This is a genomic window from Archangium minus, from assembly GCF_044360475.1.
GTDB classification, from domain to species: domain Bacteria; phylum Myxococcota; class Myxococcia; order Myxococcales; family Myxococcaceae; genus Archangium; species Archangium minus.
The window spans coordinates 5,970,251-6,085,593 of record NZ_CP043494.1 but is presented as its reverse complement, the minus strand read 5'-3'; the positions used below and the strand labels follow the sequence as shown (position 1 = coordinate 6,085,593).

At 67.7% G+C, this 115,343-nt stretch carries 74 protein-coding genes, 2 tRNA genes and 2 pseudogenes (2 of these 78 running past the window's edge); 42 read left to right on the top strand and 36 right to left on the bottom strand.

Annotated features, from left to right (window positions below; genetic code table 11):
• A protein-coding gene (locus F0U60_RS24700; RefSeq protein ID WP_395823925.1) for a DUF5829 family protein crosses the window boundary here: on the top strand, positions 1–311 show its 3' end. Its footprint begins 1,591 nt before the window's first position; only the last 311 of its 1,902 coding nucleotides appear in the window; the start codon falls outside the window, past its left edge; the stop codon is at positions 309–311.
• A 48-nt stretch (positions 312–359) separates the two neighbouring features.
• On the opposite strand, the gene F0U60_RS24695 is transcribed toward F0U60_RS24700, so the two are convergent.
• The 3 genes from F0U60_RS24695 to F0U60_RS24685 form a co-directional block, all read right to left on the bottom strand.
• Positions 360–1,754 carry a DUF1552 domain-containing protein gene (locus F0U60_RS24695; RefSeq protein WP_395823923.1) on the bottom strand — a complete coding sequence of 465 codons (1,395 nt, stop codon included), beginning with the start codon at positions 1,752–1,754 and terminating at the stop codon, positions 360–362.
• A gap of 2 nt (positions 1,755–1,756) precedes the next feature.
• Positions 1,757–3,793, bottom strand: a complete 2,037-nt coding sequence (locus F0U60_RS24690; protein ID WP_395823921.1) for a DUF1588 domain-containing protein — start codon at positions 3,791–3,793, stop codon at positions 1,757–1,759.
• Between the two features lie 127 nt (positions 3,794–3,920).
• Positions 3,921–6,089 carry a neutral/alkaline ceramidase gene (locus tag F0U60_RS24685; protein WP_395823919.1) on the bottom strand — a complete coding sequence of 723 codons (2,169 nt, stop codon included), beginning with the start codon at positions 6,087–6,089 and terminating at the stop codon, positions 3,921–3,923.
• Between the two features lie 231 nt (positions 6,090–6,320).
• Here F0U60_RS24685 and F0U60_RS24680 point away from each other — a divergent pair, with 231 nt between their 5' ends.
• From F0U60_RS24680 to F0U60_RS24670, 3 genes are all read left to right on the top strand, one after another.
• Positions 6,321–8,462 (top strand): mucoidy inhibitor MuiA family protein, encoded by a 2,142-nt coding sequence (locus F0U60_RS24680; protein WP_395823917.1) that lies wholly within the window; start codon positions 6,321–6,323, stop codon positions 8,460–8,462.
• Positions 8,463–8,472: 10 nt separating this feature from the next.
• Positions 8,473–10,038 carry a mucoidy inhibitor MuiA family protein gene (locus F0U60_RS24675; RefSeq protein ID WP_395823915.1) on the top strand — a complete coding sequence of 522 codons (1,566 nt, stop codon included), beginning with the start codon at positions 8,473–8,475 and terminating at the stop codon, positions 10,036–10,038.
• 206 nt (positions 10,039–10,244) lie between these two features.
• Positions 10,245–11,339, top strand: coding sequence for an SMP-30/gluconolactonase/LRE family protein (locus tag F0U60_RS24670; RefSeq protein WP_395823913.1), 1,095 nt, complete (start codon positions 10,245–10,247; stop codon positions 11,337–11,339).
• Between the two features lie 42 nt (positions 11,340–11,381).
• Here F0U60_RS24670 and F0U60_RS24665 read toward each other — a convergent pair whose 3' ends face one another.
• Together F0U60_RS24665 and F0U60_RS24660 are read right to left on the bottom strand one after the other, a co-directional pair.
• The gene (locus F0U60_RS24665; RefSeq protein WP_395823911.1) at positions 11,382–12,227 is read right to left on the bottom strand and encodes a hypothetical protein; all 846 of its coding nucleotides are present in this window, start codon (positions 12,225–12,227) and stop codon (positions 11,382–11,384) included.
• Positions 12,224–13,330 carry an endonuclease/exonuclease/phosphatase family protein gene (locus F0U60_RS24660; RefSeq protein ID WP_395823909.1) on the bottom strand — a complete coding sequence of 369 codons (1,107 nt, stop codon included), beginning with the start codon at positions 13,328–13,330 and terminating at the stop codon, positions 12,224–12,226. The genes F0U60_RS24665 and F0U60_RS24660 overlap by 4 nt, the downstream gene beginning before the upstream one ends.
• Before the next feature lie 241 nt (positions 13,331–13,571).
• Between F0U60_RS24660 and F0U60_RS24655 the strand changes: the two genes are divergently transcribed.
• Positions 13,572–14,243 (top strand): hemolysin III family protein, encoded by a 672-nt coding sequence (locus F0U60_RS24655; protein ID WP_395823907.1) that lies wholly within the window; start codon positions 13,572–13,574, stop codon positions 14,241–14,243.
• Between the two features lie 94 nt (positions 14,244–14,337).
• Here the strand turns inward: F0U60_RS24655 and F0U60_RS24650 are convergent, their stop codons facing one another.
• Entirely contained in the window at positions 14,338–15,978 is a 1,641-nt protein-coding gene (locus tag F0U60_RS24650; protein WP_395823905.1) for a flavin-containing monooxygenase, read from the bottom strand.
• A 251-nt stretch (positions 15,979–16,229) separates the two neighbouring features.
• Between F0U60_RS24650 and F0U60_RS24645 the strand changes: the two genes are divergently transcribed.
• From F0U60_RS24645 to rpsD, 5 genes are all read left to right on the top strand, one after another.
• Positions 16,230–16,424 carry a hypothetical protein gene (locus F0U60_RS24645; protein WP_395823903.1) on the top strand — a complete coding sequence of 65 codons (195 nt, stop codon included), beginning with the start codon at positions 16,230–16,232 and terminating at the stop codon, positions 16,422–16,424.
• A 167-nt stretch (positions 16,425–16,591) separates the two neighbouring features.
• A complete protein-coding gene (locus F0U60_RS24640) occupies positions 16,592–17,833 on the top strand; it encodes a hypothetical protein (protein ID WP_395823901.1) in 1,242 nt (413 codons plus the stop codon).
• A complete protein-coding gene (locus F0U60_RS24635) occupies positions 17,830–18,375 on the top strand; it encodes a glycine-rich domain-containing protein (RefSeq protein ID WP_395823899.1) in 546 nt (181 codons plus the stop codon). The genes F0U60_RS24640 and F0U60_RS24635 overlap by 4 nt, the downstream gene beginning before the upstream one ends.
• 20 nt (positions 18,376–18,395) lie before the next feature.
• The gene (locus F0U60_RS24630; protein WP_395823897.1) at positions 18,396–19,571 is read left to right on the top strand and encodes an MFS transporter; all 1,176 of its coding nucleotides are present in this window, start codon (positions 18,396–18,398) and stop codon (positions 19,569–19,571) included.
• Between the two features lie 169 nt (positions 19,572–19,740).
• A complete protein-coding gene (rpsD, locus tag F0U60_RS24625) occupies positions 19,741–20,373 on the top strand; it encodes a 30S ribosomal protein S4 (RefSeq protein ID WP_395823895.1) in 633 nt (210 codons plus the stop codon).
• 249 nt (positions 20,374–20,622) lie between these two features.
• Here rpsD and F0U60_RS24620 read toward each other — a convergent pair whose 3' ends face one another.
• Both F0U60_RS24620 and F0U60_RS24615 read right to left on the bottom strand, forming a co-directional pair.
• Entirely contained in the window at positions 20,623–21,075 is a 453-nt protein-coding gene (locus tag F0U60_RS24620) for an ester cyclase (protein WP_395823894.1), read from the bottom strand.
• A 156-nt stretch (positions 21,076–21,231) separates the two neighbouring features.
• Positions 21,232–22,869: a cellulase family glycosylhydrolase gene (locus tag F0U60_RS24615; RefSeq protein WP_395823892.1), complete on the bottom strand. Its 1,638-nt coding sequence runs from the start codon at positions 22,867–22,869 to the stop codon at positions 21,232–21,234.
• A gap of 635 nt (positions 22,870–23,504) precedes the next feature.
• On the opposite strand from F0U60_RS24615, the gene F0U60_RS24610 reads away from it, so the two are divergent.
• Positions 23,505–23,918 carry an RCC1 domain-containing protein gene (locus F0U60_RS24610; protein WP_395823890.1) on the top strand — a complete coding sequence of 138 codons (414 nt, stop codon included), beginning with the start codon at positions 23,505–23,507 and terminating at the stop codon, positions 23,916–23,918.
• Between the two features lie 100 nt (positions 23,919–24,018).
• On the opposite strand, the gene F0U60_RS24605 is transcribed toward F0U60_RS24610, so the two are convergent.
• Positions 24,019–24,092: transfer RNA gene (locus F0U60_RS24605), tRNA-Arg, on the bottom strand.
• A gap of 306 nt (positions 24,093–24,398) precedes the next feature.
• Between F0U60_RS24605 and F0U60_RS24600 the strand changes: the two genes are divergently transcribed.
• From F0U60_RS24600 to F0U60_RS24590, 3 genes are all read left to right on the top strand, one after another.
• The gene (locus tag F0U60_RS24600) at positions 24,399–25,703 is read left to right on the top strand and encodes a hypothetical protein (RefSeq protein ID WP_395823888.1); all 1,305 of its coding nucleotides are present in this window, start codon (positions 24,399–24,401) and stop codon (positions 25,701–25,703) included.
• Entirely contained in the window at positions 25,700–26,134 is a 435-nt protein-coding gene (locus F0U60_RS24595) for a tetratricopeptide repeat protein (protein ID WP_395823886.1), read from the top strand. Before F0U60_RS24600 ends, F0U60_RS24595 begins: the two co-directional genes overlap by 4 nt.
• Positions 26,135–26,262: 128 nt before the next feature.
• On the top strand, positions 26,263–26,379 hold the full coding sequence (locus F0U60_RS24590; RefSeq protein ID WP_395825418.1) for a DUF2283 domain-containing protein: 117 nt from the start codon (positions 26,263–26,265) through the stop codon (positions 26,377–26,379).
• Between the two features lie 218 nt (positions 26,380–26,597).
• Here the strand turns inward: F0U60_RS24590 and F0U60_RS24585 are convergent, their stop codons facing one another.
• Positions 26,598–27,401: a hypothetical protein gene (locus F0U60_RS24585; protein ID WP_395823884.1), complete on the bottom strand. Its 804-nt coding sequence runs from the start codon at positions 27,399–27,401 to the stop codon at positions 26,598–26,600.
• A 283-nt stretch (positions 27,402–27,684) separates the two neighbouring features.
• Between F0U60_RS24585 and F0U60_RS24580 the strand changes: the two are divergent.
• Positions 27,685–27,981, top strand: a pseudogene (locus F0U60_RS24580) (DUF2381 family protein); the annotation flags it as partial.
• Positions 27,972–28,079: transfer RNA gene (locus F0U60_RS24575), tRNA-OTHER, on the top strand. The pseudogene F0U60_RS24580 and the gene F0U60_RS24575, both read left to right, overlap by 10 nt.
• 105 nt (positions 28,080–28,184) lie before the next feature.
• Here the strand turns inward: F0U60_RS24575 and F0U60_RS24570 are convergent.
• From F0U60_RS24570 to F0U60_RS24550, 5 genes are all read right to left on the bottom strand, one after another.
• Entirely contained in the window at positions 28,185–31,454 is a 3,270-nt protein-coding gene (locus F0U60_RS24570) for a lantibiotic dehydratase (protein ID WP_395823882.1), read from the bottom strand.
• Positions 31,455–31,467: 13 nt separating this feature from the next.
• Entirely contained in the window at positions 31,468–32,715 is a 1,248-nt protein-coding gene (locus F0U60_RS24565; protein ID WP_395823880.1) for a lanthionine synthetase C family protein, read from the bottom strand.
• Positions 32,716–33,479: 764 nt separating this feature from the next.
• A complete protein-coding gene (locus F0U60_RS24560) occupies positions 33,480–46,865 on the bottom strand; it encodes an amino acid adenylation domain-containing protein (protein WP_395823878.1) in 13,386 nt (4,461 codons plus the stop codon).
• Positions 46,862–58,300: an amino acid adenylation domain-containing protein gene (locus F0U60_RS24555; protein WP_395823877.1), complete on the bottom strand. Its 11,439-nt coding sequence runs from the start codon at positions 58,298–58,300 to the stop codon at positions 46,862–46,864. The genes F0U60_RS24560 and F0U60_RS24555 overlap by 4 nt, the downstream gene beginning before the upstream one ends.
• Entirely contained in the window at positions 58,293–63,641 is a 5,349-nt protein-coding gene (locus tag F0U60_RS24550; protein ID WP_395823875.1) for an amino acid adenylation domain-containing protein, read from the bottom strand. Before F0U60_RS24550 ends, F0U60_RS24555 begins: the two co-directional genes overlap by 8 nt.
• Positions 63,642–64,185: 544 nt before the next feature.
• Here F0U60_RS24550 and F0U60_RS24545 point away from each other — a divergent pair.
• The 4 genes from F0U60_RS24545 (at position 64,186) to F0U60_RS24530 (ending at position 67,067) form a co-directional block, all read left to right on the top strand.
• Positions 64,186–64,416 (top strand): hypothetical protein, encoded by a 231-nt coding sequence (locus F0U60_RS24545; RefSeq protein WP_395823873.1) that lies wholly within the window; start codon positions 64,186–64,188, stop codon positions 64,414–64,416.
• Entirely contained in the window at positions 64,413–65,423 is a 1,011-nt protein-coding gene (locus F0U60_RS24540; RefSeq protein ID WP_395823871.1) for a M28 family peptidase, read from the top strand. The genes F0U60_RS24545 and F0U60_RS24540 overlap by 4 nt, the downstream gene beginning before the upstream one ends.
• Positions 65,420–65,947, top strand: a complete 528-nt coding sequence (locus F0U60_RS24535; protein ID WP_395823869.1) for a hypothetical protein — start codon at positions 65,420–65,422, stop codon at positions 65,945–65,947. The genes F0U60_RS24540 and F0U60_RS24535 overlap by 4 nt, the downstream gene beginning before the upstream one ends.
• A gap of 256 nt (positions 65,948–66,203) precedes the next feature.
• The gene (locus F0U60_RS24530) at positions 66,204–67,067 is read left to right on the top strand and encodes a type VI immunity family protein (protein WP_395823867.1); all 864 of its coding nucleotides are present in this window, start codon (positions 66,204–66,206) and stop codon (positions 67,065–67,067) included.
• Here F0U60_RS24530 and F0U60_RS24525 read toward each other — a convergent pair.
• Together F0U60_RS24525 and F0U60_RS24520 are read right to left on the bottom strand one after the other, a co-directional pair.
• On the bottom strand, positions 67,011–67,421 hold the full coding sequence (locus F0U60_RS24525) for a cytochrome P450 (RefSeq protein ID WP_395823865.1): 411 nt from the start codon (positions 67,419–67,421) through the stop codon (positions 67,011–67,013). The two genes, F0U60_RS24530 and F0U60_RS24525, sit on opposite strands and share 57 nt — an antisense overlap.
• Before the next feature lie 252 nt (positions 67,422–67,673).
• Positions 67,674–68,801: an RCC1 domain-containing protein gene (locus F0U60_RS24520; RefSeq protein WP_395823863.1), complete on the bottom strand. Its 1,128-nt coding sequence runs from the start codon at positions 68,799–68,801 to the stop codon at positions 67,674–67,676.
• Positions 68,802–69,199: 398 nt separating this feature from the next.
• Between F0U60_RS24520 and F0U60_RS24515 the strand changes: the two genes are divergently transcribed.
• A complete protein-coding gene (locus F0U60_RS24515) occupies positions 69,200–69,910 on the top strand; it encodes a hypothetical protein (protein ID WP_395823861.1) in 711 nt (236 codons plus the stop codon).
• A 26-nt stretch (positions 69,911–69,936) separates the two neighbouring features.
• On the opposite strand, the gene F0U60_RS24510 is transcribed toward F0U60_RS24515, so the two are convergent.
• Together F0U60_RS24510 and F0U60_RS24505 are read right to left on the bottom strand one after the other, a co-directional pair.
• On the bottom strand, positions 69,937–71,058 hold the full coding sequence (locus F0U60_RS24510; protein ID WP_395823859.1) for a biotin carboxylase: 1,122 nt from the start codon (positions 71,056–71,058) through the stop codon (positions 69,937–69,939).
• 52 nt (positions 71,059–71,110) lie between these two features.
• Positions 71,111–72,502, bottom strand: a complete 1,392-nt coding sequence (locus F0U60_RS24505) for a M57 family metalloprotease (protein ID WP_395823857.1) — start codon at positions 72,500–72,502, stop codon at positions 71,111–71,113.
• A gap of 219 nt (positions 72,503–72,721) precedes the next feature.
• On the opposite strand from F0U60_RS24505, the gene F0U60_RS24500 reads away from it, so the two are divergent.
• Together F0U60_RS24500 and F0U60_RS24495 are read left to right on the top strand one after the other, a co-directional pair.
• Positions 72,722–73,192 carry a macro domain-containing protein gene (locus F0U60_RS24500; protein ID WP_395823855.1) on the top strand — a complete coding sequence of 157 codons (471 nt, stop codon included), beginning with the start codon at positions 72,722–72,724 and terminating at the stop codon, positions 73,190–73,192.
• A gap of 90 nt (positions 73,193–73,282) precedes the next feature.
• Positions 73,283–73,426 (top strand): hypothetical protein, encoded by a 144-nt coding sequence (locus F0U60_RS24495; RefSeq protein ID WP_395823853.1) that lies wholly within the window; start codon positions 73,283–73,285, stop codon positions 73,424–73,426.
• A 118-nt stretch (positions 73,427–73,544) separates the two neighbouring features.
• On the opposite strand, the gene F0U60_RS24490 is transcribed toward F0U60_RS24495, so the two are convergent.
• The gene (locus F0U60_RS24490; RefSeq protein WP_395823851.1) at positions 73,545–74,006 is read right to left on the bottom strand and encodes an FAD-binding protein; all 462 of its coding nucleotides are present in this window, start codon (positions 74,004–74,006) and stop codon (positions 73,545–73,547) included.
• 68 nt (positions 74,007–74,074) lie between these two features.
• On the opposite strand from F0U60_RS24490, the gene F0U60_RS24485 reads away from it, so the two are divergent.
• From F0U60_RS24485 to F0U60_RS24470, 4 genes are all read left to right on the top strand, one after another.
• Entirely contained in the window at positions 74,075–74,857 is a 783-nt protein-coding gene (locus F0U60_RS24485; RefSeq protein ID WP_395823849.1) for a hypothetical protein, read from the top strand.
• Positions 74,857–75,282, top strand: a complete 426-nt coding sequence (locus tag F0U60_RS24480) for a hypothetical protein (protein WP_395823847.1) — start codon at positions 74,857–74,859, stop codon at positions 75,280–75,282. The genes F0U60_RS24485 and F0U60_RS24480 overlap by 1 nt, the downstream gene beginning before the upstream one ends.
• 63 nt (positions 75,283–75,345) lie before the next feature.
• Entirely contained in the window at positions 75,346–76,950 is a 1,605-nt protein-coding gene (locus tag F0U60_RS24475) for a protein kinase (RefSeq protein WP_395823845.1), read from the top strand.
• A gap of 175 nt (positions 76,951–77,125) precedes the next feature.
• A complete protein-coding gene (locus tag F0U60_RS24470) occupies positions 77,126–77,551 on the top strand; it encodes a hypothetical protein (protein WP_395823843.1) in 426 nt (141 codons plus the stop codon).
• Positions 77,552–77,597: 46 nt separating this feature from the next.
• Here the strand turns inward: F0U60_RS24470 and F0U60_RS24465 are convergent, their stop codons facing one another.
• Positions 77,598–78,635, bottom strand: a complete 1,038-nt coding sequence (locus F0U60_RS24465) for a hypothetical protein (protein ID WP_395823841.1) — start codon at positions 78,633–78,635, stop codon at positions 77,598–77,600.
• The gene (locus F0U60_RS24460; RefSeq protein WP_395823839.1) at positions 78,632–79,330 is read right to left on the bottom strand and encodes a hypothetical protein; all 699 of its coding nucleotides are present in this window, start codon (positions 79,328–79,330) and stop codon (positions 78,632–78,634) included. The genes F0U60_RS24465 and F0U60_RS24460 overlap by 4 nt, the downstream gene beginning before the upstream one ends.
• Positions 79,331–79,544: 214 nt before the next feature.
• Between F0U60_RS24460 and F0U60_RS24455 the strand changes: the two genes are divergently transcribed.
• A complete protein-coding gene (locus F0U60_RS24455; protein ID WP_395823837.1) occupies positions 79,545–80,252 on the top strand; it encodes a hypothetical protein in 708 nt (235 codons plus the stop codon).
• Positions 80,253–80,254: 2 nt separating this feature from the next.
• Entirely contained in the window at positions 80,255–80,626 is a 372-nt protein-coding gene (locus F0U60_RS24450; RefSeq protein WP_395823835.1) for a hypothetical protein, read from the top strand.
• A gap of 35 nt (positions 80,627–80,661) precedes the next feature.
• Here the strand turns inward: F0U60_RS24450 and F0U60_RS24445 are convergent, their stop codons facing one another.
• The 6 genes from F0U60_RS24445 to F0U60_RS24420 all read right to left on the bottom strand — a co-directional run bounded on the left by F0U60_RS24445 (position 80,662) and on the right by F0U60_RS24420 (position 90,590).
• A complete protein-coding gene (locus F0U60_RS24445) occupies positions 80,662–81,390 on the bottom strand; it encodes a class I SAM-dependent methyltransferase (protein WP_395823833.1) in 729 nt (242 codons plus the stop codon).
• 50 nt (positions 81,391–81,440) lie between these two features.
• The gene (locus tag F0U60_RS24440) at positions 81,441–82,340 is read right to left on the bottom strand and encodes a hypothetical protein (protein ID WP_395823831.1); all 900 of its coding nucleotides are present in this window, start codon (positions 82,338–82,340) and stop codon (positions 81,441–81,443) included.
• A gap of 288 nt (positions 82,341–82,628) precedes the next feature.
• A complete protein-coding gene (locus F0U60_RS24435) occupies positions 82,629–84,155 on the bottom strand; it encodes a Dyp-type peroxidase (protein WP_395823829.1) in 1,527 nt (508 codons plus the stop codon).
• Positions 84,137–85,423 carry a hypothetical protein gene (locus F0U60_RS24430; protein ID WP_395823827.1) on the bottom strand — a complete coding sequence of 429 codons (1,287 nt, stop codon included), beginning with the start codon at positions 85,421–85,423 and terminating at the stop codon, positions 84,137–84,139. Before F0U60_RS24430 ends, F0U60_RS24435 begins: the two co-directional genes overlap by 19 nt.
• A gap of 115 nt (positions 85,424–85,538) precedes the next feature.
• Positions 85,539–89,582, bottom strand: coding sequence for a protein kinase (locus F0U60_RS24425; protein WP_395823825.1), 4,044 nt, complete (start codon positions 89,580–89,582; stop codon positions 85,539–85,541).
• Between the two features lie 120 nt (positions 89,583–89,702).
• Positions 89,703–90,590: a hypothetical protein gene (locus F0U60_RS24420; RefSeq protein WP_395823823.1), complete on the bottom strand. Its 888-nt coding sequence runs from the start codon at positions 90,588–90,590 to the stop codon at positions 89,703–89,705.
• Between the two features lie 171 nt (positions 90,591–90,761).
• Here F0U60_RS24420 and F0U60_RS24415 point away from each other — a divergent pair, with 171 nt between their 5' ends.
• The 5 genes from F0U60_RS24415 to F0U60_RS24395 all read left to right on the top strand — a co-directional run bounded on the left by F0U60_RS24415 (position 90,762) and on the right by F0U60_RS24395 (position 96,311).
• Positions 90,762–91,727 carry a WD40 repeat domain-containing protein gene (locus tag F0U60_RS24415; protein WP_395823821.1) on the top strand — a complete coding sequence of 322 codons (966 nt, stop codon included), beginning with the start codon at positions 90,762–90,764 and terminating at the stop codon, positions 91,725–91,727.
• A 118-nt stretch (positions 91,728–91,845) separates the two neighbouring features.
• Positions 91,846–92,307, top strand: coding sequence for a hypothetical protein (locus F0U60_RS24410; RefSeq protein ID WP_395823819.1), 462 nt, complete (start codon positions 91,846–91,848; stop codon positions 92,305–92,307).
• Positions 92,308–92,643: 336 nt separating this feature from the next.
• Complete coding sequence (locus F0U60_RS24405) at positions 92,644–94,890, top strand: DUF1565 domain-containing protein (RefSeq protein WP_395823817.1); 2,247 nt, start codon at positions 92,644–92,646, stop codon at positions 94,888–94,890.
• Positions 94,891–95,019: 129 nt separating this feature from the next.
• Positions 95,020–96,054 carry a lipase family alpha/beta hydrolase gene (locus tag F0U60_RS24400; RefSeq protein WP_395823815.1) on the top strand — a complete coding sequence of 345 codons (1,035 nt, stop codon included), beginning with the start codon at positions 95,020–95,022 and terminating at the stop codon, positions 96,052–96,054.
• Entirely contained in the window at positions 96,051–96,311 is a 261-nt protein-coding gene (locus F0U60_RS24395) for a hypothetical protein (RefSeq protein ID WP_395826057.1), read from the top strand. The genes F0U60_RS24400 and F0U60_RS24395 overlap by 4 nt, the downstream gene beginning before the upstream one ends.
• Positions 96,312–96,491: 180 nt before the next feature.
• Here F0U60_RS24395 and F0U60_RS24390 read toward each other — a convergent pair.
• Positions 96,492–96,827: pseudogene (locus F0U60_RS24390) on the bottom strand (DUF6640 family protein); the annotation flags it as partial.
• Positions 96,828–96,880: 53 nt separating this feature from the next.
• Between F0U60_RS24390 and F0U60_RS24385 the strand changes: the two are divergent.
• Entirely contained in the window at positions 96,881–97,933 is a 1,053-nt protein-coding gene (locus F0U60_RS24385) for a DUF5694 domain-containing protein (RefSeq protein WP_395823813.1), read from the top strand.
• A gap of 49 nt (positions 97,934–97,982) precedes the next feature.
• On the opposite strand, the gene F0U60_RS24380 is transcribed toward F0U60_RS24385, so the two are convergent.
• Positions 97,983–98,756, bottom strand: a complete 774-nt coding sequence (locus F0U60_RS24380; protein WP_395823811.1) for an oxidoreductase — start codon at positions 98,754–98,756, stop codon at positions 97,983–97,985.
• 119 nt (positions 98,757–98,875) lie between these two features.
• Between F0U60_RS24380 and F0U60_RS24375 the strand changes: the two genes are divergently transcribed.
• From F0U60_RS24375 to F0U60_RS24365, 3 genes are all read left to right on the top strand, one after another.
• On the top strand, positions 98,876–99,469 hold the full coding sequence (locus F0U60_RS24375; RefSeq protein WP_395823809.1) for a TetR/AcrR family transcriptional regulator: 594 nt from the start codon (positions 98,876–98,878) through the stop codon (positions 99,467–99,469).
• 215 nt (positions 99,470–99,684) lie between these two features.
• Positions 99,685–100,065 carry a BlaI/MecI/CopY family transcriptional regulator gene (locus F0U60_RS24370; RefSeq protein WP_395823807.1) on the top strand — a complete coding sequence of 127 codons (381 nt, stop codon included), beginning with the start codon at positions 99,685–99,687 and terminating at the stop codon, positions 100,063–100,065.
• Entirely contained in the window at positions 100,055–101,284 is a 1,230-nt protein-coding gene (locus F0U60_RS24365) for a M56 family metallopeptidase (RefSeq protein ID WP_395823805.1), read from the top strand. Before F0U60_RS24370 ends, F0U60_RS24365 begins: the two co-directional genes overlap by 11 nt.
• Before the next feature lie 100 nt (positions 101,285–101,384).
• Here the strand turns inward: F0U60_RS24365 and F0U60_RS24360 are convergent, their stop codons facing one another.
• Complete coding sequence (locus F0U60_RS24360) at positions 101,385–102,551, bottom strand: class I SAM-dependent methyltransferase (RefSeq protein WP_395823803.1); 1,167 nt, start codon at positions 102,549–102,551, stop codon at positions 101,385–101,387.
• Positions 102,552–103,165: 614 nt separating this feature from the next.
• Between F0U60_RS24360 and F0U60_RS24355 the strand changes: the two genes are divergently transcribed.
• From F0U60_RS24355 to F0U60_RS24340, 4 genes are all read left to right on the top strand, one after another.
• Entirely contained in the window at positions 103,166–104,104 is a 939-nt protein-coding gene (locus F0U60_RS24355; RefSeq protein WP_395823801.1) for a zinc-binding alcohol dehydrogenase family protein, read from the top strand.
• 36 nt (positions 104,105–104,140) lie between these two features.
• Positions 104,141–104,761, top strand: coding sequence for a TetR/AcrR family transcriptional regulator (locus F0U60_RS24350; protein WP_395823799.1), 621 nt, complete (start codon positions 104,141–104,143; stop codon positions 104,759–104,761).
• A gap of 235 nt (positions 104,762–104,996) precedes the next feature.
• On the top strand, positions 104,997–105,233 hold the full coding sequence (locus tag F0U60_RS24345) for a hypothetical protein (protein ID WP_395823797.1): 237 nt from the start codon (positions 104,997–104,999) through the stop codon (positions 105,231–105,233).
• Between the two features lie 172 nt (positions 105,234–105,405).
• Positions 105,406–105,678 (top strand): DUF6289 family protein, encoded by a 273-nt coding sequence (locus tag F0U60_RS24340; protein ID WP_395823795.1) that lies wholly within the window; start codon positions 105,406–105,408, stop codon positions 105,676–105,678.
• 6 nt (positions 105,679–105,684) lie between these two features.
• On the opposite strand, the gene F0U60_RS24335 is transcribed toward F0U60_RS24340, so the two are convergent.
• The 5 genes from F0U60_RS24335 to F0U60_RS24315 form a co-directional block, all read right to left on the bottom strand.
• Positions 105,685–107,196, bottom strand: a complete 1,512-nt coding sequence (locus F0U60_RS24335; protein WP_395823793.1) for a hypothetical protein — start codon at positions 107,194–107,196, stop codon at positions 105,685–105,687.
• A gap of 32 nt (positions 107,197–107,228) precedes the next feature.
• The gene (locus F0U60_RS24330) at positions 107,229–108,419 is read right to left on the bottom strand and encodes a hypothetical protein (RefSeq protein ID WP_395823791.1); all 1,191 of its coding nucleotides are present in this window, start codon (positions 108,417–108,419) and stop codon (positions 107,229–107,231) included.
• 114 nt (positions 108,420–108,533) lie between these two features.
• A complete protein-coding gene (locus F0U60_RS24325; protein WP_395823789.1) occupies positions 108,534–108,710 on the bottom strand; it encodes a hypothetical protein in 177 nt (58 codons plus the stop codon).
• A 96-nt stretch (positions 108,711–108,806) separates the two neighbouring features.
• Entirely contained in the window at positions 108,807–113,684 is a 4,878-nt protein-coding gene (locus F0U60_RS24320) for a beta-ketoacyl synthase N-terminal-like domain-containing protein (protein ID WP_395823787.1), read from the bottom strand.
• Positions 113,681–115,343, bottom strand: the end of a protein-coding gene (locus F0U60_RS24315) for a type I polyketide synthase (protein WP_395823785.1). It continues 7,052 nt past the right edge of the window; only the last 1,663 of its 8,715 coding nucleotides appear in the window; the start codon falls outside the window, past its right edge; it ends in the stop codon at positions 113,681–113,683. Before F0U60_RS24315 ends, F0U60_RS24320 begins: the two co-directional genes overlap by 4 nt.

The window sequence follows — 115,343 nt, the reverse complement described above, 5'->3', positions numbered from 1 at the left end:
CCGAGCGGCTCCTGCGCGACATCACCGGGCTGACGCTGGAGCTGTCTCCGGAACGAGCGGCCATACTGACCCGGGAGCTCGTCGCCATGGGTTACCGGCAGACCTCCGCGCCAGGAGACGTGCTCACACTGGAAGGGGGCGGAGTCCGCTGGAGTCTGAGGGAGTCCAGCCGCCCACGTGGTCTCCTCGAGATGACCTTCTCCCTCACCCGGGTGAAGCAAGGGCCACGCGTGGTGCCGCTCAAGGGTGGTGCTCGGCTGGACTTCTCCGCCGACTCGCCGGATGCGCGGTGGGTGCTGGTTGGCCCATGAGTTCGATCATGCCTCGCGTAGAGGGGAGAACCCACCGCGCCTCTCGGCCTACCCCATCAGTTCCGACAGGGGGCCTTCGGCGATTCGCGTCGGCCCTTCCGACCCGAAGGTGTTGAAGTCGGGGTCCCCGAAGGCGTGGCCCAGGGTGTTGAAGAGGTTGGACACCTGGCGATTCCGGGCCGTGCCCTCGGCCGGATACACCACGGTCCGTCCATCCGTCTTCAGCCCCAGCGCGTTGCCACCGAGGACGAGCTTGGGCCACTCCCGCGCCTCCGAGTGGTGCTGTTCGCCATTGTCGGACATGAAGACGATCGCCGTGTGATCCAGCATGGAGCCGGACGCGTTGAGCTCCGGCGTCGCCGCCAGCGCACGTGCGAGCTTCGCCACCAGGGCCACGTGCTTCCGGGTGACCGCCGCGATGCCTGTCCAGTTGGCCGCGTTGTCGATGCCGTGCTGGAGATCATGCCGCCCGACGCTCGCGATGCTCGAGTCGTAGGCCACGTCGAAACCCGAAGTCCCCGCCGCCAGCACCACCAGGTTCGTCAGTCCGCCCAGCAGCGCGGTGGTGGCGATCTCGAATTGCGCCTCGAGCCACTTGAGTGAGTCGGGAGGGGTGGTGCCCCCCTGGAGCAACGGGTTCACGGACGGGTCCGGGGGCAACAGCGGCTTCACCCGCGCCGCCATTCCCTGCAGCTGCGTCTCTCTCTCTCTCAGCGTCTCGAGCGAGGCCAGGTACCGCTCCAGCTTCATGCGCTCGTGGGAGTTACCCTTGAAGGTCCCGAGCGCCGCCTTCGCGTCCTCACGGGCGAAGTCGAAGAGCATCCGGCGCTCCTGTCCCACCGCCGTGCTGGCCGAGAGCGAGCCGAAGATCGTGTTGTACGCGAGCATCGGGTTCACCAGGATGCCGGCGGGCTTGCGCGGACCGTAGGCACACGTCTCGTAGACGATGGGGGTGCGCGCGGAGCTGGTGCCAAGCCGGATGGCGTCGAAGGGCGCGGTGCGCTTGAGCCTCGGCGCCAGCACCGCATCGAGGGTGGCGGCCGAGCCATGCACCGCGCAGCTCAGGGCCCCCGTTCCCGACGAGTGCCCTCCTCCGGCGATCGTCGACGACAGGCCGAGCAACACCGCCGCCCGGTTCACGAGGGACGGCGCTCCGCTGCCTCCGGCGAGCGGCCCCAGGCACAGCGCGCTGGAGAGGTCATCGCCCATGCGGAGCAACGGCGTCTCGGGATACACGTCGCGGAAGTTGTGCCGCGTGCCGATCTTCGGGCCGAGGGCCGTGCGGGTCCCGCTGGACAGGAACGCCTGGGGATAGATGCCGTTGCACTCCAGCACCAGCACCAGCCGCATGGGCTTCGCCGTCTGGGCGAGCACCTCGCGGTAGAACGGCGCGAACAAGCCAGCGGCCACGGCGGATTTGAGCAACGCGCGTCGGGTCAGCATGGTCACTCTCCCTGCGCCGGCTCGCGGCGCGTCGTCCAGGTGTCGCTGGTCATCAGGGCCTTCAGCAGGGCCTTGAACGAGCCCTGGTTGGCGTCGTAGGCCTGCTCCATCCGCACCAGCGTGCAGGCGTCGCTCCGGTTCTCGTCGCGGCCCATGAAGTAGCGGAAGACCTGCCGGACGAAGCAGCGCTTCACGTAGCCCGAGGCGGCGAGCTTCTCGCTGAGCTCCACCGCATCCCGTACAGGTCCGTTCAAGGCCGGGTCCGGCAAATGGCTCAACGTCACCTGCCCATTGGGAGCCATCCATCCACCGTCGGGGGCGTGATCCCTCGTCCGCAGGTAGCCGGCATGGTTGTAGATCTCGAACGGATAGCCGAGCGGGTTCATCAGTGAGTGACAGCCCTGGCATTCGCTCTTGCCGGTGGCGTCCTCGAGTCGCGCCCGCGCGTTCTTGTCCGGCGCGTGAGGCCCCACCTGCGCCATCACGCGCACCGAGCTGAGGGGTGGCACATAGCCGCAGAGCAGGTTCTCCCGCACCCACTTGCCCCGGTGGACCGCGGACGGATCGTCCTCGAAGTTTCCGCCATGCGAGGCCAACCACGCCGGGTGGGTGAGCACTCCGGCGCGCTCCTTTTCCGGGAGCATCCGCCAGCGTGCGTCGTTGTTCGCGGCGATCTCCGCGTTGGTGCCGTAGGGCTGGCCCGTGTACCGCGTAGCGTTGCCGTCGAAGCCCGTATCCTGGGTGGCGGCGAGGAAGAACTGCCGGGAGGTCAACAGCGTCTCGAGCACCGCGACGTCCGCCACCACCGCGCGCGCGACGAAGTCGTCCATCTGCTGGATCAGCGTTGACTCGTCGCCGTAGTAACCGGAGAGCAGATTCTCCCAGGCCGCGGCCTGCGGGCGGTAGCCACTCGGCTCCCCATCATCGAAGGCGCTGGTCGCCTCCGGACGCTCCTTGAAGATCGCCTCCACCTCCGTGTAGCCCAGCCACTGGCGGAAGAAGTTCGCCACGCCATCGGAGAGCCAGAACTCGCCCCGGCGGGGACGCTCCGCCTCGCCGAAGTCCTGGACCAGGTCGAAGCGGGTGGGATCCACGCCGCCCAGGTGCTGATCGATCAGCGAGCCCACGACCTCTGGCGAGCGAATCCCTCCGTCGCGCGCCGCGTCCGCGATGTCTCCATAGTGGCCCTTGGAGGAGGCGGAGGTGTAGGGCCACCTCCAGGTGGGAACCGCACCCGGGGCCCGCTCTCCCAGCGCATAGGTGAGCTGCTGCGCGAGCTCCCATTCACCGAGCTCGACCCGGCCGTCGCCGCTCGGCGTGCCCAGCTCCTCGCGGAACAACGCGCCGCTCATCAAGGTCGCCGCCGTGACGACGCGCGAGAGGCTGTGGGTACGTGCGCCCTCGCCTCCATCGGGGGACTCCTGTGCGAGCACCGACTGGGTGAAGGCCGCCAACCGGTCCAACTCATCCGCGCGCGCCGGCCGGTACATCACGCCCCGCTCGAGCAGTGTGGCGAGGTAGTTGCGAATGCACGCGGTGCTCGGCTTCGCTTGCTCCCACATGCAACGCAACGACTGATCCTCGCGGAGCAGATCGAGTCTGTTCGAGCCAGTGTAGGGCCCGGCCCACGTCGCGCCGTACTCGTCCACGATGGGGAGGATGATCTCGACCATGGACTCGTCGACCGTGTCGTCGGCGGCGTAGCTCCCGTAGGGAGAGCGTGGATTCGGATCGAGCGGATTGTCGTAGAAGCTGAAGCCGGTCCATCCGCGCGTCACGGAGCCGCCGACATTGCGGGTCCATTGCCAGCGGTTGATGCGGCGAAGGCGTGTGGGAGCGTCGGAGACAGCCCCGCGGCAGGCGAAGAGCTCCTCCTGGGGAATCAGATTCGGCGAGATCTCGGTGCCCTGGCTTCCGCCGTCGGCGGAAGGCACTCCGCCGTCCGAGGCGTCCGGATCCTTCTGGGGCTCCTTGCACGCACCGAGCACCATCAGGATTCCGGCGACGCAGGCTCGCACTCCGTTACGACGAGCACTCATTCCACTGCCCTCCTGGTGAGGCAGTTTAACACCAGGAGAGCGCTGGAGTGTCGGAAATTCCCCTTTTGTTGGTGTTCCGGGTTTCAGCCTGTGTTTGACTACGGGGCCAGGCTGTCAATGCAGGCGCTTACAGCACCGTGAATGACTCTGAAACCCCCTCATAGGGGCTTATTTTCCCGGTCCATCCAGACTTCCAGTGGCCCTTGTGGCGGATGCGGTATGTACCCGTTGCGGCGTTCTTCGTGTCCCAGGTAATCGTTATCTTGGAATAGGAGATGCCGCTCCGTTCCCACCGGTACGTCGTTTCCGGATCCCAGTCCCACGCGATCGCCACCCATGCGCCGTTCACCTGCTTTTCGACCGCCAGGAACGAGCCCTGCGTCTGGAGATCGTTGTTCGGATGCCCGCCCCAGTACTGCACGGTCACCAGGCTTCCCCTCGCATAGCTCGCGGCCGGCTGGGTGATCACGCTCCCGAACTCCTTGTCGAGCGGCTTGTCGTCCAGCACCACCTTCGCGGTCAAATCGATCGTCAAGCCCGTCACGTCCTCGGGCGTGGGGCCAGCCGCGACGTCGGCGCCACTGACGATGGCCTTGCTGAGCTTGGCATATTCCTGCTGAAAGGCGGCCAGCTCGTGCGGGCCGAACTGCGTGCAGGCCCCCTCATACCACTGCAGGGCGTACTCCTCCCGGGTGGCCAGGTATGACGCGTATGAGTTGGAGAGCCCGGCGATAACCGCCGTGTCGACGCCGACGCTCGCAAGCTCCGTTTTCACCGTGTCCTTCAGGCGGCGGCCCGCCATGGTGGTCACCTCGGTGGGGACGGCGACAATGGCCAGGTTCCCTATCTTCAAGACCTGGAGGGGCATGATCTGCGGGGTCATGGTCGGACCGTTGATGTTGAGGTGCGCCACGCCCGTCGGTATCAGCACCGGTTTTTCCGCGTGGCAGGCCTTGTAGGCCGCGTTGTTGGTCGCCGGCCATGCGAAGGCGAAGATGCCGCCCAGGAATCCGGAGAGCGCCGCCTTGCCGGCGTCCTCGCTCCACCGCACGCTGTCAACCGTGGTCCCGTTCGGGAAGAGCGGCACGGGGCTCGGATTGTCATACGGGCTGCCGGCCGAGAAAGAGGCTCCCATGCCGGCCGCACACGTCGTGGTTCCCGCGGAAGCGACGTAGAGCGTCCTCATATCCACCCACTCGTGGCGGAAATCCACCGAGCCGGTCAGCTCCCTCGTCGCACCGTTGTAAAGCTCTTTCGCCTTGCTGTATTGCTTGAGGACGGCGTTCTCCAGGCTCTTATTCTTTTCGAACGTCAAATCGGGGGGCGCCAGGCCAAACCCAATGTTGGGTGTCACGTCGCCGGCATTGCTCTGGGCGAATGCGGCCACGAATGTCTTGGACGCCAGGTAATCAGTCCCCTTGTCCTTCTCGAAGAGGTACGAGGCCCAGCCCTTGTTGTCGCTGCTGATCAGCTTGTTTTCGGGGCCGATGCTGTCCGGGTGCACCGCGTACCAGTTCACCATGCCGATCTCCTCGCCATCGAGGCCGACGAGCTTCAGGAGCGTCATGGTCTTGTCCGTGATGCTCTCGTACCGGGCCCGCTCCGCCGCGGGGTTGTTGTTGTAGGCTTCCACCGCGCGGTTCCCGCCGCAGCCCTCGAGTGTTCCTTCGTTGACGAGGATCTTTCCGGGCTTCACGTTGTGATGGGCGCGCAGGATGGACTGGTAGATGCCATCCACGATCGCGTTGAAGTTCTGTTTCACGAACCCGTTGATGGTCGCGTCATACAGGAAGTACCCCGAATAACCCCCGGGGCCACTGTGGGTATGCGTCGCCGACAAGAGGACGTTTTTCGTGTCGTAATAGCGTGCGAGCTCGGCATTGGCCGCGATCTTCTCGCTCACTTTGACCTTGACCATCTGGAAGAGCTGGCCCAGGTCGGCGCTGACAAAGACGACCCGCTTGGTCCCGTCGCCTATGACGAACGCCCGTGACCGCAGCCTCATGTGGATGCCAGCGGTTTTTTGGTCCGATACGGCATAGCCCATCATCGGGAGCTCTCCGGCCGGACCGGTGATGTCATAGATGCCGCTTCCGATGAGAAAGACGCTGCCACCAGCTTGGGCGGTGATGCCACTGACCAGGTTGCCCTGATTGTACCGGTTGGAGCTCGTCCCTTCCGATGGCGCTTCGTCGTTCCGGGCGCTGTCCGAGCACCCGGGGCCACAGGCGATGCAACCCCAGAGCAGCAAGAAAAGAATCCGATGAATTCTGGCTGTCATTGTGTGCATGGACATCCGCCCAGTTGCTCCTGGTGAGAGTGGGTAAAAGGCATGAGGAAGCCGAATCATAAGGATTAGGCGGATTTCACGCTCTGTGTGTGCGCGATTTTGCTGCTGTGTCGGATACTCGGCAGTCAGTATCCGAGGCGGACGTCCAATCATGGTTTCATCACGCCCGCCTCATTCTTCAATCACTCTCAAAAAGGGGGGTTCTCCGCACGCGGTAGAGAGCGTTACACCTTCCGCATGCCCGTCTTCGGATTGTCGGCACTGACCGCGCTCTGGCTCGCGGCGGTGGAGGCCCCCGTGACTTCGGTCACGGTTTACAGTGATGGGGCGCGTGTGGTGCGCACCGCCCGGGTGAACGTCTCTGGCTCCCAGCTCGTGGAGTTCCCCCTGCTCCAGGGCGAGGTGGACGCCTCGAGCCTCCGGGTAGAGGCCCAGGGCGCCGAGGTGACACGCGTGGAGTCGCGCGCCTCTATCCCCGAGGCCCTTCCCACTGCCGAGGCCCGCCAGCTCGTCACCGAGCTGGAGCGCTTCGAGGAGCAGCTCGCGCAGGTCCGCTCCGAGCGCTCCGCGTACCTCACGCAGCTTGAATCGCTTAAGCAGACGCGGCCCGAGCCCTCTGCGGAGCCCCTCTCCGCGCCGAAGGGGACAGCCCTCACCGCGTCCCGGCTGGACGCCTCGGGTTGGAAGGCAGCCACCGACTTCGTGGAAGAGGCCACCGCCCGCGCCCAGGCGAAGGTGCGCGAGCTGACCCTGCGCGAGGAGACGCTCGCACGCGACAAGACGCGGCGGCTCGAGGAAGCGCGGCGGGCGCTCGGCGCGTCTCCGCACGAACGATTGCAGGTGGTCGCCACGATCTCGGGCCAGGGCGCCGCCACGCTCACGCTCACCTACTTCATCCAGGACGCGCGCTGGTACCCCGCCTACGAGCTGCGGCTCGAGCCCAAGTCCAACCGCGTGGAGGTGGCCTTCGCTGGCCGCGTCAGCCAAGAGACGGGCGAGGACTGGGAGGACGCAGCGCTCACCCTCAGCACCGCCCTGCCCGCCTCGTTCATGCCCGCGCCGGAGCTCGCCACCTGGAAGATTGGCCAGCGCGAGCGCTTCATCCCCACGCCCGAGCCCGTCCCCGACTCCTGGCGCGCCCCCCCGGCGCCTACCCCTCCGCCTCCTCTGGCGCCCGGAGAGGAGACCCGGCTCCGCGAGCGGCTCTCCGCCCTGCTGGGCCAGCCCATCGCTCCACACCCCGCCCCCGTGGCCCAGACGCCTCCCCCCGCCCAGCAGTCTCAGGCTCCGGCGACACACGGGGGGAGCACCATCGTGGGCACCGTCGTGAGCGCGGATAACAAGAATCCCATAGCGGACGTGGTGGTGACGGCCACCTCGCCCAACCTCCAGGGCGAGCAGGTCGTGGTGACAGATGCCCAGGGCCAGTACCGCATCCCCCAGCTCCCCCCGGGTACCTACACGCTGCGCTTCGACAAGGAGGCGTTCAAGCCATTCTCCCGCTCGGAGCTCCAGCTGCGCCTGGATCGCACCATCCGCGTGAACGCGGAACTGCTGCCCGAGGGCTTCACCGAGTCGATCGAAGTTGCGGCAAGGCCTCCCACCATCGACGTGGGCTCCTCTAGCGCGGGCGTCAACGTGAATTCGGACTTCATGCGCCGCGTCCCCGAGAAGCCCACAGTGAACGTGCCCGTGGGGCTCGAGCCGCCGGCTGGCTGGCAGCGGCCCACGTTGGATCCACGGCTGCCCGCCTCGCTCGCGGGAGGCCAGGCCCTGAGCTTCCCCGCACAGCGCCGCGAGACGGTGCGCAGTGGACAGGGTGAGCGGCGCGTGCCCCTCTTCACCGAGACGTGGCCCGTGCAGGTGGAGCGCGAGCTGTTCCCCGCCCTCACCTCTAATGCCTTCCTCGTGGCCCAGCTGCGCAGCCCCTCCAAGCAGGTGCTGCCCGGGGGCGAGGCCCAGCTCTTCGTGGGCGCGGACCCCTCGGGCCAGGCCCAGCTCCAGCTCGTCTCTCCGGGCGAGCCCTTCACCCTGCCACTGGGCATTGATCCGGCGGTGCGTCCGGTGCGCAACGTGCGGCTCGTCACCTCCGAGAAGGGCTTCCTCAACAAGGACGACGTCACCGAGTACGCCGTCACGCTCGAGGTGGCCAATCCCTATCCCTTCCCGCTATCGGTGCGGCTGCATGACCAGTGGCCCCTGCCGGGCGACAAGAACGTGGAGGTGAAGCTCGTAAGCACCGAGCCCTATGCCGAGCAGGACGCCGACAAGGGGACGCTGGAGTGGCGGTTGTCCATTCCACCCTCGCGCAAGAGCGAGGTGACCTTCCGCTACACCGTGCGCCACCCCAAGAACTGGCGTCTGCAGCAAAGACAATAAAGGAGCCACCATGCACGCCCTACCCTTGATGATGTTGGCGCTCGCCGCCCCCGCGAAGGTGTCCTCTGTCGTTGTCTACCCGGACCGAGCCGTGGTGACGCGCGTGGAGACCGTGCCGTGCTCCGGCCGCGCGCTCGCCGTCTTCGACTCGCTGCCCCCCGCGGCCGACCCCGCCTCCTTGCGCGCCCGCTCCGACACCGCCACCGTGGAGAGCCTCGTGGCTTCGGAGCAGCCCGTGAAGGGCCCCTTCAGAACTGAGCTCCAGTCGCTGCGGGACAAGAGCGAGGCCCTGGAGCGCGAGCTGGCCGGGCTGCGGGACACCCTCGCGCGGGCCCAGGCGCGCAACGAGCTGGGCGAACAGCTCGACGCGGTGGCGGTGACACGGGTGACGCGCGAGTTCGCCGAGCCCCGGCCGGACACCCGCGCATGGACCCAGGCCTTCGCCGCCGCGCTGGACGTGCGGCTGCGCGCCCAGGCGGACCTGCGCTCGGCCTCCGCCCGCTCGCAGGAAGTCCAGCGGGAGCTAGAGGCACTCCGCGCCCGCGAGAGCTTCCTGTCCCAGTCGGCGGCGCGGATGGAGCGGCGAGTGGAGGTGCGGCTGGCCTGCGGCGCGGCGGGCCAGGCCCGGGTGGAGCTGGACTACACCGTGGGGGGCGCGGGGTGGACGCCCTCCTACGAGGCACGTGCCGACGAGGCCTCGGGCCAGGTGGTGCTGTCCACCTACGCCACCGTGCGGCAGACCACGGGCGAGGACTGGACGGGGGTGCGGCTCGCGCTCTCCACAGCCCGGCCTCCGGCCAATGCCTCGCCGCCCACGCTGGAGCCGCTGAGGCTATTGGCGTGGGAGCAGGGCCGCGAGCGCAAGGTGCTGGTGCGCCGCGACGAGCACCAGCGGCATGCCGAGGCCGCAGCAGCGGAGCCCGTGCAGCAAGAAGGCTCGCTGAGCGCGGCCTCGCAGGGCCTGTCCGTGCAGTTGCAGGTGCCCGAGCCCGCGCAGGTGCGGGGCGATGGAGGAGACGTGCGGCTGCGCGTAGCGCGCACGAAGCTGCGGGCCACCTTTCTCTGGCGCGCCGTGCCCAAGCTGCGCCCGGTGGTGTTCCGCGTGGCCCGGCTCGTCAATGGCGCGCCCTTCGCGCTGCTGCCGGGGAGCGTGGACCTCTTCAGTGCCTCGGGCTACATCGGCCGGCAGAGCGTCGAGCACGTGCCCCAAGGTGGGCCCTTCCAGCTCACCTTCGGCATCGAGGAGTCGCTGCGCGTGGAGCGCGTGGTGGTGGAGGAGATAGCGCACGACAAGGGCTTGTTCGACGGCAAGCGCCGCTTCCGCTACGCCTACCGGCTCGACCTGGCCAACTTCCGTCCCGGCCCCGAGGTGGTGGAGGTGACCGAGCAACTGCCCGTCTCCGAGCTCGACGACGTGAAGGTGGAGGTGGAGGCGAAGACAACCGCGGGCCACGAGCGCAATGAGACGGACGGCTTCCTCACCTGGAAGGTGAAGCTCGCCCCCGCCGAGCAGCGCTCCGTGGACGTGGCCTTCCACGTGGACGTGCCCTCCAGCTACGACATGGGCGCCCTGTAGCAGCGCCCAACTGCTCCACCTCTTGCCTTCAACCGGCCTCCCCTCTTTCTTATGCTGGGTGCATGAAGCTGGGATGGCCCGCAGCGGAACCCTGCGGGTCCTTGTTGACATGCGAGAAGGAGAGCCGGGTGAGTGACATGCCGACACTTGACAGGGATGCGACACGGACACCCGCCGCCCCCCGTCCTTTTTTCAAGAGGAGGGGCGTGCGCATCGCCGCACTCAGCCTCTTCTCGCTTCTGGTGTTTACCGCCGCGTTCGCTCTCTACTGGAGGCTCTGGCCGGCCGGACGAGGCGAAGGCAGGGAGTGCGAGCTCACCAGCGGCGTCCACGCCGTATGTGGGCCCAATAAGCCAGAGGACCTGATGCGCCTCGGGGACAGTGACTGGGTCGTCACGGGAAACATGGGCAACGACGACTGGGCCGAGGGCGGCTTTTATGCCGTTAGGATGAGCAGCGAAGCTTTCCGCGCCATCACGCCCGATTTCTCGCGCCCGGTCGCGCCGACCTACCGCGAGTGCCCTGGTGCACCCGATCCGAAGCTCCTCTCCGCGCACGGGATTGCGCTCCGTGCCAGCGCCAAGGGAGAGCACACGCTCTACGCGGTCAACCATGGCGGTCGCGAGTCGATCGAGGTATTCGACGTCCGGGTTTCCGCCGAGGGGCCAGAGCTGACCTGGACCGGCTGCATCGTGATGCCCGCGGAGCATGAAGCCAACTCCGTCGCCCCCCTCCCGGACGGCGGCCTCGTCGTCACCATTCCGCACCTCCCGTCGTCGTCGCAAGGTGCGGTGTTGCGGTGGGGGCCTACCAGCGGTTGGAGCGAAGTTCCGGGTACCCGCTTCCTAGGGGACAACGGCATCCTCGTGTCACCGGACGGCACGCGCCTGTACGTGAACGAGTACATGAACAGCAGGGTGCACGAGGTTCCCCTCGATGGAGCCGCCGCGAGCCCCCGGTCCGTCACCCTTGGCTTCCATCCAGACAACCTCCGGTTCGCGCCCGACGGCTCCATTCTCGCGACAGGGCACCCGAATTCCATTGCCGTTGTTGGCCTGTGTGGATTCGTCTTCAAGTGCGGCGTTGGGACGGAGGTGGCCCGCATCGAGCCGACCTCCTTCCAGGCGACCACGATCTTCAAGCGAGGCGCAAACGAGGCCTTCAGTGCGGGCACGAGCGCCATCGTCGTGGGTGACGAGCTCTGGATCGGCTCTTTTATCTCGCGCTCGCTCCTGATCGTGCCGCTGAGCGAGCTGAGTCAGCCGCTCAGCTCACCCGCCGCGTCGCCAACGCACGAGTAGTCGCCCTCGTTGTTCAGGAGCGCTACGCGTTCTGACCTCGGATCAGAAGCCTTCCCAGATGAAGTCCAGCGTCGGCAGGAAGTCGTTGCTCCGGACGCGGACGCGCTCGCTGAAGCCATCGGCGCCCATGTCCACGCGCGTGGCGCCCTGGTCCGCGTTGGCCCACAGGACTCCGGCGGTGATGCGGCTGTGCTGGAAGACGGCGATATCCACGCCCACGTGGGCCGTGAGCACCAGCGGGGAGATGGAGGCGATGGACCCCACGTCCTGGCCTGAGACGAGGAGGTGGCCCTGGGAGCCGGTGACGTAGAGGTTGAGCTCTCCGCGCAGGCGCAGGCGGTCGTTGAAGGCGTGGTCATAGGCGCCCCCCACCCGCGAGCGGAAGCCCGTGAGCGGTGCCGCGAGCACGAGGTCCAACGGGGTGAGGAAGGAGTTGAGGGGCGTGGCGCTGTTGGGGCCCAGCGGAAGACGGAAGGCCGCGTCCGCCCGCAGTGTCCACACGTCGTGCTCGAGCACGTTCCCCGAGAGCAACAGCCCCGCCCGCGGAATCAGCATCCAGCCAATGTCATTCTGACTCGTGGCCCAGTTGGGGAAGAGGTAGCCCTTCACCAGACGCATGGCGAACGTAGGCATGGACAGCCCAGCCTCCGCCGTCAGCCGCAAGGGCGAGCGCACCAGCGAGAAGCGGGCATCCACGTTGGGCGCCACGAAGAAGAGAAGCGGATGGGTCTGGAGCTCGACGCCCTCGTGGACCGCGATGCGCAGCGGATTGAACACGCCCACGCTCCAGGAGCCCCGGGGACCCACGTCCGCGGTATCCCGCGCCGGCAGGGGCTGAGCGATGGCGAGGGTGCTGCCCAACAGGACGCACAGCAGAACGGCTCTCATGGCAGCCTCCAGGTACCGACGACGGGGGCATGATCGGATAGGCGGCTGGCATCGCTCTGGACGCCGAGGCGCCCAGGGCCCTGGAGGACATCCGTGTCCGTCCACACCTCCCCCTTACGAATGAAGAGGTAATCCAGCGTGCGGTTCCAGGCGCCAGGCTGTCCCTGGTCATTCCTGCTGTCCGGGCCGAGCACCGTGTGCGTGAAGTAAGGTCGCTGGTTCTCCTCGCCCACGCCGTAACGGGCCAGGGAGATGGAGGGCTCGAAGTCGTCATAGAAGCGCTTCATGACGCTGGGCGTGTAGGGCGGCTGCTCGAACTCGGTGCCCTTGCTGCTCTCGCGCTCGTCCAGGAAGCCCGAGAGCCGCAGCTTTCCCTCACAGGACTCGGGCGTCCCCGCGGCCGCGCGCTCGTCGCAGACGGGCGGCAGCTCATTGAAGTCTCCGCCAATCACCCAGGGCAGCGTCTCCGCCCGGAGGACGTCATAGATCTGTTGGATCTGCTTCTGCTTGGTGCCGTCCTGGTCATACGCCTCGGTGTGCACCACGTACGCGGCGAGGGTCCGGCCGTTGCCCACGTCCACCTCGGCCCGGCCGATGGCGCGCCTGATGTAGAACGTCGCCGTCAGCGGATCCTGGTCCGTGCGGTCCTCCTGCCGGATGCGCTCGGCCTTGATGATGGGGTAGCGCGAGAGGATGGCATTGCCCAGGTCGATGCGGCCCACGCCCTCGGACGGCACATAGCGGGAGTCCCAGGTGGACATGTAGGCCGCGTAGCGGAGATTCGTGTTCTCCAGCAGGAAGCGCACCTGGTCGATGTAGGCGCTGCGCTTGGAGCCGACCTCGATCTCCTCCGTCATGAGGATGTCCGGGTCGTACTCGCGGATGAGCGCCGCCACCCGGGTGAGGCAGTCCGTCACCTCGGATTCGGACATCTGGACACGGTCCCCCCAGAAGTCGAACCAGAAGTCGATGCGGCAGGCACCGTACTTCACGTTCCACGCCATCACCTTGAGTGAAGTGGGGTTGGCTACCGGCGCGGGGTGTTCGGCCCGGGCCTTGAACCGCGGGACCTCTTCCCGGGTGAAGGACAGCGGGTCAACCACCCATTCACAACTGGTCAGTAAAAACGGAAGGAGTAGCAACGGGAGCGTTCGTCTCATGCGGGGCGCGAGGGTACCCCGACTCCCACCGTCATGGGGGCGCCGTCTGCGCGCCTCCACAGCTGGAGCCACCCCGACCGCCAGTGTGCACGGGGCGGCATCCCCAGGCGCCAGAAGTGCACGCATGGACAGGAGAACCCCCCTCGCTGACACAACGATGACCTGCCGTACGTACGAGCAGATCATGGCCTCTCAAGAACATGTCGGGTCCCTCCAGGTGGAAGAGGAAGCGAAGCCCAGACTGCGCGGTGTGTCACACGCGTTCGCGTTCGTGGCGGCACTCGGCGGATGCGTCTTCCTGGCCCTGGCTCCAGCGGAGGGCGTGCGGTACCTGGCTGGACTGGTGTTCGGCGTCAGCCTCGTGCTGATGTTTGGCATCAGCGCGACGTACCACTGTCCCAACTGGAGCCCCGCCATCTACCGGCGCCTCCAGCGGTTCGACCATGCGGCCATCTATGCCCTCATCGCGGGGACCTTCACGCCCGTGGCCATGCTGGACGCGGGAGGCTGGGGCCCGAGGATGCTCTGGGTGATGTGGAGCGCGGCGCTCACGGGCGCTGGGCTCGCGCTGCTGGGCCACTCCGGACCGCGGGGGCTCCGCTCCGTGCTCTATGTCGTGCTGGGCACGGTGTCGGTCCCGGTGGTACCGCGGCTGCCGGACGTGATTGGCCCGGCACGTACCGGGTGGCTCGTCTTCGGTGCCGTCCTCTATGCCCTGGGTGCCGGGGTCTACGCCCGCAGGTGGCCGGACCCCTACCCCACCGTCTTTGGCTACCACGAGATCTTCCACCTCATGGTCATCTCCGCGGCCTCCGTGCACTACGCCGTCATCCTCGACGTGCTGTGGGGACGGTGAAGCAGTTGAAGACGAGGTGACCCCCCATGTCAGAGGGGCCGCGTATAGAACGTGGAGCGCCCGGGAGGGCTCTCCGTCCATGGCCTTCTCCGACTCACCTTGTCAAAGAGAAGCCCTCGTAGCCCTGGGCGGCGACGGCATCGCATTTCTTCCTGTATGCCCCGACACCACCGATGTAGGGCATGAAGACACGTGGCTTGCCGGGGATGTTCGCCCCGATGTACCAGGAGTCCGCCAGAGGAAAGAGCGTGCGCTCAACCAGCTCCCTGGCGTGTGCAACCCAGCTGTCCTCCGCTTCGACGGTTGCCTCGATGCGTTCGAGACGGTGCTCTCGCAGATAGGTGATGCAGTCCGCGATCCAGTCCACGTGCTGCTCGATGGAGACGATCGTGTTGCTGAACACGGAGGGACTGCCAGGGCCTGTGATGGTGAACAGGTTCGGGAAGCCCGCGATGGCCAGCCCGAGGTACGTGCGTGGGCCATCAGCCCACTTCTGCCTCAGTGTCGTGTTACCCCGCCCGCGGATGTCGATGTTGAGCAGGGCGCCTGTCATGGCATCGAAGCCCGTCGCGAACACGATGCTGTCCAGCTCGTACTCCGCGCTCCGGGTCCGAAGTCCCTTGGGCGTGAGCTCCTCGATCGGCGACTTCTTCACGTCAACCAGGGTGACGTTGTCCCGATTGAAGGTCTCATAGTAGCCGGTGTCGACGCAGAGACGCCGGGTGCCCAGAGGATAATCCCTGGGCAGCAGGGTCTCGGCGACGGCCGGATCGCGGACCGTTGCGCGAATCTGGGAGCGGACGAACTCGGCGGCGGTTTCATTGGACTCCCGGCAGATCCGCAGGTCCGAGAACGCGGCGAGAAATCCGGTGCCGCCCTTCGCCCATCGGGCCTTGTACTCGCGCTCCCGCTCCTCGGGGGACACGTCCAGCGCCGACCTCTCGTTGACGTCCATGATGACCCCGGCACGTGTCTCACGGGCCTTGCGCCGGTACTCGGCATAGTTCGCCTTCATCCACGACTCGTAGGCCGGCTCAATGGGCGCATTGCGCGCGGGGACGCTGAAGCTCGGGGTCCGCTGGAAGACGAAGAGGTGGGCTGCCTGCTCGGCGACGATGGGGATGAGCTGGACGCCGGACGAGCTCGTACCGATGACGCCAACGCGTTGACCGGTGAAGTCGACGCCTTCGTGCGGCCATCTGCCCGTGTGGTACCACTTGCCCTGGAAAGCCCCCAGCCCCTTGAAATCCGGCACCTTCGCGGCGGACAGGCAACCCGTCGCCATGATGCAGAACCTGGCGGACACGTTGACCCCGTCGTCCGTCTGGATCGCCCACCGGTTCGTCACTTCGTCGAAGCCAGCGGCGGTCACTCGCGTGTTGAACTGGATGTTCCGGCGGAGCTCGAACCTGTCCGCGACGTGGTTGATGTAACGAAGGATCTCCGGCTGGGTGGCGTACCGCTCGGACCACTTCCACTCCTGCTCGAGCTCGTGCGAGAACGAATAGGAGTAGTCCAGGCTCTCGATATCGCAGCGCGCGCCCGGGTAGCGGTTCCAGAACCACGTGCCGCCGACCCCACTGCCCGCCTCGTACACCCGTACCGATAGCCCGAGCTGGCGCAGGCGGTAGAGCATGTACAAGCCCGCCAACCCAGCCCCGACAATGACGGCGTCGAAGTTGCTGGCGGGCTCCTCCATGCCGCCCTCCGAACAATTCGACTGCAAATCAGACATGCATTCGCCTCCATGTGATCGACGTGGCCTGGTTCGCAACGCCTAGCATGCCCCTCTGACATTCGAACCAGGCTCCCAAAACATGAGCAACCATTAAAAACAGACAAGGCCTTGACCCCTGACAAGTTGGACCTTAAAACAAACACACGGTCGCGCAGCCGGGCCGAGGAGCACCCGAGCACATCCGGGTGCGGCTGTGGGAGTATGTGTTTGTCCGTGCATCATCCAACCCTTCAGTCTCGGAGGTTCAAATGAAGAACCTGATTCGTCAGCTCGCCCAGGATCATCTCTGGAATCAGTGGGTCGCGGCCAACTCTGCCGGCACGCCGGTCGTCGAGGCCGGTTGCATCTCCGGGCCGGCTGTCTCCGTGAAGGCCGGCTGCATCTCCCGGGGGACTTCCCCCGTGAAGGCCGGCTGCATCTCCAAGACCGGCTGTATCAGCTGATAGCGTAGTCCGGGGCGCGAGCGAGGAGGAATGCGCCTTGTTTCCATGCCTTCCCGCCTCGCTCGCGCCCGCTCCGATGGGTTGGCGCAACGCTTTTCATTGGCCCGTTCAACCGTCTCCCCTCCCCCACTCTACCGATGGACGCCCAAAGACAGACGCTGGCTGAGATGATCGAGCAGGTCAGGGACATTCCCATCTACCACCCATCGATCGAGCAGGGGTTCTTCCCCATTCTGGAGAAGCCAGAGATCGCCAGGGGGTTCCCGGACAATTGGATGACCCCGAGGCTCGCTGAAGCGTTGAAGGTGGGAGAGGCGGAGTTCGTGCTCTCAACCGGAACCAATCACGCGCGGATGCAGATCATCCGTCCCCCCTTCTTCCTGTTGAAGTCCTACTACCAGTTGTGGAGCGAGCATCCCGACATCGCCGTCACCTGGCAGCAGAACTGTCAGCGTGTCTCGATCACCACCGTGCTGGCGACCGAGCACGTGGCGCGGCTCAACGCGAAGAAGCGCGGCGGCGAGGCGCAGGCCCATCCGAGCCTCGAGGAGCGTCGGCTCGACTCGCGCACGCTCTATCTCAACCTGAGGCTCGACCCGGCGCTTTGGGAGCGCGGCGACGTGGAGCGCATGCTCGATGAAATGACCGCTGTCCAGCAGGCGCATCCGCTGGGCGCGTATCACCTCGACTGCGACAGCTACCACCTCGCGCATCTGGTGCGGAAGGCCCTGGACTGGGGCTCGTGGCGGCGTTTTCCAAAGCCGGCCAGCATCATCCACGCCTACGAGTACACGCCGAAGAACGTGCGCCGGTTCCTGCAACGGCATTTCGAGTGCCCCATCATCGACCTGTTTGGCAGCACCGAGCTGGGGTATCTGTATTACAGCGATCGTCACGGACGATACTGGCCCTACCTCGACAAGATGCACCTGGAGCTGATCCCAGTTGAAAAGGGCAGCACGGTCTACAGCATCATCGTCTCGAGCTTGCGCAACCCCTACATGCCGCTGATTCGCTATCGCTCCGGCGATTGTGCCGAGACGATCGATGGCTCCCCTGACCCGCTTCGGATTCGCCGGTTCTGCGGGCGCGAGAGGGAGCTGCTGCGGCTTGAGCGTGGAGGCGTGATCTCCCAGGCGGAGCTCGACGATTGGATTGCTGACGCCACACCGTCCATCTTCCTCTATCAACTCCACCTGAAGGCGCCGCGGCAGGCCCGATTGCTCTACACCACCTTCGACAACAGGCCCGTCGATCCGACCGTGGCGCGCGAGCTGCGGCAAAGGAGCCTGGAGGTGGCCGGGCTCGAATGCGAGCTCGAGCATCGCGAGCACATCGCGATCGGCAAGTCCGGGAAGTACGCCTGGCTGGTGCAAGACTCCGAAATGACAGGACAAGGTGGGTCATGAACTCCAATCAACCCAAGGTGACGAGCGCCGAGTTGAGGACTTTGCTCGATGACGCGTTCTTCTCCGGCGTGGTGCGGCACTTCGTGCGGACCACCGGTGAGGAGCCCACGTACGTCGAGCGTCAGGTCATCGAATGCCTGAAGTACCTGTACCTGATCTCTCGCTACCCGGAGCGCCTGGCCGGGCTGTTCCTTCCCGTGGAGCAGGCGATCGATGAGGTCTGGCACTATTTGATCCTACAGACCCGAGAGTATCGGCAGCTGTGCGAGGAGCGCCTGCCGGGACGCTTCTTCATCCATCACCGCAGCCTGCCGTACGAGGACTATCAGCAGAGCCAGCCTGGCCGGGAGCAGATGCTCGAGGAAGCACTGCGCTGGCTGCCGCTGTATCGCGAGGAGTTCGGTCCCTTCGACGAGGGCGCACTCCCCCACTGGACGATGGTCCGCTTCCTCCACCAGCAGCTAGGCCTTTCCCTGGGCACCATCGCGGCGCTCGAAGCGGAAGCCCTGGCCGCACAACCTGATACGGAGCACGTGCGTTGAGCCCTCGAGCTGCGCGGGCCGTGCCCGCCACGTCCATCAACACGCGGGTCCTTTTGCTGTGTCAGGTCGTAGGGCTCGCCAGCGCGGTCTCGATCCAATTCGTCGGCAGCCTGGTGGGTAAGTGGCTCGCGGTGGATATGCGGCTCGCGACCCTCCCGGTTGCCGTGATGGTGCTGTCCTCGGCGCTGGGCACCTGGCCTGCCAGCCAGCTGATGCGTCACTTCGGACGCAAACGCTGCTTCATCGCCTCGGCGCTGCTGGCCGCGAGCTGCCTGGCGCTCGCGGCACGAGCGGTGCACCGGTTCGACTTCTGGCTGTTCTGTGCAGCCGTTTTCGGCGTGGGCCTGCACGGCTCCTTCGTGCAACAGTATCGTTTCGCAATCCTCGAAGGACAGGAGAGCAGCAGGGCCCCACGCCTGTTGACCCTGATCCAACTCGCCAGCGCCGTTGGCATCTTTCCCGGCATCTCACTCTTCGGCCTGCTGGAGGGAAGGACGTCCGATTATGTGCCTCGGGTCCTGCTGGTCCTGGCGGTGCTCCAGGTGCTGGCCGCGCTCTCGCTCCTGCTGTACCGACCGCAAAGCGCGGTCGTCGCCGAGGTTTCCGCCACACCCGACACAAGTGTCCGCGAGTTGTATTGGCCGATGGTGGTGATGGGCGCCGGTGCCTTCCTGGTGATGAGCCTGCTGATGGTGCCGACGCCCTTGCAGATGTGTGGCTTCGAGCAATACATGCTTCAAGAGGCGAGCTGGGTGATACAGGTTCACCTGCTGAGCATGTACCTGCCCTCGCTGTCGATCGGCGCCATTCTGAGAAGAGTGTCGATCGCACGGTTGCAGGGGCTGGGGCTGCTCTTCCTGCTCGTGGGGTTTCTGTGCAGTTGGATTCCGGGCCTTGGAGGACACCTGGTCGGGCTGGCGCTGGTCGGCGTGGGGTGGTGTTTCGTATTCGTGACCGCGACGACCCTGGTGGCGCGCAGCCGCTCGGGCGCCGAGCGTTTTCGTGCACAGGGTGTCAATGACCTGTGCGTGTTTGCCGCCAGCGGCGTGGCCTCGCTGACGTCCGGAGCGCTCCTGTCGGTGCTGGGGTGGAGCGGTCTGCTGAGCCTCGGCGTGTTGCTGGTTCTGTGCTTGATGGCACTCGCCTGGCATGCCCACCGCGGACGACCGAACCCGGGGCGTCGCGCCGCGACCTGACCGCTGCGAGGAAGGCTCCGCCGTGGTGCCCCCCCCTGCTCTCTGGGGGCGCCTCTTCGTCCATCGCCCCACGCCGTCTCTTGACGAGCCCGGACGCTTCGTGTAGTTGATAATGATACTGATTATCAATTTCAACTCGGCGATGAGCGCCGGGTGGGAGGAGCGAGACGTGGCACGGAATACGGGACCTCGGGGCAAGGTGTGCCGCCGGTTGGGGGTTGCGCTGTCGAACATCACCGCGAAGGACCCGGACAAGGATCCCGTGCTGCGCCGGCCCTATCCGCCCGGGCAGCACGGCGCGACGGCGCGCCCCTCGGTGAGCGACTACGGGCAGCGGCTGCGCGAGAAGCAGAAGCTCAAGCTGTACTACGGGCTCTTGGAGGCCCAGTGCCGCCAGGCCTACCTCGAGGCGCGCCGCTCCCCGGGCAACACGGGCACGGTGCTCCTGCAACTGCTCGAGCGCCGGCTGGACGTGGTGGTGCTGCGCGCGGGACTGGCCACGAGCATCCGCCAGGCGCGCCAGTTCGTGCGCCATGGCTACCTGCTGGTGGACGGGCGGCGCACCAACATCGCCAGCTACCGGGTGAAGCTGGGCTCCGAGGTGCGCTTCTCGCCCGTGCACAGGGAGCTACCCATCGTGAAGGAGAGCTTCGAGCGGATGAAGGGCCGGCAGGTGCCGGGCTACCTCCAGGTGCTCGACGGGGGCCAGGGCGTGCGCTGCGTGCGCGAGCCCGAGCGTGACGAGATTCCCGTGACTCTCAACGTGCCCTTCATCGTGGAGTTCTACGCGCAGCGCGCCTGAGCACACCCTGCTCTTCGGCGCCGGAGTAGCTCAAGCGGGCACGGCCGCGAAGCTGTGGGCCGGGCCGCGCACCTGACGACAGCGCCTGGAGTGACGAGGCGCTGCGTCTGGAGGTGACACGCGACTCACAGGCCGTCGGGATAGCACCACCCGTAGCTTCGACGCCGCAGAACTCGGTTCGAGTATCGGCCCAGTAGCCGCAGAAGGTGCAAGGGGCTCGTCATCCACGGAGCGGCCATGGCCGAGCGCTCAAGCGCCCGCGTAGGAGCCCGCATTCACCTCGAACGCCGGGGGAAGCACTCCGAGCTGCCGCAGGACCGGCAACATGTCGGGGCTGTCCCAGAACTCGACGAACCGACCATCCCGGAGCCGGTAGTGGGGGTGACCCCTGAAGTGAATCCGCCGTCCGGTGGCGGGAATTCCCATGAAGGGCCCGGAGTGGATGGCCGCCAGGAAGAGCCGGGGCGCGATCATGTCGTCCGCGTAGACGAAGCCTTCAATGGAGATCCGCATGTCCGAGAAGGCCTCCAACCAAGCCTCGACGGCTACCCTCGCCCCGTCCAGACCGGGCCCGAAACCGGGAACCGGCGGGTGGAGGGTGATATCCGGAGCGAGAAACCGATCGAGCGCTTCAATACGACGCTGGTGGTAGATGGTGTTCAGGTACTCCTCGAAGAACTCCCGGGCCGCCCTGGCATCCATGGTTGTACCCCCTGGGTTTGAGCTCCTGCTTCAATCAACATAGGCAGTGGCACGAAGCGCCAAGGGGTAACGGATTTCGACTGGAGGTAGGCCGCCCACTTGTGCCAGCCGGGCCGGGAGGGACCCCACCTCGACCCCTCCCAGCCACAGGCACCATCAGTTGGCCGTGCAGGTCAGGGTCGGCAAGGTGTTGGAACCGGAATACGCCGCCTGGAAGCCGAAGGACGTGCTGCCCCCTGGCTGGATGACACCGTTGTAGTTCATGTTCCGCGCCGTAACGCTCGCACCGGATTGGGTCTGCGTGGCGTTCCACATGTTGGTGATCTGCTGGTTGCCACCGAAGGTCCAGCTGACCGTCCAGCCCTTGGTCGCAGTGGTCCCGGTGTTCGTCACCGTCACGGTGGCGCCGAAGCCGGTGCCCCACTGGCTATCGAACTTGTAGGTCGCCGTGCAGCCGCCGGTTCCTCCCCCGGAGGGCTGGGTCGTCGCGGAGACAGTGTTGGACGCCTCGCTCACGTTCCCAGCTGCATCACGCGCATACACCTTGTAGCTGTAAGCCGTGTTCGCCGACAGCCCCGTGTCCGTATACGACAGCATGCTGCTGGGGAGCGTCGCCACTCGGGAGGACCCGCGGTAGACGTCGTAACCGGTCACCGCGACGTTGTCCGTCGAGGCGCTCCACGCGAGCGACACGCTGCTCGACGTTGTACCTGTCGCCGCCAGGTTGCCGGGCGCGGTCGGGCGCTGCGTGTCACCACCGCCCCCAAAAACCGAGGCCTCGACGGAGGTGGCCTCAAGACCATTCGCACTCGTGATGAGCCAGTTGCCCCAGTCCGTGCGGCTGGCCGGGTTGAAGTTGGAGACCATGTCGAGGTATTCGACGCCACCTCCGTTGCCGCTCCACGACCAGCCGATGTAGCCGAGCCCCAGCGACGTGGTGTGCTCCGTGATGGTCACCTCATCCGGATCACCGTCGGAGTGGTACCACCCGAACTCGCCGACGAGGATGGGCAGGCCACGGCTGGTAAACGAGTCGAGGTAGGCCTTGACCTTCTCTGGGGTGTTGTAGACGCCGTACATGTGGACGCTGAAGATGGAGTTGCGCAGCGGGTCGGCCTCCCAGATCGTCTGGGCGTTGTCCCGCATGGTGTTGGACCAGTCCTGCCCCCAGTTCGGCGCGTCAATCACCAAGGTGTGCGTCAGCCCAGCACTCCGCAGGCGTTGGATTGCATCAATGGTCGCCGCAATCCACCCCGTGGGATTGGTGTTGCCATACGGCTCATTGCCGATGTTGATGAGGATGTAGGCCTCCTGGCCAACGAGCGCACTGCGAATGCTCAACCAGTAGTCGACAGCCTGAGCGAGGCTGTAGGCGCCACTCGCCTCCCCGTACCCCGTCGTGTCGTGGTTCTCGAGCATGCAGATGAGCCGGTTCTGCTTGCAGAGCGAGATGACATTTGCCACGTCGCTGGCCGTGTTGATCGGCCACCGACCACCGCTCAGCACGACGCGGACGCTGTTGGCCCCCACCACCTTGATGTCAGCGAATGAGCTGGTCCTCTGCGAGTACCACGCGTGTGGGTGGCTGATGCCGCGGATGATGAAGTCGTTGCCGTTCGCGTCGAGGAGCCGGCCGTTGACGATATGGAAGCCGCCGTCAGCAGCATGGGCGGCACTGGTGGGCGCGAGGACGGAGAGCACGGCAGTCAGCACTGCGGTTGTCGCGGTGGTGAGGAGCCTTCGCCACCAGAACCAGGCACTACGGGTATCAGCGTGGTGAATCTGTCGGGACATAAGGGGTTTCCAGAAGTGAGTGTTCGAGACGTGATCCACTGCGTGATGGCAGCTTTTGAGTCAGTCCGTGGCCGTGCCAAAGCAAGACAACTCCCAATGGCAGGCCTGGACCCGCCATGGGTCTTCAATTCTTGACAGCATTTTCCCTCTCCCTGGAGGTATGTTTTCGACAGCCCCTCTTTGTCCCGAGTGATGCTGCTCCGCGGTCACAAGAGGGGTGAGGGAATCACAACGTTGTCATTTGGGACTGATGGGAAGATTTTAGCTTGATGGCAATATGACGGCTCCTCCTGGGGTCACCGGATGAGAGAGCGCCACCGCTGAGTGGGTCCCGCTTGAGGCCTCGCGCGAACACAAGAGGGAGGAACGAATCGTAACGTTGTCATTTTTGGTTGAAGGAAAGTTACAGCGTCGTGGCAGTGAAACACATCCTCCAGTAGTTCTTGGGATTTGAGAGCGTTACCGCTGAGTCGCCCCACCAAATGTGAAGCGAGAATGACAGTAATTGAAATCAGATTGTGAAGGAATTCAAGTCAAACCGACTCTCCCGGAAATATCAGATACAGGACAGTTCTTCGGAGACCGGAGAGCGATTCATCCGGGAGGCTGTGAGGGCTGGGCGGGTGTGACTCTCAATGGAGCTCCTGCGCGACCAGGACCCGCTCGAGGTCCGGCTCAAGCCTCATTCTGGCTTGCTCACGTCCCTGACGTTTCCCCATTCGCTGACCATCCATCCGGATGGCACCGTGCGTCGTATCGCCCCTGTGCAAGTGCCGGGGCTCACCGGCTTCCAGTCCGTCTCCGCGAGCAACTACCACGCCCTGGGTCTGCGCTGGGACGGCACCTTCTGGGAGTGGGGCAACTACCGCTCCACGCCGGGGCAGGTGCCGGGCCTGAGCGACATCGTGGCCATCTCCGCGGGCAACGACTACGCGCTGGCGCTGCGCGGCGATGGAACGGTCTGGGCCTGGGGTAACAACTGCGACGGACAGCTCGGCCACGGCGCCGCGTTCGACGCCTTCGTCCCCGTCGCCTCCCTGCTGGACTGAATCAAGCAGGCGACGGTCCAACCCGTAGGCCCTGCTGCTGTGCCGTCCGACGCTGCAGACAAAAACGCCCTGCTTCCGCGGACTTGGGAAGCAGGGCGAGTGGCCCCGGCTGGAATCGAACCAGCGGCCTGCGGTTTAGGAAACCGCCGCTCTATCCAACTGAGCTACGGGACCAGCGAAGCAACCTCCTGAAACTACTGGCTCTTTCTGGTGAACGCCCGCCTACCACCGCGAGCGTCCCGGCCGATGTACAACGGGGCCCCTTATAGAGCAGGCGACTGGAGACACGCAACGAAAGTGAAGCCCTCCCCGAACTGGCACCGTTCGGGAGAGACGAGCCCCTGACATCTATCTGACAAAGAGCCAGGCCGCCCGGAAGGCCGCCGACGAGGCGGTCTTCAGGGGCGCCAGGCTGGTGGCCCGGTTCCTCGCCCGCCTCAAGGTCGAGGGCCGCACGGCTCGATCTCAGGGGGAACTTCCATGAAGCCAAGCTGGACGGCGGCGCTGCTGATGCTCCTCGCCGGGTGTGCGACCGCTTCTCGTGTCGTGCGCCTGGACACGGGCCAGCCCGACACTCTTGTTGTCACCCCACGCTCCGGTGCCGAGCCGGTGACGTTGAACGGCGACGAGTTCAAGGAAGTCGTGGCGAAGCGTGCCTGGGAGGTTCGGCCCTCATCTCGGCCCCAGGAAGCCGCCCGGAAGCTGTTCGAGGTCGAGGCGCGGAGTGGTTCGTACACGTACGAGATACGCAGCCGCCGCGTCACTCCGCTCGAGCCGGACGAACATCTGGAGGAGACACCACCGGCGGCGGAGGTGGAGTTGACGCGCGCCTACCTGCGCTGGTGCGAGCGCACCGGCAGGCCCGGAGACTGCCTCCACCTGTTGACGGAGAGCCCCGTCGTCAACGGGGACGGCCGTTTCGCTCTGGCCCTCGCCCTCGCCAAAGGCGCCGTGCTCGACGAGATGCTGGAGGCGTTCAAGGACATGGCCGACCCCCACGCCATGGTGGCGGCGGTTCTCTGGACCTGGACCACGTACATGGTCCTCATCTCGATTCCCGACGTGACGATCTCGAAGGGCCTCGCGGCCGTGATGACCGCCACCCTCATCTCCTACGTGGGCGTCGACACCTTCTGGGGCCTCATCGTGGGCTTCAAGCAGTTGATGGACGAGGCGGATCGGGCCGCCACGTTCAACGAGCTGCGCGAGGCCGGGGAGCGGTACGGCAAGGTGATGGGCCGCAACGCGGCACGTGCGTTCGCCATGCTGGCCATGGTGGCTCTCGGCAACACTGCGCCGGGGTTGGCGGCGAAGGTGCCGACGCTGCCCGGTGCGATGCAGGCGGCGGCGCAGGCGGAAACGCAGGTGGGTATCCGCCTCGCGGCAGTGGGGGAGGTCGAGACGGTTGCCGTGAGTGCCGAGACCATCACCATCGCACTTGCTCCGGGCGCCGTGGCGATGTCGGCTCAGGGGTCGGGTGCCATGAGCGCTCCGCTCCCGGCGAGCGGTGATGACATCTCGGTCAAAGATGCGCACGTAGACGTTCCCAAGCACAACCTCGACCGCCTGGCTCCAACGTGGCCAGGGCAACGACAGTTCCTCATCGACGCTGTCCGCCAGCTCGATGGGAAGGTCAGCGCATTGGCCACAACCCCCCAAGGGTCCATCTTCGAGAGCACCCTCAAGATCAAAGATAGGTTCGGGGGGATTGCGAACCTGACCATTCGCTGGTTCAAGTACACGGACGGTCGAATCACCATCAACACCGCTTTTATTCCCCCATGACGGACCATCTCGAATATCTGGCGAAGCGAGTGCTGGAGACAGGAGGAGCAGAGGCAGAGCGGGCCTTCCGCGATGCACTCCGTCACGTTTCCGACCCCGCTGTACTCAGGGTACTTGCAGGAAAGTTCTACGCGGAGCCCGAGGTATCGGTGCCCGCCTATGAACGACTCCTGGAACTGATGCCCAAGGATCTGCTCGCACGGGTTGAATTCGGATTCGTCTATTTCCTCATGGGAGAAGACGGCGAGGCGAATCGGCAGCTCGGCATGGCCCAGGCGTTGGACCCGGAGCACGTGCAGGTTCTCACCTTGGAGGCGGCACTGGCACGTGAGTCGGCCGAGAAGGTGCGGCTCTACCGCCGCATCCTCCAGAAGGAGCCCCTGAACGAGATTGCACGCGGCAAGATCCGTGAGCTGGGGGAAACGCCGTAGTTCCTGGCCTGGAGGCCGTAATGGGGCAGACGGATTCCAAGAAGAAGCTCGGGCACTTCGAGCTGCAAGTCTCCGAGGTCGATCAGGACGTGGCCTACTTGCGCCTCCCGAGTCACCCCCGGTGAGACCTGCAAGATGTCGAAGTCAATCAGGCTGGTCGAACTCATGAACTCGTACGCGGCCCAGAGGTGGTACTCGACTTCGACCAGGATGGAATCCTGGTCGGAATCGAGCTCCTGGCGTGATGCCCTGCCGACTGCAGACAATGAAGCACATGGAGGAGCAACCCAGGCCAAGAAAGCTGCGCGCTCGTTGCTTCTTCTCCTCCTGCCTCGCCTCTTCCGGCCCCGACTCGAAACCCGATTGAGGGAGAACCTTCAGGCCCACCATCTGCGCCGCGCTCGGCATCACGCTCAGCGGTTGAGCGTCCCGTCACCCCGGCCCCGCTCCGCCCAGGAACAGCTCAGCCCAAACGCGGGCGAGGTGCGGTGGCGCCTGCTGCCCACCACGGGGACGGGGCGATGAACTGTTCGCTCAGCTCCCCGACGCCGATATCAATCATCGGGAAGATGTTGAGCCAGTCAGTCTGCGGGGCGTAGCGGCGCAATGCCGGGGGCTTCGCGTCAAGCTCCTCCCGCAGCTGCGAAAAGCCGGGCTGCGACATGCTCAGGCGCTTGGCTACCGCCCGCAGCGAGTCCGCCGTAAGTCCGAGTTTCTCGCGCAGTTCCACCTCCTCGCCCTGAGCCTCGCGCAGGATGACGAGCCCCTGCTCGCGAATGCGCTCGACGCCCTTGGGGCCGTGGACGTCCACAGTCCCACCTTCGGCGGCCATCGCGAACAGCACCCAGTGGGCCCGCGCGAGGGCCACGCGCCCCAGGCAGTCCCTGAGGGAGTCGACCATCTTCTCGGTGAAAAACCCTTCGCCCATGCCCCAGGATAGCTCCCAGCAGAGGAGTCGGAACTCGACCTCGCTCACCGCCGGCCGGTTGTACGCGCTGCCGTATGCGCACGCGAGCGAGATGATGCGCTCGGCATACGTCTGCGTGATGCGGTTGCCCATACCCCCCGGAGCGTTCGGGTTCACTAGGGAGGGGTTGTTCCAGAAGTGCCAGAGCAAGCGCGAGCCCATGAGCACCACGGAGTCGCTGCGAAACCGGCGCACGCGCTTGACGATGTCCTCGAAGCTGAGCGTCCTTTTGGGAGGATTCAGAACCTCAGAAGCATCGTAGCGCCAGGGTGGCTGATTCGTGAGCGGAAGGATTCGCATATTGGGGTTGGCGTCTCCGGTACGTAATTTGTATACGTAATCAGCCGGTCGCTGGCGAACGTGGATGAACGCCAGCGTCCAGTAATCTCGGGGATTTAGAGGGACCCACCCGAGAACCTAGCGGCCCTTCAAGGGTTAGGAAACCGCCGCTCTATCCAACTGAGCTACGGGACCAGAGAAGTAACCTACTGAAACTTCTAGGCCGCTCGGAAGGCCGCCGACGAGGCGGTCTTCCTGGACGCGTGTCTCTGCTCCTTCACTCGAGTCCTTTGACACCTTCGACGCTTACCGAGCCGTTGGTCCTGATGGACGAGGACGGGTGGCCGTGGCGGTGGAACTGCGCAACCTGGGAACGGTAACCTGGACCCCCACTGGGGCGGCCCTGGTGGGCGCCAAGCGCGAGGAGCTGACGGGGCTGAAAGTGTCGCCCCTGGAGTCCATCCCGCCGGGGACGTCGCGGCGCATCGTGGTGGAGTTGGACGCAGCGGAGAGCGAGGCCCGGGGCTCCTACACGCTCAAGCTGTGGGCGGGAGAAGCTGGGACCGGGGGCGTGACCCTCGACGGCGTGATGTTCCCGTAGGTGGTGGACTGGACGGCTCCTTCTGCCGTCACGTACGCCCAGCACCTGCCCCTGCCATCCATAACCGCAGGCCGCTGGTTCGATTCCAGCCGGGGCCACTCGCCCTGCTTCCCAAGTCCTCGGAAGCAGGGCTTTTTTGTCTGCAGCGTCGGACGTCACAAGCAGCAGCGCCTACGGGTCGAACCGCCGACGAGGCAGTCGGCTCAGCTCGTCGAACCCGACTTCCGCTGACGGGCAACCAGGGACGCGTAGTGACGAGCGAGGAGGTCGTAGAGGACCAGCTCCTGCGCCCGCGCCGCCGCCCGCATCATGCGGTTGGCATGCATGTGCAGGAAGCTCCCGGCCAGCTCGGGGATGGGGACGCCCAGCTTTCCCCTGCCTGCCAGCGCGCTCAGCTCCGTGACGATGGGCGCCAGCCTCTCGGAGCGACGCTGGAGCACCTGAAGCCCTCGGGTGAGCTCCGGCGAGCCCCCCCTTTCGGAGCCCAGCAGCTCCTCCAAGCTCCGACGCTCCTTCCGGAAGCGCTCGGTGAGTTGGTGCTCGGTGGCACGCTCAACATGGAACTCGCGGCCGAACATCTCGCGCAGCGAGGTCAACACCCGGAGCCGGGTGTCCAACCCGAGCCGCAGGTCCGAGAGCAGCCGAGCCATCCCACACAGTGTCAGGCGCCAGCGCGCGTCCGCGCCTTCATCTCCCCGCAGCAACTCCAGGAGCTCCAACACGGCCTCGCTGTCCACCTGGAACAGCCGTTCGGCGAGGAGGATGGCCTCCGGTCCCCCGTAACGCTCCACCTCCCGCTCGTAGGTGTCGAACTGGAGCTTCCACAGGAGCTGCTCCCGCTGGAGCGGCTCCAGCAAGCCGGGGAGCTCGCCCGCCAGTTCGTGCAGGCGCTTGGGGGAGCCATGGAGGCGCAACCGGAGGTGCCAGTCCGGATCGCTGTAACGAATGAAGAACCATCCGTCCGCCGCTCCCGAGCCGAGCGCGGACTTCACCAGCGGGGCCACCGTATCCGAGAGGATGCGGTCCGCCGTTGCGGCGCCGGTGTAGAGCTTGACGTACAGCCACTCCGAACCGGGGAGGAAGCTGCGAGGCTGGCTGGAGAGCCGCGGAGCCCCCACGGAGCGGGACAGGGCCGACACGCGGGTCGCCTCCACCGTGGGCTGGGAGCGCACGAAGGGCACCACCAGATCGTGGACGAAGCGGCCCTCGGGACCCTCCACGCAGAGTTCGTTCGGCCCGGGGAACACCTCCACCAGCGTCGCCAGGGAACGGCCCTTGAGCAGTTGGAGCAGGGTCTCGACGCCGAGCACGTTGTCCAGGTCGGTCGGGAGCAGGTTGTCCCCATCCTCCAGCGCGACGAAGCGAGGCATGCGCCGCTCGGCCCTGAGCGCCTGGAACGCGGCGAAGCGCTGGTCCCTGTCCAGCTCGCCGAGCCTCTCCAACGTGTCGCGCCAGAGTTTCCACGTCGCCGGGGACAACACCAGCCGCCGATGGGTGACTCTGGGCAGGAAGCTCGCGTTGACCAGGGGCCCCCAGCTCCAGGTCACGCCTCCGCAGTGGTCCTGATGCTGCAGCGCGCAGAGGAAGTGGTAGAGGGCAAGGCTCTGCGGCCCGAAGTTGTGCGCGTTGGTCATCCGGGGGATGACCTCGCGTCCCAGCCGCGCCGAGTGCAGGACGATCCGCGAGCCCTGGATGGAGATCCTCAAGTCGGACGCATCGAGCTGCCGCTCGGGTGGAGCGCCGGACCTGCCCAGGTAGGTGAGCTCGTACTGGCGCAGGACCGGGCGGGCGAGGATATTGCCGACCCGCCCCTGGGGCAGGTGGACGATCTCCGCGAACACCGCGCCGGGTCGGAGCGCCTCCTCGGCACGCAACACCTCCTCCACCTTGCGGTGGAGCAGAGGATCTCCGTGGCAGAAACGACCCAGGAGATTGGCGCCCGAGGGACCGGAAGCAGCGTGGAGGCGGAGCTGGAAGTTTCCCCGAGTGAGCGCGGTCTCCGACTCCGCCACCAGGGTCGCAATTGCCGCGAAGGAGTCCGGCAAGGGCTGACGATCCTTAACCTCCAGACGCTCGAGGTCTTTGTCATCCAATTCGAGGGCCAGGTTGCCCGTGCGCAGGGTCTCCTCCAACCGGCGCAGGAGGAAGGCCTCGCGCTCCCCGAAGCGCATGTGCCTGTCGGGTGCTCCGCCCAGGGCCAGCCCGGCCAGGAGCGGCGTCGCCTCCGCGCTGGGGGCGTTGGACTGCCGGAACCCGACGCCAGCCTCCTCATCCAACGCCTCGAGCAGGGGAACTTCGCGTCCCTCATAGCGCTGGAGGAACGCTTCGCGGAAGCGCTCCAGGGCGTCCTGCGGTGGACTGGGGGTGATGCGGTGGAGGAGCCGCACGCCACGCTCCAGCTCGCGGGTGACCTCCCGCCCCAGCACGAACTCGGGCGCTGGCTTGACCATGTCCACCTGGAACAGCCGGGGCAGCTCGACTGGAGCAGGCAACCGCGAGAGCTTCTGGGCCACCTCGAGGTAGTGATCGATCGGCGCGCCGGGGCCGCACCGATCCAGATGCTCCAGGGCGGACTGGACCTCCATCAGCACGCCAGCGCAGGGGGCGCCGCGAGGGAGTTGTTGGAGCTGGGAGAGCAGCTCGGGGACGGCCTCCGCTCCTGTCACCGAGGGAGAGAGCTCGGACACCAGGAGCTGGCTGTTGATCAGCTCATCGATGTACTCCGTTGCCTCCGGGAGGCTGATCTCCGGATCCATCTCGACCAGCGCGCGCACCAGTGCCTCGGGCCGGGCTCCCGCGCTGGCATGCGTCAGCATCGCCTCCAGGTACTCGGTCGGCTCGACCGCCACCAGATGGTACGAGCGGGTCTTCTCGACCATCCGCGCCTCGGCGTAGCGCAGCCGCCCGCTCGCGCGGTACAGGCTGCTGTTGGGCCGGTGGGGGATGTGCGGGCGCAGCTCGGGCGCACGCGAGAGCGCCTCGGAGAGCATGCAGGCATAGGCCATGTCCAGGCGGGTATGGCGTTGGTAGGTGGCGCGGGGGGCGAGCCGGAGCCGCGTCCGCTCCCCCAGCGCGCCCACGGAGTAACCCGCGAAGAGGCCGAAGGGGGTAGAGCGCCCCGTCATGCGGGCCAGATAGCGGACGACACTGCGCTCCACTTTCTCCCCGCGCTCGCTCTCCGGATCGCGCTCCCACTGGCCCAGGCTCTCGTAGAGGGCCGGCGAGGCCACGAAGAGCGCTTCGCGCACCTCCATCCGTCGCAGAATCTCGCCCAGTCGCACCCGCAGGATGAGGCGATCCCGGCGGAGCGCTTGCACAAGCTCAGGGGAGTCCGGCTGGAAACGCGGTGCCTCCAGCCCCTCTCCCCACCTGCTCAGCTCGTCGAAGGGCAGCAGGGGCGTGCGGAGCACGAAGAACCCCGATGGGGAGAACGGAAGCTCCTGGGACCTCTCCTCGGAAGTGGGATGGATCATGGGGCGAAGGGGCTCAAGCGGGGATGGCGGCCATGAGCATGCCGTCCCAGGTAGGCGTGAAGGGATGACACGCGGCCTGCAGGGCCAGCGCGATACCCGTGGTGCCGCAGAGCAGGGAGCCATCCGGTATCCAGCCGATCTCCTCCTCCTGTTGGCCGGGCAGCAAAGACCAAGAGAGGAATCCCGCCAAGCCTTCCCCGGGGCGCCGCATCTCCAGCGCCCGGGCGAACCACGCGGTAGCGGCCTCCTTGAACAAGGGTTCCCGGGAGGCCTGATAGAGCCGGTTGTAGATATGCCCGAGGCCCGCGGCACCGTGGCAGAGCCCCGCGTCCCGCACTCCCGCGTGCTCCGGCGGACGCCTCGCGGCCTCTCTCGCGATCTCCAGCACGGCCCGCTCCAACTCAGGATCCGACAGGGCCCGGGCGGCGACGAGCAGGCAGAGCGCAACGCCGGGATCGCCATAGCACCAGGCGGAGCGACAGGCCTCAGCGGGGCGCTCCGGTGCGACCGCCGAAGGGAAGCGGGCTCCTGGGCTGTCAGGCATCGCCTTCGTCAGGAGCCAGCGGGCTCCGCCCGAGGAGAGCTCGCGAGCCTTCTGTCCAGCCACTCCCGCCCGGGCAATCAGGGCGAGCAGGGCCACGATCGCGGGAACCCCGTGCGCCGCCCCCAGGTTGAAGCACCCGTCGCGATACACGAGCCGCTGCTGCGATGACAAATGTTGGGGCGGAGTCCACCAGGAGACTCCTGACCCGGTATGGGTGGAGCGCTCCTCCAGCCGGTCCACGAGCTCCTGGAGGCACATGGCGGCCGCCGGGCGCGGCAGGCGCTCGAGCGCGTAGACGCCAATGCCCACCAGCCCGAGGATCAGATCGTACTCGGCGCTCCAGGGCCTTTGAGAGACCAACCCCAGCAGCGTCTCATCGATCTCTTCCAGTCCCTCGAGCGGTGAAACGCCCAATGTGCCGAGCCGCTCGATGGACCAGGCGATCCCGGGGAATCCCCCGTAGAGCCAGGGCGGGAGGGGGTGCGCCTCGATCGCCGACGCGGCCTCCAGGATGAGCTGCTCCGCGTGAACGAGGTGGCCTCTTCCGGGCCGCGCGCGCTCCAACTCAGCGAACAGGAGGGCCAGACCCGCCTGGCCATTGGAGAGCGAGGGTCCCCTCACCGCCCGCGGCGCCAGAAGCGCGCTCGCGGCCTCGTCCACGACTTCCAGCGCACGCTCCCGTAGGGAGCCCTCGAGAAGAGGGAGCCATTCCGCCATGGTGATTGCCTCCAAATCCAGTTGAAGCTGCTTTGGTGGACAAACCAGTACTACGCTCCGCGCGCTCGGCGCGATGCGACGCCAGGGCAGGCCTGTGCTCACTGGACGGCATTCCGTGCGACGATAGGAATTGCGTTAAACGAGCCTCCAAATGCACGGGGCGGCGTTCGGAGGCCCTGTTGTCGGGACCTCGGTGTGGTCTCACACCAAGGGCTAGGGTGGCTTGGGGGGCGGAGTCCTAGTTGCTGCAGAGAACCGCGATGATGGAGCAGACACCAGAATCACAGACTACGCTGCACAGGAGGGCCACGCTATCTCCCCCCTCACCGGCCTTGTTCCGCGTGTCATTCGAGAGATTCCGGAGGGTCTCCTTGTTGAGGCGAAGCTTGGCCTTGTTCGTCTTTTCCATGTTGGGACTCCCTTTTGTACCACCGGCATCGGCGGTGAGTGAGTATTTAAAGCATGAGGGCAGGCGCAACCATCAGGCTCGGGGGCATGAGAATGACAAACATTGGCTGGCGTCTCGTTCTGGGAGGTGGTGAGTTGCTGGTTAATCCTCAATTGCAGCGCTAGGGGCAATTGAAACGTTTGCTGCTTCCCGAAAGAGGCACGGCGCCGCTCAAGGTGATTTGACTCCTACACCGAAAGGGCGACTTGGTCTGGATGACGGAGACGCCGGGGGGTACTCCCCCGGCTTCATGGTGGGCTACGCGGGCGGGCGGCGTGCCTGCTCCGGCTGGCCGAGCCCGAGCGCCCGAGCCTGCTCAGTCGCGCGTTCTGGCGGGAATGATGGCGGGGGTTACTCCCTCCTTCCCGTCCGCCTCGGCCAACCAACGACCGAGCCGCTCCGCCAGCTCGCCCACGTGCGGCGCCCGGAGGATGCTGTGGTGGTCGCCCGGTATGTCCTCGACGGCAAGCCCGGTGGAGATGAGGCGCCCCCAGCCATGCGTGGGATCCACCCCTGTCCTCCTCCGCGCTTCTCGCGCCCGGAGCAGCTTCACCGGTCCCGAGAAGGGCTCGGGGCGGTAGCGGGCCACGGCCCGGAGGTTCGCCCGGGCCACCTCTAGCAGCACTCGCAGCTCCTCCACTCCCGTCGCGGGAGGCAACAACCCCGCCTCTCGGGCATGCGTCCAGAGGGCACGGATCCGCTCCTCGGGGGACAGGCCCGCGAGGGACTCGGGTGAGAGGGACACCTCACGTCCGGCGCTCCGGGCCAGATCCGCCGCGAAGCCCGCGAGCAGCGTGGCTTCATCCGGCTCCTCCTGCGGGGGCGACTCGGCGGGGGCGAAGCTGTCGAGCAGCACGAGCAGGCCCACCTCCTGTCCCTGACGCCGCAGCGTCCTGGCCATCTCGAAGGCCACCGTCCCACCCAGGGACCAGCCTCCGAGCAGGTACGGCCCCTCGGGCTGGACGGCGCGCACCTGCTCCACGTACCGGCGGGCCATCTCCTCTACGCTCTCGAGGGGAGCCTCGCGTCCGTCCAGCCCGGTGGCCTGGAGGGCGTGGAAGGGCCTCACCGTACCAAGGCGCCGCGCGAGCTCCGCGTAGCAGAGGACGTTGCCTCCCACGGGGTGCACCCAGAAGACAGGCGTGAGCGAGCCCTGGGGCTGGAGCGTAACGCGGTTGCCCTGGACGGAGGCCGGAATGCCCGCGCGCAACCGAGCCGCGAGCGTCTCGACAGTGGGCCCCTCGAAGAGCGCCGCTAGCGGCACCGCGCGTCCCAACCGCTCCTGGAGCCGCGCCACCAGCCGCACCGCCAGCAACGACTGCCCTCCGAGCTCGAAGAAGGAGTCCGTCACTCCCACCGGCCGCACCCCGAGCACCTCCTCCCAGAGGTGCACCAGCTCGCGCTCCAGCTCATCCCTCGGTGCGACCGTCTCCCCACGACCCGGGCGGTGGGCCTCCTCCGGTGCAGGCAGTGCTCGGCCATCCACCTTGCCGCTGGAGGTGAGTGGCAGCGCTTCCAGGTAGACGCACACGGAGGGCACCATCGCCTCCATCAGGCGCTGGCGCAGCCGCGCACGCAGCTCTCGCTCCTCGCGCGGCGTGGACTCGCCGGGGACCACGTACGCCACCAGCCGCGACTCGCCCGAGGGGCTCTTCCAAGCCCTCACGTGGGCCTGCTTCGCGCCGGTCAGCTCCCGTAGCACCGTCTCCACCTCGCCCGGCTCCACCCGCACTCCGTTCACCTTCACCTGCGCGTCCGCACGGCCCAGGTAGTCGAGCCGCCCGTCCGCCCTCCACCGCACCACGTCCCCTGTGCGGTACAGCCGCGCTCCCGGCTCGCCACTGAGTGCGTCCGGCACGAAGCGCTCCGCTGTCAGCTCCGGCCTCCCCACGTAGCCTCGCGCCAGCCCGGGTCCGCCCAGGTACAGCTCTCCGGCTACGCCCGGTGGTACCGGCCGCATCGCCCCGTCCAGCACGTACGTCCGCGTGTTGGCCAGCGGCCTTCCGATGGGAGGCCGGCCCTGGCCGGGCTCGCACTCCTCCCACGTGGCCAGCACCGACACCTCCGTGGGGCCATACCCGTTCACGAAGCGCCGCCCCCTGCCCCACCGCTCCACCAGCTCCGGCGGGCATGCCTCGCCCGCCGCCATCACCACCCGCAGGTGCTCCAGCCCTTCTTGCGGCAGCAGCGCTAGCACCGAAGGCGGCAGAGCCAACACCGTCACCGCGCCCTCCACCAGCTCGCGCCGCAGCTCCTCGCCCAGCGGCACCTTCCCTCCCGACGGCACGTACAGCGTCCCGCCCACCGCCAGCGCCAACAGGTAGTCCCAGAGGGAGACGTCGAAGCCCAGAGAGGAGAACTGCAACACCCGGCTCTCCGCCCCGACTCCGAAGGCGCCTGCCTTGCCTCGCACCAGATCGCACGCGCCCTCGTGCGTCACCACCACGCCCTTGGGCCGCCCCGTGCTTCCCGAGGTGTAGAGGATGTAGGCCGCGTTGTCCGGCTGCACTCCCGCCTCCAGCGCGCCCGCTTCCTCATCCCCTACGTCTTCCACCCGCACCACGCGCACGCCCTTGGACAGCTGGCACCGCGCCTCCAGGCCCCGCCGCGTCACCACCGCGTGCACGCTCGCGTCCTCCGCCATCCACGCCAAGCGCTCCGGAGGCTGCACCGCCTCCAGCGGCACGTACACGCCTCCCGCGAGTTGGATGCCCCAGAAGGCCACCACCGCCTCCACGCTCTTCTCCAGCAGCACCCCTACCCGCACCTCCGGTCCCACGCCCTCGCGCCGCAGCCGGTGCGCGAGCTTCCTCGCCCGCGTCCGCAGCTCCCCATAGCTCAGCCGCTGACCGCTCCCCTCCAGCGCCATTGCCTCCGGAGTCCGCTCGGCCTGGCGCTCCAACAGCCGCCCCAGTCCGTCCACCGGCCCGTCCACTCGCGGCCCGCGGCTCCACTCCTTCAGCACCCGCGCCCGCGCCTCCCCCTGCAGCAACTCCACCGCATCCACCCGCCGATCCGGAGCCGCCGCCACCGCCGCCAGCAGCGTCTCCAGGTGACGCGCCAGCCGCTCAATCGTCACCGGCTCGAAGAGAGCCGTGTCGTAGGTGAACGAGCCTCGCAGCCCCTCCGGCGTCTGCGTGAGGCTCAGCATCACGTCGAGCTTCGCTTCCACTCCCTCGTTCTCCACCGGAGACAGCTTCAGCCCGGGGAGTGACACCTCACGCGTGGGAACGTTCTGCAGGGCGAACATCACCTGGAAGAGCGGCGAGTGCCTCAGCTCACGCACCGGCCTCAGCTCCTCCACCAGCTTCTCGAACGGCACGTCCTGGTGCGCGTACGCCCCCAGTGCCACCTCCCTCACCCTCGTCAGCAGCTCCCGGAACGTCGGCGCTCCGGACACGTCCGTCCGCATCACCAGCGTGTTGACGAAGAAGCCGATCAGCCCCTCCACCTCCACACGCGTGCGCCCCGCCACGGGCGTGCCCACCACGATGTCCTCTTGCCCGCTCCAGCGCGCCAGCAGCGCCTGGAAGCCCCCCAGCAGCACCATGAACAGGCTGCATCCCTCTTGCTGTGCCAGGGACTCCAGGGCTTCGCTCACCTCGCGGGACAGTGCCACTCGCACCTGGCCCGCACGCTGAGACCTCCGGGCCGGACGCGGCTTGTCCAACGGCAGGTTCAACACAGGCGGGCTGCCCGCGAGCCGCTGCCTCCAGTACCCCAGCTGCGCCTCCAGCACCTCGCCCTTCAGCCACTCGCGCTGCCACCTCGCGTAGTCCGTGTATTGCAACGGCAGCTCCGGCAGCGGGCTCGGCTCTCCTCGCGAGAACGCCCCGTACAGCGCCGCCAGCTCCTGGATGAGGAGGCCCGCGGACCAGCCGTCGAAGACGATGTGGTGCACCGTCAGCAGCAGCACGTGCTCCCGCTCCGCCAACCTCAACAGCGTCGCGCGCAGCAGCGGCCCTTGGGAGAGCACGAAGGGCTTGCTCGCCTCCTCGGACGCTCGCCGCTCTACCTCCTCGTTCCGCCGTCCGGCCTCCAGCGCCGACAGATCCTCCGGCTCCAGGCTCAACCGCAGCGTCTCGGCCAGACGCAACACCGGCTCTCCTGCTCGGCTCTCGAAGGAGGCTCGGAGGATCTCATGCCGGCGCACCACCTCCTCCAGTGCGCGCTCCAGTGCCTTCGGCTCCAGCTGGCCCTCCAGCCGCAGCGCATAGGGAATGTTGTAGGCCGAGCTCCCCGGCTGGAGCTGCTCCAGGAACCACAACCGCTGCTGGGCAAAGCTGAGCGGCGGCGAATCCTCCACCGCATGAAGCAGAGGTTGCGAGGAAGCGCCCTTCTCACGAGCGGCGACAACACGCGACGTCAGCGCCCCGAGCGTTGGCGCATCGAAGAGGGCTCGCAGCGGCAACTCCACCCCGAGGGCCTTGCGCACCCGAGACACGAGCTGCGTGGCCAGCAGCGAGTGCCCGCCCAGCGCGAAGAAATCGTCGTGCATCCCCACGCGCTCCACTTGGAGCAGCTCGCGCCAGAGCCGGGCCAGCGCACTCGCCACCGGTCCCTCGGGCTCCACGTACCCAGGCCTCGCCGGGAGCGTGGGAAGGAGCGGCGGAGGCGATACAGGACGCGCTGGCGTGGACCCATCTCCCAGCAAGCGCGCGAGCGGCTGCTCCGGCTCCCGTACCACCTCGCCGAACAGCGTCTCCAACTCCGAGGCCCACCGCCCCACCGTGCTCTCGTCGAAGAGCCGAGCGTTGTAGCTGAGCAGCCCCCGCAGCCCTCCCTCCCACTCCTCCAGCGACAGCGAGAGATCGAACTTCGAGCTGCCCGTCACCGTCTCAATCCCGGTCAGCGTCAGGCCCGGCAGCTCCAGGGACGCCCGAGGCACGTTCTGCAGCGAGAACATCACCTGGAAGAGCGGCGTGTAGCGCATGTCCCGCACCGGCTTCAGCGCTTCCACCAGCTTCTCGAACGGCACGTCCTGGTGCGCGTACGCCCCCAGCGCCACCTCCCTCACCCTCGCCAGCAACTCCCGGAACGTCGGCGCTCCGGACACGTCCGTCCTCAACACCAGCGTGTTGACGAAGAAGCCGATCAGCCCCTCCACCTCCGAGCGCGTGCGCCCTGCCACGGGCGTGCCCACCACGATGTCCTCTTGCCCGCTCCAGCGCGCCAGCAACGCCTGGAAGCCCCCTAGCAGCACCATGAACAGGCTGCACCCCTCGCGCCGCCCCAAGGCCCGGAGCGACTCCACTCGCTCCCTCGGGAGGGAGAAGAGCCGCGTGCCTCCCTGGAACTCCGGCACCTCGGACCGCGGCCGATCCAGGGGCAGGTTCAACACGGGAGGACTGCCCGCGAGCCGCTGCCTCCAGTACCCCAGCTGAGCTTCCAGCACCTCGCCCTTCAACCACTCGCGCTGCCACCTCGCGTAATCCGAGTATTGCAGCGGCAGTTCGGGCAGTGGGCTCGGCTCTCCTCGCGAGAACGCCCCGTACAGCGCCGCCAGCTCCCGCACGAAGATGCCCGTGGACCAGCCGTCCGTGATGATGTGGTGCATCGTCAGCAGCAGCACGTGCTCGCCCTCACCCAGGCGCAACAGCGTCGTGCGCAGCAACGGCCCCTCCGCGAGCACGAAGGGCGTCCGGGCCTCCCGCTCCGCCAGCCGGAGCACCTCGGCCTCGCGCTCGGCCGCCGGGAGTCCCGAGAGCTCCACCGTCCCGAGCGGCACCGGCATCCGCGCCTGGATGCGCGCCACCGGCATGCCCTCGTGCTCACCAAACGTCGTCCTCAGCACCTGGTGGCGCTGGACGATCGCCTCCAACCCCCGCTCCAGTGACGGGAGATCCAGCGTGCCCGTCATCCTCACCGCATAGGGAATGTTGTAGGCCACGGCCCCGGGCTGCAGCCGCTCCAGGAACCACAGCCGCTGCTGGGCAAAGCTGAGCGGCACCTCCACCGCCCGGCGCGCAACCAGTGGCGGCGGCGCTGCTGCTCCCTTGGTGGCGATCCGCGGCGCCTCCTCCACCCGTCGGGCGAGCGCCTCCAGCGCAGGGGACTCGAAGACGGCGCGCAGCGGCAGCTCCACCCCGAAGTCGCCACGCACGCGTGACACCAGTTGCGTGGCCAGCAGCGAGTGCCCACCCAGCGCGAAGAAGGAGTCCGTCACGCCCACGCGCTCCACTCCCAGCGTGCGGGACCACAGCTCCGCCAGCCGCCGCTCCGTGTCCGTGCGCGGTGGGACGAAGCCTCCGCTCCCCGCCAACGCGCCCGGCAGCGGCAGCGCCTTGCGATCCACCTTGCCGCTCGGTGTAAGCGGGAAGGCGGACAGCTCGACGATCGCCGAGGGCACCATGGGCCCGGGCAGGCGCGTCTCGAGGGCCGCCCGCAGCGCGGAGGTGTCCACCGACGCCGACACCACCACGTAGGCCACCAGGCGTTGATCTCCCGGTCCGTACTCGCGCACAACGGCCACCGCGTCACGCACGGAGGGCTGCTCGCGCAGGGCCTCCTCCACCTCGCCCAGCTCGATCCGGTGGCCGCGCAGCTTCACCTGGAAGTCCACACGACCGAGGAACTCCATCGTCCCGTCCGCCAACCACCGGGCCCGGTCTCCCGTGCGGTACAGCCGCGCGCCGGGCTCGCCGCTGAAGGGATCCGGCACGAAGCGCTCGGCCGTCGCATCCGGACGCCCGAGGTACCCGCGCGCCAGCCCCGCGCCACCGATGAACAGCTCGCCCGCGACGCCCACGCCCACCGGCTGCCCGTCCCGATCCAGCACGTACAACCGCACGTTCTCAATGGGCCGGCCGAGCACGGGACGCGCATACGCCTCAGTGACGGGGCACACCGTCGCATCCACCGTGCACTCGGTGGGGCCATACACGTTGAACGCTCGCACCGTGCGCGAGGCCGCCAGCCGCCGCCACAGCGTCTCGGAGATGGCCTCACCTCCCACCAGCAGCGTGACAGGGCGCGCGGCCTCCTCCAGCCAACCCGTCTCCTGCAGGAGCAACAGCTGCGAGGGCGTGCAGTCGAAGACGTCCACCCGCTGCCGCTCCAAGTACTCGCGAAGCTCCTCGCCGTCGAAGCGCACGGCCTCGGGCGTCAGATCCAACGTGTGGCCGCGCAGCAGCTGGAAGAGCTGCTTCACCGAGGTGTCGAAGGACACCGAGCCATTCACGCTCACCCGCCGCCCCGCCCCCAGCTGCGCATAGACCGCCCGGTGCAGCGCCTCGATGAGGTTGGCCACCGCGCGCTGCCGCACCATCACCGCCTTGGGACGGCCAGTGCTGCCCGACGTGTAGATGGCATAGGCCAGATGCTCCGGACCTGCGCCACCGGGCACCGGCGTCTCCAGCTCCGCGCGCAGCGCCTCGGCCTCGGCATCCAGCCGCAACAACACCTGCCCGGGCCCCACGAGCCCCTCGGCGGCATCGCCCGCCGTCACCACCACCCCGGCCCCCGAGTCCTCCAGCATGTAGCGCAGCCGCTCGGGCGGATAGGCCGGATCCAACGGCACGTACGCGCCCCCGGCCTTCAGGATGCCCCACAGGCCCACCACCAGCTCCAGCGAGCGCTCCACGCACAGGCCCACGCGCACGTCTGGACCCACGCCCATGCGCCGCAACCGGTGCGCCACCTGGTTGGCCCGCGCGTTCAGCTCGCGGAAGGTGAGCCGCGCCGCTCCCAGCTCCACCGCCGAGGCCTCCGGCGTGCGCGCCACCTGTGCCTCCAGGAGCGCCGCGAGCCCTCCCCCCTCCTCACGCGCCGCCGCCGTCGCGTTCCACTCTCGGAGGAGCCGCTGCCGCTCCGCTTCGTCCAGCGGGGATAGCTCCGCCACCGGGCGCTCCGCTGACTCCACCATCCGCGCGAGCAACACCTGGAGGTGCCCCAGCATCCGCTCCACGTCCGCCGCGTCGATGCGACGCTCGTCATGGAAGAGGTGCAGGCTCAGCCCCTGGTGCGTGTCCGCGATCAGCGTCAGCGGGAAGCTGTCGAGCTCGTGGCCCCGCATGTTGCGGATCTCCAGCTCCGACCCCTTCCCGAGCGCGTTGTCCACCGGGTAGTTCTCCACGACCGCCAGCGTCTCGAAGAGCGGCGTCCCGAGTGGCACCTCGCCGCAGCGCTGCACCTCCACCAGCGGGGTGTAGTCGTACTGCCGCATCTCCAGCAGCCAGGCTTGCAGCTCTCGCAGCCACTCGCCCACGGGCTTGCCTCGCGGCACCCGCACGCGCACCGGGAGCGTGTTGATGAACAGGCCCACCAGCTCCTCCACACCTGGCAGGGTCGCGGGACGGCCGGAGAGCGTGTTGCCGAAGACGACGTCGTCCTCACCGGAGTGGTGGCGCAGCAGCAGCGCCCAGGCGCCCTGGATGCACGTGCCCAGGGTGATCTGATGACGGCGCGAGAACACCTGGAGCGCGGCAACCTGCCCCGGCTCCAAATGGACCCGCTTCTCCCTGCGCACGGGCGTTCCTTCCGCCACCGGCCCGCGATCCGCCCATACCCGCGTGGGCGTCGTGAAGCCCGCGAGCGACCGGCGCCAGAACTCCCGAGCCTCGCCCAGGTCCTTCCGCTGCAGCCACTCGATGAAGTCCCGGTAGGGGCGCGCCTCGGGCCAGGCGCGCTCGAGGCCTCGTGCCTGGGCTCCGTACCGTCCGAACACCTCTCCCATCAGGAGCGGCAGGGACCAGCCATCCAACAGCAGGTGCGAGTAGCTCAGCGCAAAGAGCCATGCCCGCTCGTCGATGCGCAGCAACGCGAGCCGCATCAGCGGCGCCCGCTCCAGCTCGAATCCGCGACGGCGATCCGCCTCCAGGAACGCGGCGAGCCGCGCCTCGCGCTCCGTGGGTGGCACCTCGCGCCAGTCCTCCGAGTGGATGGGGAGCTGCACCTCCCGCATCACCACCTGGAGCGGGGCCTCCAGCCCGTCCCAGAAGAAGGCCGTGCGCAGCGCCGTGTGCCGCGCCACCGTCTCCTGCCACGCCCGAGCCACGGAGATGGCATCCAGCGCCCCGTGCACCTCCCAGGACATCTGGTTGAAGTACATGCCCGAGGAGCCCGAGGCATGCAGCACATGGAAGAGCAGGCCCTGTTGGAGTGGCGTGAGGGGGTACAGGTCCTCGATGTTCCGCCGGCGCCGGACATCCCCTCCGGTCACCTGATCCACCAGTGCGTCCAGCGCCTCCTGCCCGAGCGACGCGAGCGGGAAGTCGGACGGAGTGAAGCCTCCCGCCCCCTCTTCCGAGCAGCGCGCGATCAATCCGCGCAGTGCGCGCTGGAAGTCCCTCGCGAGCGCCTCGACGGTCTCCCGCGCGTGGACGTTCTCGCTGTACGTCCAGAAGATCCGCAGTCGACCCCCGGAGACGATGCCGTTGATGTCGAGCAGATGCGCGCGCCGGGCCCGAGCGGACGCGGTGGGTCCCACCGACTCCGAGGCCATCGAGATGGGCGCACCCTCGGGTAGCACGTGATCCAACTGCCCCAGGTAGTTGAAGGAGACCTCCGGCACTGGCAGCGCCCGCAGACGCGCGGACAACTCCGGCTCCCGCGTGAGGTAGCGCAGCAATCCGTAACCCATACCGCGCCGAGGAATGCCCCGGAGGCTCTCCTTGACGCGCTTCAACCCCGCCTCCCCGTCTCCCCCCTCCAGCAGCACCGGGTACATGCTGGTGAACCAGCCCACGGTGCGCGACACGTCCACGCCCTCCAGCAGCTCCTCGCGCCCGTGGCCCTCCAGGTTCACGAGCAACCCCGGGGAGCCCGTCCAGCGACGGAAGGTCTCCGCCAAAGCGGCCAGCAACACCTCGTCAATTCGCGTGCGCCAGGCGCGCGGAACCTCGTGGAGCAGCGCCCGGGTCTCCTCCGCGTCGAGCTCCACGCCCACCTGCCGCGCGGATGCATTGGTGTTGTCACCGCCTGGGAAATCCACGGGCAAGCGCGAGGCGCGTTCCCAGGGCAGCCCCAGCCAATACGCGGCCTCGTCGCGAACCGCTGGCGTCTGTGCATGAGCGTCCAGCCGCTCCGCCCACTGCTGGAAGGAGGTGGTCTTCGGAGGCAGTTGGACCGGAGCCTTCGCCTGGAGCTGGCGCAGCACCGTGAGGAAATCCAGCAGCAGCACCCGCCACGACACCCCATCCACCGCCAGGTGATGGATGACGAGCAGCAGCTTGCGCGGCTCCCCCGCTCCCAGCGTGTACAGCACCGCTCGCCCAAGCAACCCACTGCGCAGCTCCAACGTGGCTTGCGTCCGGGCGGCATGGGCCTCCAGCTCAGAAATGCGCGCGGCCGGCGTGAGCCCGGAGAGCTCCACCCGCTCCAACGGGAAGGAGCCCTCGCCGTCACCGTTGCTCGCGAGCCACCCCTCTCCATCCTGGATGAAGCGCAGGCGCAGCGCATCGTGGTGCAAGCGCAGGTGCCGCAGCGCCTGCTCGAGCAGCTCCGCCTCCACTGGCTCGGACAGGGTGAAGAGGAGTGCCTGGTTGTAGTGGTGAGGCTCCGGCATCTCCTGCTCGAAGAACCAGCGCTGGATGGGCGTGAGCACCACCGGCCCCGTCACCAGCGACTGCTCGGCGGAGACTCCCGGCGCGGAGCCGGCCACGGTGGCGAGTCGAGCAATCGTCGGATGCGTGAAGAGCTGCTTCGCGGTGACGTGGACGCCCGCCTGCGCGGCCCGCGAGATGATCTGGATCGCGAGGATGGAGTCCCCGCCCAGCTCGAAGAAGTCGTCGTGGATGCCCACCCGCTCGTGCCCGAGCACCTGCGCCCAGACCTCCGCCAGCGAGCGCTCCTCGGGAGTCCGCGGCGGCTCGTAACGGTCGGGGACCTCGCGCGACTGCTCCGGCGCGGGCAGGGCCTTGCGGTCCACCTTGCCGCTCGTGTTGAGGGGCAGCGCCTCCATCACCACGAGGGCCGCGGGCACCATGTATTCCGGAAGCTTCGCGCCCAACCCTTCCCGCAGCGTGCGCAACGAAGGCGCTGGCGCCCCCGCCGCGGGCACCACGTAGGCCACCAGCTTCGCCTCTCCCTGGGCCCCCTTGCGCACCACCACCACCGCCTCACGCACCGACGGCTCGGAGCGCAGGGCTGCTTCGATTTCACCCAGCTCGATGCGGAACCCACGCACCTTCACCTGGTCATCGGCGCGGCCGAAGAACTCGAGCTGCCCGTCCGGCATCCACCGGACGACGTCACCCGTGCGGTACATGCGCGCACCGGGCTCCTCGCTGAACGGATCCGGCAGGTAGCGCTCGGCGGTGAGCTCCGGGCGGCCAAGGTAGCCCCGAGTCACGCCCGCGCCTCCCACGTACAGCTCTCCGCGCACGCCCTGGGCCACTGGGCGCAGTCCCGCGTCGAGCACGTAGAGGCGAGCGCCTCCGATCGGCGGTCCCAGCGGCGTTATCGGCGCTCCCGGCACGCAGTCCGCGAGCGTCGCGCAGATGGTGATCTCCGTGGGCCCATACACGTTGATGAAGCGCCGCCCCTCGCCCCACCGCTTCGTGAGCCTCGGGTTGCAGGCCTCGCCCGCCGCCATCACCGTCTCCAGCAGGGGCAACTCCTCCGCGGGCGTGACCTCGAGGACGGAGGGCGTGAGCATGGCGGAGGTGATCCGCTGCTCGCGCAGCAGCCGCACCAGATCCGGCCCGGGCTGGATGGCCTCGCGCGAGGCCAGCACCAGCGTCGCTCCCTCGAGCAACGCGCCGTAGATCTCCGAAACGGACGCATCGAAGCTCGCAGAGGCGAACTGCAACACGCGCTTGCCCGGACTCGCGGCCCAGGCCCAGCGTGAAACGCGCACGGTGTTGCAGACGTTCCGGTGCGCCACCAGCACGCCCTTCGGCCTGCCCGTCGAGCCTGACGTATAGATGATGTAGGCGAGCTGCTCGGGGTGCACCTGTACCTCGGGAGTCGTTCGAGGCGCACGGGAGAGCGCATCGAGGTCCGCCTTGGCGTCGAACACCACGCGAGGTACCTGCGAGCCCTCCAGCCAGGCGGAGGTCCGCGATTGCACGAGCGCCGCGACGGCCCCGCTGTCCTCCAGCAAGGACTGGAGCCGCGCTGCCGGCCAGGCCGGGTCCACCGGCACGTACGCGCCGCCAGCCTTGAGGACGCCCAGCATGGAGATGATGAGCTCCAGGGAGCGCTCCAGGCACAGCACCACCCGGGACTCGGCCCTCACGCCGAGCCCGCGCAGGTGGTGCGCGAGCTGGTTGGCCCGTGCGTCCAGCTCGGCGTAGGAGAGCCGCTCGGAGCCGAACACCAGAGCCTCCGCATCCGGTGTCCGCGCCGCCTGCTCCTCGAAGAGGTGGTGGAGCACGGACGGCTGCGTGGGTGGTCCTCCCGCGATGCTCCACTCCCGGAGGAGCCGATGGCGCTCGGCCGCGTCCACCAGGGACAGCTCACCCAGCCGCTGCTCCGGCCGAGCGGCAATGGACTCGAGCAGGTGACGGAGCTGTCCCAACATCCGGTCCACATGGGCCACGTCGAAGCGTGCGCTCTCATGAGCGAGCTCCAGCCGCAGCTCACGTCCCGGCACCGCGACGAGCGTCAACGGATGGTGGTCCGCCTCCACGGAGCGCACGTCGCGCACCTCCAACGAGGGCAGCGACGCGGTGAGCGCGGTATCCACCGGGTAGTTCTCGAAAACCATCAGGCTTTCGAAGAGCGGCGTGCCCGCGGGGACCGCGCTCCAGCGCTGGACCTTCACGAGCGGCGAGTGCTCGTGCTGACGCATCTCGAGCAGCCACGCCTGGAGGTTCTTCAACCACGGAACGAGCGGCTCCTCCGGAGGCAGGCGCACGCGCACGGGCAGCGTGTTGATGAAGAGGCCCACCATGCTCTCCACGCCGGGCAGCTCCGGCGGACGGCCTGAGACGGTGGTGCCGAAGACGACGTCCCGCGTCCCCGCATGGTGCCCGAGCAGCAGCGCCCACGCGCCCTGCACCACGGTGTTGAGCGTGAGCCCCTGCTGACGCGCGAGCGCGTTCAACATCTCAGTGGTGGCGGCGGAGAGGTGGATTCGCCGAGACGCACGGCCAGTCGCGGACGCGCCGTCGGGGAATCCCCGTCCCAGCTCGGTGGGCTCGGAGAAGCCCGCGAGCGACTGGCGCCAGAAGCGCTCCGACTCCTCCAGGCCGCGCTCCTGAATCCACTCGATGTAGTCACGGAAGGGCCGCCCCTGCTCCACGCGCGGCGTGAGTCCTCGGACGAGGCTCTCGTAGAGGACGAAGACCTGACGGATGAGGAGTGGAACGGACCACCCATCGAGCAGGATGTGGTGGTGGCTGAAGACGAAGCGGTGCGCCGAGTCCCCGGTGCGCAGCAACGAGAGCCGCATGAGCGGCGGCGTGCCCAGGTCGACGCCCCGACGGTGATCCTCCTCCAGCCAAGAGGTGAAGCGCGCCTCCTGCTCTGCTGCCGGAATCCCGCGCCAGTCCTCCTGGACGAGCGGCAGCTCCACCTCCTCGAGCACCACCTGGAGAGGCTCCTCGACGTCCTCCCAGACCATGGCCGTCCGGAGGATGGGGAACGCCGCCACCGCTTGCCGCCAGGCCTCCGCGAAGGCGGAGACGTTGAGGGCTCCACGCAGCTCGCAGGAGAGCTGGTTGAAGTACAGGCCCACGCCCTGCTCCCGCAGGACGTGGAAGAGCATTCCCTGTTGCAGCGGGGAGAGCGGATACAGGTCTGCGATGTTGTCGCTCATCGGGTCTTCTTGCCGAACCTGGCGGAGAGCTTGTCGAGTTGGGTCTGCTTCACCTTGGCCAGCGGGAAGTCGGAGGGCGTGTGGCCTCCCGCCTCGGGGGACTGGCAGTGCGCGATCAGCGCGCGCAGCCGCTCCAGGAAGTCCGCCGCGAGCTTCTCGACGGTCTCCCTCCGGTGGAGTGCTTCCCCGTACGTCCACGTCATCTGCAACCGGCCGCCCAAGACGGCGCCCACCACGTCGAGGAGGTAGGGCCTGCGAGTGCGCGGGCCACGCTGCGGTCCCATGCCCTCGGGCGCGAGCGTGAGCATCCCATTCCCGGACAGCGCACCATCCACCTGTCCGAGGTAGTTGAAGCTCACCTCCGCCGAGGGCAGCGCGGCCAGGCGGGAGTCCTTGCCCAGGTGGCGCAACAGCCCGTAGCCCATGCCCTTGGAGGGCACGGCGCGCAGCTGCTCCTTCACGGCGCGCAGGGCCTCACCGGGGCCTCCGGCTTCCGGCACCTCCAACAGCGCCGGGAAGAACGTGGTGAACCAACCCACCGTGCGCGAGGCATCCAGGCCCGCGAGCAGCTCCTCGCGCCCATGGCCCTCCACGTCCACCAGCACCAGCGGGTTGCCAGCCCAACGTCCCACCCCCTGCGCGAGCGCGGTGAGGAGCGCATCGTTGATCTGCGTGTGGTACGCGCGCGGCACGTCCTGCAGGAGCGCGCGAGTCTCCTCGGCGGTGAGGCTCAGACTCACGCTCCGAGCCAGGGCCTCCGTGTTCTCTCCTCCCGGCAGCTCCACCGGCAGGCGCGAGACACGTGCCCACGGACGCTCCAACCACCAGGAGCGCTCGGCCTCCAGTGCTCCCGAGCGCGCGTGATCAGAGAGGCCCCGAGCCCACGCCTGGAAGGAGGTCGTCTTCGGCGGCAAGCGCACCGGAACACCGCCCGCGAGCTGCTGGTAGGCCCCCAGCAGATCCTCCAGGAGGATGCGCCAGGAGACGCCGTCCACCACCAGGTGGTGCAGCACGAGCAACAGGCGCCCGGGCCGTCCCGCTCCGAGGTCGAACGACACCGCCCGGAGCAGCGGCCCCTCCTCCAACTGGAGCGAGCCCTGGAACTGCGTGGCCCACCGCTCCACTTCCAGTCCCTGCACTCCGGCCGGCACGCTCGACAGGTCCACGCGCTCCAGCCGCACGGGCTCGCCCGGAGGCGCGCACACCTGCCGCCAGCCGTCCTCTCCTCGTGCGAAGCGCAGGCGCAACGCATCGTGGTGCTCGACCAGGTGCCCCAGCGCGCGCTCCAGCACCGCCGTGTCCAGGGCCGCACGCACCTCCAGGAGGAGCGACATGTTCCAATGGTGAGGCTCCGCGGGCTCCTGGGCGAAGAACCAGTGCTGGATGGGCGTGAGGGCCACTGGACCCGTTACAGGCCCCTGCTCGGCCTGCACCGCGAGCCGCGTGTTCGCCACCGCTGCGAGCCGGGCCACCGTGGGGTTCTGGAACACCTGGCGCGGCGACAGCTCGATGCCCGCCCGACCCGCCCGGGTGACGATCTGGATGCTGAGAATGGAGTCCCCGCCCAGCTCGAAGAAGTTGTCGTCCACGCCGACACGAGCCACGCCGAGCACCTCGCTCCAGACACGCGCGAGGCCCTCCTCCAGCTCGTTGCGTGGCGCCACGTACGCCGCGCTCCGGACAGCGGACTGGAACTCCGGCGTGGGCAGTGCGCGCAGGTCCACCTTCCCGGTGCGCGTGCGAGGCAGGACCTCCCGCTCCACGAAGGCGGACGGCACCATGTACTCGGGGAGCCGCTCACGGAGGAAGGCGCGCAACGCGTCCGGCTCGGGGGCCGGGCGCTGGTGGGGCACGACGTAAGCAACGAGCCGCTTGCCACCCCGCCCGTCCTCGCGTGCGGCCACCGCCACCTCGCGCAGTCCGGGGTGAGCCGCGAGCGCCGCTTCCACCTCTCCCGTCTCGATGCGGAAGCCCCGCACCTTCACCTGCCCGTCCTGGCGCCCGAGGAACTCGAGCACCCCGTCCTTCCGCCAGCGCACGCGATCTCCCGTGCGGTACAGCCGTGCACCGGGGCTCGCGTCGAACGGATCCGCGAGGAATCGCTCAGAGGTCAGCTCGGGCCGACCGAGGTAGCCGCGCGCCACGCCAGCGCCACCCACGTACAGCTCGCCCGGGACACCCGCGGGAACGAGCTGGAGACGCTCGTCCAGCACGTACACCCGAGCACCGGGGATGGGACGGCCGATGGGCACGGAGCCCGACTCCGTTGGCTCCACCCGGTGCACGGTGCTCCAGATGGTGGCCTCGGTGGGACCGTACTCGTTGAAGAGTGGCGTTCCAGGCAAAGCCTCGTAGTGGGCGCGGACCAGCTCGCGGGGGCAGGCCTCTCCACCCACGGAGACAGCGCGCAGGCTGGAGAGTCCACCGGCCGGAGCCGCCGCGAGGAGCTGCGCATAGAGCACCGGCACGCCGATGAGGTGCGTGACGCCGTGCTGCGCGAGCGAGGCGGCCAGCGCCCGGGGATCATCCATCACTCCGGACTCCGGGAAGCGCAGCGTGCCGCCGTGGCTCAACGTCCAGAACAGGCCGGCGAGCGAGGCATCGAAGGTGAACGGAGACAGCGAGACCGTGACGCCCGGAGCGCCGTACACCTCGAACCGAGCCCGCGTGGCATGGGCGAGCTGGCGATGCTCCACCACCACGCCCTTGGGACGTCCCGTCGAGCCGGAGGTGAAGAGGACATACGCCGCGTGGTGAGGCGCCGGCAGGGAGGCGGGAGGCGAGTCGGACTCGGAAGCCGAGGCCTCCAAGGTGACCACGCTCTTCCCCTCGCCCATCTTGAAACGGGCACTCAAGGACTCGCGGGTGAGCACCACCCGCGCGCCGGCGTCGTCGAGCACGAGCCGCAACCGCTCCACCGGATGCGAGGCATCCAGCGGGAGCCAGGCGCCTCCCGCCGCGAGCGTGCCCAGGATGGCGGACACCGCTTCCATGGGGCGCTCCAGCGCGATCGCCACCACGCACTCGGGGCCCACGCCCTGCCGGCGCAGCAACGAGGCAATGCGCCAGGCCCGAGCGGCCAGCTCCCGGTAGGTGAGCACCTCTGAGGCATCGGACACAGCAGTCGCATTCGGAGTCCGAGCCACCTGGGCCACGAAGGACTCCAGCACGGTGGCGGAGTCCCGAGGCGCAGGAGACGGATTCCACTCGATCAGGAGCTTCTGGCGCTCGGCCTCGGACAGGAGCGCCAGCCTGGAGAGCCGCTGCTCCGGCGCCGCGGCGATGCCCTCCAACAAGCGCACGAAGTGGTCCCCCATCCGCGCGAGGGTCTCCGGTTCGAAGAGGTCGGTGTTGTACTCGAAGCCGCCCCAGAGTCCTTCGGACGTCTCGCGCAACTCCAGCGCGAGATCCAACTTGGCAGCGCCCGCATGGACGTCCATGCCGCTCAACGTGAGGCCCGCGAGCTGCACGGTGGGCACGGGGGTGTTGTGGAGTACCAGCAGCGTCTGGAAGATCGGCGTGTGGCTCAGCTCGCGCGGGACGTGCAGCGCGTCCACCAGCTTCTCGAAGGGGGCCTCCTGATGGGAGAAGGCACCCAGAGCGGTGCGGCGGACGCGGCCGAGCAGCTCCACGAAGGACGGATCCTCAGACAGGTCAGCGCGCAGGGCCAGCGAGTTGACGAAGCACCCGACCAGGGGCTCCAGTTCGGGACGACTGCGGCCCGCCACGGCCGTGCCCACCGCGAAGTCTTCCTGGCCGCTGTAGCGGGACAGGAGCAACTGGTAGGCGGACATGAACACCATGAAGGGCGTGGCGCCCTCCCGCTTGGCGAGTGCCCCCAACGAATCGACCAGGGCTCGGGGAACGGTGAAGCGGTGCTGGGCACCCCGGTAGGTCTGCACCGCCGGACGAGCCTTGTCCGTGGGCAGCCGCAGCACCGGGACATCGGCCAGCGACTCCTTCCACCAGGACAGCTCCTTCTCCAACGCGGGGCCGCGCAGCCATTCGTGCTGCCATGCGGCGTAGTCGGCGTACTGCACGGACAGCGCGGGCAAGGGGGACTCGGCTCCCGTGGCGTAGGCACCGTAGAGGAACGCCAGCTCCTGGAGCATCACGCCCGCGGACCAACCATCGGAGACGATGTGGTGCAGGGTGACGAGCAGCACATGCTCCGTCTCATGGACGCGCAGCAGCGCCGTGCGGATGAGCGGACCCACCGCGAGATCGAAGGGCTTGCGCGCCTCCGCGAGCACCCACCGCTCAATCTCCGCGTCACGCTCGCCCGAGGACTCGAGTTGAGTCATCTCCAGGGAGAGACTCAGGGACGGAGCGATGCGCTGGACTGGGCCAGAGTCTTCCAGTGCGAAGGTGGTCCGGAGCACCTCGTGGCGGCGCACCACCTCGTTGAGAGCACGCTCCAGCGCGGCGGCATCCAGACGTCCGCTCAGGCGCAGCGCGGACGGGTTGTTGTAGGCCACGTTCCCCGGCTCGAGCTGATCCAAGTACCACAGCCGCTGCTGGGCGAAGCTGAGGGGCAGCGACTGATCTCGCGGCACGTGGGGAATGGCGGGCGGGCCCTCGGGACGACGGGCGACCTCTGCACGGGGAGCCTGCTTTTGCGCGGGCGCTGGTGCCGGACGACGGGCCTTCGGGGCCTCCACCGGGAGGATCTCCACGGAGCCATCCGCACGAAGCCGAGCACGCCGTCCCGTAACGAGCAGCCGAGCTCCCGCTTCGGAAGGATGGGGCACGATCCGCTCGCGCGTGGCGTCGGGAGCCATCCAGAACCCGCGGGGAACACCGCCGCCTCCGACGGCGAGCACACCGGCCACGCCCACGGGAACAGGCTGTCCCCTCGAATCCAACACGTGGAGCCGCGAGTAGGTGGAAGGCGGCGGGAGCACCTGGAGACCCGAGGTCTCCTGGGCACGAACCGGCAGCCACGTCCCGAGCCCCAGCGCACCCTCGCGGCGCACCACTTCCACGCCCGCGGCGCGAGCGAGTGAAGCGGCCAGCTCTGGAGCCACACCCTCAACGAAGAGCCGGCGCACCGGGCGAAGGGCCTCGGCCACTCCGGGCAGCGACGTGAGCGTGCGGGCCAGGGCCGGCGTGCAGTGCAGGTACGTGACGCCCGCCTCACGGACGAGCGCGAGCAGCGCCTCCGCCTCCGAGCCGCTCTCGTGCAGAACGGTGGGCGCGGGCCCCGTCTCCTCCGGCTGAGTGCGCCGCCGCAGGGTGTCCAGGTGCTGGAGGCTGGCGAGCGTCGCCTCCGTGCCCGTGCCGAAGTCCACCAGGCAGGCCACCTCATCGACGTCCAGCCTTCGCACACGCTCGATGATGGCCTCGCAGGACTCGGGCGTTCCGAAGATCCCTCCGGCCTCCAGGTAGCGCTCGAAGCCGTGCTCCAGCAGCGCGTCCATGTCCTGGGGCGTCAGGGTGCGTGCATCCACCTTGAGTCCCTGGCTGGCGGCAAAGCCGCTGAAGATGTCCACTGAGCTGCGGAAGTAGCGGAGCAGCGGCTCGCGCACGGTGCGGCGCACCTCCTCGGCATTCGTGCCGAGGAAGGCGTGCATCATCAGGCTCACGTGGCCTCGGCCGGGACCGTGACCATGCTGCCGCCACGTCTCGCGGTAGAGCGCCACCTTCTCGGCCAGCGAGTCCAGCTCCTGGCCCATCAGGTTGGTGAGCACGTTGGCGCCCATCTCGCCCGAGAGCCGGAAGGTGTCCGGGTTGCCCGCGGCCGTGAGCCAGAAGGGCAGCTCCGCCTGGACCGGACGCGGGCGAATGGAGATCTCCACCTCCTTGCCCTCGCCGTTGCGGCGGAGCACCGTCCCGCCGCGCCACAAATGACGCACGGTCTCGATGCCGCGGAGCATGATCTCCTTGCGGCGTGCGTAGTGATCAGGGGCGAAGACGAAGTCATTCGCATGCCACCCCGAGGCGAACGACACCCCCACCCGGCCACCGGAGAGGTTGTCGATCATCGACCACTCCTCCGCGACCTGGAGGGGATCGTGCAGGGGGATCACCACGCTGCCGGCGCGGATGCCAATGTTCTCGGTGAGGGTGGCGATGCCCGCGCCGGTGATGGCAGGGCTCGGGTAGAGACCGCCGAAGGAGTGGAAGTGGCGCTCGGGCGTCCAGATCGCCGAGAAGCCATGCGTATCGGCGAAGCGGGCCCCGTCCAAGAGGAGCTGGTACTTGCGCTTGCCGAGCCCGTCCTCGTCGTTGGCGAAGTACGAGAGGCTGAAGGCCAAGGGACGGCGAGACGTGGCGCCCTTCCCCACCGACAGGAAGCGCGCACGCGTGGACTCGGGAGCGAGGACAACACGCAGGCCCCGGCTCAGGGCCCACAGCACCTCCAACCCACTCCCCTGCGCTCCGGGCTCTTCGGCCCAGAGCCACGCACCACCCGGAGCCACCTCGTGACCCTCGTCGAGCGCGCGGAACAGGTGGGCCACGGTGCGGTGCGTGTGGATGGCGTGGAGCGAAGCACCCGAGGCGCCAGCCACCGGCTCGAGGCAGACCATGGCCTCGGCGTCCGGCGTGGACACGCGACGGGCCACGGGGGACGCGGACTCACTCCCGGGCAGCGCATCCACGCGCAGCACCCGCGAGGCGTCGAGCGCCAGGCTCGTCTGCAGCCGCGAGTGCGTGAGCAGCAGCGGCGCTGGAGTTCCCTGGGGCACGAGCGACGTCAACTCCCGGAGCCGAGCCGGTGGCAGGAGGACCCAGGCCGCTCCAGCCTCCAACACGGCCCAGAGGGCCACGAGGCGCTCGGGAGACGGCTCCAGGCACACGGCCACGAGCTGCTCCGGACCCACGCCCTTCTGGACCAACAGGCCCGCGAGTCGCAGGGCACGCTCGCGCAGCTCTCGCCAGGAGAGGCCAGTCTCCCCGGCGGAGACAGCGAGACCCTCGGGTGAACGCGAGGCCTGGGCCTCCAACAGGGCCACCACGGAAGCGGCCTCGGCGTTCGGCGTCGACACCGGAGCGGCGAGCTGGCGCCGCTCGGCCTCGGTCAGCAGGGAGAGCTCGGAGAGGCGCTGACCGGGTTGAGCAACGGCGGACTCGAGGAGTGCCTCGAGGTGGCCGAGCAACCGGTCGATGGTGGGCGGATCGAACAGCTCGGAGGCGTACTCCAGGGTGCCGGAGAAGCCGTGCTCGCTCTCACCCATGTAGATGGAGAGGTGGGAGAGCGTGGCGCCGAACTGCGCGGGGATCTCCGATACCTCCACGAGCTCCAGGTGGAGTCCCGGCAGTTCCATCGTGGACGCAAAGCCGGCGTGCAGGACGAAGAGCGCATCGAACAGCCGGGCGCGCTCCGGGTCCTTGCCGGGCTCCAGCTCGCGCACGAGGTGCTCGTAGGGGATGTCCGGGTTCGCATAGGCGCCGAGCGTGGTGTCTCGCACACGGGAGAGCAGCTCGAGGAAGGGGGGATCGCCGGAGAGGTCCGTGCGCAGCGGGACGGCGTGGGCCACGTAGCCAATCAGCGGCTCCAGCTCGCCGCGGGTGCGGTTGCCAATGGGCGTGCCCACCACGACATCGTCCTGGCCGGCGTAGCGAGCCAGCAGCGCCTTGAAGGCGGCCAGGAGGATCATGAAGTCGGTGAAGCCCTCGCGCTGGCCGAGCGCATGGACAGCATCAGAGATTCGACGGGAGAAGCCAAAGGGCCGGCGAATTCCGAGCAGCTTGCGAACAGCCTCGCGCGGACGATCCGTGGGGAGAGCCAGGGGGCCGGGCGGATCCGCCATTCGCTCACGCCAGTACACCTGCTGATCCGCGAAGGCCCCTGCCTCCAGCGCGCGCCGCTGCCACGCCGCGTAGTCCAGGTATTGCGTGGTCAGGGCCGGGAGCGGCGAGGGCTTGCCCAGACGGAACGCCTCGTAGAGCGCCGCCAGCTCACGAACGAGCACCACCATGGACAAGGTGTCCGAGACAACATGGTGCACGGTGGCGAGCAGCAGGTGGACGTCCGTGTCGATGCGGATGAGGCTCGCGCGGATGACAGGGCCGCGCTCCAGGGAGAACGGCCGGGCCGCCTCCTCGCGAGCGAGCCGCATGGCCTCCGCCTCGCGGACCTCGCGGGAACCCTCCAGCACGGTGACCGGGAGCGGCAGCGCCAGACTGGGAGCGACGCGAAGCACGGCTCGGCCGTCCACGGTGGCATAGGTAGTGCGAAGGGCCTCGTGCCGACGGATGACCTCGCCCAGGCTCCGCTCCAGCACGGCCACATCGAGCGTGCCCGTCAGCCGCAGGGCCACGGGCATGTTGAGCGTCGGGGTACCGGGGGTGAAGCGCTCCAGCGCGCATACCCGCTCCTGCACGAAGGAGAGCGGAAGGACGCCCTCGCGCGGGATGGAGACGATGGGCGGCACCGGGACACGTCCCGAGCCGGGCTGGAGATCCTTCAGGCGCGCCTCAATGCGCGCAGCAACACCCGCGACCGTGGGCGCCTCAAAGAGATCGCTCAACGGGAGCTGCACCGGGAACGTCTCGCGCAGACGCGTGAGGACCTGCGCCGCCATCAGCGAGTTGCCACCCAGCTCCAAGAAGTTGTCGTGGATGCCGAAGTCCGCGAGGCCGAGTCGCTCGCGCCAGATCTCCATCACCTGCCGCTCGATGTCGTTGCTCGGACCGGCGACTCCCTCCACTGCCACGGGGCTCGGGACGGCGCTTGGAACGGGGCTCGGGACGGCGCTTGGAACAGGGGTCGGGGCAGGACGCGCGGAAGGCTCGGGCGACGGAAGCTCGGGCGCGTCCACCCACTTGGGCTCGAGCGAGAAACGGCGGCGCTCGAAGGGATGGGTAGGCAGTGGAATGCGGAGGCGCCGCTCGTGCGCGTAGAACCGCTCCCACCGGATCTCCAGCCCCGCCTTCCACAGCGTGCCGACTGCCTCGAGCAGCGTGCCATGCTGGGACGTGGACACACCCGAGCGAGGAAGCGATGGCACGGCCATGGCCCCCGCCTCGCCGCGCAGCCGCAGCTTGGCGAGCGCGGTGAGTGCCTGATCCGGCCCCACCTCCAGGTGGATGACGCACCCGTCGCGCAGCAGGGTGTCCAATCCCTCGGAGAAGCGAACCGGCTGGCGCATCTGCCGGACCCAGTAGGAGGGATCGGTCGCTTCCTCGGGGCGGATCCACGTCCCGGTGAGGCTGGAGACGTAGGGCCGCTGTGGCGCGGAGAGGCGCAGGCCCGCGACGACGCGCTGGAGCTCCGGCATGACCGGCTCCACGTCCGCCGAGTGGAAGGCGTGACGCACGGGCAGCCGCAGCACGCCCACGTTCCGGCGCGAGAGCTCCTGCTCAAGCCGCTCCACCTCGGGAACGGGGCCGGAGACGACGCACCGGGAAGCCCCATTGACGGCGGCCAGGGAGAGCCCACCGTTCAGCAGCGGGCGCAACTCCTCCTCGGAGGCTCCCACGGCGGTCATGGCGCCCAGCGGCATATCCGCCATCAACCGACCCCGCGCGACCACGAGCGTCAGTGCGTCCTCCAGGGACATCACGCCCGCGAGGCACGCGACGACATACTCACCCAGGCTGTGCCCGAGCATCGCGTGGGGCTCAATACCCCAGTCCATCCAGAGGCGTGCCAGCGCGTACTCCACGGTGAACAGCGCAGGCAGGGCATTGCGAGGGTCCGCCATCGCCTCACGGGCCGCAGCCTCCTGGCCGGGCTCCGGGAACAGCACCGGGCGCGGGTCCTTCCCCATGCGAAGCGCGAGGAGGGAGAGACACGCCTCGGCGTGCTCACGGAAGACGGGCTCGGAGGCATACAGCTCGCGCGCCATGCCCACCGACTGCGAGCCCTGTCCGGGGAACAGGAAGGCCACGCGCTGCTCGCGGGCGGCCTCCAGGTTGGCGAGGCTCCGGCTCGCGGGAGGCGACTTCAACCGAGCGAGCAATCCGGCCACATTCTCCGCGACCACGGTGCGCCGGTGCTCGAAGGCCTTGCGGCCCACGGCGCGCGTGAAGGCCAGGTCCGCCAGGTCCACCTCCGGCCGGGCCTCGAGGTACGCGGCGAGCTCGTGCGTCATCGCCTCCAGCGCCGAGGGAGTGCGAGCCGAGAGCGTGACGAGCTGATGGGGCCGGGCGCTCGGCTGCCCTTCCACCAGCGGGGCCTCGCCGAGAATGGCATGCGCGTTGGTGCCACCGATGCCGAAGGAGCTGACACCTGCGAGCCGCGGAGACTCCCCGCGCTTCCACTCGCGACGCTCCGTGACGACGGAGAAGGGACTGCCCTCGAAGTCGATGGCGGGGTTGGGGCGCTCGAAGTGGAGGCTCGGGGGGAGCTCCTCGTGGTACAGCGCGAGCGTGGCCTTGAGCAGCCCGGCGATACCCGCGGCGGTGTCCAGGTGCCCGATGTTCGTCTTCACCGAGCCGATGCCACAGAAGCGCCGCGCGTCCGTGTCACGCCGGTAGGCGCGAGTGAGGGCAGCGATCTCAATCGGATCCCCGAGCGGCGTGCCGGTACCATGCGCCTCGACGTAGCCGATGTCCCCAGCCTCAACGCCGGCATAGGCCAGGGCCTCGGAGATGACCTCGGACTGCCCCTCGACGCTGGGGGCGGTGTAGCCGACCTTGAGGTTGCCATCGTTGTTGATGGCCGAGCCCTTGATGACGGCATAGACGTGGTCCCCATCCCGCAGTGCGTCCGCGAGCGGCTTGAGGACAACCACCCCTACGCCGTTGCCACTCACCGTGCCACGAGCGCGCGCATCGAAAGCGCGGCAGTGCCCGTCGGGGGAGAAGATCATCCCTTCCTGGAAGAGGTAGCCGGTGCGCTGAGGGAGGGAGATGCGCACGGCTCCGGCCAGGGCGATGTCGGACTGACGGAGCAGCAAGCTCTGGCAGGCCATGTGGACAGAGACGAGGCCCGTGGAGCACGCGGTGTAGATGGCCAGACTCTCGCCGCGCAGCTTCAGCTTGAAGGACACCTTGGTGGCGGCGTTCTCCGCGGTGGTGGTGCCGAGCGCCTCGAAAAGGGCCGCTGGCTCCTTCTTCACATGCCCCAGCAGGGAGAGCACGTGGCCGGACTGACCCACGCCCGCGTAGAGGGAGATCTTCCCCGGGAAGCGATCGGGATCGTACGCAGCATTCTCAAGCGCGGCCCACGCGCACTCGAGGAACACGCGCTGCTGGGGATCCATCCACAGCGCCTCGCGCGGGGCGATGTCGAAGAACTCGGGATCGAAAAGATCCGCGCCCTCGAGCACGCCGCCCGCGCGCACGAAGTCCGGGTGTCCGCGCAGCGCCGCTGGGACAATCGGCGATGCCTCCAGCTCATCCTCGCGGAAGCGAGAGATGGACTCGACACCCTCGCGCAGGTTCTTCCAGAAGGACTGCACGTCACCGGCCCCGGGGAACCGCCCGGCCATGCCGATGATCGCAATGTCGTTCCCCGTACCCTCCATCATCTCCTGCTCAGCCATGGCCTCGGGTTCCTCTCGGGTTGCGGCGCTGGAGGGCCTGACGACGGGCCTCGGCGCGATCCTGGTGTGGGGTGTTTCCAGCCTGTGAGGCGGGGGTCTGGTCCAGACGCTTCGCGAGCGCGTGGACGGTGGGGTGTTCGAAGAAGTGAGTGATGGGCACGTCCTGCTTCAGCTCGTCACGCAACAGGGCGCAGGCGCGAACCACCGTGAGCGAGCTACCTCCGAGGTCATCGAAGAAGTGCTCGTGCAGGCCCACCGCCTCATGGCCGAGCGCCTGGGCCCAGGCGCGGGCAATGGACACCTCGAGCGGCGTGCGCGGCGCAACGAAGGAGGCATCGCGCTCGGGCGGGCGGGGAAGCGGGAGGGCCCGGAGGTCCACCTTGCCGTTGGGCGTGAGGGGCAGAGCCTCCAAGAAGATGAAGGCAGTGGGCACCATGTGCTCCGGCAAACGCTGGCGCAGGAGCGCGCGGGCCTCGCGGCTCTCTCGCGGCGTGGACTCGCCTGGAACCAGGTACGCCACCAGCCGCGTCTCTCCACCCGGCCCCTTCCAGGGACGCACGAGCGCCTGCCGGGCACCGAGCACCTCGCGCAGTGCAACCTCTACCTCTCCGGGCTCCACGCGCATGCCGCGTAGCTTCACCTGGGCGTCGGCGCGACCGAGGAACTCCAGCGAGCCATCCGCGCGCCAGCGCACCCTGTCACCGGTGCGGTACAGGCGCGCACCGGGCTCACGCGAGAAGGGATGGGGAACAAACCGCTCCGCCGTCAGCTCCTGCCTGCCCAGGTAACCCCGAGCCAGTCCAATCCCGCCCACATACAGCTCTCCAGCCACGCCCGGGGGCACGGGTCTCATGGCCCCGTCCAGCACGTACACCTGGGCGTTGCGCATCGGCCTTCCGATGGGAGGAAGGCCCTCGCCCACCACGCACTCCGCCCAGGTGGCGCATACCGTCACCTCCGTGGGTCCGTAGGCGTTGAAGAAGCGCCGCCCGGGCGCCCACCGCGCCACCAGCTCCGGCGAGCAGGCCTCGCCCGCGGAGATCACCACCCGAAGGCCCGCCAAGGCCCCCTCGGGCAACAGCGCCAGCACCGAGGGCGGCAAGGTCGCCACCGCCACCCTGCCCTCTTCCAGCGTGCGCCTGAGCGCGTCGCCCACCAGCACCTCGCCCGCGGGAGGGACAACGAGCGCTCCGCCACCGGAGACCGTCATCAGGTACTCCGACACCGAGGCATCGAAGCCGAGCGGCGCGAACTGCAACACCCGATCGCCCTCCGCCACACCGAAGCCCCGCTGCTGGGCCACGGCCAGGTTGCATGCGCCCCGGTGCGTCACCTCGACACCCTTGGGCTTACCGGTGCTCCCCGAGGTGTAGATGACGTACGAGATGTTGTCGGCCTGGACTCCACTCTCGAGTGGGCTCGTGTCCTCTCCCACCTCCTCCAAGCGGATCACGCGAACGCTCTCCGGCACGCGACACCGCTCGCCCAGACCGGCGCGCGTCACCACTGCGCGGGGACGGGAGTCCTCCACCATCCACTCCAGCCGCTCCCGAGGCTGCACCGCCTCCAGCGGCACGTACACACCGCCCGCGAGCTGCACGCCCCAGAAGGCCACCACCGCGTCCACGCCCCGCTCCAGGAGCACGCCCACGCGCACCTCGGGGCCCACGCCCTCGCGCCGCAGCCGGTGCGCGAGCCCTCGGGCCCGAGCCTCCAGCTGCCGGTAGCTCAGCCGCTCTGCGCCACACACCACCGCCTCCGCCTCGGGCCGCGCTTCCACCTGCCGCGCCAGCAGCCGAGCCAGACTCCCCTCCTCCTCGGCCTCCCGCGCCCCCTCGCTCCAGGAGCCCAACACCGTGGCGCGCTCGTCTCCACCCAGCAGCTCCACCTCCTCCAGCCGCCGCTCCGGCGCCGCCACCAGCCCCTCCAACAGCGACCCGAAGTGCCGCGCCATGCGCGCGGCCGTGGAGGCCTCGAAGAGGTCCGTGCAGTACTCCAGCGAGGCGCTCAATCCCTCTCCCGACTCGGCCATCATCAGGGTGAGATCGAACGCCGAGCCCCGCTGCGGGAGTGGCAGAGACTCCAGCTCCAATCCGCTCAGGCGCATGCGCGCGCCCGACTCACCCAGCGCGAATGCGGCGAGGGCCTCGCCCGCCCCAGGCAGGTGCCCACGCTGGAGGACGAACATCGCCTGGAAGATGGGCGAGCGCCCCGGCTCTCGCGAAGGCTGAAGCTGCTCGACAATTCGGGCGAAGGGCAGCTCCTGGTGCTCGAGCGCCTCCAACACAGTGCCGCGAACCTGGGAGAGCAGCTCCTGGAACGTGAGCCTCGAGGACAGACTGGCACGCAGCGCCACCGGGTTGACGAAGTAGCCCACGAGCCGGGCCAGCTCGGGCCGGGAGCGTCCCGCGGTGGGCGAGCCCACGACGAGCTCTTCCTGACCGGTGTAGCGGCGCAGGAAGGCAAAGAAGGCCGCCAGCAGCACCATGTAGGGCGTGGCGCCATGCGCGCGCGCGAGCGCCTTCACCCGTGCAGTGGTCTCCGGCCCCACCTGGAACGCAAGCGAGGAGCCTCGGAAGGACTGGAGCCGGGGCCGAGGATGATCCGTGGGAAGCGCCAGCATGGGCAGCTCGCCGGCGAGCTGCGTGCGCCAGAAGTTCCACAGCGCTTCGCCGCGGGGACCGGAGAGCCGGGCCGCGAGGGCGCGATCGGCCTCGGTGGGGCTCAGAGACAGTGCCGGCAGGCTCGCGGGGGCACCTCCCGTTTCCGCGGTGTAGAGCGAGCCCAGCTCTTCCACCATCACCGCCAGGGACCAGAAGTCGGTGATGAGGTGGTGCAGCGCGAGCAGCAACACGTGCTCGTCCGGCCTTCGGGAGAGAAGCAGGACGCGCATCAGCGGGCCCTTGGCCAGATCGAAGGGCCGATGGGCCTCGACGTCGAGCCGTGCACCCAACTCCGCCTCGCTCCAACCGGAGGCATCCTCCACCCGGAGCACGGGGCCCGAGGGCTCCACGAACCGCTGAACGGGAGCGCCCTGCTCCTCAGGGAACACCGAGCGCAGCGACGGATGCCGCAGCACGAGCGCCTGGAAGGCCCGCTCCAGCGCGGCGACATCGAGGCGCGAGTGGATCCGCACCGCGCGCACCACATGGTACGCCGTGCTCTCCGGAGCCATGCGCTGCAGGAACCACAGCGCCCGCTGACCATCCGAGAGAGGCTGGGGACCCGCCGGCTCCACGGGAGCCAGTGGAGGCGTCACGACGTCACGCGCGGGTCGCTCCACGAGGAGCGCAGCCAGCTCACGCAGAGAAGGCCCCTGCAACAGACAGGTGATCGGCAGCCTCACGCCCAGCGCTGTCTCGAGCCCGCTCTGCACCTCCATCGAACGCAACGAATCGAGCCCGTACCGGGTGAGGGGCGCCTCCGGATCCAGCTCACCTGCGGGAACCCCGAGCGCCCGAGACAGACGCACGGAGAGCCACGGAAGCAGCGCCTCCGGGCCGGCCCCCACAGGGGGAGCGAGCTCCTCCGCCACAACCGAGCTGGCGGACTCCACCTCGATGGTGGCAGAGCCTTCGCGCCAGGAGAGCACCTCCTCCAAGGAGCCCTCGAGGAACGCGGCGCGGCAGGCGTGGCGCTGGATCTTCCCGCTCGACGTCTTCGGGATGCTGCCGGGAGCAAGCAGCATCACGGCATGCACGCCGAGCTCGTGCTGCTCGGCCACCACCTGGCGAATGCGAGCGATGGCCTCGCGAGCGCGCACCCCGGGATCCGCCGCGGAGCGATCAGCAAACTCCTGGACGACCACCAGGCGCTCTTCGCCCTCCACGTCCACGGAGAACGCCGCGCCGCAACCGGGCCGCAGCCCTGGATCACACCGCTCCACCGAGAGCTCGATGTCCTGCGGGTAATGATTGCGCCCTCGGATGATGAGGAGGTCCTTCCGGCGGCCCATGACGAACAGCTCGCCGCCGTCGAGCACACCGAGATCTCCGGTGCGCAGAAAGGGCCCCTCCCCGGAGCCCGCCAGGCGAGCGTGGAAGATGCGCTCAGTGTCCTCGGGCCGCTCCCAGTAACCCCGAGCCACGCTGGCGCCACGGACCCAGATCTCCCCGATGCGGCCGGGAGGGCTTGGCTCGCACGTCTCGGGATCGACGATGCGCACCTCCTGGTCACCCAGAGATTGGCCGCAGCCAATCATCGGCACGCCCTCCTGCTCCACACGGGGAGCCCGCGCCTCGCCGCGCGGCAGCCCATCTCGAGCGAAGCGGCGCACCACGGGCGGCTCAGCCTTGCGCCCACCGCTGACGATCAGCGTGCCCTCTGCGAGCCCGTAGCAGGGATAGAAGGCCTCGCGCCGGAAGCCGGCGGGGGCAAACGCCTCGGCGAACCGCTCCAGCGTCTCCTGGCGGATGGGCTCGGCGCCACAGAAGGCCACCTCCCAGCTGCGCAGATCCAACGCGGCCCGCTGCTCGGGAGTCGTCTTCCGGACGCACAGCTCATAGGCGAAGTTGGGCCCCCCACTGACGGTGCCGCCATGCCGGGAGATCGCCTCCAACCAGCGCAGGGGCTGTTGAAGGAAGAAGAGCGGCGACATCAAGACGGTGGGGATGTCGCGATAGAGAGGCTGGAGGATGCCGCCGATGAGCCCCATGTCGTGGTACGGCGGCAGCCAGATGACGCCCACGGGCCGAGGCGACGCATCAAACCCGAGCGAGATGAGCCCCGAGTTGTGCAGCAGGTTGCTGTGACTGAGCATCACGCCCTTGGGCGTGCCCGTGGAGCCAGAGGTGTACTGGAGGAAGGCCAGGTCCTCGGCGGACACAGGAGGAGCAGACCACTCCCCAGCAACACCAGGCTCGAGCAAGTCCGTGGCCAGCCAGCGCAGCGCGCGAAGATCCGGAGCGTCCTCGGTGAGGAACCCGACCATGTCCAGCAACGCAGAGGTGGTCAGCGCCGCGGTGGCGCGGCAATCCGCCACCAAGGCCTGGAGTCTGGGCAGGGTGCGTCCGAGCCGCGCCGGATCAGGCGGATACGCGGGAACGGCGACAACGCCCGCGTAGAGACACCCGAGAAAACCCAACACGTACTCACGACCTGGCGGGTAGAGCAGGAGCACCCGCTCGCCCGGAGCAAGGTGCCGTCGCAAGGTGGCCGCAACAGCGCGCGCCCTCTCATCCAATTCTTGGTAGGTAAGAGAAGACTCGCCATCTTCGTCGAGGAAGGTGAAGACGCGCGCCTCGGGCTGACGAAGGACCCTCTCGCGAAGCACGTCCACGAAGGTGGCATCCTTGGGAAGACATACACCGCGTGCGGAATCATCTCGCGACAGCAATGGCATTCGACCTCTCGAGCGAAGCTCTGAGGGCGCACATGGCCATGCGTGGAACTACACGACCACCAAGGGGGCCGGGCAGTTCGACATACCCATCGTGCCCCCTGTGTCGGCCGTTACATTAAACATAATGTCCTATAAATTCCAACACTTCTGCTCCAAAAACCATGAACACCCCTTCACTGGCAGAGAAGTGCGAGAAGAGGTGCACATCCACAGACAAAGCGTGAGATAGAGTCTCGCACCTATGCGCCATTGGTTGATGATCGCCGCAGCGCTCCTCCCAGGGATGGCCGCGGCCTCCAGACATGAGCTGTCCCTCGGGGGAAATCTGTTCTCCGCGAGCGGCCTCTCCCCCACCTTGCCTTCCCGCCCCGGCCTTGAGACAGCCTATGCGTATGAGTTTGACGTATGGCGTCTAGGGGGCGGTGTGCGCTGGGGGGTCACAGACACCAGCAAGCTCCCACTAGAACTCTACGTGCGTGCCCAGCTCGTCGCCGGGCAAGGTGTCTGGAGACCGTTGGTGGGTCCGGAGCTGGGCCTCTCGGGAATGACCGTCGTGACCCAGCCTAGCAGTGGAATTCCCGACGACTATCCCAAGACCCGAGCCGATCGGTTCGGGCCCGCCTACGTCGCCATCCACGCGGCGCCCCTGCGCTTCGCCTTCAACCGCTTCACGGTGAGTGCGCTGGAGCTCCATTGGGGCACCCTCCTCTCGCCCATGCCCGGCTCCATGCTGCGGCTGCAGCTCGGCCTCTTCCGTCTGGGGGTGGTGCTGTGAGAGCCCTGTTCGCCGCCCTCCTCTTCCTCGCCGTCAGCTCCTGCACCTCGAGGTCCCCTGTCGACGAGGCCGCCGTCACCCGCGTGGGGGACTTCGCCATCGTCGTGGAGAAGGACCGCCTGATGTCGGACGTGAAGGCGCTCGAGAAGGCCCACCTCGAAGACACGCCCATCGACTGCACGGTCCTGGATCTTGAGAAAATCAACACGGAGCACTCTCCGGTGTGTCACCTCACCCGCGAGAAGGCTCGCCAGTTCGTGCGCGAGCGCTTCGAGGCGCTCGGCTACACCGTCACCACGCAGGACACGGAGGATCCGCACTTCCCCACCTCCAACGTCGTCGCCGAGCTGCGCGGCACCGAGCGCCCCGACGAGGTGGTGATGGTGGGCGCCCATTATGACGCCTTCTATTCGGGCTCGGACGACAACAGCTCGGGCGTGGCCGCCATGCTGGAGATGGCGCGGCTGGCCGCGGGCAAGCGCTTCGCGCGCACGGTGCGCTTCGTCGGCTTCGACCTGGAGGAGATCGGCGTGGTGGGCAGCGCACGTTACGTGCAAGCGCTTCCCGGGGAGACCCTCGTCGCCTCCATCATCTTCGACTGCATTGGCTACAAGGATGCGAGCCCAGGCTCCCAGCAGCAGTTGCCCGGCTTCCCCATTCCCACCACGGGCGACTTCATCGCGGCCATCGCCAACGAGCAGTCCCGCCCGCGCCTGGAGGAGTTGAACGTGCTGGGCAACCGGCTGGGCTTCGTTCCCATCCGAGGCGCGATCATGCCGATCGACGGCTCCGGCCCCCTGGCGGGCAACCTCATGCGCAGCGACCATGGCCCCTTCTGGACAGCCGGGCAGAGCGCGCTCTTCCTCACCGACACCGCCAACTTCCGCAATCCCCACTACCACCGCCAGACGGACGTGCCCTCCACGCTTGACCCAGACTTCCTCGCGGGAGTCACCCGGCTGTCTGCCGCAGGGCTTGCCTTCTGGGCGGAGGGTCCACAGCCATGACGCCGACGACGCTTCTCTTGCTCTCCGCGTTGGCCACCGCGCAGCCGACGAACGGGGAGACAGTCCCCCCGCGACACCAACTCTCGCTGTACACCCACTCAGGGGCGACGATGTATCTCTCTCCGGCGCGTACCCAAGGGGGCGTGGGGGGAGGAATCGGCCTGCGCGACACAGTGGATGGGCGATGGCTGCTCCAGGTGGACGCGAGCGGCCTCACGGCGCTGGGCTCGGTGCTCGCGGTGCGAGTGGGCGCGGGCGTGCAGCGCCAGGGGTGGTGGTCTCCCGCCGCGTTGGTGAATCTCACCGGCCTCTTCGGGGATAGGATCGACTTCCTCTCGTCCGAGCGTCTCCTGCCCGTGCAGGGGCCTTCGCTCGGGCTCGGGCTGACACTGGCACCCGCGCGCTTCAATCTGGGGCGCACACAGGTGTCCGTGATGGAGGTAGGCCTGGGGGTGGGCACGGACCGGCCCGAACTGGGCGTGCTCTACGGGCTCACCCTGCTCGAGGTGGGCGTGTCGCTCTGAGGCGCGCAGGGAGGAGATGCCCCGTGGGGCTCATTACCCCCGGCGGACTCTGGCAATTTGGCATCGAATGATGAATAGCCGCCCTCCCCGCCTTCGCCTTCGCGGCATTCCGCCAGGCCATTGGAAACACCACGACGGAGAACCTCCTCGCCCGCGGCGAGAGTTGCTCGCACGTGAGGTGATCCGTGCCACGTTCTACATGCCACACGATCATCCTGACATTGCCTTCGGGGTGAGTCACGCCATCGACAGCGATATGCGTGCAGTTGGCCAGACGCCCAGGACCATCAACTCCGTCCACTTCTCCTATGACGAAGGTTCCCGTTTGACGGAGGAGCGGTGGACGTGGGTAAGCCGCCTTCTACAGGCCACGAAGCGGTGGTCCTTCCCTGATGACTACGATGCTTCAGAGCGGAGGGAAATCGAGAAGCGAGGCTTTGAACGAGGGCTGCTCTTCACCGGGGGCATCGACAGCGCCAATGGCTACCAACTCGAGTACCGGGCTCGCATCCCCTGGCGCACTCCTCCGGAACATTCGGTGAGCCTGCTGACCGCGACACTTCCCACTGAATATCTCGAAGAGCACGGGCCTGGCCGGGTGCGCGAGTTGGCCCTCGACATGGCCTCCAAGCTTCCATTCGCCTCTGGGCACGTCGGTCTGGCCCTTCATCTTTACCGTGTCGTTCGGACTTCAGACGCCGACTTTCGCGCTGAAGTCATGCGTTACCCGGGCATCGATCTCCGCACGGCCTGGACCCATCCGGAACGGATGGGTCCACGCGTCGATGGGGTCCACTGGCTCAACTTCTTCGGCCCTCCCCTCCTCGCACAACTCGGCGGTGCCATGGCTCTACGCTCTCGGCTGCACTCAGCCGAGACGACACTCGAGGAGCTCCCCCATGGACGCGTCGTTGTCTCTCTTGGAGAGTGGCCAGAGGCGGGAGACCTGACCACCGGGAAGACCCTTCCCGCGTACCGCGAGTTCGCCCAGGTGTTGGAGCCCTGGCTCGAGCCGCTTTTCCTCCCTCGAACCACGGTGTCCGTTGAGCCGCCCCGGTACACGTCACTTCGCCTCACTGAGGACGAGGCTCGGCGCTGGTGGAGACGCTTCCTCGACTGAGCCAGTTGCGGAGTCGTGGGCGGCCGTGGGGCTGGGCAGACGCGGGGCCTTGCCGTCGAGCGCAAGCGTCGCGCGGACGTTGCGGATCACGAAACCACTCCGGGGCCGCGTGGGCATGCGGGTGGGATCGACGCTCAGATCCTGACCCGGCACCACCTCGTAGCTCATGCACCGAGTGAGGAAGTGCAGCGCGAGCGTCACGTTGTGCATGGTGATCCACTCGCCGGGGCAGCGGTGCCCAGTGGCACGAGGGCCTCCCCCCTGGGGGATGAAGTCGAACGGGCTCCCGCTCCACTGCTTGAACCGTTCGGGCCGGAACGCGTCGGGCGCATTCCAGAGACGCGCTCCTGGCATCTGCACGGATCCGGACTGAAACCTTGCCCAGGCCCTCCCCTCCAGGGCCGGAGAGTTCCCGCCCGCGCTCCATGACGGTGACGAGCTTCATCCACCTGGCGGCCACGACGGCCGCCCTGGGAATGTCCACATTGTTGCCCCTCCGACCCAGAGCCCTGCTGACGTGAGAGGCAGCTGTGGGCACCCACGGCAGGCGCGGGGCAAACCTGAGGGCCCCGCGCCCCGCTTCAGGACGTCACCCAGCTCTGAATCCTAGAAGTCCTGCACCCGGACAGGCGTGAGGCGACTTTCGTTCGTTCCATCTCCGAGCTGGCCGAAGGAGTTGTCACCCCAGGCCCACACGGTGCCGTCCCGGCGCACCGCCATCGTGTGCATGGTGCTCGTCACCACGGACACCACCCGCGTCATCCCAACGACCTGGACCGGGTAGCTCTGATAGTCCATCGTCCCATTGCCGAGCTGGCCAAAGGAGTTGTCACCCCAGGCCCACACGGTGCCGTCCCGGCGCACCGCCAGGTTCGTCCAGAGGCCGGCCGTTACTTCCACCGCATCCGAGAGGCCCGGCACCTGGATGGGGGTGGTTCCGAGGAAGGAGTGATACGTGTCCCCGAGCAGGGACACGTCCCCCCAGGTCCACACGGTGCCGTCCGCTCGCACCGCCAGCGCGTGGTAGTCACCAGCCGACAGGGAGACGACGCCCGTGAGGCCCGGAATCGGCTCGGGCGTGGCGCGCACGCTGAGGGACGTGCTGTCGACGCCAAGCTGGCTGGAGGCGTTGGTGCCCCAGGCCCACACGGTGCCATCCCGGCGCAGCGCCAGCGAGAAGTCGGTGCCAGCCGAGACGGACACCACGTCCGTGAGACCCTGCACTTGGGTGGGCGTGTAGTGGTTGACTCCCGGCTCCTCTCCGAGCTGGCCGAAGGAGTTGTCGCCCCAGGCCCACACGGTACCGTCCGCACGCACCGCCAGCGAGTGGGAGCGACCCGTGGAGATGTCCACCACCTCCGAGAGGCCCGGCACCTGGGCGGGCGTGGGCTGCTCCAATGTCGTCCCCAACCCGAGTGCGCCCGCATAGTTGTGTCCCCAGGCCCACACGGAGCCGTCTGCACGCAACGCCAGAGATTGCGAGAGGGTGGCCGTGACGGCCACGACACTGTGGAGCTCCTGCATCCGCACGGGCGTGGAGTTCATCTGGCCGAAGGTGTCGGCGCCCCAGTGCCATACGTCGCCACTTGGATCCACCGCCAGCGAGTGCTGGAAGCCTGCCGCGACGACTCGCCGCCCGGCCATGCTCGTGTCTCGTCCAGAGAGACCCCGGGCGTCACCCGCCAAAGCCTGGCCGCTCCACATCACCAGCCACGCCGCCAGGAAAAGCCTCATCACACTAACTCCACTCCGCATCAAACCTACGTTCATCACGCTTCTCTTTCTTTCTGGCTCCCTTTCCCGAACGACACCAACCCCTCCCTTCACGGCATGGAGCAGCTACCGTGCGCGGCTCGCCCCTAGCAGGGACCGTGCCCATGTCTGGTTTTGAGCAGGCATTCCTGATCTCGCGCACTTGCGTTCCACCCACGGCTCGCGAGGTGACGAATCGCGCCAAGGAGTGACAAATCCTGTCAGCGAATGGCCACGCCACGGCGGACGCGGCACAATGTGAGCAATTGAGAATCGAACTTCAGCACTCCGCGGGCGGGGGGCACCCGAATTCGCAGCCCGGATGATCCAAAGGCCCAGGGCTGTAGTAGCCTCCGGCGCCTCTAAGGAGGGCTCGCCAGGTGTTCAACGGTCTTCAGTGGTTGGAAACGGTGTTCGAGACGCTGCGGGGCTACGTCCTGGGCAAGCCGCCCGAAACGCCCCGTCGCTCGCTGTATGACGCTCCCCCGGCCGTGCCGAACGGGTATGTGCACGAGCCCCCTGAGCCGACTGTGTCGATCTCGATCGATCCCCTGCCCATCACGGGTCGTATGGAGGTGCGGCCGGCGGAGATCCGGCGCGAGGCGCCCAGGACCGGGGCCCGGAAGGCACCGCGCGCGAAGAAGGCCGCCACGCCGAAGAAGAAGGCCGAGCCCACTGCCGCGCGGAAGGCGGCCTCTGGGAGCCGCAAGAAGGCCCCGGTGGCGAAGGCAGCCAGCCCGGCGCGGACTCCGGCCGAGGACTCGGGGAATGCTGTGGGGGCGCTGGTGGACGCGCTCCGGGCACACCCCAAGCAGGAGGTGCTGGTAGCGGCCGGGCGGCAGAAGGATCAGCTCCTGCGCTCGCTCATTCCGCTCTACCTCGCGCGGGCCCTGGACGTGGAAGTGACGTCGGGGACAACCTCGCGCTTCTGGGGCGAGCTCGGCGTGACGTACGCCGCCCCGAACGCGGCCAAGGCGCTGCGCCTGCACACCGGCTTCGCGCAGGACACGAAGAAGGGCAAGGCGATTACCTCCAAGGGCATCAAGTACGTCGAATCGGCGCTGGCGCAGCTCAACGCCTCCGACGCCTGACCGGGGAGCCGCGGGGCCAAGAGGCCTCATGCAAGGCGCCACGCCTGGCGGAGCATGTTGAGCAGGAGGTCCCGGTAGGACCACCCCACGCCGCCCGCCGCCAGGGCGCTGAGACTGTCCTGGTCCTCGCGACCAGGGCGGCCCGCCCCCGTCATGTTGGGCTTCATGTTCAAGTCGAACAGGAGGAACTCCCCCTCCTCCGAGGAGCGGCAGTCGATCCGGATGGGGGCGAGCGCACCGACCTTCCGCGCGGCCACGGAGCACCAGGCCTCTAGACGCTGCATGGCGGGCTCGTGGCGCTCGGCGTCGGAGAGTCGGACGCTGTTATTCACCACGGCCACCACTCCGTTGTAAGGCGCAATGCCGTCGTGGTGGTTGAAACGCCGGATGGCGGGCAGCGACCAGTGCTGCGCATACGTCCGCTCGGCGCCGCCGATGAGGTAGGAGCCCGGAGGCATCACGGTCAGGGTGACCTCGGTGCCAGGGAGGAAGCGCTCCACCATCAGGCGCTGGCCATAACGGAGGTTCCCTGAGACGTCCCGGGTCGAGAGTAATCCCGCCGCGTACTGTTTCAACTCCGCGAGGGAGTGGACCGCGCGCACCCCTTCGCTGCCCCGCCCGCGGAGGGGTTTGACGACCAGGGGGAAGCGCAATCCCCGCTCCTCGAGCTGCGCCTCGGAGAGGGAGGCCAGGGCGAGAGTCCCGGGGCCGTCTTCGGTGGCGACCAGGAGGGAGGCGGGCACGGGACAGCCGCTCTCACGAAGCTCCTCGTTGGTAAGCCACTTGTCGTCGTAGCGGTCCACCCTCGCCGGGTGCTGCCCGACAATGCGCACGTCCCGGTGGACAACGGCCTCCAGCGGGTGCCCGGCGAACAACACGGTGTTGGCCCACAGGACGCGAGCACCCTGGTCGAGCGCCTCGGCAATCCCCTGGGTTGTATCGGGGAAGACCCAGTCCATGGCCTGGGCGGGGTCAGGAGAATCACCCGGGGTGATCACAGGAACGCCTGCCGCTCGGAGGGCATAGGCGATGTCAGCGCCACTGTCGCTGTAACCGCCTGGCTTCATGGGCTTGCGAATGCCGTCAATCTCAGGGGGAGGCGTGGCCTGGTACAGCAGGGCGACGGGTTCGTGCTCGGGCGAAGACATGGGAGCACCATCCCATCAACGCCGTCGCCCTCAGGCAATCACATAGCGCGGCTCAGGGCGCGCCTCGACGCCCCTCGGCCCGGCCCGCGAGGATCCAATGGTCCAGCGCCGCCGGGTAGTTGGTGGCGCCGAACGCGGCCTGCAGGTCCGCGTTGTTGGCCAGGTAGTAGCCCACGTCGAAGTCCGCCGACGCGCGACGGCCCTCGTAGAGCCCCTGGGTGATCCAGTGGTTGAGCGCGGCCGCGTAGTTGTTGCCGAAGGCCGCCTTCAGGTCCGCGTTGGCATTGAGGTAGTACTGCACGTCGAACTCGAGCGAGCCACGACGCCCCTCGTTGATGCCGGCGCCGATCCAGTGGTTGAGCGCGGCCGCGTAGTTGTTCGCACCGAACGCCGCGATCAGGTCCGGATGGATGGACAGATAGTAGGCCGCGTCGAAGTGGACCGAGCCACGGCGCCCCTCGTTGATACCGGTGCCGTACCAGTGGTCGCGGGCGGCGGCCCAGTTGTTGCCGAAGGCGGCGCGCAGGTCTCCGTAGCTGTGGACGTAGAAGACAGTATCCAGGCCGGGCTCACCCAGCGGCCCGTAGAGCGAGTGCGCACCACTGATGTCCGTGGCCGTGAGGTTCAGGTCCCCACGGTTGGCGCCGTTGCACTGCGGGTAGTGCATCACCGAGGCCGCGTCGTAGCCCGTGAGCGCGCGCCAGTTGTTGTCCTCGAAGCACGAGCGCGCCTCGGGACGGGTGTGCTCGTGCCGGAAGCCGAGGGTGTGGCCCAGCTCGTGGCGCAGGATGCCCAGCAGCGTGTACGGCGCGATGTTGCCGAACGACGACGCGTCGATGAGGACGTTGCGGTTGACTCGGGTGGTGCTCGGGAAGAACGCGCGCGCCAGGTACGACTGGCCGCTCACGGGTCTCACGTCGAAGATGACGTTGTTGTTGCTCGCGTTGCAGTTACCATCCTGGTCACTGCGGTGCTGGAAGAACACGTTGACCTGGTGCCACGCGCCCGCCGCCTGGTGCATGGCGTTGACCACCGCGTTGTAGTTGGCCCCAAAGGCCGTACTCACACAGTAGGGGATGCTGCGCTGGCGGGTGTAGGCCCACCGGTCATCCGCTCCGCCCACGGTGTTGACGATGAGCGGGTCGCGCCTCGTCCCCAGCCCATCCGCGCTCAGGCGCTGCTGGTCCTCGAGGTAGTCCCGGTAGACCTGGCGCAGGCCGGCCTCGTCCTCCACCAGCGTGTCGCCCTCGACGATGAACACGCCCGTGTCGGGCTCCTGGTAGACGCTCGCGCGGAACTCCTCGTACGACAGCACCGCCGGACGCGCGCCGGCGGACTCCTCCGCCTCCGGAGTCTCGACCGTGCCGCACCCCACGAACCCAAGGGCCGCGAGCCCGAGCCCCCACACAACGTGCGACGGACGACTCCACGAAGACAGCCTCATAGACTTCCCCCTGTAGAGATTGAGGGAGCAGCGCTCCCGTTGACGCAAGACGGACCGGGCCGCTCACAAAGAGACCCCCTCCCGATCCGCACGCGGAGTATTGATCCAGGCTCTGACATCTTCCGCGACTGACGTGCTTTCCTGGAGCGTGTATGAGTACATGCCGCATGAAATCGAAGGGGATGAGCTCGAGCATGTCTGGCAGGGGGAACTGAAACGATGCCCACCATCTTCGTACGGGGAGATCTCCTTCGACAGGAAGGGCTGAACGCTCTTGCCCACGGCTGCAACTGCGCGGGCGCGATGGGAAAGGGCATCGCCGTGGAGTTTCGAGCGCGGTTCCCGCGGATGTACGCGGAGTACAAGCAGCGCTGCGCCGATGGCCGCTTCAAACTCGGAGAGGTGTTCACCTGGACCGAGGAGGGCGTGACGGTCTTCAACCTCGGCACTCAGAAGACATGGAGGACGAAGGCTGAGTTGCAGGCCATCGAGAGCGCTGTCACCCTGATGGTCCAGGAGGCTGAGGCCAGAGGCCTCGACAAGATTGGCCTTCCTCGGATTGGCGCGGGTCTCGGCGGGCTCCCTTGGGAATCCGTTCGCGCGCTCTTGGCCCTCATCGGGGAGAGGACTCACGTCAACCTGATCGTCTTCGAGGACTACGTGCCTGGCGCAGTGGTCGAGCTGCCCTGACCCTGTCGGCGCGCCGGTGCCGCGCTCAACCTCCTGCGCCGCACCGACAACGATCTCACGCCCCAGGCCATCCGCGCGGCCGTGGAGGAGTTGCTCGCGACGCCTGGGCTCACCGGGAATGCCCAGCGGCTCCGGGAGGCCCTGGCCCGGGTGGACGGGCCCGCGCGCGCCGCGGACCTGTTGGAGGAGCTCGGCTTCCAACGCCAGCGTCCATCTCGCGTCGCCGCCTCGTGAGTCCACCCGGAGGTGCCCTTGCGTTACCTCTTCTGTTGCATGGACCGGGTGGGAGACATCCACGCGGCCCTCGTCATCGCTCGCGCGCTGCGTGAGCGCGGGCACACGGTGGCCTTCGTCACCGGCCCTCCCCTCGCCCCGCTCCTGCACCGCGAGGGCTTCGAGCGGCTGGCCCGCGGCGAGCGAGATGGCCCGAGCTTCGAGTCGGAACGGTCCGCAGCACCACGCGCTCCAGGACGCCTATCTGACCGAAGCCCGCGAGGGCGAAGCGGAACAGCTCCGAGTTCTCCTCGCGCGAACACCACACCGCCTGCCCATCCGGGAGAATGAGCCGAGCCCGCTCCACCTGATCCACCTGCGCCCCGTCCACGAAGGAGCGCACGCCATAGCCGCCCACGGACAGCGTCCCGCCCACCGACGTGCGGAGCAGTGTGGTGAGGATGGGGAACATCCGCCCCGCTTCGGCCAGGGTGCGCTCCACACGCTTCCAGCGGCTGCGGCAGGTGGCCTCGGCGCGCCCGTCCTCCAGCATGCGCACCTCGCCCGCTTCGCCGTCATGGGCGAGCAGCCAGCTGCTCACCTTTCAACACTTCGACCTGAAGCCGTGGCCGTCTACCCGAGGGGCAAGTCCATGAGCGGGAGGTCCATATGAAAAGGGTCTTGGACGTACTGACGGTGCTGTTGTTGGCGGGATGTGGGAGTGACCCGACTCCTGTGACGGGTCGCTTCGGAGAGGTGACGAGCGCGGTAGTGGTGGTCAACCCGGTCATCAACCAGGGCTCCACCACGACGGTGGCGGTAGGCCCGGATCGCTCGGGCGTGCGCTTCAAGGCAGCGGACCTCGACCCAGTGCAGACGGATTCAACGGGCCTGGCGCTGGTGGAGGAGCTGCCGACGGGGACCGTGGAGCTGGACTTCGACCCCGGCACGTACTCCTTCCAGGTGTTCCAGGAGAAGGAGCTCTATGACGTGGTGGTGGCGTACCGGGACGGCACGGTGCAGCAGATCATCCCCCCGGTGCGCTACCCCATTGGTGGCACGGTGGTTGAGTTGGAGCCAGGAGGCGACATCGCCCAAGCGGCAGCCAGCGACAACACCATCATCATGCTGGCCCCGGGCACCTACCCAGGTAACTTCGAGCTGCGCAACGCGGGAGTGCTCATCTTCGGTGCCTGGTCTCCGGAGGAAGGGCCGCTCTCCATCATCGAGGGCAACGTGACAGTGCTCGGGGGCAGCAACCGGATGCGGGGCGTGAAAATCAACGGCCGGCTGTCGAGCAACGCCAACAACCTCTCGGTATCCTTCTCGGACATCGCGAGCGCCACCATCTCCGGCAATGGCGTGTCGCTGCTGCGCAACCGCTTCACGGCGGGTCAAGCCACGGTGCCCAGCTCCAACGCGGTGCTGGTCGACAACACGGGGATTCCGTGATGCGAGCACTGACCATGCTGGTGCTGGGACTGGCGCTGGCGGTCTCGGGCTGCCGCATCCACCTGCACGATGATTGGCCGAGACGGCCGCCACGGGGAGAGCCCTATCCGCCCCCTCCAGGCGAGCCGTCTCCGGCCCCTCAGCCACCGCCACCCCAGGACGTGCTGCGCGCCAAGGAGATCAAGGCCGAGCGTGTCTACGCGAGGATCATCTACGCCAAGGAGGTGAAGGCGCGAGGGGGCCGGGTGGGCCGCACCTACACCGGCGAGGGAGGCAAGGGCAACAAGGGCGGCAAGGGAGGATGGGGCGGTGGTGAAGTGCATGCCCCAGAGGTCTCCGCGGAGATCATCTACGCCAAGGAGATCAAAACCGATTGGATCGAAGCGGACGAAATCCACGCCAAGGAAGTGAAGATCGGCCGGTAGCATGCAGCGCACTCCCAGTGTCACCCATCAAGGGAGTGCTGCTGATAATCTCCCCCTCCTTCCATGGAACCGACCGCCGTCACCGATCCCCGGATCGGCATTGTCTTGCAGGAGCGCTACCGGATTCTCCAGCGGCTCGCCGCCGGTGGCATGGGCGTGGTGTACCGCGGCGAACGACTGGAGCTGGGCCGAGCCGTAGCCATCAAGTTCCTCCATTCGTGGATGGCGGCGGACGAGAGCTTCCAGCGACGCTTCCAGATTGAAGCGCAGGCAATGAGCCGGCTGTCCCACCCGTGCTGCGTCTCGGTCATCGACCATGGCGTGCATGAGGGCGCCCCCTTCATGGTGATGGACTTCGTCACGGGACAGACCCTGCGCACACTGCTGCGCGAAGGTGGGCCCCTTCCCGTGAAGCGCGCGCTGGGCATCGTGCGCCAGGTGCTGGCGGGACTGGCCCACGCACATGCCCAGGGCATCGTCCACCGGGACATCAAGCCCGAGAACATCCTGCTGACGGAGGCCATCGGGCTGGGCGATCAGGTCCGCATCCTGGACTTCGGGCTGGCCAAGCTGCGCGACACGGTCTCGGGCCTGACCACGGGCCTGGCCGTGGGCACGCCCAGCTACATGGCCCCGGAGCAGATCCGCGCCGGGGAAATCGACGCCCGGACGGACGTCTACTCCGTCGGCGTGCTCCTCTTCGAGCTGCTCACCGGCGCAAAGCCCTTCAACGGCGAGCGGGCGGCCGAGGTGATGAGCCAGCACCAGGTGGCCCCACTGCCCACCCTGGCCAGCATCCGCCCCGAGGCGGGATTCTCCCAGCAGTTGGAGGCGGCGGTCCGCAAGGCGATGGCGAAACAACCCGTGGACCGCTTCCAGTCGGCCACGGACTTCGCCGCCACGCTGGAGGCACTCCCGGACATGAGCGCCCCCTCCGGGTCACACGCGGTGCAGTCGCCCCCAGCCACCTCATCCTCCGCCAACGAGGCCACCGTCCCCAGCCGTCCCCAGAAGACAGCGTCTGACTCGCGGACGCTGGTGCCGCCCCGGGACAAGCGCCCGATGCTGGCCGTGGGAGCCGCGGGAGTGCTCCTGGTGGGCCTCGGCGCGGCGCTCCTCTGGCCCGATGCGCAGCAGACCCAGCCCGCCACGAGCGCGCCCTCCTCTGTCGCGAAGAGCTCCCCCGCCCCGAAGCAGCAGCCCGCCCCCAGCGAGAAGCCAGCCACCTCCGCGCAGGAGGAGACCGTTCCGCCAGAGGACCTTCCCAACATCGAGCAGATCGAACGCTGGGTGAAGGAGGGAGAGCGGCGGAGAGATCAGGCGCTCCGAGCGCTCGCCAGTCTGCGCGCGCAATACCCCCAGAGCGCCTACGCCCCCTATCTGGAGGGACACGTCAACTTCGACAACCTCCGCTGGGTGGACGGCCTCGCCTCCTACAGTGCGGCCCTGCGCAACAACCCCGCCTATCGCACGGATGCGAAGCTCATCCGCAATGTCATCCGCTGCCTGGTGAGCGATCGCTTCCACACGAAGTGCTCCGACTTCCTCGTCCGAGAGGTGGGAGCCCCCGCGGTCCCCTTCCTCGAGGAGGCGGCGCGCTCGGACCCGTACGCCAACGTCCAAAGCCGTGCGGCCAGACTGCTGCCGAGGGTGAAGGCGCGGCGCTGACGCTCACACCTGCTCGCGGCTCACGGAGCAGACGAAGCCTCGTACCAGAATTCCTCCAGGAGCATCCTTCCGAGAGTCATCCTCTGGGGGCTGTCTTCGACCGGGTGGGGAGCGCGAAAAGGAGGGTATACGCTTCGGAGTCGACGTGCCGCTCGCGGAGAAGCGGAGAGGACGCATGACTCAAGGCCCACGTGAGTGGATGGTGGGAGACCATATCTTCCGTTTCGAGCCGCCGAACGTCGTCTGGGCGACGTACCATGGCCCTCTCACCCTGGAGCACGCGGCCCGCATCGTGGGCATCTTCCAGGAGATGCGTGAGGTACACCCCCTCATCATCGTGTCGGTGATGAAGGACGCGGGCCGCCTCGACCCGGAGGCCGGGCGTTACTTCAGCGAGAAGGTTCCCTCGGAGTGGTCGCTGGGCACCATCTATATCGGCGCGCGGCTGCTGCACCGGGCGTTGGCCAAGGGCATCTCACTTGCCGCCCAGATCACGGGCCACGGCGATAAGAGCACGGTGGAGAGGCTTCATTTCGTCTCCACGTTCGAGCAGGCCCGCGAGGTCATCGCCCAGCTGCGCGCGCGGCACCGGAAGGCGTGAAGCCCCATCGCCCGCTGCTTCCAGGGTGAAAGCGCAACGCTGACGCTCACACCTGCTCACGGCTCACGGACCAGACGAAGCCGTCGTACCAGAAGTGCATGAGCGACACGACGAGGGTCACCGCCCACAGGCTCTCCAGCTCCGGGTCCAGCAGCTCCGCGCCCACGCCGTAGACGAGCACCGAGCCCAGGAAGACGGCCGCCGCCACGAACCTGCCGGCCCGCCACCGGCCGAGCCGCAACCGCTCCTGGATGCGCTCCTGCTCGGTGGCCCACACCAGGGCCAGGTACTGCACGGCGTGGAGGAGATTCATGATGAAGAAGGCCTCGCCCCAGCTGTCGAAGCCCCAGCAGTAGATGGAGCAGGCCCCCGTGGTGACGAGCAGGAAGACCTTCAGGAACGACAGCCGATAGCCCTGCCGGTACAGGTGCCAGTGGGCGAGCAGGTAGAAGACCAGGAAGGCGCCCCCGACGGTGACGACTCCCAGCGTCCACGCACGGTGGGTGGCGGACATGAAGGCCGGGACGGTGGTGAAGAAGGCCAGGCCCACATCCCCGAGCGCATCGAAGCTGCGGAAGTGGTCCAGCATGGTGGCCCCGGCGAGGATGGGCCCGGCGTAGAACAGGTGGTTGAGCCAGAAGTCCAGCCGCCGGGCCAAGGCGGGCGGGTTGCCGCCGTTGCGGTCGTAGATGCGCGCGAAGCCGAACGTCTGGAGCCCCGAGTGCCACACGTCCCAGAAGGTGGCGAGCACGGTGGCCGCGGCCGCCACCGTGTGGGAGCCCCGGATGAGAGCCCAGGCCAGCACCGGCACCAGCAGGAAGCGCAGGGGGAAGCGCCGGAAGATGGCCGGGTTGCCATGACTCCGGAAGAAGACGGCCACCAGGTGCGCATGGATGAGGGCGCCCACGAGCAGCCCGGCGCGCGTCGTCTCGCGGCCCCAGAGCACGAGCGACTCCCCGCTGAACGCGGTGCCCGAGATAGCCACCCCCAGTGCGAGTGCCAGGAGCGGGGGCAAAAGGAAGAAGGCCCAGTCGTAGACCGGCCCCACGATGTACGGCGACGGCTTGTCCACGGAAGCGCTCATGACCCAGACGACTCCTGGCGCTCGGGCGATACGAGCGTGACGCGCACCCTCGCCCCCAGGTACTCCACCAGCGCCACGAGGAAGAGGCTCACCCCCAGCAGCTCGAGCGACTCCTCGACGAGGTCGATGAGCGCATAAACGAGGTTGTCGTTGCCATGCCGCTCCGTCCAGTAGCCCAGCGGCAACTCCATACCGAGAGCACCGGTCACGTAGATGACCCCAGCGGCGAGGAACTGCCAGCGAGCTCTCACGGACAGGTGCGCGAGGAAAGGCAGGTAGAGCAGCCCGAACACCCCGACGGCCACCGCCGCTGGCACGACCCAGCTGAAGTACAGCACGCCCGGGAGCTCCAATCCTCCGCCGAGGTGCTCGTGCAGGCCGACCGCCTCGTCGAGCGACAGATAGAGGAACGTCGCGGCAAGCCCCCACCAATGGCGGAGATGGGAGGCACCGGAGAGCGCCGCTTCACGCGCGATGGCCGCGAGCACCAGTGCGCAGCAAAGCAGCAGCCCCGAGGCGTACCAGGTGGGCAGGTTCTGCTCATAGCTGAGCGACAGGAAACCGAGCACCGGCCCCAAGCCCGACGGACGCCAGCGGGCGTACACGAGCTCCACGAGCAGGCCCAACCCGGTGATGAGCCCGAGGAGCCTGAGCAGGAGACCACGCAGCCAGGTGTGCGAGACGAGGAGATCCATCGAAACGCGCGTGAGCGAGGAGGCTCGGCGCGGGTCACATCCTGGAGCGAGGCGGGCGCGGTGTGAACACCGTCAAAGTGTCCGCTTCCGCGCATGCCGTACAACCGGGCGGGCATACATACAGTGGCGCTGCAACCCGAGGAGCCAGAAACCACCGGGCGTCTCTTCTCCTTCACGCCACGCGTCGTACTCTGCGCGCCCCACGGAGGTCGAGATGGGACGGATGAACTTGATGGGCTGGGCGCTGCTGCTGGCGCTCGCCGGTGCGGGAGTGAGCGAGGCCAAGCCGGTGAAGTACGCGGGACTCCACCCGCGCACCGGCCATCCAGATGGCGGGCTCTGCCACATCCAGGCGGTGCACGTACATGCCGCGACACCAGTGCATGCGCAGGTGCTCTACCGGCTGCACGGAGATGTGTACGTCTTCATCGGTGACCCGGGGCCCTTCGGGTACGAGGGACCGCGCCACTCGTATTACGGGCACCATCCGGTGGTCATCAACGTCATCCTCGGGGAGGACAGCGACGAGGACGACGTGGAGTACTGCTACCACGACGGGCCGCACTCGCATTACTACCCGCCACCTCCGCGCCACGACTTCGAGGAACAGGAGGACGTGTACTACTACACGGACGAGTACCCGGAGGCGTACACGCGCGACAGGCCGAAGCTGGTGCAGATCAACGTCATCTATCGGCCGTGGCGCTACACGCGCCCGGTGGTGGTGAGGCCGCCGCCCCGCGGGTATCACGGCCCGGTGGTCCAGGTGAACGTGAACGTGCCAGCCGTGGGCGTTGAGGTGAATGTGAACCCGGCACCGGTCCGCCACGAGGTCATCATCGTGGACGAGCCCGATAGAGACAGGCACCACCACCACAAGCACAAGAAGCACAAGCACAAGAAGTTCAAGGACAGGGATTGAGCATGCGACACAAGCTCTCGTGCCTGGGATTGCTGCTGCTGGCGGCATGCAGCAACGGCAGCAAGGATGTCATCGACGCGTGGAAGAAGGCGGGCCACACGCCTGGCGAGTTCAAGGACGTGGGCGAGAAGCTGCCTGGGGGCAAGTGCGTCGCGGGCAAGGTGGCCGGTCTGGACGCCACGGTGTGCGACTTCGAGGGCGCTGAGCAGGCCCGCAAGGCGGAGGATGCGGGCTGGGAGCTGGTGGGCAGCGCTGTCGGCTCGTCTGTCGTCTCCGGGAAGGTGCTGCTGGTCGTGGCGGATCCCCGCAAGGAGGATCCGAGTGGACGGCGCATCAACGACGTCATCCAGACGTTCAAGCAGACGACCCGCTAGCTGCTTCTCCTGACCGAGCTCCTCCGTGCGTGCGTCTATCGCTGCGCGGAGACCAGCAGGAACATGGGGCGGTCCCGCTCCTCGGCCAGTTCGGGGTGCGCTGCGAGCTGAGCGTCGGTCGGCCCCCACTCCTCGACGTGCCGCAGGGTAAAGCCCTGCCTGAGGAGCGCGTTCAGCGTGGTTCCGAGCGTCCGGTGGTACTTGACCACCCCATCCGCCAACCAATGCGTCGTGCGCTTCCCTTCCAACTGATAGCTATCGACCGGCCATGTTCTGCGCCCCTCTGAGTCGGTCATCCAACCAGGCTGGCGCGACGCCATGAAGATGGGATGCTCGATGGAGAAGACAAACCATCCGCCTGGCGTCAGCCCCCGGTGAACAGTCGCGAGGAGCCGGTCCAGCTCCTCGACATAGTGGAGAGCGAGCGAGCTGAAGGCGAGGTCAAAGGCCCCGTCCGGAAGCTCCAGGCGCTCCAGGTCGGTCCGTTGATAGGTGATCGCGTCGTCCGAGGTTTCGGCCTTCGCGCGAGTGAGCATCTTCGCGGACAGGTCCAGTCCGAGCACCTGAGCAGCGCCGTTCTCCCGAGCCCAGCGGCAGAACCAGCCGAAACCGCACCCGAGGTCGACGATCCGAAGGCCTTTGACGTCGGGGAGGAGCGCACGGAGCGACGGCCACTCCGGGGCGCCAGCGAGACCCTTCAAGGAGCGTGCGAGCTGACTGTAACCCTCGAAGAAGGTCGGCTCATCGTAGATGTTCTGGCTCATGCTCCGAGCATAAGCATAGCAGGAAAGGAGAGTCTCCCATGCGTATCGGATTATGAGGCCGCTGTGCCAGTCGAACTCGACGCACCAGCCTGGCTCTGAGGCAGCTTGAGCTTGTTGTCGTTCGCCATCTTCTCCGCGATGGCAATGGTCTTATCGTAATTGCCGCGGTGAAAATCGGAATGGCTCGGACCGCCGTCCTTGGACCTGTTCTGGACTTCCCAGTAACGGTCGAAGCCCGCGTTCGGCCCCTCGTGGAAGTTCTTGAATCTCAACATGGATGGGTCCCATCCATGGTTCTTGATGCCGTCCTGCATCATGTCGTAGTGCCGCTTGGTGCCGTCGAACTCGATCTGCTCCATGTTCTTGGCGTACTGCTCGCGCCGAGCGTGGTTGACGGTGGCGTCGGGCCTGTTGCCCCTCATCACGTCGCCGTAGTGCTGAAACAGGGCCTTGGTCTGCGTGTCCTTCACGCGGGTCCTGTTGGCGGCATTCGTCATCTCGAACGCCATGATGCTGGCGCGCTCGTGCGGGTTCAGATTGGCGTGGAGGCCGATCTCGTTCCCGGTCGACTTCGGATAGAACATTCCCTTCTGTTGCTGGCTCTCCGGAGCAGTGACGAACTTGATCGGGCCCGCCTCCTGCTCCAACTGCCGATACAGTGGGCTCTTCTGCAGGAGTCGCTGGGCGTCCGCGTTCGCACGGTCCAGCTCCGTCGAAGGAGAAGTGTGTCGGACCTGGCTCGTCGGAGCCCCGGAGAAGGAGTCCTGCGTGCGCGGGTTCGTGACGGCCGCGGGATGCGGCTCCCCCGTGGGACCGACGGTGGCCTGCCTCTTGCGGGAAGGGGCCTCCAGAGGTGGAGTGAGCGTGAGACTGGGGTCGTTCCTGCGTTGCAGGCGGGTCAGAGGACGGTCACCAAAGACCTGGCTCTGGGTGCGTTTGAGAGTGCGCATGATAAGGCTTCCTCGGGCTTGCCCGGGTGACGCGGACGGCACAATGCACCCGCTGTGCCAGCACTCCGGAGAGCCAGCTCCCTCTGGGCACCACCCTTCCCCGGGGCCAGGGTGGTGACACCAGTCACCAGTCCCCCAAGCGATGCGAGTCATCACTGGTGACTGCTGTCTCCACCCCTGGCCAGCCATACGCGCCCGTCCAGCCCTCCAAGCCCGCCGCGAGAGACGCTCACGCTCACGGGTGTGGGCTCCGTGTGAATGGAGCCATAAGAAACTTGCTGCAGGCAGTTACCGCGCGCGCTCCGAGCCCAGGTACCGCAGCGCCTTGATGCCGGGCAGGAAGAAGTAGTCTCCGCCCCTCATGTGCACGAAGCGCGGGAGGCCGCTGATGCGCTGGCGCATCGGGACGCCGGGAACCACGGCGGTGTAGTCCTTCGGGTCATCCTCCGGGTACTCGGGGTCGTAGTTGTCTCCGGCGATGGGGTCCTTGCTGTCGTACAGGTCGTTGAACTTGGGGTTGTTCATCCACGTCTGTTGGATGAACTCGAACTGGCGACCGATGTTGGTGTTGAGCGCCACGAACATCAGCCCCTGCTCCTCTTCTCCCTGGGGCAGCGTGTCGCGATAGGGCCGGCCTCGGCGGATGATGAGGTGGCGGGCCGTCAGCCGGGTGGACTCCTGGGGATCCTCGACCAGTGTGTCCCGGGGATTGGCGCGACGCACGTGCGAGCTGAGGGGACACTTCATCCCGTGCGGGTCATCCCCGAATTGGAAGTGGTTGTTGCCCGTGGCGTCCTCGCCCAGCTTGGGGTCGTCCTTCAGAGGGCACAGCGCCAGGGGCGCGCCACTCTTCCACCGGCCCATCAGCTTCGCGGCCAACAACTCCTTGTTCGCCTCGTTCTCCTCCGCGCTCTTGCCCGGGACACGGCTGTTCTCCTCGACGAACTTCCAGAAGCCCTTCACGTCCTGGCGCAACTTGCGGATGACCAGGTAGGTGCCGTTGCGTCCAAGGTCCTTGGGCCTGGGCTCTCCGGGTACCCGCTGCGACCGAGGTACCTCGGGCAGCAGGTCTCGAGGATCCTGGCTGCGCGGCACCAACGGCGAGAAGGGGTACTGGCCATACGCGTTGTGGTAGCCAAGGATGAACTCGCCCGCGTTGACGGGCAGCCCCAGCGCCTCCGGCGTGCGCGTGGTGGGCACTCCCTTGATGTAGGGGAACGAGATGCCATCCCGGAAGCCGAACGGCTCCGTGTCTCCCTGGCGCATGTCGGCGTCTTGGATGAACACCTCCTCCAGAGCGTCCTGGTAGCGCTCGCGGTGCGAGGCATGGAAGACATCCAGGTCCGCATCGTCCCGGCCGAACAGCACCAGCACCACGTGGGGCGCCGTCGCGTCCGAGCCGCCGAACTGCCACTTCTCCGGTGCGCTCCCGCCCGTGTCACCCAGGATGCGCGCACGGCGCCGGTCCCTCATTCCCTCGCGGAACTCCTGCAGGAAGGTGGTCATCACCTCCGAGGACACGCCCAGGTGCTCCAGTCCCGAGGCGGTGAAGGCCACCTGGAGCGCGTGCTCGCCCTTGGCCTCCGAGAGCCCGGGATGCTGCTTGCCGCTCGCGGTGGTGACCTCCTCGCGCTCCACCAGCGTGCGCAGCCACGCTCGCGCGCGCGCGCCGTCCTTCACCCGGAGGAACACATACCGCGAGTACTTCAGGTGCCCGTGTCCGAAGAAGACGAGCCCTTGAATGTCTTCGAACTCGAGTGCCTCGCCCGGAACCGCCGCGGTGCGAGACTCGGACGTTACAGTTTGAGCAGCCATTGCTCCGCCTCCTGGGATTTGAACTGGGCCTTCAGCTGCGCGCACACCGACACGTTCTGCAGGATGTTGCGGACGCTCTCGTCGGGGTGGGCGCTGTACCAGACCTGGGTAAAGAGCTGGTGGTCGCGCGTCCACTGCTTGAATTCTTCCTCGTGGGTCGCGCCCTCGCCGAAGAGCAGCCGGGTCTTCGGAAAGCCGCGCGTGTTGCTCCACACGCCGGTGAGCCCCACGGCCGCCCGGTCGATGAAGTCACCCAGGTAGCCCTCCCAGCTCCCGTCATAGTTGCTGAAGAAGAGCAGGCGCCGGCCTCCGTCGATGATGACCCAGCGCGCGAAGTGAATGCTGGGGATGCCTCCCAGGTGCCCGCGGTTGTAGTAGTGGCGTGCCAGGAAATTGATTCCCCCCAGCACCGTGCGCAGCGTGAGCTGGCGGAACCAGCCCGGGCGCACCTCCACCAGGTGGGTGAGCTGGTTCTGGACCTTGTAGTCCTCCTGCCCCGCCATGCGCGGGTCCACCACGTCCTCCGTCTTGGGCTCCGCCTCGTCTCGGGATTCCTTCCAGAGCAGCAGCAGGGTCGCCGGCACGAGCACGGGCAACAGCAGCAGGCCCACGGGAACGCCCACGGCCAACTGCACGGGGCGCGAGTCCATGAGGTGCCCGACGAAACGGGCCAACAGCCCCGGCCTGGGGGCGGGGTCGCGCTCCAGCTTCAGCCCGGGCACGGTGGCCAGGTACTTCTGTATCTCCTGGCACAACTGCTCCGGCTGCAGATCGCGGAGGGTGGCCGCGTGCTTCGGGTCGTCGAGAAAGTCATGGATGGCCCGCCGCGCCTGGGCGTTCTCCAGGACGTTCTCGACGCTGTGGTTCGGGTAGCCCCGATAGAAGGCGGCGCTGGGGAGCTGGTAGCGCCGCAGGAAGCGCTTGAAGGACTCGACGTTGCCCGCCACATCCGCGGGACAGCCCGCGCAGTAGCTGTAGATGCGCGCCAGCACCGGCCCCCCCACCCGGATGAGCTCCTCCAGGTGCGCATCGAGCGGCCCGTCGTAATTGCTCTCGAAGGCGAGCTGCGGAAGGTAATGGCGCTCTCCTTCTTTGTCCTCGGGCAGGATGACCCAGCGCAGGAAATGCACCGTGCTGAGCTGAGCAAAGGCAATGTGACGCCCCATCTTGTTGTCAATGTCCTCGCCAATCTCACTGAGTAGGGCGTCGAGCTCCTTCACCTTGTCGGGCTGAATGGGGGTGACAACAGTCAAGGCATTGCTGGACATGAACACACTCCTGGGCCGCGCCACAGCGGGTTCCAGGGGTAGAAGGCGCTCACTGGCGATGTGACACACCCGGGCACCTGCCCTTTCGAAGCCCTACGGCGCTTCGCCTGGATGCTCAGGAAGCGGAGAGAGGAGCGGCATCATTCGGCTTCTCAATCCAGCTTCCCCACTCCGTCAGGACGCGCCGCGCGTAGATGCGGGCGCCCTGCTCGCGAGCGAGCTCCAGGACGCGGAGGAACGCCTCCCGCGCTTCCCGCGTCCGGCCCCGCAGCCCCAGGAGCTGCGCACGGACCAGGTGCACATAGGCCTCGAAGCCGTGCTCTCCCGTCTGGAGCTTCGCGGGCGCCAACGCGTGCTCGATGGTGGCCAGCCCCTCCTCGGCCCGCCCCAGCTTCAGGTAGATGTCGGCGAGCATGCCGGAGTTGTGCAGGGTACCGGCCACGAAGCCAGAGCGCTCCCACTCCGCGAAGGCCCGGAGCATGAGCGCCAGCCCTTCCTCGGCCTGGCCCAGCTCGGCCAGGGCCCAGCTCTTCAATATCGTGGACCACCACAACCAGAGCCGGAAGCGGTGCTCACCCGCGAGCGTGATGCACTGCCCGGTCCACTCCAGGGTGCTCCGAGGCTCACGGCGAATCTGCGCGCCAATGGCCGCGTAGGTGAGCACTCCGGCATACGTGTGGGGATGGTCCAGCTCCCTGGCCAACGCCAGTGCCTCGTAGGCATGGTTCCGGGCCCTGTCCAGCTCATCGAGCGCCGAGTGGACAACAGAGCTGAAGGCCAAGGCCATGGCGCGAGGGTTCATCCACTGCCTCACGGCGAGTGTCTGGTGTTGCGCGAGTGAGAGCCCCTCGGAATGAGCCAACGCCTGCTCGATGTGGGCCAGGGCCGCGGGCATGTCGCCCCAGGTGAAGAAGTCGATGGACATCATCCGATGCCCCAGCATCAACATCTCCCGGTTGGACAGGCGCTGGCCCAGGCCCACCAGCAGCTCGGCGATCTCATGGGCCTCCTGGAACTTCATCTGGCTGAAGTAGTAGGCGTAGGCGCCCCAGTAGGACAGCTCGAGCTGGGACACGCCCTCTCCCACTTCGCGCAAGAGCACGCGCACGCGCTCATACACCTGCGTGACCTCCGGCGAGTGGTAGCCCCGCAGCTGCACCAACGGGAGGCCCAGGGCGATGAGCAGCTCCAGCTCCTCGCGAAGGAGCGACGCGGCGTCTGGCAGTCCGCGCAGCAGATTCAGCGCCTGGGTGAGGTGGCTCACGGCCTCCTGGTTCTCATAGCGACGGCTGGCGCGAAGGCCCGCCTGCTTCCAGGCTTGGATGGCCGGCTTCAGCTCCCCTGCCTCCATGTAATGGTGGGCGAGCAACTCGGGCCGGTTCTCCACCAAGCCGGGGAAGTGCTCCACCAGGGTGAGCGCGATGCGCCGGTGGTGCTCGCGCCGGGTTCCTCGGGTCTGGGACTGGTACGCCGCCTCCTGGAGGAGCGCGTGCCGGAAATGGTAGCCATGCCCGGAGGCCTCCTCGGAGCGCTCCAGCAACCCCGCCGCCACCAGTCCGGCCAGGCCCCTGCGGATGGCGGCCTCGCTCATTCCCGTCACGGTGGCGAGCAGCTCGCGCGTGAAGCCGCGGCCCAGGACGGCGCACCACCAGGCCAGCTCCTTCCGGCGGCGCGGGAGCATGTCCAACCGGGCCAGCAACAACTCCTGCAGGGTGACGGGAATGGTCGCCGCGGCCCCGTCCTCCACCAGCATGCGCGTCATCTCCTCGATGAAGAGGGGGATGCCGTCCGTGCGCGACACCAGCTGCTCCATCACCGGCTCGGGTAGCGCCCGTCCCCGGGCCACCTCCTTCGCCAGACGCGCGGTGCACTCCGCTGGCATCCGCTCCAGCGAAAGCTGTTGGAAGCCGGACCGCTCGGGCCAGGGGGGGCGGAACTCGGGGCGGGCGCTGAGGACTCCGAGGACGCGCGCCTTTTCCAGCGGCTCCATCAACGAGCCCAGCATCCGCAGCGTGGAGGGGTCCGCCCATTGCAGATCCTCCACCACCACGAGCACCGGGTGCACCTCGGCCACCCGCAGCAGCAGCGTGCACAGTGCGGCCAACAGCTCCTCCATCTGCCGCTCCGGCGTGAGCCGCAGGGGCGGAGAGTTCTCCTCCACCGGCAGGGACAGCAACGAGCCCAGCAGGCGCACCTGCACGGGACTCAGCGCCCAGGGGGCCAGCCACTCCTCCATCACGCGCAGGTTCTCCCGCGGAGAATGCTCCGGAGAGAGCCACAACCGCTGCAACGCCTCGATGAGGGGATGGAAGGCGCTGGTGGAGAATTGGGACCAGCACTGCAGCCGCAGGGACAGCGCTTGCCCTCGGCCGATGCGCTCTCTCAGCTCCTGGATGAGACGGGACTTGCCCATACCCGCCTCGCCGGAGAGCAGTACGAAGCCGCCCTCCCCCGCCCGTGCCTGTTCCCAGAGCGAGAGCAGCCGCTCCAACTCCCGCTTCCGCCCCACCAGCGGGGTTCGCCCTCCGCCCACAGCCAGGGTCCGATCAAAACGGGACACCGTCCGGCGCGCTCCCACCACGCGGTACATCCGGAGGCTGCGCGCGCCAGAGTAGGGGCGGGGCTCGAGCGGCTCCGTCTCGAAGGCCCGCTGCACCAGGGCATGGGTCTCGCGGCTGAGCACCACCTCATCGGGCCTGGCCTGGAGCGCAAGCCAGGCCGCCACCTTCGGAGCCTCGCCCTGGATGCCGGGGGTGCGCCCGCGCAACTCCTGGGGCAGATCGTCCAGCATCACCATGCTGGTGTGGATGCCCACCTGCACCTTCAACTCCGGACGGTCCTGCCACGACTGTCGTTGCCCGAGTGCCTCGCGGATGGCGGGCACCAGCATCAGGCCCGCGCGCACAGCACGCTCCGAGTCCTCCTCGCGCGCCACCGGATAACCAAAGCTCGCCAATGCCTCATCGCCCATGCACAGGGTGACGAAGCCCCCCTGCTGCTGGATGACCTGGGAGAAGCCGCGATGAAAGGCCGCCTCCCATTCGCCGAAGTCCTCGGCATCCATCTCCCCCGCGAGGCTGGCGAGTCCCTGGAGCTTGCATGCCACCAGCGTCACCTGCCTCCGCTGGGGCGCCACGTTGCGCGGCGGCTTGCGCTCTGGACGCAAGTGCTCCTCCAACTCGCGCAGCTCGTCCTGCAACTCGGCCGCGGAGAGCAGTCGACGGGAGGGCTCCTTGGCCAACGCCACGGCCAGCAACGACTCCAGCTCCCAGGGCAGCTCCGGGTGCCGCTCGCGCAACAAAGGCACAGGCTCGGGAGACAGCACCCGGGCCCGCAGCTCCTCCAGGTTGAGGGTCGCGTAGGGTAGCTCCCCGGTCAGCATCTCGTACAACAGCACGCCCGCAGCCCAGATGTCGGTGCGCTCATCCAATGGCTCGTCCCGCCACTGCTCTGGAGCCATATAGGGCGGCGTGCCCGCCATGGGCAGGCGTGGGCCCAGGGCCACGCTTGGGTCCAAGAGGTACGCCAGCCCGAAATCGAGCAGCTTCACCACGCCCTTGCGAGTGATGAAGACGTTGCTGGGTTTGAGATCCCGGTGGACGATGTGGTGCTCGTGGGCATGAGCCAACCCCGCGGCCACGGACATCATGATCTCCAGCGTGCGCCGAAGATCGGGCCTCTCCCGCTGCATGAGGTGGGCGAGCGACTCGCCCTCCAGGCGCTCCATCACCAGGAAGGGAATGCGCTGCTCTTCCGGGCGTCCAGTCCATTCGGCGACGTCGAAGATGCGAATGATGTTCTCGTGATCAAGCCGGGCGATGGCCCGAGCCTCCGCCAGCGCCAGCCCTGCCAGCCCCTCACGCGGCACGAGGAACTTGAGGGCCACCTCCCGCCGCAGCTGCTCGTCCCAGGCACTCAAGACCCAGCCCATGGCTCCCGCGCCCAGCTCCTCGAGGAGCGTGAACCGGCGGCCGTCCTGGCCTCCCAGCCTCTCCCCGGGAGCCGGCCTGCGCAGGGGCACCGGCACATGGGCCACTTCCTGTAGGAAGGAATCGTCCAGGTCCGACTCCCCGGACATCCCACTCAGCTCACCGTCGGGTCGAGACGTCGCTGGCGGCCAGCCGATGGACCTGTTGCCCGTCCCATCGCCATCCTGCATGGCATTCTCCCGCGCCCCGCTCGACAGAATCCGCCCCGGCGCCCCACCTGCGCGCTCTGGAAACCTATGGACCCGGAGCGCACCGGGCAACACGGCGGACAGGAGGCGCGGAGCGGACTCTCAGCGCACCATCCCCTCCCGGCGCTCATCATGAGACGGGAGGACAGGTGAGACGTTCACGTTCGTGCGCTGGCTCGTCCCCAAAGCTGGGTGGGTGTGCCGGGAATTCGGAGGAGTGTCCCGCCTGGGCGTCCTCTGGCACAGACGCCGGGCCAGGTGGCTGGCGGCATAGGGGGCCACACGCAGACCTTGCAGGAAGCCGATCGGCTGCAGCCCACTCCCCGCGACATGAGGAGTGAGGCGCAGCTCGTCTTCCAGCTCCACCCGGTGTTCGGGGCGGAGAATCACGAGCGGCTGATAGTCGTTCGTTCCCCACGGAGCCATCTCGAGTAGCAGAGAGACCGCGCCCGACCGCACCGCCTCCGCGAGCCGCTCGTCACGCGCCGCCTCCACTCCTCCCGCGCCCGTGGCGGTGATGCGCAGCGAGACACGGCCGACTCCCCGCACCTCATAGGGAGTGATGGCCCAGTAGGTGTTGGCCAGGTAATCGTGGGGGTTGGTGGCCTTGATGTCGCGAGCCATCACCGCGAAGGACTGGAAGGACACCATGAAGAGATCCTGTCCGCCGGGAGCATTGGCCGAGCAGGGTCCGGGCTGGCCATGGAAGCGCAGGCCCAGCCCGAGCGAATCCATCTTCACGTTCCTGCCTGTCTGCTTGAACAAGCCTCCCGAGAAGCGGACCAGGGCACAGCCCGACAGGCGCCTGGCCACCTCCATCCCCATGACGGAGGCGAGCCCAGTGGCCGGATACGCCCGAGCCGAATAGACCACCCCCGAGGGATGGAAGAAGCGGGCCCTCCGGAGGAAGGACAGGAGGAAGAACACCCACGACAGGAGAACCAGCCCGAAAAAGACACCGATGCCGTACTGAATACGCCCTCTAGACACGCAGGCCCCCCCCTGAAAAGTGAACCGAGATCAAGGGAAGGAGCGGGCTCAACGCGGATGTGATGGCGCCTGGCGCAGCCAACGAATCGAAGTCGACGTAGACGCCCCTGTGGGTGTAGCGATATCCGGGAACCGATGACACCGTGCACGCCAGGCGAGGGAGTTCCACCCATGAAGCCCGTCCTCCTCCAGACGCTCCCGGCCTTCCAAGTGGTGCGCGACGCCGCCTTCATGGGCGAGGACGCCCTGCTCCTCACAGACCCCTTGGCGAACCTGTGGCTGTTTACCCTGGAGAGCGGGCAGGTCAGGCAACTCCACCGCGGCGAGGACATCATGGCCCTCTTCAGGGGAGGCGTCCCCGCGGGGGGCGGGTACCCTCGCCTCGCGGTATCTCCGCGCGGTGATACCATCGTGGTGAACACCGACGACTTCGTCCTCGCGGGCTGGGAGGCAACTGGCGACTCCTGGAGCTTCATGTCCGCGTACAGGGGGCTCTACTACCCCGCTCTCGAGTTCTCTCCCAATGGCGAGTACTTCGCGGCCTGGTCCGAGGTCGTCATCGTCTTCGATGTCCGGGGTCTCCAACACCGGGTGACCGGGAGCGTCAGCGAGTGTGCCTGGCATCCCTCGCGGCCTCTCCTCCTCTGCGTCGACTTTGACAATGCGTTGGGCTGGCTCGACCTCGAGACGCAGAAGACAGATGATTCCACAGAGGTCTCCCCTCAGCGGATCGGCTCCCTCGTCGAACCTGGAGGAACCGCGGAGGCGGTCTGCGGCCTGTCGTTCCTGAACGACGACACCTTCGTGGTGGCCTTCGAATGGGGCTATGTCGAATTCTGGCAGCTCAAGCCCTTGCGGCGACTCGACAGGGTCCAGACGGACGGGCGGATCCTCAAGCTGAAGAGCGTCCCCGGCGGGTGCTGGTTCACGCTCGAGGGAGAGGCGGGCGTACAGGTCTGGGACGCCGCCACCCGCGCCCCCGTGTCAAAGCCGCTTCCAGGGAAAACCGACGTCCGCTTCTCGCCGTCAGGGAGCCGCTTCATCACGCTCGGGCCCATGAACACCAATCCCTACCCCATGCCAGGTGGAGGCGGAGGGACGACGGTGACCCTCTGGGCGGTTCAGGAGCAGCCATGAGGGGCCGGGCTGCTGCACAGGACGCGCTCTCTCTCCTATTGTTCTACCGGAAAATTTTCCTCCAGCCTTCGCCATCGTATTGCTTGTGTAAGCACAAACACCCCCAAGGAGAGACACCATGCGGAAGACCTTGTTCATGGCAGTATTGTCCCTACCCATCACGGTTCCCATGATGGGCTGTGTCGAAGACGCCCACGCGGAGGACCCCGTGACGCTGACCGTCTATGCGGACGCTCGCAGCGGCATCGCATCGCCGGTTGACCTCGGTGCGCCGGGTGACTCACCGGGCGACCTGTTCGTGTTCGACCAGCCGCTCTTGAACGAAGCCCGGGAGAACATTGGCTCGAACAGCGGCTTCTGCGTCCGCACGCTGCCGGGTCAGTTCAATGAGTGTCAGTGGACGCTCACGATGGCCGACGGCACCATCACCGTCACGGGCCGGGAGTCCGACACGGGCACCTCGTATATCCCCATCAGCGGTGGAACGGGTGCCTACTTGGGGGTGCGCGGGATGCTGGCCACGACCCCCAACGGGGACAGGACCTTCACCCAGGTGCTCACGCTCATCAAGGCGAAGTGAGCACAGAAGAAATGGGGGCCTGCAGGTCCCCATGACAGCGGCCCGGCTCCTCATCCCCGAGGGCCGGGCCGTTTCACGTTGGACTCGGTGGCTACAGTGCAGAAGGTGTAACGCTACCCTCCGCGTGCGGAGAACCCCCTTTCCGAGAGTGGATGGAAGAATGAGGCAACCGCGATGAAAGCATGATTGGACACCCGCGCCCCCGACCGACGCGCGCTGACCCGAAAGCCCTAGTCATTCTCCAGTCACGCAACCGTGTTACCGCCAGCCTCGCGATGCGGGGAGTCCCGATGCAGGCCGGCAACCGGTCTCCTTCTGCCGCTTGGAGGATGAGAAATGAAGAGAATGCTGACGATGCTAACGCTCGCGGGCACCCTCTGGGGGTGCGGCGGAGCGACGGGAAGCAGTGTCGATGCGCGCGGTGAGTCGGAATCCCCTGCGCCCCACACCCTGGAGGCTTCGCTCGACACGGAGGTGTTCCACAAGGCCATCAACCTGGCGGGGAGCGCCGTCACGATAGAGGGGCACACGTTCACCGCCTTCGACCAGGCGAAGACCCAGGGCCTGAGCGTCCCCTCCGGGTACCAGGCCGTAACGACAAGTCTCACACCCTCACCGGCGGTGGACGCGGCGACGAGTGCCATGCTCAACACGGGCATCTGGCAGAGCGGCACGCTGCGGCTGGCACAGACTGTTCCCGCCGCTCGCTACAACGTCTATGTCTACATCCTGGAAAACTACGCCAATAACCACCGCTCCCTGGACCTGGCGCTGGAGGGCCAGCGCGTGGCGCAAGGGATTGGCGTGCTCGCGAAGTCGGCGTGGAAGAAGTACGGCCCCTACACCGTCAGCGTGACGGACGGCGAGCTCAACCTGGACCTGAGCGCGGCGAAGCGCGAACCGCACCTCATGGGGCTGAGTCTCTTCAAGCTGGAGGGCAGCACCCCTCCTCCCACCGGCAGCCGCGTCTATCACGTGAGCATGCAGGGCAATGACTCCACGGGTGATGGTACGGAGGCAAAACCCTTCCGCACCATCGCCCGGGCCGCGGACGTGGTGCCCGCGGGCCAGGGCCACACCATCAAGGTGGGGCCGGGCACGTTCGACGAGACGCGGAACATCGTGCTGAAGGAGCGGGTCAACCTCCTGGGCTCGGGCGTGGGCGTCACCCTCATCCGGGGTGGCTCGTACGACTGGCATGCCGTGGAGGGCCTCATCCGGCTCGAGTCCCGCGTGCTCCTTCCTGGCGCCGAGCCGATCCCCCCCTTCGAACACGAGGGGGTGATGTACGGCCCCTACCCCCGCTACATGTCCGTGGACTCGCCGCAGGAGGTGTCACACTTCTCGATGGATGGTCTGCGGAAGGGCTCCACCGGAATCCGCGTCACCAACCGCAACCATGTGAAGATCCACCACGTGGACATCACCCAGTTCTTCTGGGCCGGCATCCTCAGCTCGTCCGAGGGCTGGGCGGAAACGAAGGGGCTGCAAATCAGTGACTTCCGCATCGTCGAGTCCTCCGCGGAGGGAACGAGCCGCTCGTGGGGCAACATCACGATTCGCGGCACGCACGAGGAACTGCTCATCCAAAACGGCCGCATCGAGCACCTCACCAACGTGCCCCTGAACGAGCACTTCTCGAGCTCCGGCTACGCCATCAAGGCGCTGCTCTCCTTCGAGGACACCGCGCGCAAGCAGGATGAGATTCGCGGCTCGAAGATTCTCGGCGTCCACACGCGTGGCAAGCACATGGCACCGTGGGACAACTACAGGGCGCCGAACATCGGCTTCGAGTTCTGGCAAATCGGCGCGGATGGGGTGGAGATTGCCAACTGCGACGTGAACACGGCGATGTCGCTCGAGTTCAACGCCCCCATCGACCAGTACCCCTACAGCTTCTGGATCCACCACAACCGCATGAAGCCGCAAAAGGCGGGCTTCCTGGAGCTGGCCGACAGCAACATCATCATCGAGCACAACTACTTCGACATGACGGGCAACATCAACCCGTGGAACGTGATGGGCGAGTTCAACGGCGGCGGCCCGTCCACGCAGGGGCCGGTGCTCAAGAACATCCGCATCAACCACAACGTGTTCAACCTGGCGGGCTTCCAGCCGTCGTTCTTCGTCTTCACCACGAAGGTGGATGGCTTCCGCTTCTACAACAACACGGTGGTCAGCTCCGCCGGGCCCTCGCTGTTCGAGTTCCGGGAGCCAACCGCGCAGGGCAGCGGCACCCTCGAGGTGCGCAACAACATCTTCGACACCGGGTCGGCCATGAAGATGGGCCGCTACACCGACGGCCACGACGGCTCGCCGCCCGCCAAGCTGGTGTACGCGAACAACATGCACCGCAACGCGCCCACCGCTCGCCCGAGCACCTTCGTGGAGACGAACAGCATCCAGGCGGCCGCGGACCTGAAGCGGAGTGGGGCCACGCCCTTCCCCTACTTCGAGCCGTCCGGCCCGAGCGCGAACATGGTGGACCGGGGCGCGTCCGTGGGCCTGCCCTTCCTCGGCGCGGCGCCGGACCTCGGGGCCCTGGAGTACGGCCAGACGCCGTGGGCCGTCGGGCTGCCCTGAGCCTGGGGTGAGGAGATGGGGCTGACGCCCCGTTTCCTCGCGCTCCAGGGTTTATGCACCGCGTCATCCGTGCCATGCTCCGCTGGAGTGACGACTCCCCATGACACTGAAGCTCCGGCCCCGGTGCCGGTGACCGGGCAAGTCCCGCCTGTCCTCGTAGGGGAGAGCGCCGCGTCGCCTCCCGTGGTCCGGGCGGGGGGCGGCAAGCTGGAGTTTGCCCTCGGGGTCCTCAATGGCGTGCTGGGGGACTACCTCCACCGCCAGGACAACGGGCTGGCCACGCCGATGGAGCTCTTTCTCGACGGGCAGCGGGTACAGCTCGACCGCGCGTCGCTCCAGCGGGCCTACCCCGCGCCCACGGGCCGGTTGGCGCTCTGGGTGCATGGGCTCGCCGTCACCGAAGCGGTCTGGTCCTTCCCCGGCGAGCCCGCGGTCACCTACGGCGCGCTGTTGGAGAAGGAGCTGGGCGTGACGCCGCTCTATCTCCGCTACAACTCCGGCCTACACATCTCCGAGAACGGCGAGGCCCTGGCCCGGCTGCTGGAGACGCTCGTGGCCGAGTTCCCAAGCCCCATCGAGGAGCTCATCCTGGTGGGCTACAGCATGGGCGGGCTCGTCGTGCGCAGCGCGTGCCACGTGGCCGCCGAGGCCAGACACACCTGGCTGTCCCGGGTCCGCCGCGCCCTCTACCTTGGCGTGCCGCACCTGGGCTCCCCGCTCGAGCGGCTGGGCAAGGTGGTGACCTGGGCGCTGCGCTCCATCCCCAATCCCTACACGCAACTGGTGGCGGACGTCGCCAACCTGCGCAGCAACGGCGTGAAGGACCTTGGCTTCGGGAACCTGCTGAAGCAGGACTGGGAGGGCGCAGACAGCCAGGCACCGCTCCAGAACCGCCGCCACCCTGTCCCGTTGCTTCCGGATATCTCCCATCACCTGCTCGTTGGCTCCCTGGGCCGCGACGAGCGCCACCTGCTCTCCGCGCTCTTCGGGGACGGCGTGGTGCCCCTGTCGAGCGCTGCCGGCCGGGCGGGCGTGATGGACCGGAGTCCTGTCTTTCCGCAGGAGAACGTCAAGGTCATGGCCGGGGTGGATCACATCGCACTGGCCCACCACGCGGACGTCTACGCCCAGGTCCGGGCCTGGTGCGAAAGGGAACTCCCATGAAGAAGTGGCGAGGAGTGAAGACGTTGGTGCAGGACGCGGTGGACAAGGGCTCGACGGCAGTGGAGCAGGTGCACATGCGCACCGCCGCGGTGCCCTTCAAGCTGCTGGAGAAAGTACCCCCGCTGACGGCGCCCGTCCGGGGCGTCCACGCGGTCCACGACCTGGCCGTCTCGGGCTCGTACGGAATGGTCCGGCTGGTTAACCGCGTGGCTGGCAAGGTGTTGGACGTCGCGTTCGACGTTCTCGAAGCAGAATGAGAAGGAGCACCTGGACTCCTCATCCCCGGTGCCGCCGTCACCTCCCGTCCCCGCCCCGCCATCCGCTGGCGTTCCTCCGTCCGGGAGGGCCGCTGCCAGTACCGCAGTCGCCCGGCGAATGCGCCAGCGCGCCGAGCGTTGATGCCGAGCCCACCGGCCGCCCAGGCGGGGGATGAGATCAACGAATTCCGGGTCCACCAGGGCGGTGCCTGGGAAGAGGATGGAGCCGGCCTGGGTCACCCAGTAGAGCGACGCGAGGAGCGTCCCGACCACCAGGCCGCCCCGCTCCTGCAATGGTTTCGACCAGAGGACGTAGAGGGACAGCAGACCCAGGAAGGTGCCGAGCAGCATCGTCTGGGCGTTGTGGAACCTCGCGAGGGGAGACCAGTGCCGGTTAAAAATGTGCGTCTCGTTCCAGTCCGCCCCGAGGCTCTCCTTCTGGGGGCCCGCCTCCGTCCCCGCTTGAGGGAGCAAACGCCGAGGGGAAGAACTGAAAATGGCACCATTAGCCGGCATATTTTCCATTGCAAAAAAGCCAAGAAATTATTCGACACAAGGAAAAATACGACATGAGCAAATGGACAAAGTGGACTTGGGCATGGATCGCGGCATTGCCGTTCGCAGCGCAGGCGCAGGTCGACCTGGCGGCGCTCGATCGCGACATGGCTGGGCCGCGGGCGCAAGTACTGGTGCTGGGCACCGTGCACTTGCGCGACATGCCGAAAGGCTTCAATCCGGCATCGCTGGACGGAGTGCTGGACCGGCTGGCGGCGTTCAAGCCCGACATCATCACAATTGAGGAAGAGTCCGGCGAGGAATGCGATCTCGCCGCGCGCCATCCCGCCAAGTACGGCTCCGATTACTGCGACCCGACTGACGCGGCGAAAGCGGCCACCGGGCTGGACGTGCCCGCCGCCCTCGCCGAAGTGGACAAGACGCTCAAGGCCTGGCCGGCGCAGCCGGCGCCGGCGCAGCGGCGGCGCCTGGCCGCGGTGTTCCTGGCGGCAAACGACCCCGCCTCGGCCTATGTGCAGTGGCTGCAGTTGCCGAAAACCGAGCGCCGTGCCGGCGACAGCCTGGATGCGTCACTGGTGGAGAAGCTCCGCCGAATCGCGACGATCAACGACGAAAACTACCAACTGGCCGCACGCCTGGCCGCGCGCCTGGGCCTGCAGCGGGTGTATGCGGTGGACAATCATACCGGCGACCGCATGGATGTCTCGGACATCAAGGCTTTCGTGCGTTCGATCGAAGCGGCGTGGGCCGCAGGCGGCCCGGAGATGGACAAATTTGTAAAGCGGGAGCAACTGCTGTCGCAAGCTTCAGACCTGCTGCCGCTGTACCGCTACATCAACGGGCCGGAAGGCCTGCGGGTGCTTGCCGAGACCAATGTCAGCGCGGCCATGCGCGCAAAGTCGCCGGAAGGCTACCCGCAGATGTGGGTCGCCGGCTGGGAAATCCGTAACCTGCGGATGGTCGCCAATATCCGCGAAACGTTCCGGGAACGCCCCGGCGCGCGCGTACTGTCCATTGTCGGTTCCTCGCACAAGCCGTGGTTCGACGCCTGGCTCGGCCAGCTACAGGGTGTGGATATCGTCGACGTGGCGACCGTGCTGAAGTGACGCGGTCGCGCGGCTCTGGCCGGCTTACGGCACGTGCAGCAGCTCGTGGTCAGCGCGCCGTCATTCCGCCGTCAACGCGGTAATTCACGCCGGTCAGCCACCTGCCGCGATCCGATACGAGCAGCGCGACGACCTCTGCGATGTCGTCGGTGGCGCCCCAGCGGCCGAGCGGCACCGACTGGAGCCACGCCTCGGCGGGAACGCCCATCGCGTCGCCGAACGTCTTCCGGACCGCGTCCGAGCCCACGGTCGTCACCGGCCCGGGGGTCACGACGTTCACGCGGATATTGCTCGGCGCGAGGTCGACGGCAAGGACGCGCGAGTAGGCGTCGAGCGCCGCTTTCGCCGCGCTGTAGTGGGCGAAGGGGCCCGCCCCGGCCCCCATCGTCGCGGCCGTCGAGGATATGTTCACGATCGCGGCCGCCTTTGATTCGCGGAGCGCCGGCAACACCGCGTTGGTGAGGCGGACCGAGGAGAAGAGGTTCAACGCGAAGACGTCCTGCCACTCCCCTTCCGGGATCGAGGCGGCGCCTTCCGGGAACCCGTTCGCCCCCCCCGCATTGTTCACGAGGATGTCGAGCCCACCGAGGGCTGCGAGCGCCCCCGACGCGATCGCCTTCACCCCTTCGCTGGTGCGGATGTCGCCGGCAACGAACGTCGCCGCTGCGGGCGTCTCCTCGTTGCGCGACCGCGCGGAGACGACGACCTTCGCGCCAGCGTCGAGAAGACGTTGCGCGATCGCCGCACCGATGCCGCGCGAGCCTCCAGTGACGAGGGCACGGCGACCGATGAGTTCCTTCGAGAGATCAAGCTTGCTGGACATGATGTTCCTTTCGTCGAGCACGACACCTGAATGGGTTATGCTTACCGGAGCAGCGCCCCTTTTTTCCGGAGCGGTGCTCCATATATTCGGAGCATCGCTCCGATTGTCAAGAGAGTCCTATGCGTGCTGACGCCAAGAAGAACTACGACCACCTGCTCGCTGTCGCGCGCGCCGTCGTCAAAGAACAGGGGGCTGACGCATCGCTGCGCGACATCGCCCGCAGAGCCGACGTCGGCCTCGGCACGCTGTACCGTCACTTCCCGACGCGAGAGGCGTTGCTCGAGGCGCTGCTTCGCACGAGCCTCGACGAGATGACAGCGCAGGCGGCCGAGCTCGAAACATCGAGCGCACCCGACGATGCGCTCGTGACGTGGCTACGCGAGGCGGTCGCGTTCACGCGCAATTACCACGGCATCACGGCGTTGATGATGGCCGCCCTCGATGATCCGAAGTCCGCTCTCCACGCTTCGTGCGTCACGGTGCGCGCGGCAGGCACGCGGCTTCTCTCCCGTGCTCAAGCCGCAGGGAAGGCGCGAAGCGACGTCGACGGCACAGAGTTGTTCGCGCTGATCGCGGCGCTGGCATGGCTCGGCGACCAACCATCGCTCGGCCGACACGCCGATCATCTATTCGAGATTGTCGCGAGCGCGATCCTGACAAATCGAGCGAGCAACGGTGGCCGAGCCCAACGCCGACCTCGGGACCGGAGCTGAGACCTTCGAGCGCGTGGGAGCATAGGAGAAATTGGAGCGCTGTTCAGGGTGGAGGGCTGGTGCAGAGGTGACGAGGAGGGCCGCAGACGGGCGCCCCCGAGCCTCGCGTCGAGCGATCCACACAGGCGAGCGCGCCTTCCGGAATGCTTGACTTCTGCGTTTACAGGCGTAATCATCAGACCGATTACAGTCGTAAACAGTGAGGGGCGAGACCGATGAGCCGGGTATCGATCAGCGAAGCCGAGTCGCAGGTGATGGAAGTGTTGTGGCACGCGGGCGAGGCGATCCCCGCCGAACAGGTCATCAGCGCCCTGGTCCGCCAGCAACACTGGCAAGAGGCCACCATCAAGACCTTGCTGAATCGCTTGCTGAAGAAGGGGGCGATTCGCGCCGAAAAAGACGGCCGGCGCTACCTGTACACGGCGGTTCTGAAACGCGACGAATGGGTGACCAGCGAGAGCAAGAATCTGCTCGATCGTCTGTTCGGCGGCCGGATCGCACCGTTGGTCGCCCATTTCGGGAGCCAGAGCAAGCTGAGCAAGTCGGACCTCGCTGAATTGACGCGGCTGATCGAGGAAATGCGCGATGATGACTGAGCTCGTCGCCGCGCTGGTCCGCCTGACCTATGCCCTCAGCGCCGCCGTCCTGCTGATGCTGGCATTGCGCGGACCGCTGCGCCGCGTGTTCGGTGCGACCCTCGCGTACCAGACCTGGCTGGTGGTTCCGGCGATCGTCGCGGTCGCGCTCCTGCCCGCTGTGCGCGTCCAGCCCCAGGCCGTCCCGGTCTCCCTGCGAACCTTTTCGGATGCGGCCGTGCCGGCTCTTCGCGAGGCCAGCATCCCGTGGCTATCCGTGGCCTTGCTCGTGTGGGGAGCGGGAGCCCTGATGCTCGCGGCGGGGTTCTGGCGCGCGCACGTCCGCTTCGTGCGCGGTCTGGGTTCGCTCACCCCGCGCGAAGGCCTTTATTTCAGTGAGTCGCCCACCGCCGGACCGGCCTCGCTCGGACTGTGGCGCCCCAAGGTCATCGTTCCTTCGGATTTTCCGCGGCGCTATACGCCAGCCGAGCAGTTACTCATCATCCAGCACGAACAGGTGCACGCCGAACGCGGTGACGCCGTGGTCAACCTGCTCCAGGTGTGCTTGCAGTGCGTGTTCTGGTTCAACCCGCTGATCCACTGGGCGGCAGTGCGCTTTCGCGTCGACCAGGAGCTCGCGTGCGACGCCGCCGTGCTGCGCGGCAACCCGGGCCAGCGCCGCGCGTACTCCCAAGCCCTGTTGAAGTCTCACACGCTTTCCACGGAAACACCCCCCACCGTTGCCTGTCTTTGGCGATTCAATCACCCCATCAAGGAGCGCATCATGAGTTTGCAGCAGGTCCCACCTGGAAGGCTTCGTCGCCTTGCCGGCCGTCTCGCGGTTGCATCCCTCGTCCTTGCCGGCGGTTCCGCCAGCTTGCTCGCCCGCGCCGAAAATGTCCCTACTGCTAGCGCTGTCCTCTACGAGGTCGCGATGGACCTGTCGACGGCAGGGGCCAAGGCGGCCCCACGCGTCCACGTTCGTGAGGGCACACCGTTCGCGGTCAGCAGCGAGCGGAATGGCGTCAAATGGAGGTTGGAATTCACCGTATCCAAAGCAGGCACGGCCGATGGGGTTGCAATGACAGGCAAGATCGATATCGATTCGACGACGATCGCCCGGCCCACGCTGGAGGGCCGTCTCGGCGAGCCCATGCGGTTGAAGGTCGAGGACGAGGGCAGGAACCTCGACCTGGCGATGGTCGTGCGCGAAGTGACCGCGAGGCCCACCCAACCGTAAGCCGAGGTGAAGAGCGTCTCGACGGTTGCCCAGCTCCAGTCCGCGCTCGCCTCGGCACCGGCGGGCGATGAGAGCGCACATCCACCCCTGAGGCCGGACGCTACGCGGAACGCTTGAGCGGCAGGTCTCGCTCGCCCAGATTCACGCCGCTCAGCCACCGCATGCGGTTGAATCCGTCCAGGTTCTTGTTCGCCACCACCTGGAAACAGGTGGAGCTGCCCTGCGCCGCGATGTGCACGGACCAGCCCAGGAACACCTGCCACAGGCGGAACCACCACTCGCCGTAGGTCTTCACCACCTGCGCGCGGTGGGCCATCCAGTTGTCGTACCAGCGCGAGATGGTGAGCGAATAGTGGATGCCCACGTTCTCCACGCTGTGAATCTCGAACCCGGCCTTCTCCATGTTCTCCACCACGAAGCTCAGGGGCATGGAGGCGTCCGCGCCGGGGAAGATGTACTTGTTCATGAACAGGCCCCACACCAGGTCCTCCATGTGGAAGCCCAGGTGGCCCTTCTTCGCGCGCAGGCCGGCGATCTGCAGATAGAAGAGCCCATCATCCGCGAGCAGGCCGTACACCTGTTGCATGAACGCCTGGAACTTGCGCACCCCCACGTGCTCGGCCATTTCCAGACAGGAAATCTTGTCGAACGTCTGGTTCGGGATGTCCCGGTAGTCCTTGTTCAGGATGCGGGCGGTGGCGCTCTGACCCAGCCGGGCAATCTGCGCGTTGCCGTATTCGGTGCCCTTCTCCGCGATGGTGATGCCGGTGGCATCCACGCCGTAGTCCCTGGCCGCATGGGCCACCAGGGTTCCCCAGCCGCAGCCGATGTCCAGGTAGCGCTCGCCGCGTTCGAGCTGCAGCTTCTCGCAGACCAGTTTCATCTTCCGGTCCTGCGCCTCCTCCAGCGTGTCCTCCGGGGACTGGAAGAAGCCGGAGGTGTAGATCATCCGAGGCCCGAGGAACCAACTGAAGAAATCGTTCCCGCGGTCGTAGTGCGCCTTGCCAATGCGCTCGTCCTGCGCGCGGGAGTGGATGAGCACCTCCGGCAGGAAGTGGGAGAACAGGAACTTGAAGTGGTCACCCACGAAGCTGTACTCGGCGACCTGGACGCGCTCCCGGATGAAGTCCCGGAAGTCGCCAGGGATGTCCACCCGTTCGTGGATGTAGTCCTCGATCAGGTGCGTGATGGGGGTCTTGCCGTGCTGGTAGCGCGCGGCGACAGACGGATGACGGACGAGGATTTTGGACGCTGCGGACTGCGTCATGAACCTGATCTCCAGAAGGATGGGATGTCGCCCGGGCCATGAGCCCGTGTGCGTTCAAAACCGGTGGCGGTTTTTTCTGTCACCGCGTCCGTTGGCAGGCGTCAGACGATTCGTAGGCCTCAGGCCTCCCACACGCCCGGGGCGCGCCGGAGGGCTTCGGAGAGTGACTCCCGCGCCCGCCCGTGCCCGGAACACGCCGAGCCGCAGCTTTCCGAGCACCTCGTTGGTGGTGATGACGAGCCGGCCTGCGCGTGCCCGGCGCTGCTCCTCGAGAAGTGCACCCACGTCCAGGGCGTGAGGACGCATCCGGCCCGCGCGCTCGGCGATGGCGAGGCAGCGCGGTGTCGGGCGCAGGCGAGTGGAAGTGCGGAGTCACCTGCAAGTCAGCACCCGGGTACTCGCCATCGGAGGAGTCGTGCTGTCGACACGCGCGCTCATCACTTCAGCGCTGCCCAGGTTGCGCGGCTTTTCAAAACATCGCGCCAAACACCGCCGAGGAGTGCTGGCGCGGCGAAGACGCCAGACGCCTCGCGACGCGGCAGCCCTCAACACATTTACTTGCTTATCGAGCAAGCAAGTTATAAATGCCGGCTGTCCTTTGATGGGAGATCGTCATGAAAGCAGTCGTTGTCGAAGCATTCGGTCCTGCAGACCAGCTCGCCGTGGTGGAGCGTCCCGACCCCGAGCCTCGGCACGGGCAGGTGGTCATAGCGGTTGAAGCCGCAGGCGTAGGGCTGGTCGATATCCTGCAGCGCAGGGGCGAGTTCGGGTTCTCCGAGCCCGGGTTCATCCCGGGCGTGGAAGTTGCCGGACGTGTGCAGAAGGTCGGCGAGGGCGTGGATCGCGGACTCATTGGCCAGCGCGTCTTTGCCCAGGGCAGCGGGGGCTACGCCGAACAGTTCGTGGCGGACGCCGCGGGCCTGGTCGCACTGCCCGACCCTCTGTCGGCCCGAAATGCGGTGGCGTTGGGCGTCAACGCGCTGGTAGCGCATTTCAGTCTTCGCCGGGCGCAGGTTCGGCCGGGCGAACATGTGCTGGTGCGCGGCGCCAGTGGCGGGATTGGACTTCTTGCCGTGAAGATGGCGCTGCAACTGGGCGCCACCGTTACGGCGGTCACGCGGTCGACCGCGGCGGACCGACTTGCCGAGCTCGGCATCCAGAACATCGTGAGGCGCGACCGCGAAACCGAACCGGCCGGTCCATTCGATGCCGTCATCGACCCCGTAGGCGGGGCTGCGGTTCCGGCGTTGCTCGGCAGGCTCGCGCCCAATGGTCGTTACGTGCTGAATGGTGGGGCCGCCGGCTTTCCCCCGCCGGAGTTCGGCATGGCGCTCGTCCAGACGTTCTTCAACTCACTCACTTTCTCGACGTTCAGCCTGAACTCCGTGCCTGCTGGCGAAGCGGGTGCGGCCGCGCGCGCCATCTTTGCCGATGCCGTTCGGGGAGCGCTCGTTCCGGTGGTGGGCCCCGTGTTCCGCCTCACCGAGGCCGCAAAGGCCCATTTGGCACTCGAAGGCGGGGACGCCTTTGGTAAGATCGTGCTCGAGCCGTGAATCGGCAGTCCGCCGGCCGGCAGGCAAGGAGCAACGATGAGCGGGACACGGCCGAGGCGGACACAGGAAGAGCGGCGGGACGAGTCCGAACAACGCATGTTGGCAGCCGGCCTTCGGCTGGTGGCGGAGCAGGGCATCGAGAAGCTCACCCTGGCCGATGTGGGCAAGACCGCCGGCTACAGCCGCGGCCTTCCCGCCCATCACTTCGGGTCCAAGGAACAGTACCTCAAGGCCCTGGCCTCCTACGCAACCATTGAATTCGAGAAGACGGTTCCCATCGAGGACCGCCTCTCGGGGTTGCCCGCGCTGCTCGAACTCATCCGCACCGTTTTCGTCCACCTCACCGCCGATCCCACCCGGCTGCTCCTGACACAGGTCGTGCTCAGAGATCCGCGCAAGGAACAGGCGCTCTCGGGCGAAGTCGGCGCACTGCGCGACAAGACGCTGGCGACTCTTGCCCAACACGTCAGGACCGGCATTGCCGCCGGGCAGATTAGGGCGAGTGTCGATCCGGAAATGGCCAGCCTGTTCCTTGCCGCCTCCATCTGCGGCGTGGTCGAGACCTGGATGGCCAATCCGGATTTCGATGTAGCAGCGGCTGGCACGCAACTGATCGAACTGACCCGTCATGCACTCGAGCAGGGCAAATCGCCTTAGCATCGTGCGCGTGGCCAGTTGCAGCGCGTCGAAGTTTTTCCCATTCACGAACACATCCACCACGCCCGCGACGATCACCGCTCCCACGATGAGCTCGCGCCCGCTCCACGTATCGGGGCAAGCCGCGCCCTACCTCGCTCGCCTCCGCCGGAGGAAGGAAACATTGCTTGCCCTTTCTCTACGGGCAGGGATAGCCTGGAAAGGCTGAAAAAGCTGTCAAGACCAGGAGAAACACATGCGAGCGGCAATCATTGCAGGGCTGATGGCAGCGGGACTGCTGGTGGGCTGTGGAGGCACGTCCGACGGACAGGAGGACATCTCGTCTGATGCGACCGTGGAGTCGGCTGAGCCGGGCGTCCGCACCCAACGCTCCACCACGTTCTTTTGTTGCGATGGCACCGAATGCTTCGGCACGCCTCGCTCCTGTGCCACCTACTGCAGCCAGAACGATCTCGGCGGCCTCTGCGGATGAGCGCATTGACGCTGATGTAACACCTGCCGTTCTGCGAATTCGGCGGTCCGCCCTGGTCATGCAGGGCGGGCCGCTGGGAATGGCCCAGAGCCGCGCGCCTTATTTATTTGATTTGCTCAAATTTCTGGATTCACATGCCTCCCCTCAGCGCCGTACTGACTGGAGGAGACACATGAAGAATGCGATGTGGGCTGCGGGGTTGTCGTTGACGATGGGTCTGATGGTTGGCTGCGGTGGCGTCGCCGACGAGACCACTCAGGAGTCATCCAACCTGGAGACTCGTCAGGATGCCATTCCGGACTGCTCGGGTGGCGACTACTACACGATGTATTTCAGCGACGCCACGTACACCACGCAGATTGGCGGCTGGGGCTGTCATTGCGGCGCCTTCGCCTCTTGGGGCAAGACGAGCAACTACAGTCGGATCTCCGTGGACTGCGAGTAGGATCGGTCACTCCAGGAAGTCGCACCTGGCCGCCCTGCCAGCAGTCGTGAGCTCCACGAGTCGTCTGACACCCTTCTCGGCTTCGCGGAGCCTGTGGAGGGCCGTGGCGACATTCTCGGCTCCATCCACCAGGCTGAGCGCCTCGTTGAAGATCCGGCCTGCACGCGTCTGACCCACGAGGCCCTCGAGGAAGCGGGGAACGCCGACCACCACCTGGAACGTCGGCTCTGGATTGGCCAGTGGCATCTCCACCGGCACGAGCCTGACCGTCCCCGTGTGCCGGGGCTCCAGGTTCAGCATCACGCGGCACTGTGCCTCCACCAATGCGCTCAGCTCCACCGTGGCCTTCCGCGGCAGCGCGAGCGTCGCGGTGAGCGCACCGGTCAGCTTCTCTCCGAGCGCTCCCACGTCATGGAGCCAGTACGAGGACGGAAACCGCGCGCGCAGGGCCTCGGCCGTGTCCCAGAGGAAGCGACGTTCCAGCTCGCCCCCGTTCCAGTCATTCCGGCCCAGCCACTCCAGGCGGTCGATCAGGAAGGCGAGGAACGTACGGAACTGTCGCAGGCATTCCAGCACCTCGCATCCGACGAAGGTCCGGCAACCCGCCAGGTCCACCGACTCGGGCAGCTTGCCCCGAGCAGCGACGATTCCGATGAAGGGCCCTCCAAAGACGATGGGCGTCTCCAGGTCGAGGAAGCGGCCATCCGCGGTGAAGTTGTTGTGGAAGGAGCCCCAGTAAACGCCGGCCTGGAAGTACCGCTCGAAGTGGAGGACCAGCCGCTCGATGGCGCCCTCCAGGCGTTGCGCGAGCGCCTCGGGGGTGACGTCGCTCGGGCGCACCTCGGGCTGGGTGGGGTCCCCGAGGTAGCGGGCCATCCGCAGGAACAACTCGACCACGGACGGAGCGCCTCCCCGCCACTGTGAGAACGCCCAGGCGAAGTTGGACAGGCGCGCGAACCCCGCTGCCTTGACCGAGATGGCCTGGAGTCGCCGGTCCGCCGGGGCGAGCTGGCTGAGGTCACGGCCTGGAAAGCTCGACTCGACGTAGCGCTCGGCTTCCGATGGCAGCGGGGCCAGGAGCAGGCCCTCGCACGGGGCGAGGGCGTCACCCGCTCCTAGCGCCTCCAGGTAACGGCTCACCAGGTACTCCCTCGCGGCGGCGGAGGGAAACAGGTGCCCGCTGCTGTGGTAGCGATCCGTCGGGTGGTGCCAGTTCGCCGCGAGCAGGGTACGGCCCACGCCCTTCAGGTACTTGCCGGAGTAGAAGCCCGCTCGGCCCGACCCCAGCCGGTGGGAGATGTTGACGTCTGCGTTGGTCTGGAGGTCCGCGTACAAGAGCTCCGCTTCGTGCTCGGGCCGTGTCGAGAACCCGAAGGAGCCGATGCGTCCCAGGTCGACCTGGACGGCGTACCTGGCATGGCTCGCGTGCAACGCGGTGAACCCGGCGGGCGAGACCGGAACAGGGACCGCCCAAGGATCCGTCGGGTGGCTCGGTGGATGCTCGCGGGTCGGGGACATGGTCGACTCCTCCGTGTGCTCCTGGTTCCTCGCTAGTTCAGGACGAACAGGTCTCGGGGCTCGGCTCCCACGGGGAGAACGCGCTCCGCCCACTCGATGAGCCGCAGCGCCTCCTCGTGATCCTCGCGCCGGAGCGCACGCCCCAGGGCCAGCCGGACCTCCCCGCTCACGCTGTCGAAGACCGTCGCCGAGATGCGCTGGAGGACGTAGTAGCGCAGGCTTTGGGGGGAGGTAGCGGCCTCCGGTTTGAGCGGGACGACATTCGCGTTCACGAAGCGGAAGTCAGGCCGGCGCTCCCTCGGGCTCTCGGGAGGCTCGCTCCGGTTGCGGAGCACGAGTCCGCTGTCGGAGTCCTCCTTGATCTTCGCGAACAGCACGAGCCCCAGCTCGTGCATCAGACGCTGCTTCCAGGGCTCCTCGAGGGAGACGGGCGCGGTCAGCTCGCGGGGGTCGTATGAAATCTCCTCGGCGGCCAGGAAGGACAGCCACAGCCGGGTGTACTCGCGCTGCGTGGCGCCGTACGTCAGCTCGTGCGAGAGCCACTTGAGGAGCTGAGGGCTCCTACGCAGAGCCCTCACATCGAAGCCCTCGAAGACGCCCGAGCAGTAGAAGCGGGCGAGGTCGGTGAAGAACTCGGGTCGCTGCGCCTCCCACTGCGGGCAGAACCGGCGGTACTCGGAGACGTGGCGCTCGTGATAGCTGACCGTGAGGTTCACGACCGTCGTTCCGATCGGTATCCGCTCGGAGAGGTTGAAGGTGGAGAGGTACCAGTAATCCAGTCCCACCGTCGCGGCCGCCTCCGTCAGGAGCTGGCAGAAGACGAAGTCCTCGAGGTTGTCGCGGAGGATGGGGCCGGTCTCGAACCGGAGCCACGGGGCCAACTCGGCGATGACCGCCGCGGACCAGCAGTGCAGGTAGTCGTGCTCCGCGAACAGCACTTCCCGGACCAGATGGTCTCCCTCGTTGTAGTCCCGGGCGGAGCCGTACGGATCCGCGAGCCAGCGTGAGAGGGCCGAGTTGTTCGCGAGGAAGAGGGCCCGATGGAAGGGATTGAAGCCCGCCAGGGTCACCGGAACGATGCGCTCGTAGTACCAACGTTGATCAATGGCGCGTGGCACGAAGCGCACCAGGGGATCCGAGAGCATCCGGCGCACCAGGGGAAGCCGCAGGAGCGACTCCGGATGGGGCTCGGAAGGAATGGAGAGGGGGGCGGCATTGAGCATGACTGTGGACCAGCGGGTGCGAGAAGGCGGCGCGGTGCGGCGCCGCCTTCTCGGGGCGAGGGTGAAGGTGACAGCACCATCCAAGACCTGCGCGATGCGTTAGTCGCCCTCGTGTCAGCCTATCTCGAGCTTGTTGCCGCAGCCGTCCTCCGCCTTGCACGGCTCGAGCTCGAGGCCACCCGTCACCGAGGCCAGGTCCTCGAGGGTGAGTTGTTTCTCCTTTCGAGCCCGAGACTGCTGCTCCTTCGACTGCTGGGGGGGTTGCGACTGCTGCTTCTTGATGCGCTTCATGGTCTGGCTCCTCGGTTTGGGGCCGTGAGCACCACGGCCTCTCACCAGGAGCTACGCGGAAGCGATTTAAGTGGATTTTCGATGCGCCTCACGCCCCTACCTGGCTAGGAAACGATTCGACAGATCCTCGACGATGGCGGCCTGCACTGGGCCGGGGTCGTTCTTCACGAACAGGTGCTCCCCCTCGAAGAGCCGGAGCTTGAACCCTCCCCGCGTGTGCTGGCCCCAGGCCTCGAGGTGCTCGCGGCCCACCAGCGTGTCCTTCGTGCCTCCGAAGGCCGAGATGGGGCAGTCGAAGGGCGCTTCGTTCCGGTAGCTGTGGCTTCGCAGCAACCGGAAGTCTGCCTGCATCGTGGGCAGCAGCATCTGCACCATCTCCGGGTAGGCCAGCAGCGCCTCGGGCACCAGGTTGAAGCGGCGCAGAAGGCCCACGTCCACCTTCGAGCCTCCGGCCACCACCGACCCCAGCATCTCGTCGAGCCGCGGGTTCGGCACCTGTGGCTCGGATGAGGCCGCGATGAACAGGTGCGCCGGCTCTCTCCCCCACTCCGCCCGCAGCCACCGCGCCAGCTCGAAGGCGATGATTCCTCCCATGCTCGCGCCAAAGAGCGCGAAGGGCTCGTCCAGCAAAGGCCGCATCACCCGCGCCAGCTCCGGCAGCAGCGCCGGGAAGCGCTCGAAGGACCGCTCCTTCAGCCGCTCTTCGCGCCCCGGCAGTTGGACCGGGACGACCTCGAGCCAGCCGGGCAACTTCTCCGCCCAGCCGCGGTACACCAGTGCCCCCGCTCCCCCGAACGGGAAGCAGAACAGACGCACTCGCGCCCCCGTGGCTCCGGGCTTCCGACGGAACCATCGGGAGAGCTCCTCCGGCGGAACCGGATCCCCGGGGGGCGGTGTGCGCTTGGGACTCTCCGTCACGGGTGCGGCGATCGGTGTCAGGGATTGCGCGAGCTGCTCCGCCAGACGGCGAGGGCTCGGTCCCTGCAGCAGGTCCGCCACCGGCACGTCCACCCCGAGGTCCTTCTGGATCCACCCCTTGAGGTCCACCGCCCCCAGTGAGTCCAATCCCAGCTCCCGCAGCGAGGCCTCGGGATCTATGTCTGACGCAGCCATCCCCGAAACCGAGGCGGCCTGGTGCAACAGATAGGATTCGAGGTGCCCACGCTTCTCGGCCGCGCTCGCCGAGCGGATCCGCTGTAGCAGCTCGACCGGCTCCTGGCGCCGAGCCCCTATGGTTGCCCTGCTCGGCCCCTCCACCGCCCGGCGCAACACCTGGGCGCTCACGCGCCGCAGACGCATGCCCTCCGAGACGGCCACCACCTCTCCCGCTTCGTCCAACAGGCGTAGGTCCGCCCGCAGGGAGTCTGGATCCTCCGAGGGGTGCAGCCGCACGTGGCACCAGCGCGTCCGCCCTGCTCCTCCGTGCCGCTGGTCGTGCCGATCCACACCCACCCCGATGAACACGCCTCGCTCCCCTCCCCCCGCCGGCAGCGCCACCTTCACGAGCTGCCCGCAGGCCTCCACCACACACGCCTCCGCCAACAGCGGGCCCACGGGGAGCGCGCTTCGCCCGTCACCCAGCTCGGGCATCTCCGGCACCGCGATCTCCGCCAGCGCCTCGCCGTCCCGGCGCCACAGCCTCCGGATGAGCCGGAAGCTCGGGCCAATCTCATGCTCGCCCGCTTTCCAATGCGTGGCGTAGAAGGCCTCGCCCGTCAGCTCCTCGCCGCACCTCGCGCGCACTGCGTCCAGCGTGCCCTCCGCCCGCGCCCGCTCGAACGCCTCCGCACGCGCCTCCCCCTGGAAGGTGCCCGAGGTGTGCAGCTTCCACGAGGGCTCGCCTCCACCCTGCCCCGCTTCGAGGCTGAAGAGCTGGAAGGCCGTGCCCCCCGAACCCTTGTCTTGCAACACGAGCTGCACCGTGCGCGGCTCGCCCTCGGAGAGCAGCAGCGCATCGGAGAACGTGATGCCCTCCGCGTGCACTCCCGGCGAGGCCCCCGACACCTCCGCCATCGCCGCCATCGCCATGGACAGGTGCACCACTCCCGAGACCACGATCTGTCCGTGCACGCGGTGGTCTCTCAGCACCGCGAGCCGCCCCGCGTCGAGCTGCGTCTCGAAAGCCACCGTCACCGGAGAGCGCACCCGGTGGCCGATCAGTGGGTGGCCACCCCTCGCGCTCACAACCGGCATCGGCGTGGCGCCACCGGCTCGCGCCGAGGGCTCAACCCAGTAACGCTCGCGTTGGAATGGGTACGTGGGGAGCGGCACCCGGCGGCTGCTCGTCCCTACCAGTCCCTTCCAATCCACCTCCACCCCTCGCGTGTACAGCTCCGACACTGCTTCGAGCACCGTGCGCGCTTCGTTCTGGCCCTCGCGCAACGAGGGGATCCACCCCGCTCCCGCGTCCTCGGGCACGCAGCGCTTCGCCATTCCCAGCAGCGTCGGCTTGGGGCCAAGCTCCACCATCAGCCCGGTGCCCGCCTCGTGCAGGCTCTGGACTCCCTCCATGAAGCGCACCGGCTCTCGCACGTGGCGTCTCCAGTACGCCGCTCCCGTCAGCTCCGCCGCCGTCGCTGGCCGGCCCGTCACGTTGGAGATGACGGTGAGCTTCGGCGCCGAGTACGTCACCTTCTCGGCCACCCGCTCGAAGGGCTCCAAGATGGAGTCCATCAATGGCGAGTGGAACGCGTGCGACACCTGCAATGCCCGCGTCTTGATGCCCTTCCCCTGGAAGGACTCCACAACCGCCAGCACCGCCTGCCGCTCACCGGAGATCACCGTCTCCGTCGGGCCGTTGATGGCCGCGAGGGACACACGTCCCTCGTAGGGCCGCAGCGCCTCGGCTACCTCGGCCTCCCCGGCGAAGACGGCCGCCATCTCTCCATCCCTCGGCAGCGAGTGCATCAACCGCGCGCGCTCGGCGATCAGCTTCAGCCCGTCCTCCAGGCTGAATACCCCCGCCACGCACGCGGCCACCAGCTCACCCACGCTGTGCCCTATCACCGCCTGCGGCACCACGCCCCACGAGCGCCACAGCTCCGCCAGCGCGTACTCCAGCGCGAACAGCGCCGGCTGCGTGTACCGCGTCTCGGTCAGCAGCGCGGCCTCGGCAACGCCCTCCTTTGCGAAGAGCACCTCGAGCAGCGGCCGATCCATCAGCGGGCGCAGCAGTGCGTCACACGTGTCCAGCGTCTGGCGGAACACGGGCTGTGACTCGTACAGACCGCGCCCCATGCCCACGTATTGGCTGCCCTGGCCCGTGAAGAGGAACGCCACCTTCGGAGGCGTCTCGCCCCGCAGGCGCCCAGCCACCAAGCCCGCGGCCGGCTCGCCTGCCACGAATGCCGCCAGACGCGAGCGGGCCTCGGACACCGAGTCGGCCACCACCGCGAGCCGGTGCGAGAAGTGCGTCCGCCCCGTGGCCGCCGTGGCGCACACCTCTCCCAGTGAGGTCGAGGGGTTGTTGGCCAGGTGCTCCTCGAAGCGCCCCGCCAGTTCCAGCAGGGCCTCCCAGCGGCGCGCCGACAACGGCAGCACGGCCCACCGTGGCTCGGGCTCCGTGGCGGCGGTCTCCGTGGGCGGCGGCTCCGACAGCACCACGTGGGCATTCGTCCCGCTCGCTCCGAACGAGCTCACCCCCGCGACACGCCGCTCTCCCCGGCGCGTCCACGCCGAGAGCGAGGTGCGCACCTCCGCCGGAATGGACTCCCAGGACACGTGCGGGTTTGGCACTCGGAAGTGTAGGTGCGGGGGAAGCTGTCCGTGCCGCAGCGAGAGCACCACCTTGAGGAGCCCCGCCATGCCCGCCGCCGCCTCGGCGTGCCCCACGTTCGTCTTCACCGAGCCGAGCACGAACTTGTCACCTGCCGCCCGGCTCTCGCCCAGCACCTCGCCCAGCGCGCGCAGCTCGATCGGGTCGCCCAGTGACGTACCCGTGCCGTGCGCCTCTACGTAGTCCACCTCCGCGGGCTTCACCCCAGCCCGGGCGAGAGCCTCACGGATGACAGCCTGCTGTGCCTGTCCATTGGGCACCGTGGGCCCACTGCTCGGCCCGTCCTGGTTGACCGCCGAGCCCCGGATGACGGCGAGGATCGGATCCTTCGCGGCCACCGCGTCCGACAGCCGCGCGAGCACCACCACGCCGCAGCCCTCGCTCCGCGCATAGCCGTCCGCCGATGCATCGAACGTCTTGCACCGTCCGTCCGGCGCAAGCGCTCGCGCCTTGGACATCAACACCGTGCCGCCCGGTGAGAGGATGAGGTTCACACCACCGACGATGGCCAGGTCCACCTCGCCCGCCCGCAGGCTCTGACAGGCCAGGTGCAGCGCCACCAGCGACGACGAGCACGCCGTGTCCACCGCCACGCTCGGCCCCTGGAGGCCCAACATGTACGAGAGCCGGCCAGGTGCAAAGTTGAGCGCGTTGCCCGTCATCACGTACCCGTCCTGCTCCGCCGGGTCGCGCAGCGTGGCCAGCAGCTGGCCATAGTCGTTGTTGGTGATGCCCAGGAACACCCCGGCGCGGCTCCCGGACAGTGAGCCCGGTGCTCGTCCCGCCCGCTCCAGCGCCTCCCAGCTCAGCTCCCAGAAGAGGCGATGCTGTGGATCGATGCTCACCGCCTCGCGCGGGTTGATGTTGAAGAAGCGCGCATCGAAGCGATCCACCTCCCGCAGGAAGCCGCCCCGCCGCGTGTACGCCTTGCCCGGCGCGTTCGGATCCGGATCGTACCAGGCGTCCACGTCCCAGCGCTCCGGCGGCACCTCGCTCGTCGCGTCCACCCCATCTCGCAGCAGCCGCCAGAAGGCCTCCGGGCTGTCCGCGCCCGGGAAGCGACACGCCATGCCCAGGATGGCGATGGGCTCGCGCTTCGCCCGCTCGGACGCCTCCACCTTGGCGCGCATCTGCTTGATCTCATGCAGCGCCTGCTTGAGGACCGCCTGGCGATCCGTCCCTTCCGGAGCCCCACTCATACCGTGTCGTCTCCCTCTGACTTCAACGCGGCCAGCTCACTGGCGAGCATCGCCAGCAGCTCGTCCTCGGAGGCCTCATCGCTCGCCGCCATCCCGCCCGGCGCAGGGGCCTGCACCACCGCCGGTTGCGGCGCCGCCGTCTCCGGCGCATCCACCCGGGCCATCACATCCGACAGGTAGCCCGCGAGGACCCGCACGCTCGGGTAATCGAAGGCCAGCGTCGAGGGCAGCGCCCTGCCCAGATCCAGCTCCAGCCGCTTCTTCAGCCGGACGCTCATGATGGAGTCCATGCCGAGCTGGAAGAAGCCCTGCTCCAGCCCCAGCGAGCCACTGTCTCCCAATCCGAGCACGTCCGCGACGCGGGTGCGCACGTGCAGGGCCAGCAGCTCGAAGCGCTCCTCGCTCCCCGCCGAGACCACACGCCGCAGCAGCTGCGAGGTGGCCTCGTCCGGCGGAGGCGGAGGCGCCTCGGGAACCTCAAGCAGCTCCAGCAACGGCCTCGCGCGCCGGGCCTCGAACACGGGCTTGAAGAGGCTCCAATCAATGACCGCCACCGCCCGGTGCACCGGCGCTCCGGAGCCCAGGAATAGCCCGAGGGACTCCAGTGCATCCTCCGTGGCCATGGAGCCGAAGCCGATCTGCTCCAGATAGCCGCGGGCCTCCTCAGGCATGGCGGCGATCATGCTGCCCCCCTGCCAGGCACCCCAGCTGATGCTGACGGCCGGCAGCCCCTGCGCCCGACGGTGGTTCGCCACCGCGTCCATGAAGTGGTTCGCCGCCGCATAGGGACCGAGCAGCGCACCGCCCCACATGGCCGCCGCCGAGGAGAAGAGGACGAAGAAGTCCAGCTCCCGCTCACGCGTCAGCAGGTGCAGGTTCCACGTGCCCGCCACCTTGGGCGCCAGCACCGCCTCCACGTCCGCTCGCTGCGTCTGAGCCAACATCATGGGCCGAGACACGCCCGCCGCGTGGATGACGCCTCGAATCGGTGGCTGGGCCTCTTCGAAGACGGCCGCCATGCGCCCAGCGTCCGAGGCATCCGCCGCCACGATCCGCACCGAGACGCCTCGGAGCTCGAGCTCCTGGATGACCTCCGCTGCCTTGCCCTCGTCGCTGCTGCGCGAGAGCGAGGCCCATAGGGACCGCTCGGGCATCCCCCTGCGTCCGGTGAGCACCAGGTGCCTCGCGCCGTTGTCCGCCAACCACAGGGACAACCTGAGGCCCAGGCCTCCGAGGCCGCCCGTGACGAGGTACGAGGCATCCTCTCGCAGCCGCGCGGAATCGGTGCCCAGCTCCTCGCCACGACGAGGCTTCACGCGGGCCACTCGCCGCCCGTCGTTCCGCAGGGCGATGTGGTCCTCTCCATCTGGCGACAGCAGCTCCTCGGTGAGTGCCGACAGGTGCCCATCACCCTGGCCGGACTCCAGGTCCACGAGCCCACCCCAGAGGTCCGGGTGCTCGAGCGCGAACACCCGGCCAATGCCCCACAACGGCGACTGCGCCACCGCGAGCGGCCCTGGCGCCTCACCCGCCGGCTGTGCACCCCGGGTGACGAGCCACAGCTTCGGCGGAGTGCGCGCTCCCGCTCCCACCAGCGCCTGCGCCAGCGGCGGGATGCTGCTCGTCACGGACTCCTGTGCCGCCAGCAGGGCATCCGGC

Bases quoted from the DNA above. Each gene is read 5' to 3' on its own strand.
- F0U60_RS24425 (WP_395823825.1), bottom strand. From the start codon at position 89,582: ATGCAGGATGGCGATGGGACGGGCAACAGGTCCATCGGCTGGCCGCCA.
- F0U60_RS24380 (WP_395823811.1), bottom strand. From the start codon at position 98,756: ATGTCCAGCAAGCTTGATCTCTCGAAGGAACTCATCGGTCGCCGTGCC.
- F0U60_RS24370 (WP_395823807.1), top strand. From the start codon at position 99,685: ATGAGCCGGGTATCGATCAGCGAAGCCGAGTCGCAGGTGATGGAAGTG.
- F0U60_RS24320 (WP_395823787.1), bottom strand. From the start codon at position 113,684: ATGAGTGGGGCTCCGGAAGGGACGGATCGCCAGGCGGTCCTCAAGCAG.
- F0U60_RS24430 (WP_395823827.1), bottom strand. From the start codon at position 85,423: ATGTCCAGCAATGCCTTGACTGTTGTCACCCCCATTCAGCCCGACAAG.
- F0U60_RS24340 (WP_395823795.1), top strand. From the start codon at position 105,406: ATGAAGAATGCGATGTGGGCTGCGGGGTTGTCGTTGACGATGGGTCTG.
- F0U60_RS24640 (WP_395823901.1), top strand. From the start codon at position 16,592: ATGATCGAGCAGGTCAGGGACATTCCCATCTACCACCCATCGATCGAG.
- F0U60_RS24410 (WP_395823819.1), top strand. From the start codon at position 91,846: ATGCGGAAGACCTTGTTCATGGCAGTATTGTCCCTACCCATCACGGTT.
- F0U60_RS24550 (WP_395823875.1), bottom strand. From the start codon at position 63,641: ATGCCATTGCTGTCGCGAGATGATTCCGCACGCGGTGTATGTCTTCCC.
- F0U60_RS24570 (WP_395823882.1), bottom strand. From the start codon at position 31,454: ATGATCCATCCCACTTCCGAGGAGAGGTCCCAGGAGCTTCCGTTCTCC.
- F0U60_RS24530 (WP_395823867.1), top strand. From the start codon at position 66,204: ATGCGTGCAGTTGGCCAGACGCCCAGGACCATCAACTCCGTCCACTTC.
- F0U60_RS24565 (WP_395823880.1), bottom strand. From the start codon at position 32,715: ATGGCGGAATGGCTCCCTCTTCTCGAGGGCTCCCTACGGGAGCGTGCG.
- F0U60_RS24600 (WP_395823888.1), top strand. From the start codon at position 24,399: ATGAAGCCAAGCTGGACGGCGGCGCTGCTGATGCTCCTCGCCGGGTGT.
- F0U60_RS24405 (WP_395823817.1), top strand. From the start codon at position 92,644: ATGAAGAGAATGCTGACGATGCTAACGCTCGCGGGCACCCTCTGGGGG.
- F0U60_RS24690 (WP_395823921.1), bottom strand. From the start codon at position 3,793: ATGAGTGCTCGTCGTAACGGAGTGCGAGCCTGCGTCGCCGGAATCCTG.
- F0U60_RS24520 (WP_395823863.1), bottom strand. From the start codon at position 68,801: ATGAGGCTTTTCCTGGCGGCGTGGCTGGTGATGTGGAGCGGCCAGGCT.
- F0U60_RS24525 (WP_395823865.1), bottom strand. From the start codon at position 67,421: ATGCCAGGAGCGCGTCTCTGGAATGCGCCCGACGCGTTCCGGCCCGAA.
- F0U60_RS24510 (WP_395823859.1), bottom strand. From the start codon at position 71,058: ATGTCTTCGCCCGAGCACGAACCCGTCGCCCTGCTGTACCAGGCCACG.
- F0U60_RS24330 (WP_395823791.1), bottom strand. From the start codon at position 108,419: ATGCTCAATGCCGCCCCCCTCTCCATTCCTTCCGAGCCCCATCCGGAG.
- F0U60_RS24345 (WP_395823797.1), top strand. From the start codon at position 104,997: ATGCGAGCGGCAATCATTGCAGGGCTGATGGCAGCGGGACTGCTGGTG.
- F0U60_RS24450 (WP_395823835.1), top strand. From the start codon at position 80,255: ATGCGACACAAGCTCTCGTGCCTGGGATTGCTGCTGCTGGCGGCATGC.
- F0U60_RS24620 (WP_395823894.1), bottom strand. From the start codon at position 21,075: ATGGATGCCAGGGCGGCCCGGGAGTTCTTCGAGGAGTACCTGAACACC.
- F0U60_RS24585 (WP_395823884.1), bottom strand. From the start codon at position 27,401: ATGCGAATCCTTCCGCTCACGAATCAGCCACCCTGGCGCTACGATGCT.
- F0U60_RS24695 (WP_395823923.1), bottom strand. From the start codon at position 1,754: ATGCTGACCCGACGCGCGTTGCTCAAATCCGCCGTGGCCGCTGGCTTG.
- F0U60_RS24560 (WP_395823878.1), bottom strand. From the start codon at position 46,865: ATGAGCGACAACATCGCAGACCTGTATCCGCTCTCCCCGCTGCAACAG.
- F0U60_RS24475 (WP_395823845.1), top strand. From the start codon at position 75,346: ATGGAACCGACCGCCGTCACCGATCCCCGGATCGGCATTGTCTTGCAG.
- F0U60_RS24595 (WP_395823886.1), top strand. From the start codon at position 25,700: ATGACGGACCATCTCGAATATCTGGCGAAGCGAGTGCTGGAGACAGGA.
- F0U60_RS24415 (WP_395823821.1), top strand. From the start codon at position 90,762: ATGAAGCCCGTCCTCCTCCAGACGCTCCCGGCCTTCCAAGTGGTGCGC.
- F0U60_RS24470 (WP_395823843.1), top strand. From the start codon at position 77,126: ATGACTCAAGGCCCACGTGAGTGGATGGTGGGAGACCATATCTTCCGT.
- F0U60_RS24535 (WP_395823869.1), top strand. From the start codon at position 65,420: ATGACGCCGACGACGCTTCTCTTGCTCTCCGCGTTGGCCACCGCGCAG.
- F0U60_RS24675 (WP_395823915.1), top strand. From the start codon at position 8,473: ATGCACGCCCTACCCTTGATGATGTTGGCGCTCGCCGCCCCCGCGAAG.
- F0U60_RS24465 (WP_395823841.1), bottom strand. From the start codon at position 78,635: ATGAGCGCTTCCGTGGACAAGCCGTCGCCGTACATCGTGGGGCCGGTC.
- F0U60_RS24455 (WP_395823837.1), top strand. From the start codon at position 79,545: ATGGGACGGATGAACTTGATGGGCTGGGCGCTGCTGCTGGCGCTCGCC.
- F0U60_RS24635 (WP_395823899.1), top strand. From the start codon at position 17,830: ATGAACTCCAATCAACCCAAGGTGACGAGCGCCGAGTTGAGGACTTTG.
- F0U60_RS24460 (WP_395823839.1), bottom strand. From the start codon at position 79,330: ATGGATCTCCTCGTCTCGCACACCTGGCTGCGTGGTCTCCTGCTCAGG.
- F0U60_RS24385 (WP_395823813.1), top strand. From the start codon at position 96,881: ATGAGCAAATGGACAAAGTGGACTTGGGCATGGATCGCGGCATTGCCG.
- F0U60_RS24435 (WP_395823829.1), bottom strand. From the start codon at position 84,155: ATGGCTGCTCAAACTGTAACGTCCGAGTCTCGCACCGCGGCGGTTCCG.
- F0U60_RS24360 (WP_395823803.1), bottom strand. From the start codon at position 102,551: ATGACGCAGTCCGCAGCGTCCAAAATCCTCGTCCGTCATCCGTCTGTC.
- F0U60_RS24335 (WP_395823793.1), bottom strand. From the start codon at position 107,196: ATGTCCCCGACCCGCGAGCATCCACCGAGCCACCCGACGGATCCTTGG.
- F0U60_RS24325 (WP_395823789.1), bottom strand. From the start codon at position 108,710: ATGAAGCGCATCAAGAAGCAGCAGTCGCAACCCCCCCAGCAGTCGAAG.
- F0U60_RS24685 (WP_395823919.1), bottom strand. From the start codon at position 6,089: ATGTCCATGCACACAATGACAGCCAGAATTCATCGGATTCTTTTCTTG.
- F0U60_RS24350 (WP_395823799.1), top strand. From the start codon at position 104,141: ATGAGCGGGACACGGCCGAGGCGGACACAGGAAGAGCGGCGGGACGAG.
- F0U60_RS24500 (WP_395823855.1), top strand. From the start codon at position 72,722: ATGCCCACCATCTTCGTACGGGGAGATCTCCTTCGACAGGAAGGGCTG.
- F0U60_RS24365 (WP_395823805.1), top strand. From the start codon at position 100,055: ATGATGACTGAGCTCGTCGCCGCGCTGGTCCGCCTGACCTATGCCCTC.
- F0U60_RS24355 (WP_395823801.1), top strand. From the start codon at position 103,166: ATGAAAGCAGTCGTTGTCGAAGCATTCGGTCCTGCAGACCAGCTCGCC.
- F0U60_RS24480 (WP_395823847.1), top strand. From the start codon at position 74,857: ATGCGAGCACTGACCATGCTGGTGCTGGGACTGGCGCTGGCGGTCTCG.
- F0U60_RS24665 (WP_395823911.1), bottom strand. From the start codon at position 12,227: ATGAGAGCCGTTCTGCTGTGCGTCCTGTTGGGCAGCACCCTCGCCATC.
- F0U60_RS24375 (WP_395823809.1), top strand. From the start codon at position 98,876: ATGCGTGCTGACGCCAAGAAGAACTACGACCACCTGCTCGCTGTCGCG.
- F0U60_RS24395 (WP_395826057.1), top strand. From the start codon at position 96,051: ATGAAGAAGTGGCGAGGAGTGAAGACGTTGGTGCAGGACGCGGTGGAC.
- F0U60_RS24610 (WP_395823890.1), top strand. From the start codon at position 23,505: ATGGAGCTCCTGCGCGACCAGGACCCGCTCGAGGTCCGGCTCAAGCCT.
- F0U60_RS24485 (WP_395823849.1), top strand. From the start codon at position 74,075: ATGAAAAGGGTCTTGGACGTACTGACGGTGCTGTTGTTGGCGGGATGT.
- F0U60_RS24505 (WP_395823857.1), bottom strand. From the start codon at position 72,502: ATGAGGCTGTCTTCGTGGAGTCGTCCGTCGCACGTTGTGTGGGGGCTC.
- F0U60_RS24615 (WP_395823892.1), bottom strand. From the start codon at position 22,869: ATGTCCCGACAGATTCACCACGCTGATACCCGTAGTGCCTGGTTCTGG.
- F0U60_RS24650 (WP_395823905.1), bottom strand. From the start codon at position 15,978: ATGTCTGATTTGCAGTCGAATTGTTCGGAGGGCGGCATGGAGGAGCCC.
- F0U60_RS24555 (WP_395823877.1), bottom strand. From the start codon at position 58,300: ATGGCTGAGCAGGAGATGATGGAGGGTACGGGGAACGACATTGCGATC.
- F0U60_RS24545 (WP_395823873.1), top strand. From the start codon at position 64,186: ATGACCGTCGTGACCCAGCCTAGCAGTGGAATTCCCGACGACTATCCC.
- F0U60_RS24440 (WP_395823831.1), bottom strand. From the start codon at position 82,340: ATGCGCACTCTCAAACGCACCCAGAGCCAGGTCTTTGGTGACCGTCCT.
- F0U60_RS24645 (WP_395823903.1), top strand. From the start codon at position 16,230: ATGAAGAACCTGATTCGTCAGCTCGCCCAGGATCATCTCTGGAATCAG.
- F0U60_RS24680 (WP_395823917.1), top strand. From the start codon at position 6,321: ATGCCCGTCTTCGGATTGTCGGCACTGACCGCGCTCTGGCTCGCGGCG.
- F0U60_RS24655 (WP_395823907.1), top strand. From the start codon at position 13,572: ATGGCCTCTCAAGAACATGTCGGGTCCCTCCAGGTGGAAGAGGAAGCG.
- F0U60_RS24445 (WP_395823833.1), bottom strand. From the start codon at position 81,390: ATGAGCCAGAACATCTACGATGAGCCGACCTTCTTCGAGGGTTACAGT.